A 110,060-nucleotide genomic window follows, 5' to 3' on the forward strand; every position below is an offset into this window, starting at 1 on the left:
TCCGGAAATGGACCTCGGTTGGGAGCAGAAGACGATCAATCTGGTGCTGAAACTTTCCTTCGACGGTGCAACCGCCAAGGACGGATGGGGAACCTTCGATCCCGCCTCGATCGAGGAGCAGCTGGCACTGCTGGACAAGGTCGGCCAATACCCGAACGGCCGGCCCGCGGCAGCCGATGTCTACACCACCAAGATACTCGAATTGTCGGCCCCCGACCGACCCAAGCTCGACGCGCCCGCCGCTTGATGGCGAACGCGATCGAGGCCCGCAGGCTGGATGTCGGCTATGGCGGCCGGCAGCCGATGGTGAAAGTGCTCTCCGGTCTCGACCTGTCGGTCGAGGCCGGCTCCTTCCTGTCGATCCTTGGACCTTCGGGATGCGGCAAGTCGACCTTGCTCCGGGTAGTCGCGGACCTGCTCGATCCGCTCGGCGGCTCGATCAGCGTGCTTGGCGAGACACCGCATGCTGTCCGTTCGCGGCGCGATGTCGGTTTCGTCTTCCAGGACTCGACCCTGCTGCCCTGGCGCACCGTGCGCGACAACGTCCGCCTGCCGCTCGATGTCGGACAGGGACGCCTGACCCGGACAATAGACGATCGAACCGACGAGCTGCTTGATCTGATGGGGCTTGCCGGGTTCGGTGAGCGTCTGCCGCACCAATTGTCCGGCGGCCAGCGCCAGCGCGTGGCGATCGCCCGGGCGCTGCTCGGGCAACCTAGGCTGCTTTTGATGGACGAGCCTTTCGGCGCGCTGGACGAGATCACCCGCGACCGCCTCAACGACGAGCTTTTGTCGTTGTGGCGGCGCACCGGCACGACCATTCTTTTCGTTACTCATTCGATCGCCGAAGCGGCCTATCTCGGAGAACGGGTCATCGTTCTCGCCGCCAACCCGGGCCGCCTGGCCAGGGACCTCGACATGCGGCCGTTCAAGCAGGCGGGCAACCGCTGTTCGCGCGAGGATCCGGCGATCGTTGCCGCGATGGCCGAACTGCGCGGCGCGCTGGAACAGGCCTCATGAGGCAGGCGCCCTTGCCATCGGCGCTGGCCGTCGCCCTGCCCGTTCTTGGCGCGGCTTCGATCCTGCTCGCCTGGCAGTTCCTGCTGCCATGGCTCGGCGTGCCGGCCTATATCGTGCCGACGCCGACGGCCATATCAGGCGTGTTCCGGAAGAGTCTCGCTTTACTGCTCAGCAATCTCTGGCCGACGCTGATCGAGGCACTGGCGGGATTTGTCATCGGCAATCTCGCCGGTGTGCTGCTGGCGGTGGTTTTCGTGCACAGCCGCATCCTGCAGGCCGCCTATTTTCCGGTCGTGCTGTTCTTCAACACCATTCCCATCCTGGCGCTGTCCCCGATTATCATCCTAATCTTCGGGCTCGGCATGACGCCGAAGATCGTGATCGCTGCGGTGATCTGCTTCTTCCCGACGCTGGTCAACATGATCCGCGGGCTGGACTCGGCCAGCGACAACGAGCACGAACTGTTCCGGGTGCTATCGGCTACGCGCTGGGAGATCTTCTGGAGCCTGCGCCTGCCAAGAGCATTGCCGATGCTGTTCTCCTCGCTGAGAATTGCTTCGGCCACGGCCGTGATCGGCGCCATTGTCGGCGAGTGGATCGGGTCGGATAAGGGCCTCGGCGCGCTCATCATCCAGGCGACCTTCAACTATCAGTCGGACCGGCTCTATGCGGCGATCGTGCTGTCGTCTTCGCTGTCGATCGCGCTGTTTGCGATCGTGGTTCTGCTGGAGCGACGTACCATCCGCTACTGACCGTGCAGTTGAGCGGCCATCCGCCGGCTTCGCTCAGCGCGGCTGTCGATTTATTTTTGAATTCCATTTGACTGAATAAATCTTCGGTGCCAGTCTGGCCTCTCTCGAGGGCGCAAAGGCATGGCACTGCGGGGGACCAATCAGGAGTTCGGGCGGCCGTATAACCGGCGCATCGTGCTCGAATCGATCCGCCTTCATGGCCCGATCGCCCGTGGCGACATTGCCAGGCGGGTCGGGCTCACGGTGCAGACGGTGTCGACCATCGTTCGCGAGTTGGAAGAACACGGTTACGTGCTGTCGCTGCGCGAAGAGCCCAAGGGGCGCGGACTGCCGCCGGCAACGCTGCGCATCAATCCGGAAGGCGGCTATGCCGTCGGCATCCACGTCACCCCACTGGGCATCAATGCCGCGCTGATCAACCTCAGCGGCGATGTCATCGAGAGCACCTACCGCGAAGCCCCAAATGCAACGCCCGACCACGCTTTCGAGCTGATCGGTGCCATGGTGCTCGAATTGACCGTCTTGCGGCCCGGTGGCCGCGTTCTCGGCATCGGCATGGCGCTGCCCGGCCCGTTCGGCGTGGAGTCCATGAGCTTTGTCGGACCGACCACTATGACCGGCTGGAAAGATGTGGCACTGCGCGAGCGGCTGGCCGCCTCGACCGGGCTGCCGGCCTTTTTCGAAACCGACATGGCGGCGGCTGCGATCGGCGAGCGCCTTTATGGCCTCGGCACGGCATATTCCGAGTACTACTATCTCTATTTCGGCGTCGGTCTCGGCGGCGTCATGGTGCATGACGGGGCCGCATTGCGCGGCGCCTGGGGAAATGCCGGCGAGATCGGCCACATTCCCGCAGTGCCGGGCGGCGAGCCCTGCCCGTGCGGCAATCGCGGCTGCCTCGAACGGTATCTCTCGCTCGAGGCGCTGCGGCGCCGCAACATCGCCGACGCCGACTGGGTGAGCGAGATCGCGCCGATCTTCCGCAACGCCGTCACCATCATCGAAAATCTGTTCGACCCCGAAACCATCATCCTCGGCGGGCTGGCGTCCACAGATCTGCTCGAGAGGCTTGCCGGCGCGGCCGCGCACCTGCCCAATTCGGTCTCGGCGCGAAGCGACCGCACGACGCCCCGCGTCAGCGTCGCGCGGGGCGGCCAGCATGCGGTGTTGCGCGGCGCCGCCGCGCTTGCCGTCTCAGGAGTGCTTTCGCCACGCTTCGGCCAGATCTTCACCGCCGAGCGCGAACGCGGGCGAGATCTCCTGCACAACAAGGGGATCGCGGCATGAGCGAACCGCTGCTGGTGCTCGATAACGTTGCCAAGAATTACGGTGCCATCGAAGCGCTGAAAGGCATCAGCTTTTCGATCGGCAAGGGCGAAGTGGTGGCGCTTCTGGGTGACAACGGCGCCGGCAAATCGACGCTGGTCAAGATCATTGCCGGCGGCCTCGAGCCGACCTCCGGCCGCATGCTGTTCGAAGGCAAGGAATTCCTCGCCAAATCCCCCGCCGAGGCCAAGGCTGCGGGGATCGAGACCGTCTACCAGGACCTGTCGCTTTGCACCAATGTCGACGTGGTCGCCAATTTCTTCATGGGCCGCGAGATCACCAGAAAGGTTCTCGGCATTCCGGTGCTCGACGAGCGCGCCATGGAGCAGGTGGTACAAAAGGCGCTGGCCAGCGCCGGCACCCGCATTCCCTCGCTTCGCACCAATGTCGAGCACCTTTCCGGCGGCCAGCGGCAGGCCATCGAGCTCAACCGGTTCGTGCATTTCGGCGGCAAGCTGGTGCTTCTCGACGAGCCGTTCGCGGCGCTCGGCGTCGAGCAGACGCGGCGCGGCCTCGACATGATCCGTCAGGTGGCGAGCCAGGGCATCGGTGTCGTCATCATCACCCATATCATGCAGCAGGCCTTCCAGGTCGCCGACCGGATCGTGGTGATCCGGCAGGGCGTCGTGGCTGGCGATGTCGCACGCAACAAAACAAGTCCCGACGCGGTGATCAACATGATCACCGGAGAGACGCTCGCCGGTGCCGGACCGGCGAGCTGAGGGACAAATGAGGGGTCCGGCGCAAGAGGAGCGAACGACATGAAGAAAATATTTCTTTCCGTCTTCGGTATCCTGGCACTGGCCTTTGCCACGCTCACGCCGGCATTCGCTCAGTCGAAGGGCACCGTCTACTACATGGTGCCGACATTGCTCGATGAGTTCCAGACCGGTTCGGTGAGCGCGCTGGAACTGTTCCTGAAGCAGGTCGGCTACGAGATGAAGACGCTGAACGCCGACAACAAGACCGACGCGCAGCAATCACAGATGAACGACGTCATCGCGCTGAAGCCGGCGGCGATCATTCTTGCCGCCGTCGATTTCAATGCGCTGAAACCGTCGGTCGAGGCGGCCCGTGCCGCCGGCATCCCGGTCGTCGAGTTCGACCGCCAGATCACCTCGACCCCGTCCGACTTCACCTCGGTGGCCGGAACCGTCGAAATCGGCTACGTCGCCGCCGATCAGGCGCAAAAGCTCCTGACCGCGAAGAACGGCTCGGTGAAGGGCAAGATCCTGCAGGTGCTCGGCGATCCGGGCGACCCCTACACGCTCGACATCCAGAAGGGTTTCGAGGAGAAGATGAAGGCCTTCCCGGATGTCAAGATCATCTCGCTCCCGGCCATGCAATGGGAGGCCAGTAACGCCGGCACCATCGTTGCCGACCAGATGCTCGCCAACCCCGACATCGACCTGATCTTCAGCCATGCCGCGCATCTTTCGGTCGCTGCCGTCGCCTCGCTCGAGGCCGCCGGCAAGAAACCGGGCGACGTCATGCTGATGAGCTCGAACGGCGCTCCGGTCGGCCTCGACCTGATCCGCAAGGGCTGGCTCAATGTCGAAGTCGAGCAGCCGCTCTACGCCCAGGCCGCGGCGGTCGCGATGTTCATGGACAAGGTGGTCAACAAGCAGGAGATCAAGCCAGGCGAATATGATGTGCTTGGCCTGAAATCGACCCTGACCAAGGAAGCGTGGGGCCCGAACATCAAGATCCCCGGCGCTGCGATCACCAAGGAAAATGTCGATAACCCGGCCTTCTGGGGCAACATGAAGCCGCCGACCGAAACCATAAAGCCGGTCGAATAGCGAACTCGCCAGAAGCTCCGGGCCACACAGGCCCGGAGCCAGCCCTGCAGCCCTGGTGCGTTCGAACGGACGCGCACGGGAACGTTGCAGCAATTTTCAACCGCGCCTGATCTTTCCGAAAACCGAGTGGTTTTTCGCGGTCGGCGCCAACCGGATCCTGAGATGAACCCCCGCACGCGCCAAACCCTCGAGTTCATCCTCGACAATCTCGTCTGGTTCATGCTGGTCTTCGTGCTGGTGGTCTTTTCCATCCTCATCCCGAACTATTTTCAGCTCGGCATCTTCGCCAACATCATCGAGGCGTCGAGCGTGCTCGGCGTGATGTCGATCGGCCTGGCGCTGGTCATCATCGCCGGTCACATGGACCTGTCGGTCGAATCGGTGGCGGCGCTCAGCGCCATGGCGGTCGGCATCCTGTTCTGCTCGTCGGGCATCGGCCTTGGCATCCAGTTGCAGCCGCAATGGCTCATGGTTCCGGTTTCGCTGCTCATCGCGCTTGCCGTCGGCGGCATCATCGGCGTCATCAACGGCTATCTGGTCGTCAAGGTGAGGATGAGTGCTTTCATCATCACGCTGGCGTCCTACATCTGGGTGCGCGGCCTCGTGCTGGTTATTTCGGGAGGCCGCTCCGCACAGGATCTTGCGCCGGCAATCCGCTGGTTCGGCATCCAGCGCCTGGGTGGCCTGCCGCTGACGGCCTGGATCGCCATTGCGTGTTTCGTGGTATTTTCGCTGATCATGGCCAAGACGCCCTTCGGCCGGCACCTGGTCATGATAGGCGGCAACGAGACGGCGACCTTTCGCGCCGGCATCCGCGTCAACCGCAATCTGGTCATAGCCTTCGTTCTCGCCGGCACCATCGCCGGCCTTGCCGGTTGGCTGCTGGCGATCCGCACCTCCGGCGCAACCGCCAATCTCGGCGTCGGCCTGTTGTTCAATGCTTTCGCCGCAGTCGTCATCGGCGGCGTCAGCCTGAAAGGCGGCGTCGGCACCTTGCCCGGCGTCTATGCCGGCGTGCTGCTGCTCTCGGCCATCAACACGGCGATCAATTTGATGGGCCTGCCGGCCAACTTCACCCAAGTGATCCACGGCCTGCTTGTGCTCGCCGCCGTGCTGCTTGACGCATTCAAGCAAACCATCCGCCAGAGGCTCGCATGAGCAGCCTACCGCAAACCGGGAGACTTTTTGGCAAGGTGGCGCTGGTCATCGGTGCTGCCCGCGGCATTGGCAAGGCGATCGCGCAGCGCTTTGCCGAGGAAGGCGCGAAGCTGGTGCTGGCCGATACCGAGACCGAAGCCGGACACGCAACGGCAGATGAGGTCGGCGCCCACTTCATTCGCACCGACATCTCGCAGATGGCCGATGCGGAAGCCGCCGTCGCACTGGCGCTCGACCGTCACGGCCGGCTCGACATCATGGTGCAGAATGCCGGCATCTATCCCTGGCAATTGCTGGAAAACACCAGTCCCGACGACTGGGACCGGGTCATGGCGGTAAATTTGCGCGGCAGCTTCATCGCTGCTCGCGCCGCGCTGGTGCCGATGAAGGCACAGCATTTTGGCCGCATGCTATTCACCTCCTCGATCACCGGCCCGCATGTCACCAGCCCCGGCCACGGCCATTATTCTGCGACCAAGGCCGGCATCAATGGGCTGATCCGTTCGGCTGCGCTCGAATTCTCGGGCTACGGCATTACAGTCAACGGCGTCGAGCCCGGCAACATCCTCACCGAAGGCATAGAGCAGCACCGCGGTGCGGCCTTCATCAAGAACATGGAAGACGCCATCCCACTCGGCCGTCTCGGCAGCCCTCGCGACGTGGCCAATGCCTTCCTGTTCCTGGCCTCTGACGATGCCAGTTACATCACCGGCACGACCATCATCGTCGATGGCGGGCAGCTTCTGCCCGAGGGCAAGGACTTCCGGCTGCTGCCGCCATGATCCTCGATTTCGGCGGCGGTTTCTTCCTGCGCCGGGCGACCGCCGCCGATCATCCAGCACTTGCAATGATCTGTCTTAAGACCGGCGATGCCGGCAAGGACGCCAGCAGCCGCGAGGACGACCCGGAACTGCTCGGCCTGCTCTACACCATTCCCTACCAGGTGCTCGAACCCGAGCTGGCCTTCATTATCGATAGTCCCGCAGGTGCGGCCGGCTATCTGCTTGGCGCCGCCGACACAGCCGCTTTCAATGCCAGCCTGGCGTCAGACTGGTATCCGGACCTGCAGCGGCGCGTCGCCGACCCGGGTCCCGACAGCTCACGCTGGCGCGGCAGCGATTGGGCGCGGCACCGGGTCCATCATCCCGATTTCGCTGTTCCGCCTGCGCTGGCGGCCTATCCGTCGCATGGTCATATCGACCTGTTGCCGCAGGCGCGCGGGAAAGGCATCGGCAGGCGCGCGATGGCCTTCCTCGAGCAGCGCCTTGCCGCGAGCGGCTCGACCGGCGTCCACCTCGAAGTCATGCCGGAGAATAATGATGCGTTGAAGTTCTACAAGGCAATCGGCTTCGAGGTGCTGCAGGATCCGGAACCAGCGAAGCAATGCGTCTACGTCGGAAAACGGCTTGCGAATACGGCGGAAGCTGCAGGCTGAGCCGCGGCGGGCAATCGCACAAGCCGCACACGACATCCACGGACATCAAAGGATCGCAACATCAACACGGTGCGGGCCAATCGGAGTCTTGGCGGAGCGTCTAACAGTTCAGTGTGGGGGCAGAGGAACATCCGCGACCGTTTCCCCGGCCACGATGGAGAACACATAAAGCAGATAAATGGTTAGCACCAATAACGCTAGGAATGACCCCCTGGCAAAGATTCCCGCAACCGTGGCGCGGCGATACGGTTCAACTTTTTCCTTCTTAAAGGTGTCTTCTTCGCTCCGGGTTGTCAAAACCCGTTCGCCTGGAAGCTGTATTTTTTCAGCCTCCTTCGATATCTTATCCGCGAGATCTCCTGCGATCACAGGATCATTCGGAAGATGACTCGTAAGCCATCCAGGAATATTTTCGCTCCCGCCCATGCCCATACGCAAGTAAGGTTTAGTTTTTGTTTGTGATCTCTAGAATTACTGCAAGTTTTAGCTTTCGGCAATCGTTTGCCACCTAAGGAGGCAGCAGATCAGACTTAGGTCCCAACGGGAAAGACCGATTGATCAGACCAAAGTCCTAGTACCTATGCGCCCTACCCCGGACCGTGAAGCGTTTGGGAGCGAAGTTACCGCAACAAAGACGAAACCATTGGTTGCATTGATCGCTGGCCTGTTTGCCGGGCGGCTCAGTATCCAGGGTCCGTGTGCTCTACGAGGGACGTTAGCATCGACAAACCACGTGCTTGTTAGCCAATCTCGATACCATCACTCTCGAGACGCCTGCCTTGGCTCTGCGACCTCTTCAGGAGTGAATGTGACGCCTCGATCAGCCGGCGCGATATGGCGATCGTGTAGCGAAGTTCCTCAATCAGCGCGGTTCCGTGTTCAGTGGCCTGACGAGCACGTGCTACTTGGTTATCGTCGGGCTTCCGAGGGAATTCTTTCACGCTCCGACCTCCAAACCATGCCGAAATTATCGCGAAGAGCAATGCCTGGGCAACGAAGAAGCCCGCCGCGTCTTTTCGACGGTGGGCGATCAGGAAAAATGATAAGGGATGCCAGATAGTTGCGTCTACCAACCGCCAGTTGGACGAATCTCCGACAGTGCAGGCTGTGTGAACCGGACATCGCAAAAAGACAATGCCTGGATAAACACATCGAGGAAAATGGTGGGCGATGACGGGCTCGAACCGCCGACATCTTCGGTGTAAACGAAGCGCTCTACCAACTGAGCTAATCGCCCGCTCCGGGCCGGACCTTTAAGCAGTTAGGACCGGCTTCGCAAGGCCAAATGAGCGGCCAGTGGCTTGGCCGGGGGCGGGTTTCGGCAACAAAGTTCGGCTTGTCAAAAAACCTTCTGCTGTTTGCTGTTATGCTGTCCGGGTCCGCTTGACACCCGCTGGCTTACCCCTTATCCACCGCCCCAACGACGAACACGGCTGACACGTGCTCGTCCATGCGCGGGTGTAGCTCAGTTGGTTAGAGTGCCGGCCTGTCACGCCGGAGGTCGCGGGTTCGAGCCCCGTCACTCGCGCCATTTCTCCTTCGGGCCACGGCCCTTGGTGTCGGAGAAATGTCGACGTTGATTTGTCAAAACCATCGTCGTTCGTGAAGTAATCCACAAGACCTCACACCTTGGCGAGCAACGCCTCGACTTCCTGCAGCGTCGGCATAGACGGCGCGGTGCCCGGGCGCGTCACCGAGATGCCGGCGACGGCGCAGGCGAAGCGCACAGCCTGCAGGGGTTCGATCCCCCTCGACAGCGCCGCAGCCAGGCCGCCATTGAAGGCGTCGCCCGCGCCGGTGGTCTCGACAACCGGGCCGGCGGCGACCGCTGCGACATGTTCGGAACGATGGGCCGTGTGCAGCAGCGCACCTTTTTCGCCAAGCGTCACAATGACCGCGCCAACGCCTTTCTCCAGCAAACTGTCGGCAGCACGGCGGGCATCGTCGATGGAGGACACCTTGATGCCGGTCAACTCCTCGGCCTCGGTCTCGTTCGGCGTGACATAGTCGCAAAGCGTGTAGATCCGGTCCGGAAGCTTGGCCGCCGGCGCCGGGTTCAGGATGGTGGACACTCCCGCCCCGCGCGCGACCTCCAGCGCCCGCAGCGCCGCCTCGATCGGCTGTTCGAGTTGGGTGACGAAGACGCCGGCCGCGCGGATCAGGCCGGCATTTGCCTCGATATCGGCGGGCGAGATCAGCATGGCCGCGCCGGGGCTGACGATGATGGCGTTGTTGCCGCTGGTCTCCTCGATGAAGATATAGGCGGCACCGGTGTAGCTTTCCGGCGTGTCGATGACGGCGCTCTTCACGCCGGCATGCGACCAGGTCTGCCTCGCCATCTCAGCGAAAGGATCGACGCCGAGGCGGGTCAGGAAGGTGATGTCGGCGCCGAGCCGGCCGGCCGCCACCGCCTGGTTCGAGCCCTTGCCGCCAGGGCCGAGCGTAAAAGACGTGCCCAGGATCGTCTCGCCCATCCGCGGCTGGCGGGCGGCGCGGTAGGCGGTGTCGGCGACGAAGACGCCCAATATGACAATAGGCTTCATGACGATCGGTCTTCCCGGCATGCCGCTACTCCGCATCCGGTGGCACGACGCCCTTGCGGAAGGCAAAACAGCCATAGAAGCGGCGCTCGCCGGTCTGGATGACGCAATAGGCCTTCTTGGCGCGTTCGTAGAAGGCGTAGCGCTCGACCGAGATCATCGGCCAGGCCTTGCCCTCGGCGGCACCGATCTCTTTTTGCACTTCCTGCTGCACGGCAGGGATTTCGTCCGGCTTGCCGACGATCTCCATGCGCGCGGCCGCGTCGTCGACGAAGGTGTCCAGCGGATAGAGCGAAAGCACCGCCTTGACCACGTCGGCCGCCGACGCATCGATGCGCAGCAGCCGGCCAAGCACAGTCTGGCGCGCCACCGAATCGGACGGGAAATTGGTGTCGGCGATAATCAGATCGTCACCGTGGCCCATCGCCCGCAGCGCCTGCAGCACATCGGCATTGAGCAGCGGATTGATTCCTTTGAGCATGGCATTCCTCGCGAAGTTTGCTGGGGCGAATCAGAGACGTTTGCCGGTCTCTGCGTCGAAGAGATGAACCTGGTCGAGCCGCGGTTTCAGGTGCAGTGTGTCGCCCGGCTTGAAGTCGTGGCGCTCACGGAACAGCGCCACCATCTCGCCCTCGCCGAAGCGCAGGAACACCAAAGTCTCGGAACCGGTCGGCTCGACCACCGAAATCTTCGCCGGAACACCATCGGGATGGATTTCGAGATGCTCGGGCCGCACGCCGTAGACGACATTACGGCCATCCTCGACGGCAGTCGCCGCAATCGGGAACGGCGTCCCGGCGATCTCGACGACGGGCTTGTCGCCCTTGCGCACGACGCCCTTGAGCAGGTTCATCGAGGGCGAGCCGATGAAGCCAGCGACAAACAGGTTGGTCGGCCGGTCGAACAATTCCAGCGGCGCGCCGACCTGTTCGATGCGACCGTCGCGCATCACCACGATCTTGTCGGCCATAGTCATGGCCTCGATCTGGTCGTGGGTGACGTAGATGGTGGTGGTCTTCAGTCGTTGGTGCAGTTCCTTGATCTCGGTGCGCATCTGGACACGCAGCTTGGCGTCGAGATTGGAGAGCGGCTCGTCGAAGAGGAACACCTGCGGGTTGCGCACGATGGCGCGGCCCATGGCGACACGCTGACGCTGGCCGCCGGAAAGCTGGCGCGGATAGCGCTTGAGGTAGGGGTTGAGGTCGAGGATGTCGGCGGCGCGCTTGACCCGCTCAGTGACCACCGCCGGGTCGGTTTTGCGCAGCTTGAGAGCAAAGGCCATGTTCTGCTCGACCGTCTTGTGCGGATAGAGCGCGTAGTTCTGGAACACCATGGCGATGTCGCGCTTGGCCGGCGGCAGATGGTTGACGACGCGCTCGCCGATGGCGATGGTGCCGCCGGAAACGGTTTCCAGCCCGGCCACCATCCTCAGCAGCGTGGACTTGCCGCAGCCGGAAGGCCCGACCAGCACCACGAACTGCCCGTCGGCGATGTCGACGCTGACATCGTGCAGAACCTTGACGGTTCCGAACGCCTTGGCCACATTGCGGATCGCGACTTGAGCCATCATTCCCCCTTCATTTGCCGTGAAGCTAAACAACGCAAACGGCGAGGGCAAGTCAGTCTCTTATAGATGAAAAACCCATTCACGTTGACACCGCACTTCGTTGTGCGAATAGTGACAACTGCCCGGCTTATGACCCTGTTCCGGGCGCACCGGTACGCTTGTCCGGCACTGAATGCCAAGCGTCGCGGGAGGGAGAATTCGGGCCGCTATTTACGGGAGTCGCTGTCGTTGGGGAACATAATCGGCGCTCCACCATCTGAACCTATTCACAATTGACCTTCTGGGAGGAACGAGATGAAAATCAGCCTTTATAACCAACTTGTCCGCGCCGGGGCCACCCGCCGCGACGTGCTGAAGGGGGCGGCCAGCATGGCCGCGATCGCCGCGGCATCCGGCGCCGGCCTCGGCGCACTGACGCGGCCGGCTTCGGCTGCCAGCGAGCTGCGCACCAAGATCCTGCAGATCCCTGGCGTCGGCAAAGGTCAGCCGACCGATGCCGACTTCCAGAAGGTCGGCGAGCTTTGCCTCGAAGCCACCAAGGCCAACGTTAAGGAAGACGAATTCGCCGGCGTCGAGCTCTCCTTCATGGGCCTCAACAACCAGAACCTGCACAATGTGCTTTTCCGCGGCTTCCTGAAGCCGTGGGAGGCCTATACCGGCGCCAAGATCAACTGGATCGACCTTGCACAGGCGGACTACAATCCGCGCCTGCAGCAGGCTATCGCCACGAACACAATCGACTTTGATATCGTCGAGATGGGCGCTCCTTTCGAAGGCGATGTCTGCGGCAAGGGCCTCACTTCCGAGATGCCCGACTGGGTAAGGAAGCAGATCGATATGGACGATCTGGTGGCCTATCTGAAGCCGCCGGTCGGCACCTGGAACGGCAAGCAGTATCGCGTGACCGTCGACGGAGACGCGCACAACTTCAACTACCGCACCGACGTGTTCTCCGACTCTGATCTGGCAGCAGCCTGGAAAGCCGATAGCGGCGACAAGGTAGGCCTGACGGAATGGGGCGTGCCGAAGACCTGGCAGCAGGTGCAGGCCGTGACCAAGTTCCTCAAGGGCAAGCAGATGAAGGGCCAGGACGTCTACGGCTACCTCGACGCGCCCAAGGCATGGGGTGGATTCGGCTTCTACTTCCTCGGCAGCCGTGCCAGTGCTTATGCTAAGCACCCTGATGACAAGGCATGGCTGTTCGACGCCGATACGATGAAGCCGCGCGTCAACAACCCGGCTTGGGTGCGGGCGATCCAGGACGTGATCGACGCGCTGCCCTTCGAACCGCAGGATCAAATCAATGCCGACCCGAACCAGACCTGTTTCTCCCAATTCCTGGGCGGCACTGGTTCGATGCTGGCTTGGTGGGGAGACGCTGGCTCGAATGCGAAGACTAACGACTCCTCGGTCGTCGGCGACGTCACAGGCTTCTCGATCCTGCCGGGCTCGGACGATGTCTATAATTCCAAGACCGGCAAGTGGGACAAGCTCGCCAGCGGCCCGAACTATGCGCCAAACTGCGCCTATCTCGGCTGGGGCGTCTATGTCATGGCCCGCGTCGACAGCGACGAGAAGAAGAAGAAGGCAGCCTGGTCCGCCGCCGCCCATCTCGGCGGCAAGGACCTGTCACTGTGGTGCGCGGCGTATCCGTCGGGCTTCCAGCCTTACCGCAACAGCCATTTCGATATTCCGGAGTGGGTGGCGGCCGGCTACGACGAGGCGTTCATCACCTCGTACCTCAAGTCGGAATCCGACAGCTACAACCATCCGAACGCGGCGATCGAGCCACGCATCCCCGGCATCTTCCAATACTACAGCGCCGCCGAGGATATTTTGGCCAACACCTTCGCCGGCAAGATGAAGGCACAGGAAGGCGCCGATGCCATTGCGGCGGCCTGGGAGAAGCTGACCGACCAGATCGGCCGCGACAACCAGATCAAGCTCTACAAGGCCTCGCTCGGCATGTAGGCTATGTGAAACCGTGGTCCGGCGGCAACGCCGGACCACACCAGACAGCTCCGGCTCCTCGATGAGCCTTCAAACGGGCGAAATTTGTGGCTGACCAGACTTCGACCGTAAACCCGTGGCCGGCGGATGCCGTCCCTTCCGATCTGATTTCCCCTCGCCGCAAACGGCTCGGCTGGGGGCTGATGGCCGTTGCGACGCTTGGCTTGCTGGCGGTAATCGCGCTGGAGATCCTGTACAAGACCGAAGCCGACACCATCGGCTTCGAGACCTGGCGGCCCGTCGTCTATGCCTATGTTCTGTGGGGCCTGGCGATTGGCGCCGGCCAGGTGCTGACGCGCGGCGAGGACGGCCAGCGTGCCCTGTTCCTGCTGCCGGCGCTGCTGTTCACCATCGCCATGGTGATCTTCCCGACCCTGTTCGGTGTCTACATCGCGCTCACCGACTGGAACCTCAGTTCCTTCAGCGGCCGCACGTTCAACGGGCTCGCCAATTTCTGGCAGATGCTGGGCGATCCCTACTACCGCAACGCGCTGTTCAACATGGCGCTCTATGTGCTGGCGGTGTCGGTCGAATATATCATTGCCTTTGGCTTGGCGTTGTTGCTCAACGCGCAGATCCGGGCGCGAAAATTCTTCCGCGTTGTCTTCCTCTTGCCCTTGATGCTGTCACCCGTCGCGGTGTCGTGGATGATCGGCAAATCGCTGATGGAGTACCGCTTCGGACCGGCCGCGACGCTGGCGCGGCATCTCGGCTGGGAAAACCCGGCCTTCTTCTCCAACCCGATCACTGCCCGCATCTCGATCATGGTGCTCGACGCGTGGACCTTCATCCCGTTCATGATGATCATGCTGCTGGCCGGGCTGCAGGCGATGTCGCGCGAGGTGCTCGAAGCCGCGCGGGTCGACGGCGCCAACGCCTGGCAGACCTTCTGGCAGGTCACTTTCCCGCTGATGCTGCCGGTGTCGGTGACGGCGGTGATCCTGCGCATCATCTTCAAGCTGAAGCTTGCCGACATCATCATCACGGTGACGTCCGGCGGTCCGGGCGGTGCGACAGATTCCGTGTCGAGCTTCATCTATCGCGAGTATCGCGACCGCTCGAATGTCGGCTACGGCACTATGCTGGCGATGGCCTATCTGGTCATCATCGTTGTGTTCGTCACGTGGCTGTTGAAATTTGCCAACCGCTTCGTGCGCAATGTCAATTGAAGCAAGATCGGGTGAATTGAAACAAGATGAGCGTCCAGACCACCGAATATGTCGCCTCGGAGATCCGCTCGCCGGCGAGCTTCGTCGCCAGTCGCGTCTTCATCTACGGCGCGCTCGCCTTCTGGGCATTCATCTGCCTGTTCCCGATCTATTGGACGATAACCACCTCGTTCAAGACCGCGGTCGATGTCACTCAAGGTCATTTGATCCCGTTCGTCGATTTCCAGCCGGATTGGAAAGGCTGGCGCTCGCTCGGCCTTTCACCGGACTCGATCTTCCAGACCTCGACGGTGCGCGAGGAATTCCTCAAGCGCTTCATGAATTCGGTGATCACCTCGGTCGGCGCATCGAGCCTCGCCATCGTCATCGGCAGCCTCGCCGCCTACGGACTTACCCGCTATCGCTACCATTTCGCCTGGTTCAAGAACGAGGACATCTCGTTCTTCTTCCTGTCGCAGCTGATCCTGCCGCCGGTCGTGTTGGCGCTGCCCTTTCTCGTGCTTTACCGGGAAGTCGGCATGCTCGACACGCGCGTCGGGCTGATCCTGCTCTATACGCTGATGGTGCTGCCGATCGTCATCTGGATCATGCGCGACCAGTTCAATTCCATTCCCGTCGAGCTTGAGGAAGCAGCCCTCGTCGACGGCCTGTCGATCTGGGGCGCGTTCTTCCGCATCGTCATGCCGATCGCGCTGCCGGGCATGGTCGCCGCCTTCATCCTGGCGATGGTGCTGTGCTGGAACGAGTATTTCTTCGCCGCGCTTCTGACCTCGACCGACGCCAAGACCATTCCTGTCATGGTGGCGAGCCAGACCGGCTCACAAGGCATCAACTGGTGGTCGATGGCAGCGCTTGCCACCGCCGCCATCACACCGCTCGCCGTCATCGGCATCGCGCTCGAGCGTTACCTGATCATGGGCATGACTGCGGGCGCGGTGAAGTAATTGCGCCAGCCTTCCCTTCTCCCACAACAAGGCACAACAAGGGGAGAAGGGAAAACCGCGCTAACCCGAAAGTGTTGCCCGCAAATGCTCGAGGATCATGGCAACCCCTTTTTGCCCCAATTCCGCCGAGGCTTCGGGCGCACTTGCCGTGTACCAGCCGGTGTTGTCGGCGAAGCGGCCGGCATCCACCGCTTCCGGGCACAACGCCAGCATCAGCGACGTCTCGCCGGTGCCGGCATGGTCGAACGGGTACTGGCTGTGCATTGAAGCCGGCATCAGCGGATGCACCTGCACCCAGTTGAAGAAATTGCTGCCCTCGGCGTGCTCGGCATAATAGTCGGCCATCGCCGCAGAGCCCCACCAGCCTTCGCCGCGTTCTTTCTCCAGGAAGCGGAAGATCGCCTGCCGGCCGGCGGCCTTGAAGGCGAGATCGGTTGGCATGCCGGCGGCAAAATTTTCGGTCTGGTGGTGAATGATGGCATGGATGTTGCGGAAGCCGATGCGCAGCAGGCTATAGAACAATTCTTCCGCAAATGGCGCCAGCACATTGCCGCCGACCTGCACCGAACCACTACCTTCCGGCGCCGCCACCGCATAGCTCGCCGCGCCGTAATAGAAGGGCGGCAGAATGACGATCTCGGCTTCTTTTTCGAACAGTTCCAGGCTCTTGACCACCGCCAGCGTGTCCATTCCGACGGCCATGTGCTCGCCATGATATTCGAGCACACCGAGCGGCAACACGACCGGCCGGTTCTCGGCGATCGCCTTGCGGATCTGGTGCGGCAGCATCAATTCGTAGCGCATGACACCTACTCCATATTGGTGTGGCGGGCGCGCATCGCTTCCGGCGAGACGCCGGTCAGATCCCTGAGCTTCAGCACCATCACTTCGAAGAGGACGAACAGCGCGCCTTCGAAAACCGAGCCCATCGGCAGGACGGATGTCTTTTCGGGACCCTGGTCGTCGGCCATGGTCTGAGCAGGAATAAGCAGTGTGAAGTCGGCCAGCTTCGCGGCAGTGCTGTCGGCTTGCGCGGTGAGCAGCAGGACGGCTGCACCGGCATCGCGTGCGACCTGCATCAAGGTCAGCACGGTCGAGGTCTCGCCCGGGCCGGAACTGCAGAGGAAGACATCGCCCGCGCCCAGCGGCGGCGTGGTCATGTCGCCGACGACGAACACCGGCAGACCGAGATGGTAGAGCCGCATGGCAAAACCCTGGACCTGCAGCGCCTCGCGGCCGCAGCCATAGGTGACGATCTTTTTCGCACCGGCCAGGATGGCGCAAGCCGCGTCGATGCGGCTTGCGTCGATACGCTCCAGCACGGTGCCAAGCTCGTTCAGCGCAATCCCAAACAGGTTTTCGCCGACGTCCGTCATGACATTTGCACCAGCTTGCAGGTGCTGTAGAACCACTTGAATATCTCAGTCACATCTGCCCCGAACGGCTTGTTTTCATTCATGCTATCACCGCGAAAATCGGTGTCCAACGATACGCAGTGCTTTTGATGCGCCACAGCCGTGATAGTGTCACGGCAAATCGCAAATGAGGAAACGACAGCATATGAAGACACGGCATTTCGACCGCATTGGCAATGGCGGCATCACCTTCACCGAGCTCGGCTTCGGCACCGCGCCGCTCGGCAATCTCTACCGCGCCGTTTCCGATGCGGATGCCAATGCCACCCTGGAGGCGGCATGGCGGGTCGGCTGCCGCTACTTCGACACCGCGCCGCTCTATGGGCTGGGCCTTGCCGAAACGCGGCTCAATCCGTTCCTGCGTTCGAAGAAGCGCGACGACTACCTGCTGTCCAGCAAAGTCGGGCGCATCATGCGCGCCTGCCCGCCGGAACAGCGCACCGGCATCGGCAAGTTCTTCGACACCCCATCGCGCCGCGAGGTCTACGACTATAGCTATGACGGCGTCATGCGCTCCTTCGAAGCCTCGCTGGAACGGCTCGGCGTCGACCGCATCGACATCCTCTTCGTGCACGATGTCGACATCTTCACCCATGGCAGCAAGGAAGCCTCGGACCAGCGCATCCAGGAATTCATGAGCTCCGGCTACTACGGATTGCTGGCATTGCGCGATCAGGGCGTGATCAAGGCATTCGGCGGCGGCATCAACGAGTGGCAGGTTGCCCAGACGCTGGCCGAGCGTGGCGATTTCGATCTGTTCCTGCTTGCCGGGCGTTACACGCTGCTGGAGCAGGAAGCGCTGCAGTCTTTCCTGCCGCTATGCCAGCAACGCGGCATCGGCATCGTTCTCGGCGGGCCTTACAATTCCGGCATCCTGGCAACCGGGCCGAAGCCCGGCGCCTACTACAACTATTCGGAGGCGCCGCAGGACATCATCGACCGCGTCACCCGCATCGAGGCCGTCTGCAAGCGCCACGGCGTGCGCCTGATCGAGGCGGCGCTGCAGTTCCCGCTGCTGCATCCTTCCGTTGTCTCGGTAATCCCCGGCGGCCAGCGGCCGGGCGAAGTCGAAAGCAATCGCTCGCTGCTCGACGCGAAGCTGCCATCGGCGCTGTGGGCCGATCTCAAGAAGGAAGGCTTGATGCGCACTGACGCGCCAACGGTATAGGCCGCCTTTTCCAACAGAAAAGAAAAACCGGATATGCCGGCTTTTCTTTTCTCTGAAAGACTTAAGGAGGCGCTTAGTTGACCGCGTCCTTGAGGCCCTTGCCGGCCGAGAACTTCGGCACGGTGCGCGCCGGGATCTTCACTTCCGCACCGGTCTGCGGATTGCGGCCGGTCGACGCGGCGCGTTTTGACACGGTGAAATTTCCGAAGCCGACAAGCCGGACATCGCCGCCCTTTTTCAGTTCGCCGGTGATGACGGAAAACACCGCATCAACCGCCGACTGCGCGTCACCCTTCGAAATACTCGCGGCATCGGCGACAGCGGATACCAGTTCGTTCTTGTTCATAAAAATTCCCTTCCATGAGAAAACCGGAATACTCGACTCATCCGGCAGGAAACGGACTTTAGAAAGAAGCGCTCCGGCAACCAAGTCGAAAAGCGCCAAGAAAGTCGAAAAAAGCCCGGAAATCCGCGGTTCTTCACATGAAAAAGCCGGGCTCAAGGCCCGGCTCTCTCTTTGTGCATTGCAACTTTAGCACGCGCTAATGCGCCAGCGATTTACCAGCCTCGTCTCCGACATCGACCACGGCCGGCGCATTAACGGGCTCGACCCACTGGATCGGTTCCGGCATGCGCACCAGCGCATGGCGCAACACTTCGCCAACGCGTGAGACCGGAATGATTTCCATGCCGCTCTTCACGTTTTCCGGAATCTCCGCCAGATCCTTGGCGTTCTCTTCCGGGATCAGCACCTTCTTGATGCCGCCGCGCAGTGCGGCAAGCAGCTTTTCCTTAAGGCCGCCGATCGGCAGCACCCTGCCGCGCAGCGTGATCTCGCCGGTCATCGCCACATCGGCCCTGACCGGGATACCGGTCAGCACCGAGACGATCGCCGTCGCCATCGCCACGCCAGCCGACGGTCCGTCCTTCGGGGTTGCGCCCTCTGGCACGTGGACGTGGATGTCGCGCTTGTCGAACAGCGGCGGCTCGACGCCGAAATCGATGGCCCGTGAGCGGACGTAAGAGGCCGCCGCCGAGATCGATTCCTTCATCACGTCGCGCAGATTGCCGGTCACCGTCATGCGGCCTTTGCCGGGCATCATGACGCCTTCGACCGTCAGCAGCTCGCCGCCGACTTCCGTCCAGGCAAGTCCGGTGACGACACCGACCTGATCGTCGGCCTCGACCTGGCCGAAGCGGAAGCGCGGAACACCAAGGTAATCGGCGAGATTGTCCGCCGTGATGTTGATCGTCTTCTTCTTCGTCTTCAGGATCTCGGTCACCGCCTTGCGGCCGAGCTTCATCAGCTCGCGTTCCAGGCTCCGCACGCCCGCTTCACGGGTGTAGGTCTGGATGATGCCGCGGATCGCGTCCTCGCCGACGGAAAACTCCTTCGGCTGCAGCGCGTGATCGCGGATCACCTTGGGCATCAGGTGGCGCTTGGCGATCTCGATCTTTTCGTCTTCCGTGTAGCCGGCGATACGGATGATCTCCATGCGGTCCATCAAGGGCGCAGGGATGTTCAGCGTGTTCGCCGTCGTCACGAACATCACGCTCGACAGGTCGTATTCGACCTCGAGGTAATGGTCCATGAACGTCGAGTTCTGCTCGGGATCGAGCACCTCGAGCAAAGCCGATGACGGATCGCCGCGGAAATCCTGGCCCATCTTGTCGATCTCGTCGAGCAGGAAGAGCGGGTTGGATTTCTTCGCCTTCTTCATCGACTGGATGACCTTGCCGGGCATCGAGCCGATATAGGTGCGGCGGTGACCGCGGATCTCGGCCTCGTCACGCACGCCGCCCAGCGCCATGCGGATGAACTCGCGGCCGGTCGCCTTGGCGATCGACTTGCCGAGCGAGGTCTTGCCGACGCCGGGAGGTCCGACGAGGCACAGGATCGGCCCCTTCAGCTTCTTCTGGCGGCTCTGCACGGCGAGGTATTCGACGATGCGGTCCTTGACCTTGTCGAGGCCGAAATGATCCGTATCGAGCACATTCTGGGCAAAGGCCAGATCCTGCTTGACCTTGGAGTTCCTGCCCCACGGGATCGACAGCAGCCAGTCGAGATAGTTGCGCACGACGGTCGATTCAGCCGACATCGGCGACATCGTCCGCAGCTTCTTCAGTTCGGCTTCCGCTTTTTCGCGGGCCTCCTTGGAGAGCTTGGTCTTCTTGATGCGCGCCTCGATCTCGGCGGCCTCGTCGCGGCCGTCCTCGCCCTCGCCGAGCTCCTTCTGGATCGCCTTCATCTGCTCGTTGAGGTAGTATTCGCGCTGCGTCTTCTCCATCTGGCGCTTGACGCGCGAGCGGATGCGCTTCTCGACCTGCAGCACCGAGATTTCGGCTTCCATGAAGCCCATCGCCTTTTCCAGCCGTTCCTTGACGGACAGCGTGGCGAGCATCTCCTGCTTCTCGGGGATCTTGATGGCAAGATGCGAAGCGACCGTGTCGGCGAGCTTGGAATAGTCGTCGATCTGGCTGGCGGCACCCACCACTTCGGGCGAGATCTTCTTGTTCAGCTTGACGTAGTTCTCGAAGTCGGTGACCACGGAACGTGCCAGCGCCTCGACCTCGACCTCTTCCTCATCCGGTTCGACCAGCGCCGCAGCACGGGCCTCATGGAAGTCGGGACGGTCGGTGAACGCGACGATTTTCGCGCGCGAGGCACCTTCGACCAGCACCTTCACGGTGCCGTCCGGCAGCTTCAGCAATTGCAGCACGTTGGCGAGCGTGCCGATGTCAAAGATGGCATCGGGCTCCGGATCGTCGTCGGCGGCATTCATCTGGGTCGCGAGCAGGATCTGCTTTTCCTGACCCATCACTTCTTCCAGCGCCTTGATCGACTTTTCACGCCCGACAAAGAGCGGAACGATCATGTGCGGGAACACCACGATGTCGCGCAGTGGGAGGACTGCGAAGACGCCGTCGCTGGGAGCCTTGGATAATTTGGCCATTGTCCAACCTTTCATGTCGCGGCCGCCAATCGGCCAACCGCGAATCTCATATTAACGACCGGGGATCGTTCCGCCTACCACCGTTTGTGACGGGAGTTTTACAGCACAGAATTCGGCACCACGGCCTTCTGCCATTAGTTGGAGGCACAGGGCGTAAAGATCAAGGGTCAACACGGTCCGTCCCTCCAATCCGCGGCCAATTACGCGGCGCCGTACGCTGGGTGCGACAGCAAAACGGCGCCCTGCGGCGCCGTTTCAGAAAAATCCATTGCCGGCTCACGTCAGGCGCTGACGTTGCCCTTCTTTTCCTTCTGCTCGGAATAGATGTAGAGCGGCCTGGCGTTGCCTGACACCACCTCTTCCGAAATAACCACTTCGCGCACGCCTTCCAGTGCCGGCAGCTCGAACATGGTGTCGAGCAGGATCGCTTCCATGATCGACCGCAGGCCGCGCGCGCCGGTCTTGCGCTCGATGGCGCGCTTGGCGATCGCCGAGAGCGCGTTCTCGTGGAAGGTCAGGTCGACATTCTCCATCTCGAACAGCCGCTGATACTGCTTGACCAGCGCGTTCTTCGGCTCGGTCAGGATCTGGATCAGTGCCGGCTCGTCGAGATCCTCCAGCGTCGCCAGGACAGGCAGACGGCCGACGAACTCGGGAATGAGGCCGAACTTCAAGAGATCCTCAGGCTCGACCAGGCGGAAAACATCGCCGGTGCGGCGATCCTCGGGCGAAGCGACGATGGCGCCGAAACCGATCGAGGTCTTCCTGCCGCGATCCGAAATGATCTTGTCCAGGCCGGCGAAAGCGCCGCCGCAGATGAACAGGATGTTCGCAGTGTCGACCTGCAGGAATTCCTGCTGCGGATGCTTCCTGCCGCCCTGCGGCGGCACGGAGGCGACAGTGCCTTCCATGATCTTCAAAAGTGCCTGCTGCACGCCCTCGCCCGACACGTCGCGGGTGATCGAGGGGTTGTCCGACTTGCGCGAGATCTTATCGATCTCGTCGATATAGACGATGCCGCGCTGGGCGCGCTCGACGTTGTAGTCGGCCGACTGCAACAGCTTCAGGATGATGTTCTCGACATCCTCGCCGACATAGCCGGCCTCGGTTAGCGTCGTCGCGTCGGCCATGGTGAAGGGGACGTCGATGATGCGGGCCAGCGTCTGCGCCAGCAGCGTCTTGCCGCAACCGGTCGGGCCGATCAGCAGGATGTTCGACTTCGCCAGCTCGACGTCGTTGTTCTTGCCGGCATGGGCGAGGCGCTTGTAGTGGTTGTGGACGGCCACCGACAGCACGCGCTTGGCGTAGGGCTGGCCGATGACGTAGTCGTCGAGAACCTTGAGGATTTCCTGCGGGGTCGGCACGCCCTCGCGCGACTTCACCATCGAGGTCTTGTTCTCCTCGCGGATGATGTCCATGCACAGTTCGACGCATTCGTCGCAGATGAACACCGTCGGCCCGGCGATCAGCTTGCGCACTTCGTGCTGGCTTTTGCCGCAAAACGAGCAATAAAGCGTGTTCTTGGAATCACCGCTGTTGTTGCCGACCTTGCTCATTTTCCTGTCCTTTCATGGCCGCCCGCCGATGGTCTGGTTGAAAGGGCGCATATTCAATCTATCGCGGGAATCCGCTGCCGCCAGTGCCCCGGCTCCCCGCAACGCATTCCGTACGAAACACAAATCGGAAAACGGGGCAATGATTCGAACAACCCCACGCAAAGCTAAGCCGTCGAAAATCAACATAGCCTTAACGTAGGCAATTGCACCCGTCGAGGGAACAGCCAATTGTGGCCGAAATGCCGCAAGCTGCGCCAAAAGCGCGTGATCCGGCCACTCATTGCCACCGCGGGGGCGCCTCGGGCCTATAAGGCAATACCTTCGACCGGCTCACGTGACGAAATGACCTTGTCGATGAGACCGAAATCCCTGGCCTCGTCGGCAGTCATGAAATGGTCACGGTCGAGCGTTTTTTCAATCTCATCGTAGCTCTTGCCGGTGTGCTTGACGTAAACCTCGTTGAGGCGGCGCTTCAGCTTGATGATGTCCTGGGCATGGCGCTCGATGTCCGAGGCCTGGCCCTGGAAGCCCCCGGAAGGCTGGTGGACCATGATACGGGCATTCGGCGTGGCAAAGCGCATGCCCTTCTCGCCTGCGGTGAGAAGCAGCGAGCCCATCGATGCGGCCTGGCCGATGCACAGCGTCGACACGGCAGGCTTGATGAACTGCATGGTATCGTAGATCGCCATGCCCGAGGTGACGACGCCGCCGGGCGAGTTGATATAAAGGTTGATTTCCTTCTTCGGATTCTCCGCCTCGAGGAACAGCAGCTGCGCGCAGACCAGCGTCGCCATGCCGTCCTCGACCGGACCGGTGATGAAAATGATGCGCTCCTTGAGGAGCCGCGAGAAAATGTCGTAGGCCCGCTCGCCGCGATTGGTCTGTTCGACCACCATCGGAACGAGGTTCATGTAGGTTTCGACGGGGTTCTTCATGGACTATCCCTTTTTGAGGATGGGATTCCGGCGCCGGAGATTTGCAATCGGGCAGAATCGGTTCTGGATCGTTATTGTGTAAATAGGATGCCGGCTCACCCTAGCGCAAGGCCGCCTCTCCTAGCCATCCGGTTAAGTCGAATCAAGGTTTCCAAACCAGTTTCGCCTGTCGCCGTCCCGGCAGCCCCTCTCCTGCGGTGGGAAGGGGCGCTCATGCCTGGCCGTTGTTTAGCAGTTTCTTAACCGCATCGCTTAACGAAAAATAGTGAAACCGCTTTTTCCGGTCACGGCTTGCCCTACAATCCAACGTTGAACTCGCCTCACGCAGTTCAAACAGGGGGAGTGCGATGATCAGGAAAGCTGCTTCCTTGGCCCTTACCGGCATCACCGTTCTCGGCATGGCGTCCGCAACGGCCGCCGGCGGACGCGCGGTCGAATGCTACGAGCAGGTCAACCGGCCGGCCGTCTACGACACGGTCTATGAGGACGTGCTCGTCAGCCCAGCCGGCCAGCAGGTGGAATACGAGGCGCCAATCTACGGGACGCGCGAGCGCGTGGTGCAGATCGCACCGGCGCGCGTCAGCTACGAGATCGTGCCCGCCATCACCCGCACCATCTACCGCACCGTGAGGGTCGATGACGGCGGCTATTCCTGGGAATGGCGCATCATTCATGGCCGCAAGGTGCTGTGCAAGGTCAGGCACAGGGCGCGCTATGAACGCGTGGCCGAAATCGTCGTGGTTGAGCCGGAACGCCGGCGGCGCGTTGTCCTCCCCGCCGAATACGAAAGCGTCGCCGAAGAGGTGCTGGTGCGGCCGGAGCAGCGGCGCATAATCGACATTCCGGCGTCCTATCAGACAGTGGCTCGCCGTGTGGTGGTCAGGGAGCGCTCGTCGAACTGGCGGCGCGTGCATATTCCGAGGCATTGCCGATACTAGGCGCTCAGGCCGCCTCGGCCCTGAGCCATTTCTTCAGGCCGTCGACATCGCCATTGCCGACGCAGGCCGCAACCCTTCTGCCAACTGCCGCGCCGAACTTGTAGCCGTGGCCGGAGCAGGCCGAGACGACCAGGCATCTGCCTTTCCGGTGGGCCAGGAACTTCTCGTCGGCGGTGAAGGTGTAGGCGCAGGTGACCACTTCGGTGACCTTGTATTCCTCGATGCGGGCAATCGGCGGCGAAAACAGGTTGCGGATCGCCTCACCCTCGCCCGGCACCGGCTGGCGGTTCCAGTCGGCATCGCTGGTCGGCACCCTGTGCAGGCCCGAGCCGAATTTCATGCCGGCTCCACCTGTCGGCGGGATTGCATAGCCGTCGACGCTGCCGCCGATGTCGAGGACAACGGGTGCAGCCTGCCAAGCTGCTTTCAGATCCGCAGGCGGTTCGACATAGGCGAGCGCGGTGCGCCAGGTTTTCAGTTGGCCATCCAGCTCCGGGAACAGCTTTAGCACCCAGGCGCCGGCAGCGACGATGATCCGGTCGGCCTGCATCGTTTCGCCGCTCGCAAGCACGACATGTCCGGCGGCCGCGTCGATCTCGACCACCTTGCTGTTTTCGTAGACATTAGCGCCATTCGCCCGCAGCCATCGGGCGAGGCCCGAGGCGATCTTGCGGCAGTGCAACGCGCCACCGTCCGGTGAAAAATAGGCATAGCGGAACGAACCGGGCTGCAGGAACGGCCAGCGTTCGACCGCGGCGTCCGGTTCGAACAATTCGATCGGATAATTTCCGGCTTCCATGCCTTCGCGGTATTCCTCCGCCTCATCTCCCGGCTCCCGCGAAATACAGATGAAGCCGCGCGGATCGAGATGGCTTTCGCCGAGATCGGCCCACATCTCGTCCCATGCTTCGTAGGCTTCGGTGATCAGCCGGCCGTAGCCCGTTCCGGCCCGGTAGGCGCGGCGGATAATGCGATGATGGTCGCCCGACGCGGCAAGCGGATTGGAAATCGGTCCCTGCTCGACGATCGAGACGAGGTGACCGGCCTTGACCAGCGACCACGCCGTCGAAAGCCCGGCAATGCCTGCACCGACCACGATCACATTCATGAAAACTGTCCTTCCGCAACCACTTCGGGCGGCTCACCTCACGGGAGGGCAACATACGGTCTGGCACCAGACTGGCAAGCCGCGCCAATGATCTGGCATGACCGAATTGAAGCCGCCCTACCTTGCCTTTGATCCAGCTACGCGTCGCCTGCGGCTCGATCCGCACGAGCCGGCTTTTTTCCAGAATCCATACGAGGCGTATGCCTTCCTGCACGGCGCATCGAACGCCTTTGTCTGGGAAGAATTTGGTTTCTGGTGCTTTGGCGGCTTCGACGACGTCAACCGTCTGTTGCGCGATCGCCGCTTCGGCCGCCAGAACCCGGCCGGCATTCCAGACAGCCGGGGCATCGGCCAGGACCGCACGCATCTCAGCGCCTTCGACGGTGTCGAGGCCAATTCGATGCTGGAGCTGGAGGCACCGGTCCACACACGGCTCAGAACGCTGGTCAACCGCGCCTTCGTCTCGCGCCAGGTCGAGCGGCTCAGGCCGCGCGTCGAGGCGCTGGCCAATGAACTGATCGACCGTTTCGAACCAGGAGGAGTCGACCTGCTGCCGGCGTTCGCCGCTCCCTTGCCGATCACCATCATTGCGGAAATGCTCGGCGTGCCGGTCGACATGGGGCCGCAGCTGCTCGACTGGTCGCATCGGATGGTCGCCATGTACATGCATGGCCGCACCCGCGAGACGGAGGACACGGCCAATCGCGCCGCGCGCGACTTTTCCGATTTTCTGCGCGGCTACGTCGCCGAGCGGCGAAAGAGGCCGGGCGAGGATCTTCTGTCGCTGCTGATTGCGGAACAGGAGGACGGCCAGAAACTGTCGGAGGACGAACTGGTGTCCTCAGCAATCCTTTTGCTCAATGCCGGCCATGAGGCAACTGTCCACCAAACCGGCAATGCGGTGCGCTCGATCCTTGCGCAAGGCGGCGACCCACGCCGCTTCTTCGCCTCGCCGGAAGCAACAGCCGCTACAGTCGAAGAGTGCCTGCGGTACGACGCGCCACTGCACATGTTCACGCGCCACGCCTATCAGGAGGTCGAGGCCGGGCCTGGGATCATCGTTCAGCCGGGCGAGACAATCGGTCTTCTGCTCGGCATGGCCAATCACGACCCGGTGGCCTTTGCCGAGCCCTTCGCCTTCAGGCCGGACCGTGCCGACCAGAAGAACATATCGTTCGGCGCCGGCATCCATTTCTGCATCGGCGCGCCGCTCGCCCGGCTCGAACTGCAGGTGTCGCTAAAAACCTTGTTCGAGCGCTTACCGCGGCTGCATCTTGCCGAACAGCCGCGCTTGCGCGACACCTATCATTTCCATGGGCTGGAGACGCTCGCCGTGCGCTTTTGAGCATTCGGTCCGGCAGGCTCAGCCGCAGGGGTGATCAAAGCTTGATCACATACTCCTTGCGAGTCGTTTCAAGCACTTCCCAGCTGCCCTTAAAGCCCGGCCTCAGCACGAAACTGTCGCCGGCCCTGACAGTGCGCGCATCGCCGCCGTCTTCGGCGATCACCGAAACCCCTGACAGGATGTGGCAGAACTCCCATTCATCATATTCGATGCGCCATTTGCCTGGCGTCGCTTCCCAAATGCCGGCATAGAGGCCGCCGTCCTGTTCCTCGACATTCCAGGTGCGGAATTTCGGATCGCCCGAAATCAGGCGATCCGGCGCCGGTGCGCCAAGTTCCGGTTCGACGGTGTCGACGCCGACGGAAAGAAATCTCGGCGTGGTCATGGCGATCAAACCTTGGCGAGAGCCTGTTCCAGATCGGCGACGATGTCATTGACGTCCTCGATACCGACCGAAAGCCTGACCGTGTCCGGCCCTGCCCCCGCGTTGATCTTCTGCTCGTCGGAAAGCTGGCGATGCGTGGTCGATGCCGGGTGGATGACCAGCGACTTAGTGTCGCCGACATTGGCCAGGTGCGAGAACAGTTCGAGCGCCTCGACGAACTTGATGCCCGCCGCGTAGCCGCCCTTCAACCCGAAGGTGAACACCGCGCCGGCGCCGAGCGGCGAGTACTTCTTCTGCAACGCATTGTTCTTGTCGTCGGGCAGGCCGGGATAGGACACCCAGGCAACCTTGGGGTGGTTGGAGAGCCATCCGGCGACCGCCGCCGCATTGTCGCAGTGGCGCTGCATCCTGAGGGGCAAGGTTTCCAGGCCGGTCAGGATCAGGAAAGCGTTGAACGGCGAAATCGCCGCGCCGATATCGCGCAGGCCGAGCACGCGGGCAGCGATGGCGAAAGCGAAATTGCCGAAGGTTTCGTGCAGCACGAGGCCGCCATATTCGGGGCGCGGCTCCGACAGCATCGGATATTTGCCCGACTTCGACCAATCGAAGGTGCCGCCGTCGACGATGGCGCCGCCGATGGAATTGCCGTGACCGCCGATGAACTTGGTCAGCGAATGCACGACGATGTCGGCGCCATGTTCGATCGGCCGCAGCAGATAGGGCGAGGCCAGTGTGTTGTCGACGATCAGCGGCAGGCCGTGCTTGCGGGCAATGTCGCCGATCTTCTCGATGTCGACGAAGACGCCGCCCGGATTGGCCAGGCTTTCGATAAAGATCGCCTTGGTCCTGTCGTCGATCTGGCTCTCGAAGGTCGAGATGTCGTTGGTGTCGGCCCAGCGCACCTGCCAACCGAAATTCTTGAAGGCGTGGCCGAATTGGTTGATCGAGCCGCCGTAAAGCTTTGTCGCTGAAACGAAATTGTCGCCGGGCTGCATCAGATTGTGGAAGACCAGCACCTGCGCGGCATGGCCGGAGGCGACCGCAAGGCCTGCCGTGCCGCCTTCGAGTGCCGCGATGCGCTCTTCCAGCACCGCCTGGGTCGGGTTCATGATGCGGGTGTAGATGTTGCCGAACGCTTTTAGCCCGAACAGCGAGGCGGCATGGTCGGCATCGTCGAAGACGAAGGAGGTCGTCTGGTAGATCGGCGTCGCTCGCGCGCCGGTCGCCGGATCCGGTTTGGCGCCAGCATGGACGGCGAGCGTGTTGAAACCGGGCGTGCGGGCCATCGAAAACCTCCCTGAATGGTGAATGGTGAATGGTGAATGGTGAATGGCAAAGTCGGCCAGCCTCACCCTGATTGCAAGCGGCTCATATGCCGCCTTGCCGGCCTTCCAGAAAAATCCTTCTATTCACCATTCACTATTCGCTACCTACTTCTGGCGAACGCCGAAACTCTGGAACCCCGGGCGCATCAGCGGCTTCTTCGACGACAGCACGCCTGAATTGACGCCGGTCCAGCCGATCTCGCCCGACAGCTTGCCATATTCGATCTTGGGGCAACGGTTCATCACCACCTTGATACCGGCGGCTTCGGCGCGCGCGGCCGCCTCGTCATGGCGTATGCCAAGCTGCATCCAGATGACCTTCGGCAGCGGATCGAGCCGCAACACCTCGTCGACAATGCCCGGCACGGCAGAGGAAGCGCGAAAGACGTCGATCATGTCTACGGGCACCGGAACGTCGGCGAGCCTGGCGTAGGTCATCTGGCCGAGGATCTCCTTGCCGGCCTGGCCGGGATTGATCGGGAACACCGAAAACCCCTTGCCGAGCAGATATTTCAGCACGAAATAGCTCGGCCGCACGTCATTGGCCGACGCGCCGACCATGGCGATGGTCTTCACCGAATTGAGGATGCCGGCGATATAGGCGTTGTCGTAGGCGTCGTGATTCATGCCTCGTCCTCATACAGCGCTTCGGCGAGAAAACCATCTGGATCATTGCAAAAATTGCGCATCATGCGGAAATGGTCGGTATCGCTAAAATCGGCGGGGTCGAGCCCGGACCGGCTGATGCGGAACAGCCGCGCGCCGGGACAGGCCATCAGCAGCGGCGAATGCGTCGCCATGATCACCTGTGCCGTGCCGGACTGGTCCATCCGCCGCAGCATCTTGAGAAGTTCGATCTGCCGCGTCGGCGACAAGGCGCTTTCGGGCTCGTCCAGAATGTAAATGCCTTGCCGGCGGCAGCGCTCCTCGAAGAATCTGATGAAGCCCTCGCCATGCGACCAGGACAGGAAGTCGGGCGGCGCCTCATGTGCGTCGATGGCAGCCTGATCGAGATAGCGGGCGACCGAATAGAAGGATTCGGCGCGAAAGAACCAGCCAGCAGTGACCTTCGGCAGCCAGTGGCCGCGCAACGTTGCCGCCAGCGCCGCGCCGCTCTTGTCGATGGCGCGGGAGTGGTCGACCGGCATGTAGCCCTTGCCGCCGCCGGCTTCATCGTAGCCGGCCAGCGCGCCGATCGCTTCGAGCAATGTCGATTTGCCGGTGCCGTTCTCGCCGACGATGATGGTGATCGGCGTGGTGAATTCGAGCTCGAATTCATGACCGTGAAAGATCGGCAGGTTCCAGGGATATTTTTCCCAATCGACGACCCGGCTGGGCTCGATCAGGATGCGTTTGAGATAGGGCGCCTTCAGCCGCGTCAGTTGCTTGCGATGAGCCAGAGGGGAACCTCGTCAGGCCGGCAGCGAAATCGATCCGTCTTCCGCGATCGGAAAAGCCGGATTGTGCGCCACTTCCCAGACATGCCCGTCCGCATCGGCGAAATAGCCGTACCAGCCACCCCAGAAGGCGCGCCCGGCCGGCTTGACGATCTTGCCGCCGGCCTTCTCTGCCATCGCCAGCACTTCGTCGACTTCGGCGTCGGAGCGGGTGTTGTAGGCAAGGTAGACCGCCGACGGCGCCCTGGAGAAGGTAACGCCCGAATCCTCTTCGGCGCTTGGGCGTGGAAACAAGCCAAGAATGGCACCCCCCATCTGGAAGAAGGCAACGCCGTCGGTGATCCCGGCATGGCGGGTCAGGCCCATCGCCTCATAGAAGCGCGTCGCGCGCTCGAGATCGTCGGTGGCGATGGTGATGATGGAGATGCGCGGTTCCATATCCGCCTCCTATTCCTCCGGCCATTCCGGCTTGCGCTTGCCGATGAAGGCGCCAATGCCCTCTTCCGCATCGCGCGCCAGCATGTTCTCGACCATGACGCGCCCGGTGTAATCATAGGCCTCGGCCAGCCCCATTTCCGCCTGCTCATAGAAGGCTTCCTTGCCGATCTTGACGACCAGGGACGATTTGGACGCAACGGTTTGCGCGTATTTGGTGACAATCTGATTCAGATATTCGCGCGGCACGACGCGGTTGACCAAGCCGAATTCCTTGGCGGTTGCCGCATCGATGGTCTCGCCGGTCAAAAGCATCTCCATGGCGTGCTTGCGCGAGACGTTGCGCGACAGCGCCACCATCGGCGTTGAGCAGAACAGTCCGATATTGACGCCAGGCGTGCAGAAGGTCGCCTCGTGCGAGGCGATGGCGAGGTCGCAGCTGGCGACCAGCTGCAATCCGGCCGCCGTCGCCAGGCCGTCGACTTCGGCGATCACCGGCTTGGGATGGCGAACGATCGCCTGCATCAGTGAAGCGCAGGCGGAAAACGTCTTTTCGAAGAAGGCCCTGCCGCGATCGGCATCGGCGCGATGCGTGCTCAACTCCTTGAGGTCATGCCCGGCGCAGAACACTTTGCCGGCCGCCCCAAGGATGATGACGCGGACGGACTTGTCGGCCTTGGCGCGGTCGAGTTCCGTCGTCAGTGCCGCCATCACTGCGAGCGAAAGAGCATTGGCCGGCGGATTGGCGAGCGTCAGGCGCAGGACGCCCTTATCCAGCCGGGCGGCGACCGGCCCTTCGGCAACGGCAGGCTTGATGGCGACGATTTCGGCCATGGGTCATTCCTCCGCGATTCCGGATCGGTGATCGACTAATCTAGTATGCGGGTCTCGCTTCGTCCAACACTCCGCTTCTGCCATAATGAATGGCTGTTGCCAGAAACCGCACGCTGCGCTCAAACAGGCAGGCGCAAACGAGAGACCGCCATGCCTGCCCAAAGCAATCTCAAGCCGGTGCTGACGGCTGCTGATGTCAACGCGCTGATGGCGACCGTTTTCCCGCAACTCAACGACCAGTTCAACTTCTATGAGGCGTTGGAGGTGTTTCCAGGCGGCTGTGTCGTGCGGCTGAATGCCGACGAGCGCCATTTGCGTCCCGGCGGCACCGTCTCGGGTTCGGCGCTGTTCACGCTGGCCGACATAGGCGGCTATGTCTGCGTGCTTTCGCATGCCGGACCGGATGCGCTTTCGGTCACCACCAGTCTCAACATCAATTTCGTCCGCAAGGCCGAGACCGGGCCGATCGACGGCCATTGCCGCATCCTGAAGCTGGGCAAGAGCCTGATGGTGTTCGATATCGACATCGTCGCCGGCCCGGAAGGACACACGGTAGCGCACGCAACGGGCACCTATTCGATCCCGCCAAGGCGGATTCCGGCCTAATGCTTTCTATTGAATTTTTTTGTTGATGTGTATATATGTGCGCATAGGTGATGTTTGCTTGAGCGTGACAGCCGCAAAGTCGTGAAGCGTCTCAAGGATGATGGTTTCGAGCTGGTTTCCGTACGCGACTCGCATCACAAGTTCCGAAAGGGCGAGATCGTGGTGATCGTTCCGCATCCGGAGAAGGATCTACCAACCGGTACAGCTCGCGCCATCGCCAAACAAGCGGGCTGGATATAGGTGACCTGAAGCGTCTTGGAGGCTGAGATGAAGAACTATTTCGCGTTGGTCGATAAAGATCCCGACAGCGCGTTCGGCATTCGCTTTCCAGACATTCCCGGCTGCTTTTCAGCCGCGGACGAGGCGGAAGACATCGTACCGAATGCAGTCGAAGCGTTGCAGTTGTGGGCGGAGGACATGCCTGTTCCCGAACCGTCCAGCCATGAGGCGATCGTCGCGCTTGCGGATATACGCAAAGCACTTGCTGAAGGAGGCTATCTGGTGTCGGTACCACTCATCGACAACGACAGCGCCGTCGTGAGGGCGAATGTAACTTTCGAGCGCGGCGTCTTGCGGGCGATCGACGCTGCGGCGCGCGACCGAGGTATAACGCGATCCGCATTCCTCTCCAGCGCAGCTCGCAAGGAAATCGAGGCAAAGCACTGAGATTTGTCTGACACAGAGCCAAGTCGTGATGTGGTAAAATGATACCTTCAACTCAAGTACTTGTTTTTATTTAGCTTTATCTTCTGGCAAGCATTTCACGCGCCTTGACGCGATAACCACCCTCCCCTATAAGCCCTCACGGAACAGCGGCCCGCAAAGGCCGCCGTTTTGTTATTGGCGACGGCAAGTGCCTTTCGCCAATCCAAGCAACAAGAAACGCCTTCTTTTGAAGGTCCGAACCGAAAGCAACAATCCATGGCAACCTTTTCGCAGAAGCCTGCGGATGTGGTGAAGAAGTGGGTGCTGATCGACGCCGAGGGTCTCGTCGTCGGCCGTCTCGCCACTGTCATCGCCAATCATCTTCGCGGCAAGCACAAGCCCACCTTCACCCCGCATGTCGACGACGGCGACAACGTCATCGTCATCAATGCCGACAAGGTGGTGTTCACCGGCAAGAAGTTCACCGACAAGGTCTATTACTGGCACACCGGCCACCCCGGCGGCGTCAAGGAGCGCACCGCGCGCCAGCTGCTCGAGGGTCGTTTCCCCGAGCGTGTCGTCGAGAAGGCCGTCGAACGCATGATCCCGCGTGGCCCACTCGGCCGTCGCCAGATGAAGAATCTCCGCGTCTATGCAGGCACGGAACATCCGCATGTCGCCCAGCAGCCCGTCGTCCTCGACGTGGCCAAGCTGAACGCCAAGAACAAGAAGGTTTCGTAAGATGGCTGAGCTTTCCTCGCTCGCAGAACTCGGAACTGCCACCGGCAATACCAACACCCAGCCGGCAGCACCCGTCCATGTCCAGAAGCTCGACAAATCGGGCCGCGCCTATGCCACCGGCAAGCGCAAGAACGCCATCGCTCGTGTCTGGGTGAAGCCCGGCTCCGGCAAGATCGTCGTCAACGACAAGGTGTTCGCCGAATATTTCGCGCGCCCGGTCCTGCAGATGATCCTCAACCAGCCGATCATCGCCGCCAATCGCGCCGGCCAGTACGATATCGTCGCCACCGTCATCGGCGGCGGCCTTTCCGGCCAGGCCGGTGCCGTGCGCCACGGCATCTCCAAGGCGCTGACCTATTACGAGCCGGCGCTGCGCGCCGTACTCAAGAAGGGCGGCTTCCTGACCCGCGACAGCCGCGTCGTCGAGCGCAAGAAGTACGGCAAGGCGAAGGCCCGCCGGAGCTTCCAGTTCTCGAAGCGCTAAATACCCTATTTTCTATCGATTTTTTCAAAGGGGCTGCGTACTCGCAGCCCCTTTTGTTTGTCGACATAGCAATCCCGCATCTTCAGGTGACCCAACGTAATATTAGTAGTATCTTAATTACAGGCGCGTTCCAGACCCCAGGGCAGCAGCCAACTTCAAAGAGCGGGAGCTGTGCACGTTGCGACGCGCCGGCAACCTGACGCTCGCGAAGGAGGAGGCAATGCGCATCCATTCCAGCAGTGTATTTCTAGCAGCTGTCGCCGTGACTTGGGCATTCGCCGCGCCTGCGGCCGATAAAAGCGACGAGCAGCTGATCGAGAATGCGACTACAGCGGCACCGGAGGCTGTCGGCAAAAACGCCGCCGTCGTGAATTGGGAGATGAAGACGTTGAGGAAGGGCACCAACGGCTTCACTTGCATCCCGGACGACCCTGGCACTCCCGCAGACGACCCAATGTGCACGGATGAGAATGGAATGGCGTGGATGCACGCGATCATGTCCAAGAAGGAGCCGCCAGCAGGAAAGGTTGCCTTCGCCTATATGCTGAAGGGAGGCGATGCGGCCAGCAATACCGATCCCTTTGCAACCAAGCCGCCGGAAGGGGCCGAATGGCTGCATGACGGTCCGCACGTGATGGTCATGAATGCACCGGACTTGATGGCGTTGTATCCCCACGAGCCGAATCCGACGCAGCCATATGTCATGTTCCCCGGTACGCCGTACGCGCACCTGATGATCCCGGTCAAATAGTCCAAGCAAGACCTGCCGCGAAGCATAGCGGGAGGTCACCTGAGGGAAGGGAGCCGCGCTTATTTTCGGGCGCGGCTCTCCCAGATATCAGGGCTGGCCGGCCGATACCTTGATGAAATCGATAAACGCCCGCAGCGGCGCCGGTACGAGGCGCCGGCCAGGATAATAAAGGAACGGCCCGGAGAAGCTCTGCCACCACGGCTCAAGCACCGGTTCGAGCGCCCCGCTCTCGAAGTGAGGGCGCAGCCAATCCTCAAACAGGCTGACGATGCCTGTGCCGGCGATGGCTGCATCGACCTTGAGGTCGGTCGCCCCGCCCAGGGTCACGAGAAGCGGCCCACTTGGGTCGACCCGCACCACCTCGCCGTCGCGCTCGAATTCCCACGGCGGCATTGCACGGTTGGCAAAGCGGCCACGCAGGCAGGCGTGGCCGAGCAGGTCGCTCGGGTGTTGCGGCCGGCCATGACGATCCAGGTAGGCCGGGCTGGCGGCGGTGGCGAAGCGCTGCACGCGCGGTCCGATCGGCACGGCGATCATGTCCTGCTCCAGCCGCTCCTCATAGCGAATGCCGGCGTCACACCCCGCCGCCAGCACATCGACGAAGCTCTCCTCTGAGATCACCTCCAACCGGATGCCTGGATAGGCGGCGAGAAAAGGCGGAACGATGCCGGGCAGCACCAGCCGCGCCGCGCTGACCGGCACATTGAGGCGCAACGTACCTGCCGGCCTGTCGCGAAAGCCGTTCACCACGTCGAGGGCCGACTCCACCTCGGTCAAGGCAGGACCGAGCCGCGCCAACAGGCCTTCGCCGGCTTCCGTCAGGACAACGCTGCGGGTCGTCCGGTTGAGCAGCCTGACACCGAGCTGCGTCTCCAGGCGCCGCACCGCCTCGCTCAAGCCGGACGCACTGCCGCCGCTCATGCGCGCCGCATCGCGAAAACCGCTGGCGCGCGCTACGGTCACGAAGGCGTTCAGATCTCCAAGGTCGATTTTCATTGTTCGCTATTCCGTACAGCCCGTGCAGATTGTACCCAATTATCATGAGATCGGACAGCGTGTATCTGTGCATCATCCCAGAAGGAGCAAAGATCATGTCCAGCATCGACAAGTCAGGCACATTCACTCTCGGCGACCGCACCGTGAAGCGGCTCGGCTACGGCGCCATGCAACTCGCAGGGCCGGGCGTTTTCGGTCCGCCCAAGGACCGTCACGTGGCATTGGCCGTGCTGCGCGAAGCCGTCGCGCAAGGTGTCGATCACATCGATACCAGCGATTTCTATGGTCCGCATGTCACCAACCGGCTGATCCGAGAGGCGCTCGCGCCCTATTCCGACGACCTCACAATCGTCACCAAGATTGGTGCCCGGCGCGGCGCGGACGGCTCGTGGATCCCGGCCTTCTCGCCCGAAGAATTGACCCAGGCGGTGCACGACAATTTGCGCAATCTCGGGCTCGACGTGCTGGATGTGGTCAACCTCAGAATCACATTCGACGTGCATGGCCCCGCCGAAGGATCGATCGAGGCGCAGCTCGCCGTTCTGGCCGAGCTTCAGCGGCAGGGCCTGGTGCGTCACATCGGGCTGAGCAACGTCACCGCTGCGCAGATCGCGGAAGCGCGGCGGATGGTCGAAATCGTCTGCGTGCAGAACCAGTACAATCTGGCGCACCGGGGCGACGATGCCCTGATCGACAAACTTGGCCGTGACGGCATCGCCTATGTGCCGTTCTTCCCGCTTGGCGGTTTCAACCCGTTGCAGTCGTCGACCTTGTCGAATGTCGCGGCGCGCCTCGGCGCCACGCCAATGCAGGTCGCACTCGCCTGGCTGCTGCAGCGTGCGCCCAACATCCTGCTGATCCCGGGCACGTCTTCCGTCGCGCATCTCAGGGAGAACCTCGCCGCGGGCGATCTCGCGCTGCCGGAAGATGCGCTCGAGGAATTGGACGGTATCGGCGGCAATGTCCCCGCTCACGCGTAGCGTGGCAATCACTCTGGTTCGTGCCAGGCGTTAGTTAATGCTGGCCGTGTTGGCCGGCTCGGACGGGCGCTTCTCACCGGCGTAGGGTACGCGAAAACCGTTCGCCGCCAGCCAACCGATGGCGGCCCTCGGTTCGTCGGTCTGGATGATGGTCGCTCCGCGCTCGACCCAGAAGCCGTAGGTCTCGCGCGGCAGGCTGGCCGCCACCGCCAGCTCGTCGCCGCGGCCGCCGGCGAGGAAGCCACCCGGCTTGTTGACGATGGCGTAGGTGTCGGCCCAGATGTGCCAGTCGCCCCTCACCGCCAGCGCGCGCATGCGCGGGCTGAACAGCGGACCGCCGGTCTCCGTCAGTGTCTCCGATCCCATGCGCCAGTTGATCATCTCGACTGCGCGCACCGGGAAGGCCTGGCTGACTTTCTCGGCAAACATGGCGTCGCGAACCGCGTCATCGGCGATGATCGGCATGAACTGGAAGCCGCTGCCGATCGCGTCCATGGCAGCCTTGACCGTGGTGATCCTCTCCGCACTCCACAGGTTCTCCTTGACGATGACCTGTTCGGCCATGCCGAGATCGCGCGCAACCGCAATCATGCCCGCCAGGCTATCGACATCGAGCTTGTTGTCGAGATTGATGAGGATCCTGTCCCTGGTCGCCATCAACATTTCGCCCAAGGTCGAGACCGTCTCGCCGGTAACGGCGCCGGTGCCTTCGATCACTAAACGGCACGTCTTGAGTTCGGCCAGCATTCGGTTGACCACCTCGCCCTTGCAGGTCGTGGTGCGGTCAAGCCAGCTGTCATGCATGACGACGAATTCGCCGTCCTTCGAGCGCCTGATGTCGACCTCGACGATTTCGGCGCCCATTGCGATCGACGCCTCGACGGCGGCGATCGAATTTTCGGGATAGAGCGTCTTGCCGGCCTGCATGCCACCGGCGCGGTGCGCGGCCACCATCACATGGTCGCGCCATTGGTTGGCGTGCTCGAACCGGTCGAGAATCTGCCTGGCGCGCGTTTCGCCTGCCGATGCATGACCAAGGGAGACCACCAGCGCCGCGGAAAGCACAAGGCTCAGCCAAATCGTTCGCATGAGAATCGCTCCGTACCGGGATCGCACCCCGGTTAAGCGATGCCCGTGACAGGCAGGTGAACGAAGCCGGCTTGCAAAATGCCGGAAAATCAGTTCAGCGACGGCCGAAGCAGTCGGCGGCGGCTACTTTTGCTTGCCAGGCAATCTCCTGGCGAGCCATGCGGGGTTCGCCTGGCGAGCAAGGATTTGTGACCGGATCGAATGGCCATGATCCTCCCCAGGGGTCGCAATTCTGAGAATTATGTCCAATAAGGTTGCGCGTCGACGCACAGGAGATATCTTCATGCCGCCAAGGACCATCGATCACGCCTTCACCACCCGCTCCAGGACGGGTGCGTCGTTCGAGCCGACCTATGCCGGCGCGCTGTCGTTCATGCGGCGCAAATATTCGAAGGACGTGAAGGACGCCGATGCAGTGGTATGGGGCATTCCCTTCGACGCTGCGGTCACCAATCGGCCGGGCGCCCGTTTCGGACCGCAGGCGATTCGCCGCGCCTCGGCCATCCTCGACAACGATCCGCAATATCCGTTTTCGCGCGACCTGTTCGAACAGCTTGCCGTTGTCGATTATGGCGACTGCCTGCTCGACAGCGGCAATCACCAGAAGACGCCTGCCACGATCGAACGCGAAGCGGCGAAGATCCTGAAATCCGGCGCCTTTCTGCTGTCACTCGGCGGCGATCACTTCGTCACCTGGCCGCTGCTCAAGGCGCATGCCGCCATCCACGGCCCGCTGGCTCTGGTGCAGTTCGACGCACACCAGGACACCTGGCCCGACGACGGCAAGCGCATCGATCACGGCTCCTTCGTCGGCCGTGCGGTCAAGGAGGGCATCATCGACCCCGACCGGTCGATCCAGATCGGCATCCGCACCCATGCGCCCGACACGTTCGGCATCAAGATCCTGTATGGTCATGAAGTGGAGGAAATGCGTGCGTCCGACATCGCCTATGCCATCGTCGACCGCACCGGCGGCAAGAAGGCCTACGTCACTTTCGACATCGATTGCCTGGATCCGGCTTTTGCGCCCGGCACCGGAACGCCGGTCGCGGGAGGCCCGTCTTCGGCAAAGATCCTGTCGGTGCTGCGCCAGATCAACCAGATCGATATCGTCGGCGCCGACGTCGTCGAGGTTGCGCCAGCCTATGATCACGCCGATATAACGGCAATTGCCGGGTCAATGGTGGCCATGCACTATCTCGGGCTGCTGGCGGAACGAAAGGCGCGGCTCGAGGAAATGAACCAGGGCAATCACAGCGTTGCCGGATTGAATCAGGCAAGCGGCATATAGCTTTGAGATAACAGGAATTTTGGCAAGCAATGAAACCGAAAATCTTCATCGACGGCGAGCACGGCACCACCGGTCTGCAGATAAGGGCGCTGCTTGCCGAGCGCGGCGACCTGGAAATCATCTCCATCCCGACCGAGCGCCGCAAGGAAACGGCAGCGCGCGCCGAGTTCCTCAATGCTGCCGATGTCGCGATCCTCTGTCTGCCGGACGCGGCCGCCAAGGAAAGCGTTTCGCTGATCGCCAATGACACCACCAAGGTGATCGACGCCTCGACGGCGCATCGTGTCGCCGATGGGTGGGAATATGGTTTCGCCGAAATGGACAAGGACCAGGCGAAGAAGATCGCTTCGGCGAAGCGCGTCGCCAATCCGGGCTGCTGGCCCCAAGGACCGATCGCGACGCTGCGGCCGCTGATTGCGGCGGGCCTGCTGCCGGCCGATTTTCCGGTCACCGTCAACGGCATTTCCGGCTATTCCGGCGGCGGCCGGCCGATGATCGAGGATTATGTCGCCAAGGGCGAGGATGCGCCGGAATTCCTGCCCTACGGGCTGACGCTGCAGCACAAGCACGTGCCTGAGCTCAGGACCTATGCCAGGCTTTCGTACGATCCGATCATGCAGCCGGCGGTCGGCAATTTCGCGCAAGGCATGATCACCGTGGTGCCGCTGCAACTCGGCGGCCTCGACCATGTGCCGACCGGCGCCGAGCTTCACGCTGCGATCGCCGATCATTTCGCTTCCATCGTTGGCGGCGTGGTCGAGGTGGCGCCGTATCTGCATCAGGAACGCGTGCCTGAGATCGATCCGGAGATCTATAACGGCACCAACCGGATGAAGCTCTACGTCTTCGCCAATGACGATCGAGCGCAGGCGCTGCTGCTTGCGGTCTACGACAATCTCGGCAAGGGCGCCTCGGGCGCCGCCGTGCAGAACATGGATCTGATGCTCGGCCTCTGAATGGATGCGCCGGCATTTCCGAAGCGCTGGAAGGTCGGCGCGCCCGAACTGATCGTCGAAACGTTCAGCAGCCGCATCTGGAAGGTCGCGCGCGAGGACGGCTCGCCGGCAATCGTCAAGGATCTAAAGCCTTTCGACGATGTCGAGGACGAGTTGCGTGGCGAGCATTTCCTCGCCTGGCGACGCGGCGAAGGCGCGGTGCGGCTGCTCGGCGGCGACGGCCACCGCATGCTGCTCGAATACGCCGGCGAAATCTCGCTGTCACAGATCATTGCGGATCAGGACGACAATGGCGCCACCGCCATCGCGGCGGAGGTGATGGCCAGACTGCTCTCGCCGTCGACGCATCCTGCCCCGCCGGACCTTCAGCCGCTGCGGACACGGTTTTTCAGCCTGTTCAGAAAGGCGAAGGCCGATCGCGCCGCCGGCGAAAGGAGCCTGTATGTCGAAGCTGCCGAAATCGCGGAACGGCTGTTGTCCAATCCGCATGACGCGCGGCCGCTGCATGGCGACCTGCATCACGACAACATCATGCACGGTCCACGTGGCTGGCTGGCGATCGATCCGAAGGGCGTTCTCGGCGACCCTGGCTTCGATGCCGCCAACATGTTCTACAACCCGCTCGACCGAGACGATCTTTGCCTCGATCCGCGGCGGATCGCCCATATGGCGCAAGTCTTTGCAGCAACGCTCGGCCAGACGGCGCCCGCCATACTGGACCACGCCATTGCTTATGGCTGCCTGTCGGCTGCATGGCACCATGAAGATCGCAATGCGGTCGACGAAAACCGCGAGCTGGCGATTGCCGCGGCAATCCGGCGGGTGCGGCTCAGCCTCTGAGAGCAATCTCGTGGGGCAGCGGGTATGCGCCCTTGGTACCGCGCCAATGCGCGGCGGCGAAGCCCAGCAGAACCAGCGCGAATGCCTGATGCGTCAGGGCCATGTGCAGCGGCACCTGCATCAATAGCGTGCCGATGCCGATCGATGCCTGCACCACAACAATCAGGAACAGCAGCGTCGCGCGTCGAGCATGCGTCGTGCCCGGCAGACGCCCGCGTGTCGCAATCATGTGCCAGAGCGCGACCGCGAAGATCGTGTAGGCGCCGACCCGGTGGACGAACTGCACCGTCTTCGGATTTTCGAAGAAATTGCGCCATGCCGGCTCGAGCAGCAGCAGGTCGCCGGGGACCAGCTTGCCGTCCATCAGCGGCCAGGTGTTGTAGCTCAAGCCGGCATCTAGCCCTGCGACCAGCCCGCCGAGATAGATCTGGACCAGCGCCAGCAGCACCAGGAAGCCGGCCAGACGTTGCGTCGTGCGGTCGGCGGCAGGTTCCGAGTGCGGCGCCAGCCCACGCGCGACCACCATGGTCGCCGTAAAGATAAGCGCCGCCAACGTCAGATGCGTCGCCAGCCGGTATTGGCTGACCGAAACCCGGTCAACCAACCCGGACGCCACCATCCACCAGCCTATCGCGCCCTGCAGTCCGCCGAGCAGGAGGATGCCCGACAATTTCGTGCCGAGGCCCGGCTCGATGCGGCGCGTCGCCCAGAAGAACAGCAGCGGCAGGGCGAAGACCACGCCGACACTGCGCGCCAGGATGCGGTGCACCCATTCCCACCAGAAGATCGATTTGAACGCCTCGATGCTCATGCCCTTGTTGAGTTCGGCATATTGTGGGATCTGCTGGTAGCGCACGAACTCCTCCTGCCACTCGGCATCATTGAGCGGCGGGATGACCCCGTGTATCGGCTGCCATTCGGTGATCGACAGGCCGGAATTGGTGAGCCTTGTAGCGCCGCCGACCAGTACCAGCGCAAACACCACCAGAAGCACGACATAGAGCCAACCGCGTACCAGCGCGCGGTTGCGAAGGTCGCGATCGCGGGCGGCGAAAGGCGCGGCATCGGATATGGCAGCAGCCATGGATTTGTCCCGGCAGTTGAACTCGCGGATTGGTGAACCATCGCAACCCGGCTTGCAAGACCGGACAGCGCGGCACGCCGTCGCGCCGTTTCCGGCGGGTTGCGCGTATTGGCTGTTCGGCCTAAGCGATAACGATCAACGAGATCGCGCCATGCCCATTCGCCTGAAAAAGCTGATCGGAAGCTTCCTGCTGGTAGTGCTGGTCATAGTCTATGCACTGGTCGCCTCGATCGTGGCGGTCGCCCAATTGTCGCAGTCCGGGCCGCTGGCGCACTTCATCTTCTTCCTGCTCAGTGGGCTTTTGTGGGTGCTGCCGGCGATGGGCATCATCAAATGGCTGATCCTGGAGCCGCGGCCGAAGAGCCGAGGCAACAGTTAGATCGTCACCACCGTCTTGCCGGCATTGGCCAGCGGCGTCGTCACGCCCGACAGCATGGTTCGGATGTGGGCGACGCTCTGATAGCGGCCGTTGACCGAAATGCGCGGCAGGGCATGCAGGAACTCGGCATGCTCGGCGCGGAGTATGCCGTGGCGGGTCGTCACCGCCGAGGCATAGCCGGCATCGCGAACTAGGCCCACTTCGCGGCGGCCGACGGCGCTGGCATAACCATAGGGATAGGCGAAATGGCGCGGCTCCTCGCCGAGTTTGGCCTGCAATATGCGCTTGACGTCGCCGATCTCATGTCGCGCATCGCTCTCGGAAAGCCGCTTCAGATTGCAGTGATTGACGCTATGTGCGCCGATCGTCACCAGCGGGTGCGCGGCCATGGTGCGGATCTCGTCCCAGTTCATCAGCGTGCTCGGGCGCGGACCGCCCAACTCGATGCCGTTCGAGCGCGCCAGATCCCGCAACACCGCACGCTGGTCCTGCTCGCGCACCTTCAGCGTCAGATGAGCGTGCAGGCGCGCATTGGCCTGGACCTTTTTTCCCGGACTCGAGCAGTCGATCGTCACCGGGCCATCCGGCGTCGTCAGCGTCAGGCGATCGCGCGCATTGACGATGTCCTCGACCACGTCCCACCACAAATCGGCAGCGCCGTCGATCAGTCCAGGCGCGACGTAGATGGTGATCGGCGCGCCGTGTTTCTCCAGCACCGGCAGCGCCTCGGTCATGTTGTCTCGATAGGCGTCGTCGGCGGTGATCGTCGCAAACTGGCCGCCGTCCTTGTCGCCAGCCTTGATGCGCTCGATCGCCTCGTCAAGCGTGACGAAACTGTAGCCGTTCGCCTTCATGTCGGCGATCACGGTGTCGAGAAACCCAGGCGCGATATTCAAGTGGCGGTTGACGCCGTTCGGCTTTTCCGGTGTTGCGGTGACCCGATGCAGCATCAGGATGGCGCCGAGGCCGCCGATAAACGGCTTGGCCAGCGGCGCGAGACCGGAATAACGGGCGAGATTGAGCGCCAGTTTGCGGATTGCCTCGCCCGCGTCGATCATTCATTCACCTTTTGCGCCTAAGCTCATCAAGCATGGAATGCGCCTGCGCGGACCCCCAATCGCGACGAATACGCCCTAAGGATTGAGGTATGGTTGACGCCACCGCATCATTTGACGGCAATCGGCTGGCAAGCAGCGAGGCGTCGCCGTGTGTCTTGCCGGCCGGCAAGGCCGGCCTGTCAACCTCGGTCGCCGATGGTGCGGCGCTGGCGGCGTACGCAGAATTCTGCCATTCGGCGCTTTTTGCCCCGGCGCAGAGCGCAGGCTGGATCCGGAACTGGGCCGCACATACCGGCGCCGACGTTGTCGTTGCGACGCTGCGCGCCGACGACAGGCCGGTCTTCTCGTTGGCGCTGGAGGTCACTCGCAGTGGAGCGTTCCGCGTCGCCCGGTTCATGGGCGGCCGCCATGCGAACGGCAATTTTGCCGCCGCCGAACCGCAATGGCTGGAGAATGCCGATAGCGCGGCGATCCGCTTGATGCTGGCTGCAATTGCCAAGGCGCGACGCGACATCGATCTTGTCGCGCTAGAGCGGCTGCTGCCCGATCTCGACGGCGTTGCCAACCCGCTCTCCGCCTTGCCGCATTTTTCGAGCCCCAATCTGTCGCTGGCCGCCAGTCTTGTAGGAGGATTTGATGCGCTGCTCACCCGCGTGAGCGGCAAGCGCAGGCGCAAGAAACATCGCTCGCAGGCGCGCAAGTTCGAGGCCGTCGGCAGCTATCGTCGCATCGAGGCGAAGACTGCGGACGAGGTGCACATGCTGCTCGATGCCTTTTTCGAGATGAAGGAATTCCGCTTTCGCAAGATGGGTATCGCCAATGTTTTCGGTGAAGCGGAGGTGCGCGCTTTTTTCCGCTCGCTGTTTGCCGACGCGCTTCAAGAGGAAGATCCGTCCTTCGTCCTGCATGGGCTGGAAGTCGCCGGCAAGCTCCGTGCTGTCACCGGATCGAGCCGCTCGGGCAAGCGGCTGATCTGCGAATTCGGGGCGATTGCCGAGGACGACCTCGCACACACCAGCCCGGGCGACTTCCTGTTCTTTGAGAACATCCAGGAAGCCTGCGAGGCGGGTTTCAAAATCTATGATTTCTCGGTTGGCGACGAACCCTACAAGCGATTGTGGTGCGATGTCGAAACGCAGCATTTCGAGGTGCTGGTTCCGCTGACGCTGAAGGGTCGTGCGCTGGCGCTTGCGCTGAGGCACGGCGCAAGCCTGAAGGCATTCATCAAGCACAGCCCAATGGTCTGGAAGCTGACCAAGCTGCTGCGCCGCAAAGCCGTGGGGCGGACAGCACCGGCCGCAGGCGAAGACGACAGCTGATTTCGATTTGAGAAAACTGCCTCAGGCGGCCGAGCGCCGTCCCGGCATTGGCCCCGGCGCCACATGGCCGATTGGCGTGACCAGCGTCAGGTCAGGATAGCCGCTCTCGATGAGCGCGATCGCGGCCTGCGTCACCTCGTCGTCCGGCTCCAGCATGGAGAGCAAGACCTCGGTCCCCGCGCCCACCAGGCGGCTGATGCCTTGCGCGTCGGCCGGTCCGCATTCGACCACGACCAGATCGTAGGCGGTGGTCAGCGACTGCATGATGATCGGCAGCCGGTCGGCGGCGCGCATGGCGCGGACCGGATCGGCTGTGCCGACGGGAATAACGTGGCAGTCCGAATAGAGATCGGGATGGATCACATCGCTGAACTGCGCTTGCGAGGCGAGCAGATCGGTGATGCCCGGAAACAGCCCGCTGTCCAGCATCGGCCGCGAGGCGGCACCCGAAGCGGTGAGATCAAGCAGCAGCACGCGTAGCCCGGCGTCAGAGACCGCACGCGCCACCAGCACCGCCGAGGCGGCCGCCTCGTCGCCTTCCGGCGACACGAATATGGCGCGGGCGGCACCGGTGGCGATCAGTTTTTCCGCGGCCTTGTCGATGTCGACCTCGCCGAGGACAGAACGTGCCGGTTCAATGTCTGCAGCAGCCATTTCAGAGTACTCCGGTTCGATTTTCTCGGCAGCCGCTTCCGCCACCGCGACGGGTTCCGGCTCCACTTTGGTCTCGATAATCTTGTCGTCGTCGGTCTCATCGATCTCGGCGGCTGCCGGTTCGGGCCGGGCAATCGGTGGGTCGGGCTCGGCCATTACGCGTTCGGCCTGGACAGCCGGCATCGCAACCTGCTCGATGCGCTCGAAATGGGCACCGGCGGCCGGACGCATGGCGCGGCCGGAAAACAGTTCCTGCAGCAGCGTGACAATCGCCATGATGAGCAACGAGCCGACAAAGGCCGCACTGACAATCGGACCAATCTTGGGGAAATAGGGTTCGGCCGGCACCTGGGCCTCCGAAAATACGCGAGCATCGACAGGCAGGTAGTTGCGATCCTTGCGTGCAGCCGCCTGGAGATAGCTGGACGAATAGAGATCGAGCTGCTGACGCTTGGTCGCTGCATCACGCTGCAGCGCATCGAGTTCCACCTGCTCTTCGCCGGCGCGGGCGGACGCCGCCTTCAGCGTGTTGACGTCTGCCACGAGTTGAGCCTCTCGCGCCTTCGCCGTCTCGGCCTGCGCCATCAGACCCTTCATGATCTTTTCCGCTTCGTTGCGGATTTGGCGGTCGAGATCGGCGAGCTGCGACTTCAGCGCGCGGATGCGCGGATGGTTGTCGAGCAAGGTGGTGGAAAGGTCGGCGATGTTATTCTTGAGTTCGACTTGCCGCTCGCGCAGGCGCTGGATCAGTTCGGAAGACAACACCTCCGGAACGGCATCCAGCGAGCCGCCATTGCGCAGCGCCCTGCGCACGCCGTCAGCGGTCGCTTCCGCCGAAGCGCGATTGGCGCGCACGCGTGACAGTTCGCTCGACAATTCGGACAGCTGCTGGGTGGCAAGCACCGAATTGTTGCCGCCCATCAAAAGATCGGACTGCGCACGGAATGCGGCAACCTTGGCTTCCGCCTCCTTCACCCGGTTCTGCAGATCCGCGATTTCCGGGGCCAGAAAGTCGGTGGCGGCGGAATTCGATTCGAGCTTGGCATTGCCCTTGGAGGCGATATAGGCATTTGCAATGGCGTTCGGGATCGCGGCGGCAAGCTTTGGATCCTCTGACGAGAACTCGATTGCGATCGCGCGGGTTTTTTCAACGCCATAGACGTTGAGCTTCTCATGCATTGCGTCCAGCACGCGCTCTTCCAGCGGAATCTCGAACGGATCGCTTTTCAAGCCAACAAGGACAAGGGCGCGGCTCAGCGCCGACATCTTCAGCGCCTCGTCGAATTCGGGCAATTTCGCCAGGTTGAGCTTCGCCGCCACCTGCTTGAGGATGTCGGGGGACGAGATGATCTGGACCTCGGTGGCCACAGCCTCTTCGTCGGGAATCGACCGCTCGTTGCCGTTGGCCCCGGCTGGCCGCGTGAACTCCGATTCTCGAGGCCCGATCTCCAGCTTGGCTGCCGCCTTGTATTCGGGCGTTGCAAGCCAGGCGAGCGCAAAGGCCAGGCCGGTTACAACCAGCGCGACGACAAGGATACGCAGCCAGTTTCGCGCCAGGCTGGCGAAAAGCTGCCTGAGATCGACGTCGACATCTGCGGCCGCGGATTGAACGGACATGCATCCCTGCTCCGGTACTGAGTCAGCATGCACCGTAAACAACTATGGTAACTCAGCCGTTAATATCGCGGTAAGAACCTGTTAGGCTCTACTAACAATCAGCAAACAAGAGGCTGAAAACCATCTGCATTTGTCGATCCGGCCCGCATCGGCCGCGCGCCTTTACCGGCCATTAACCCTAACAGGATGATAACCGAGCTCGATCGTTAAGGTTTGCCGCAGAGTCGCCGGCTATTCAAAGGTACGTGTCCGCTCATGAAAAGCACTGCTCCCCTTTTCCGCGCGCTGCTTGCCGTATCGATGCTTTCGGGCTGCTCCAGCTACCGGCCGACGCCGGCCGCATTCCATGAAGTTCTCGACCAGCCCTATCGCCTCGGCGCCGGCGACCGCGTCCGCGTAACCGTGTTCGAGCAGGAAGGACTGACCAATACCTACAGCGTCGACCAGTCCGGCTATCTCTCGCTGCCGCTCGTCGGCAACGTGCCGGCGCGCGGCCACACCGCCCAGCAGCTCGAGGGCGAGATCGCCGAGAAACTGCGCCAGGGTTATTTGCGGGATCCCGATGTTTCGGTCGAAATCGATCGCTACCGGCCGATCTTCGTCATGGGTGAAGTGGGTGCGGCGGGGCAGTATTCCTACGTTCCAGGCCTGACCGTACAGAAAGCCGTCGCCATCGCCGGCGGGTTCACGCCGCGCGCCAACCAGGAAAGCGTCGACATCACCCGCGACATCAACGGCAAAGTGATAACCGGACGCGTGGTGACCTCCGATCCGCTACTACCCGGCGATACAGTCTATGTTCGCGAACGCCTGTTTTGATGTGCTGACCAAGTGGCGGACACACTCAGGATCGTCCACTGCTTTCGCTCACCGGTCGGAGGCATCTTCCGGCATGTGCGCGACCTGACCGAGGCTCAGGTCGCCGCCGGCCATGCCGTCGGCATCGTCTGCGATTCGACCACTGGCGGCGATTTCGAGGAACGGCTGTTCGAACAGATGAAAGGCAGCCTGGCGCTCGGCATTCATCGCACCCCGATGCAGCGGCATGTCGGGCCAGGCGATCTCGCTTCGGCCCGGCGCACCTATAGGATCATAAAAGAATTGCGGCCGGACGTGCTGCACGGGCATGGCGCCAAAGGTGGCGCCTATGCCCGTCTGTTCGGCTCATTGTTGCGGGTATCCAGGTCTCGCGTAGCCCGCCTTTATTCGCCGCATGGCGGCTCGCTTCACTATGACGAGACTACCGCCATGGGGAAGCTGTTCTTCGCGCTCGAGCGCTTCATGGCTCGCTTCACCGATTGCCTGCTGTTTGTTTCCGATTATGAGCGGCGGACTTATCGCAGGAAGGTCGGCGAGCCGCCCATTCCGAACGCTCTCGTCCACAACGGCCTGCGCGGCGCCGAGTTCGAGCCGGTGTGGACCGAGCACGATGCGGTTGACCTCCTCTATATCGGCATGATGCGAGACCTCAAAGGCCCCGACATCTTCATCGATGCGCTGGGGCTAGCCGCGACACGCCTCGGCCGCCCATTGAAGGCGCTGATGGTCGGCGACGGCGACGACCTGCCGCGCTATCGCGCCCAGGTGAATCAGCTCGGCCTCGAGGTCAGCTTCCTGGCGCCGATGCCGGCCAGGCTCGCCTTCACGCTGGCCGAACTGGTCGTCGTTCCCTCGCGCGCGGAAGCCATGCCCTATATCGTTCTGGAAGCGCTCGCCGCCGGCAAGCCGATCATCGCGACGGCGGTCGGCGGCATACCGGAAATCTTCGACACCGGCTCGCCTGCCCTGATCCGGCCCGACCCGCGCGAACTCGGCGACAAGATAAGCGCCGCATTGGCCGATCTCGACACCTACAAGGGCCTGATGCCCGGCCTCGCCGACCTCAAGGCACGCTTCGGCGCCGATGTAATGGCCGCTGAAATCGAAAAGGCTTATTTCGCCGCGCTCAAACAATAGAGCAACGGCTGCAAAAGGCCCCCCGGTGAAAGCGTCTCCAAAGCCATCTGTTGTTTCAAGGGTTTCTTAGCTCTCTTTTGCTATTCACCTGAGGGAAACCTGCGGACGCCCCATGAACGAAATCGACCCAGCGCGCCGTTTTTCGCTAGACGCGGTGCGCAAATTCGACGCCCCTGCCGAGAACAATACGGCCGGCGGCATGAACGATGTTGCCCGCCAGGTCGCCTCGCAATACCGGCGCGATACGATGTCGCCGATCATGGTGAGCGGCGTCCTGCGTATGGTGGAATTCGCGCTGCTGTTGGTGTCAGGTCTTGCCGTCTATTTCTATTATGTCGGCTTTTTCAACTATCTTGCCTGGCAATACTCACTGACAATCGCCGCCACCTCGTTCCTCGCGGTCGTTCTGTTCGACGTCACCGACTGCTACCAGATCGTCGCGTTGATGCGGCCGATCGCCAATTTCGGCCGTCTCCTGCTGGTCTGGGCCGGAACATTCGCCTTGATGGCGCTCACCGCCTTCACCATGAAAATGTCGGAAGACTATTCGCGCCTGCTCTTCGGCACGTGGTTCGTCGTCGGCTTCGTGCTGATCCTGGGTCTCCGCCTGGTGATGTCGAAGCTGATCAGGCGCTGGGCACGCGACGGGCGGATGGAGCGCCGCGCCGTCATCGTCGGCGGCGGCAAGGCGGCGGAGGTACTGATCCGCTCGGTCGAAAGGCAGCCCTACAACGACATCCGCATCTGCGGCATCTTCGACGACCGGGGCGACAAGCGGTCGCCGCCGGTTGTCGCCGGTTATCCCAAGCTCGGCACGATTTCCGAACTCATCGAATTTGCCCGCATCGCGCGCATCGACATGCTGATCGTATCGCTGCCGCTGACCGCCGAATCGCGCGTGCTGCAGTTATTGAAGAAGCTGTGGGTGCTGCCGGTCGACATCCGGCTATCGGCGCATTCGAACGCGCTGCAGTTCAGGCCGCGCGCCTATTCCTACATTGGCTCGGTGCCGATGCTAGATATCTTCGACAAGCCGATCAACGACTGGGATTCGGTCGCCAAGCGCGCCTTCGACATCGTCTTTTCGATCATCGGCATCATCGCGTTCTCGCCGGTGATGCTGGCGACCGCAATCGCGATCAAACTCGACAGCAAGGGGCCGGTGCTGTTCCACCAGAAGCGGCACGGCTTCAACAACGAGATCATCGAGGTCTACAAGTTCCGTTCGATGTACACCGACAAGGCGGACCCGACGGCGAAGCAGACCGTGACCAAGAACGATCCACGCGTCACCCGTGTCGGCCGCTTCATCCGCAAGACCTCGATCGACGAACTGCCGCAGTTCTTCAATTCGCTGTTCGGCTCGCTGTCGCTGGTCGGGCCGCGCCCGCACGCCATTGCCGCGCAGTCGCACAACCTCCTCTACAATGAGGTGGTCGACGGCTATTTCGCCCGTCACAAGGTCAAGCCCGGTGTGACCGGCTGGGCGCAGATCAATGGCTGGCGCGGCGAGATGGATACCAACGAGAAGATTCGCATGCGGACGGAATACGACCTCTATTACATCGAGAACTGGTCGCTCCTGTTCGACCTCAAAATCCTGTTCCTGACGCCGATCCGCCTGCTCAACACGGAAAACGCATATTGAGCGCGACGGCCTATGAATTGTCGGCTGCGGCGGTCAACGCCAAGCTGATTGCACTGATTGCGTCGGGGGCGGTTTTCCTCGGCGTCTTCCTGTCCGGCTTCGTCATTGCCGAGCCCGCGCCGTACGACCTCTATATGATCGGGCTGATCGTGGTGTGGCCCTTGTTCGGCCTGCGCATACAGCGCGTGGCGGTGCCGCTGCTGGTGCTGCTGGTTATCATGAACATCGGCGGCATGATCTCGATGACGCAGATGTCGGACCTCGCCGGCACGCCGCTCTATCTCGCCGTCTCGCTGTTCCTGGCCCTCACCGCGGTTTTCTTCGCTTCCGTTACGGCCGTCCGGCCCAGTCTCTATCGGGTGATCTTCGTCGCCTATGTGGTGTCGGCGGTGCTGACTTCGCTGGTCGGCATAGCCGGCTATTTCCATGCCTTTCCAGGAGCCGAGATCTTCACCAAATACGACCGCGCCGCCGGCGCCTTCCAGGACCCGAACGTGTTCGGGCCTTTCCTGGTGCTGCCTGGCATCTACCTGCTCTACCTGCTGCTTACCGGTTCGGTCGCGCGCATGCCGCTATTGGCGGTGCCGCTGCTGATCATCACCGCCGGCATCTTCTTTTCCTTTTCGCGCGGCGCCTGGGGCATGTTCGCCGTTTCGGCGATCCTGCTGACCGGTGCCTTGTTCCTGCAGAGCGCCAGCGGCAAGTTCAGGCTGCGCGTCGTCGTCATGACCATCGCCGCCGTCGGACTGCTGGTCATCGCGATGATCGTCATCCTGCAACTGCCGGGCGTCGCGGAGATGTTCTCGAACCGCGCGCAACTCGAACAAAGCTACGACACCGCCCGCCTCGGCCGCTTCGCCCGCTATACGATCGGCTTTCAGATGGCACTGGAGCATCCGTTCGGCATCGGCCCGCTCGTGTTCGGCAAGATGTTCGGCGAGGACACCCACGACATCTGGCTGAAGATGCTGATGGATTACGGCTGGCTCGGCTTCGTGTCGTTCCTGACGCTGACGTGCTGGACGATCGCCGCCGGCTTCCGCATTCTGCTGCGCGACCGGCCGTGGCAGCCTTATCTTCTATGCGCCTACGTCGCCTTCATCGGCAATATCGGGCTCGGCACCTTCATCGACATCGACCACTGGCGCCATGTCTACCTGCTGCTTGGCCTGATCTGGGGTGCCATCGCGCTCGAATACCGCCACCAGTGGCAGTTGCGGGCGGCGCAGCGACCGGCAATCCCCGTTGCTGTTACTTCAGGCAGGATAGCAACCGAATTCGGTTGACCGGAGCCGGTCTATCACGATACATCGCGACCGGTCCGGAGTGTAGCGCAGCCCGGTAGCGCACTTGACTGGGGGTCAAGGGGTCGTCGGTTCGAATCCGGCCACTCCGACCATTAAAATCCAAAGGCTTAGCCAGTTTTCCCCCAAACTGGCTATACAGACAATAGCCGCATTGCAGCCAGCGCAGCGTACGAAGGCGCGTGATCTCATCGAGGAATCGATCACGCATCACTTAGGCGCGAGGCACGGAGGCTGACGTCTAGCCAGAAGCCCACCGAGAAACCGCGCGGTAATGGCTAGGTAAGGTTTGCTGCGTACGCCAACCTTCACCGTGAGCCCGTGTTCCAGCTTCAATGAAAAAAGGTCCCGCCGCACATGCCAGAACGGCGGGACTCGATCAGGCGCCTTGCATCAGGCAGGGGTGACTCGGGGGTTGGGCATGCCCGGTGCGCGCGGATCGTAGTGAACCCTAGGCGCATCAGCTGCAATGCGTCCACCAACCGTCGGTTGGAAAGAACTAGTTCAATGCCGATGGCTGGCCTGACCTGAACAAGCGCCTGCTCAAGGCTTAGTTTCTTCCCGGGGAGGAGCTTTTTGGTCAGGACAATCAGGATAGGGCAATTCTTTACACGGAGAGGGCCGGTCGCGAACGCCGCCATAATGTTCCGCGAGTTTTGCGAAACCGTAGGCGAAGGCGAAAAGAAGCGCGAGGACAACCGCTATTCGGACGGCCATCCCGTATTGTAGCAGTATCCTCCCATTGGAGCGCGCGGCGTTTTGGTACGATTGAATGTTGAGTTCGAAAAAGGTTGGTTTTAGTTGAATCGCCGTCGTCCGCAGTTGTAAGGGCGAGCGGACGCTTCGAAGATGCCACGCGCTTTCGCCCTTTCAGGAGAGATGCAATGTCGCTTCAAGGAGTTGCCTGTCCTGCCGAGCTGACCATGTTGACCAGGGCACTTGATGCCCGATGCCGTGAACTAGGCCTCGCTGACGGCGATCCAGGCAGAGACGTGCTCGGCCGCAGGGTGATGGATTTATTTGAAAGCGGTCAGCTCAGCGCCGAAGATTTGAGACTGGCTCTGAGCGGCGAGATCTTTAACGCCAAAAATCCTATGGCCGCAGCCGGTGGGCTTTGATACGGCAAGCGGCTATCCGCGCAACCAATTGAATTGCTGGGCCAGCGTAGGCTTCCGTGTGCGCAAGAGCGCGTGTGAACAAATGTGATTTTGCGGTCGGCGCCAGACGGGCTAACTTTACCCATCGAACGAAAGAGGAGAGTGACCATGAAGACATTCCTCGCAATGGCTGCGGCACTGACCATGTCCATATCAGCTGCCTCTGCGGACTGCCCCGCGCATTCCAAGGTCCAGGCATCGGTCGACACGCAGACGAAGACAGCGAGCGTCGAGAAGGCCGATATGTCGACTGTCACGGACGCTCAGACGATCAAGAAAGAAGAGTCGCAGAAGACCGAATAGCGGTAGCGCTCAGCGGGTCCCAGGACCCGGATAAATGGCTACTGGCAAACATCCACCCATTCTGCGCCAACGAGTTCCGCCATGCGTTGCGGGCTGAGCCGCACGGCGGCGTTGGTTGCGCCTGCGGCGGGGACAACTTCGTCAAAGGCGCGCAGCGAGATGTCGCAATAGACCGGCAGCGGTGATGGCAGGCCGAACGGACATACGCCGCCGACGGGATGACCGGTCGCGGCGAACACCTGCTCGGCGTCCAGCATTCGCGCCTTGCCGCCGAACCGGTCCTTGAACTTGCGGTTGTCCAGCCTGGAGACCCCGCCGGCCACGATCAGCATCGTCTGGTCGCCGGCGCGCAAGCAGATCGTCTTGGCGATCTGCGCCGGCGCTACGCCGTGCGCTTCGGCTGCAAGAGGCACCGTCGCCGAGCTTGCCTCCGTGACGATGACGTCAATGTCGGGCGCGTGTGCGGCGAAGAAGGCGCGAACGGATTCGAGGCTCATCTCCAGCAATTTCCGTCTGGCGTCGCCGTGGCGGCCGGCAAGTCTACTACGTGGCCGAAAAAAACGAAGCCCGCCAGGGCGACCCATGGCGAGCTCGTGGAACAAAAGCATGGCACGCCGCTACGACACGGATCGCCTTTTGGCGGGCAACACGGCTTCATCAAACAGAGCGCTTTCCGGAAACTGAAGCGCGGAGGCAATACGCCGACGTTTCGAGGGATCGGCATCCTTGCCGCTTTCAATGTCGGCAATCTCATAGGCTGCCAGCCCGCACGCCAGGGACAGCTCTTCGATGCTGTATCCACGGGCTTCCCGGGCGGTTCGGACAGCACTGCGTTCAGGCGTAACCGCGCTCGCCGCCAGTTCGGAGTAAGGTTCGCGTTTTGCTATTTGGGGCATTGGCAACTCCGTGGGATGAAAGAGTTAGATCAAATCATGTTGTTGCCTGAGACGATCGGGAGAATGCCCGCTCGCCGGTGATTTGCCAAGCATCAAAGATAGCGTCACGGCATCGTGAACCGACGCCGGAATGAAGGCGGATGCCGGCGAGCCGACATCTGGCCGGATCGTCGGCAGACACAGTCCGGAAACAAAATTCTACAGGCCGGAAAAACTACCGAAAAACTCCAAGGCGATAGTCCCAACTGCAGCGCTCGAGTCACCAACCTGAATCAGTGACGCTCGAATTCCGCCTGCGCAAAAAGGAAACGATGTCATGAAGAAGCCTCTTCTCTCCGCCCTTGGACTTGCAATCGCACTTGCCCTTTCAATGCCGATCATCGGCGCAAGCAGCGCGAACGCAACGACGATGCAGACCACCGTCAAGAAGCATCACCGCCATCACTACCATCACCGCGTCCACCACTACCGCCACCACCACAAGAAGGTTGTGGCGAAGAAGTACTGAAAACACCCTCGGGCGAACGACCGGCAAGCAGGCGTTCTGGTCCTTGACCAAGGGCGGCGCGCTTGCCGGGTTTGCCGTGTCGGCGAAAAATGGCGGCGGTCCGCCGACCACCGCCATTTGCTTATCTCAACGTGCCGACCTTGAACGCGCTCGCGGCACGTTTTGCTGCCGGCCAGTGAGGAACAGACTGGCGACGAGCCCGACCAGAACCAGCCCGACAGCGGCCGCTGTCGCCGGGTGATCTCGGGCGGTCTGCTCGATCGCCCGGCCTTGCCTTCTGATTGCCGGCAAGGCGTGGCCGAGCCGCTCAGTGATATCCGAATAATAATCCGACGCGCTATCGCGCCCGTCTTCGTAAAAGGCGCCGCCCTGCTTCAACACGGCTTTCTTCAAGGTGGCCAGTTCCCTGGTCAAGGCCGCGACCTGCTTGTTCAGATCGGTGTCGGAGATGCTCGAAAGCGATGCCATGACGTGCTTCCTTCATCTGCAGAAGGAAGCCTAACGCATGACCCTGAAGACCGTTCCGGTCAACCCGGCGGGCTCTAGCGAACCTGATCGAGCAGGCGCTTGCATTCCAGGAGGTCGAATAGCGCCTCCTGCAGCAAAGCGCGATTGTCACGGGAAAGTTTTGACGTGTCCGGCGGAACCGGGCCTTCCTCGTCGGTCTTGCCTATGCCGAAAAAACGACGGCTGGGTTTCACCCTCGGCTGGCCGACCAGCATTTCGTCGTCCGGGCCGCGCGGCTGCGCCGCTTGCGTCAGCGGTACCGCGTCAGCCTGTCGGCGCTGCGAGATCGCCTCGACCGCCGCCATGTCGCCACTGCCGACGGCGATCAGAAACTGGTTGCCGTTCTCGCGCAACAGCTTCTGCACGCCCTTGATCGTATAGCCCTGATCGTAGAGCATATGGCGAATACCCTTGATCAGCTCGACGTCCTGCGGACGGTAGTAGCGGCGGCCGCCGCCGCGCTTCATCGGCTTGATCTGGTTGAAACGCGTCTCCCAGAAGCGCAGCACGTGCTGCGGCAAATCCAGATCCTCCGCGACCTCGCTGATGGTGCGGAAAGCATCGGGGCTCTTGTCCATGGACGAATCCTCACGCTAGAACATGATCGCGAAAGGTGGGAACCGGTTCGGGCGACATTACGCTTAACAAGGAGAGCAGCTTCCCGTCCCGTCGGAACGGATCACACCCAAATACCGATCCGGCCTGCCGAATCGCATCTTATTTCAGCGGTTTATGAAACAATATTCAAGCCCGGCGCAAAAGCAGGGTTCGTTTTTCAACCGAAGCCTGGAGCATGATTCTCGGCAAAGCGGGAGTGGACGTCTACTTGCTGCCCTTGGCTTTGCTGCTTTGATGGGAGCGCAGGATACGGTTCTTCAGCACGTTCGATGATTTGAAGGTCATCACCCGGCGCGGCAGGATTGGCACTTCCTCACCGGTCTTGGGATTGCGCCCGATGCGCTCGTTCTTGGAGCGGACATGGAAGGTCGCGAAGGACGACAGCTTCACCGTCTCGCCGCGAACGATCGCTTCGCAGATCTCATTCAGCACCGCCTCGACAAGCTCGGCGGATTCAGTACGTGACAGCCCAACCTTGCGATAAACGGCTTCGGCGAGGTCGGCGCGCGTAAGTGTCTTTCCCCCCATACGAACCGTCCCATCAGCTCAAAAACATAAATCGATACAAGCAACGGCAGAACCTAAGTAATTGATCCGTCAAGGTCAAGGACCCGAACCCGATAGTTCGGCACTTACCAGCGGAGCAGGACCGCGCCCCAGGTGAAGCCCCCGCCCATCGCCTCGAGCAGCACCAGGTCACCCTTTTTGATGCGACCATCGGCGACGGCCGCGGACAGTGCCAGCGGCACGGAAGCAGCCGAGGTATTACCGTGCAAATCGACGGTCACCACCACCTTCCGCTCCTCTATCCCGAGCTTTTTGGCCGAAGCGTCAATAATTCGTTTATTGGCTTGATGCGGCACGAACCAGTCGAGGTCGCCGGCGCTGATGCCGGCCTGTGCGAACGTCGCCTCGATGACGTCGGTGATCATGCCGACCGCGTGCTTGAACACTTCGCGGCCTTCCATCCTGAGGTGCCCGACCGTTCCTGTGGTCGACGGCCCACCGTCGACGAAAAGCTTGTCCTTGTGGATGCCGTCGGAGCGCAGGCTGGCTGCCAGAACGCCTCGGTCGCCGATGCCGCCTGCCCCCGTGCCTGCTTCCAGCACCATCGCGCCGGCGCCGTCGCCGAACAAGACGCAGGTCGAGCGGTCGTTCCAGTCGAGAATACGCGAAAACGTTTCCGAGCCGATCACCAGCACCCGTCTGGCCAAGCCGCCGCGGATATAGAGGTCGGCGGTCGTCACTGCATAGACGAAGCCGGAGCAGACCGCCTGCAGGTCGAAGGCAAAACCGTGGTGCATGCCGAGCCGGTTCTGGATCTCGACCGCCGTCGCGGGAAAGGTGTTGTTGGGCGTCGAGGTCGCCAGCACGATCAGGTCGACGTCGTCAGCCGTCAGGCCGGCGCTGTCGAGGGCTGCGCGCGCTGCCGCCTCGCCCAGCGAGGCCGTCGTCTCGTCGTCGGCCGCAATGTGGCGCTGGCGAATGCCGGTGCGCTGGACGATCCACTCGTCCGACGTCTCGACCATGCCTTCGAAATCGGCATTCTTCATAATGCGGCGAGGCAGCGCGGCGCCCGTGCCGCGCACGACTGATCTGATCAATACTCTTTCCTATTCCTTTGCGTCGATGACGACGTCGGATTTCCGGATTGTCTGGGCATTCGGATTGCGGGCATGGAACAGGTCGAGATCGGCCTCGATGCGGTCGAGCAGATTGTTGCGCACCATGTCGTAGCCAAGCTCGATCGCCGCCGCGAAGCCATCCGAATCAGCCCCGCCGTGGCTTTTCACCACGATGCCGTTCAACCCGAGGAAGACACCGCCATTGGAGCGGCCGACATCCATCTTCTCGCGCAGGCGATCGAAGGCGGTCTTGGCGAAGATATAGCCGATCCTGGCCATCAGCGTCCGGTTCATCGCCGCGCGCAGATAGCCGGCGATCTGCCTGACGGTGCCTTCCGCCGTCTTCAGCGCGATGTTGCCGGCAAATCCTTCGGTAACGACGACGTCGACACTGCCCTTGCCGATGTCGTCACCCTCGACAAAGCCATGGTAGTTCATCGAGGCCATGTTGGCCTCGCGCAGCATACGGCCCGCCTCCTTGACCTCCTCCTGACCCTTGATCTCCTCGACGCCGACATTGAGCAGGCCGACGCTCGGCCGTTCGATGCCGAAAACCGAGCGCGCCATGCCGGTGCCCAGAATGGCAAAATCAACCAGTTGATGCGCATCCGCGCCGATGGTGGCGCCGACGTCCAGCACCACGCTTTCGCCGCGCAATGTCGGCCAGAGCGCCGCGATTGCCGGGCGATCGATGGTCGCCATAGTGCGAAGGCAGAATCTGGACATCGCCATCAGCGCGCCGGTATTGCCGGCTGAGATGCAGGCGTCGGCAGTGCCTGCCTTAACCGCCTCGACGGCCTTCCACATCGATGATTTCCAGCGACCGTGGCGCAGCGCCTGGCTCGGCTTGTCGTCCATCCGCACTGCAATCTCGCAGTGGATGAACTCGCTCACTTCCGCCAGCTTGGGGAATTTTGCGAGTTCGGGCCGTACCACTTCCTCGCGCCCGTAAATGACGAAGCGTATATCCGGACGGCGGGTGGCGACAGTCATGAGCGCCGGGATGACCACGCTTGGCCCGTGATCGCCGCCCATGGCATCGATGGAAATCCTGATCACGCGGTGTTCATCTCACGGTTGCTTGGCCAGCGGGCTTGCCAAGATACGGGGCTCGCGAAGGTTCGGCGAAAATAACGGTTTTGGGCTGCCGCACAACCAACTTTTCTCAAATTGGGTCAGCCATCAGGATTTTCCCAACAGTGATCTGAGCTTTTGCTGGAATTCATTCTCCACAGGCTCGGCATCGCCGGCGGCCTCCAGCGACACACCCGGCTTGCGCGGATAGGGATCGATCGCCAAGCCAAAGAACTGCTCGGCAAGCGCCCCGACGTCGATCGTATCGCCCGAAAAGGTTTCCGGGCTGTCCGGGCCTTCGGCGTCGAGCAGGATCTCACCGCCGCCGTCGAAACCTTGCCGCCCGAGCTTGGATTGCTCTGGCAGGAACAGCGCTTCGAGCGGCTCGTCGATATGCGCCTCGACCGGGTCGAGGGTGACGATGCAGGCCTGCGTTATATCGGCCTCGACATGGCCGCTGACTTTTACCCCGTTGCGCTTCCAGGGCTCGACCAGGAGTTCGGCGCGATAGTTCTCGACCGAAAGCAGCTCGTGCTCGACGGCCAGCAGGGCGCGCTGCCCAGCGTCGGCATCGATCACCACCGGTAGCCCCTTTTGCGGCAGCCGGGCGACATTTGCCAGGAACGACACTGGGCTGTGGGTATCAGGATGTTTCATCTTCGCCTCCACTTCGCCACCTTCATTCGGCCTGCCGTCGCTCAAGCGTTGGCCACGGGAAATGCCACCGTGCCGGAAACGATCGATTCGGTCGGCTGTTCCGCGAGTTGCCTGGATGCATCGGCGGCATAGAGTGCCAGTTGCGACGCTTGCGGCCAGGCGCCGGCATCCGGCCGGACATTGCGGGCAAGGGCGGCGGCAAGCGCATCATGGTCATTTCGTTGCAGCGCATCATCATAGGCGGCAGTACGGCCATAAAACATCTTCGCCAGTTTCCGCATGCGCTTCGGCACGCCGACGTCGCCAATGCCCAGTTCCCGCAACGAATGTTCGACATCCATGAAGAACTCGTCGATCAGCACCTGCGCTACCTCTGCCGCGGCACCGCCCTCGCCGCGCAACCGGTGCTGGAACAGGAACATGTGCAAAGACAGCATCTCGAAGCGGCCGAGCGGCGTGTCCGGCACGTTCCAGGCGGAATAAAACACCGTTTGCCGCGCCGCCGCCACGATTTGTGCGTAAAGCGCCTCGGTGATGGCGCGGTTGGCATGACGTTCGCGGCCAAAGAGGCGCTGGAACATTAGAGGGTGGTCTCCCGGGACCGTTTGTTGAAGTGGCCTTGTTGCATCGGCAAGCAAGCTGGTTTACCGGTTTTGCGGCCCAGCGCAAGTTGCGGCCAGCTTATGGAGTTGTAGTTGCACGCGCTGAAATTCAAGTCGACTTTCCTGCCCAGGCCCGCCGGTGCGGTTTCGCTGCTGGTGATCGCCGCGGCGCTTTCCGCCTGCAATTCGTCCAAGATGATCGGCGATCTCAATCCGAGCGAGACGCTGACGCAGGGCTACGTCATCGACCAGCAGGCGATCGACTTGGTGCCGGTCGGCTCAAGTCGCGAACAGGTGCTGCTGGCGCTCGGCACTCCCTCGACGAAGGCGACCTTCGACAACGAGGCCTTTTATTACATTTCGCAGACGCGCAAGCGCTATGTCGCCTTCGACAAGCCGCGGCTCGTCGACCAGCATGTGCTGGCGGTCTATTTTGGCGATGACGGGCGCGTCACCCAGATCGCCAATTACGGCCTGAAGGACGGCAAAGTGTTCGACTTCATCTCGCGCACCACGCCGACCGGCGGCAAGGACCAGAACTTCCTCAGCCAGATCATCAGTGGCGCCAGCAAGCTGGCGCCTGGTGTTCCGGGCGCCAGCGGCGGCAGCACACTCGGCGGCACCTGATCCACCCCGGCGGTATCGGCTTTCGTTCCTTTCGCTTCCCTGTAAGCGGCACATCTCAGGCAATGAAAAACCCGCGGGAGCGATCCCGCGGGTTTTGTCTTGAGTCGTAGCGGCTGAGCTTAGCCGTGCGCGAGCACGGCCAGCAACAGCAGCGCGACGATGTTGGTGATCTTGATCGCCGGGTTGACCGCCGGCCCAGCAGTATCCTTGTAGGGATCACCCACCGTGTCGCCGGTCACCGAGGCCTTGTGCGCTTCGGAGCCCTTGAGGTGCTTGAGGCCGTCCTTGTCGACGAAACCGTCTTCGAACGACTTCTTGGCGTTGTCCCAGGCACCGCCGCCGGAGGTCATCGAGATGGCAACGAACAGGCCGTTGACGATGACGCCGAGCAGCGAGGCGCCGAGGGCGGCAAAGGCGGATGCCTTCGAACCCGAGATCAGGAGGACGCCGAAATAGACCACCAACGGCGCCAGCACCGGCAACAATGATGGAACGATCATCTCCCGGATCGCTGCCTTGGTCAGAAGGTCGACGGCGCGCGCATAGTTCGGCTTGGAGGTGCCGGCCATGATGCCCGGATCCTCGCGGAACTGCTTGCGCACCTCCTGGACGATAGCACCCGCGGCTCGGCCGACGGCGGTCATGGCGATGCCGCCGAACAGATACGGGATCAGGCCGCCGAAGATCAGGCCGGCGACGACATAAGGATTGGAGAGGTCGAAGGAGACCTCGCCCATGCCCTGGAAGTAGGGGTATTTGTCGCCATTGGCGGCAAAGAACTTGAGGTCGTTGGAGTAGGCCGCGAACAGCACCAGCGCGCCGAGACCGGCCGAACCGATGGCGTAGCCCTTGGTTACCGCCTTGGTGGTGTTGCCGACCGCGTCGAGCGCGTCGGTGGACTGGCGCACTTCCTTTGGCAGGCCGGCCATTTCGGCAATGCCGCCGGCATTGTCGGTGACCGGGCCGAAGGCGTCGAGCGCGACGATCATGCCGGCGAGGCCAAGCATCGTCGTCACCGCGATCGCCGTGCCGTAGAGGCCGGCAAGCTGGTATGTCGAGATGATGCCGCCGACGATGACGATCGCCGGCAACGCCGTCGATTCCAGCGACACCGCGAGGCCCTGGATGACGTTGGTGCCGTGACCGGTGACCGAGGCCTGGGCGATCGAGTTCACCGGGCGCTTGTTGGTGCCGGTATAATATTCGGTGATCACCACGATCAGGCCGGTTACCAAAAGCCCGACCAGGCCGCAGATGAACAGGTTCGTGCCGGTGATGGCCATGCCGGCGACGGTGCCGATCTCGCCCCAGCCGATACATGCCGAAGTGGCTACGGCAAGGCCGACAATCGACAGCAGGCCGGTGACGATCAGGCCCTTGTAGAGCGCGCCCATGATCGAGCCGCTGGAACCGAGCTTGACGAAGAAGGTGCCGACGATCGAGGTGAGGATGCAGGCGCCGCAGATGGCCAGCGGATAGAGCATGGCCGCGCCGAGAACGGCGGTGCCACCGAAGAAGATGGAGGCGAGGACCATGGTGGCGACCACGGTCACCGCATAGGTCTCGAACAGGTCGGCGGCCATGCCGGCGCAATCGCCGACATTGTCGCCGACATTGTCGGCAATGGTCGCCGGATTGCGTGGATCGTCTTCGGGAATGCCGGCTTCAACCTTGCCGACGAGATCCCCGCCGACGTCGGCGCCTTTTGTGAAGATGCCGCCGCCGAGACGAGCGAAGATCGAGATCAGCGAGGCGCCGAAGCCGAGCGAAACAAGCGAGTCGATGACGACGCGATCGTTTGGCTGCAGACCCATGAACTGGGTCAGGATCAGGTAGTAGATCGAGACGCCGAGCAGGGCCAGGCCAGCAACCAGCATGCCGGTGATGGCGCCCGACTTGAAGGCGATCTCGAGGCCGGCAGCGAGGCTGTTGGAAGCTGCCTGCGCGGTCCGCACATTGGCGCGCACCGAGACGTGCATGCCGATGAAGCCAGCGGCACCCGAGAGAACGGCGCCGATCAGGAAACCGATGGCGGCGGTGATCGAAAGCAGCCACCAGGCAAGCAGCAGGACCACGACGCCGACGATGGCGATGGTGGTGTACTGGCGCGCCAAATAAGCTTGGGCGCCTTCGCGGATGGCCGCGGAAATTTCCTGCATGCGTGCATTGCCCTGATCGGCCGCGAGGACCGAACGTGTCGCCCAGATGGCGTAAAGGACTGAAAGCAGACCGCAGGCGATGACAGCTGAAATTATGGTCATTGCCGAATTTTCCTCGATTGGTGGCCCAAAAGAACCCCTCCCCGGGCCGTTGAGACAGGGACGAATTTTCCGCAACCGGAATCCGTCCCTTCGCAGCGGCTTATGCGAAACAGGGCTCGGAACGTCAAGATATTGTTCGGTTCTTGTCCGGCTTTCGCCCAAAAGATCCCGGGTTTCGTCCAAAAGGCTGGACGGCAGTGCGCCTGTCGACACTGCCGCCCGGTTAGATCGATCGAAATCGGCGAACGGTCGTCAGGCTTTGCGCGGGTCGCCGTCTGGCTGCATGACGAAGACCAGCACCACCAGCATGGTCATGTAGAATTTGAACGCCGCTTCCTGACCATTCCATGTCGAAGACTGCCACATGGCGAACCACTCGCCGCCAACGACCATGAAGCCGAAATACCAAACGAGGAAACCCATGGTGGCGGCAATGATGGCGAACTTCTTGGCGTCGTTGAAAGCCTGTCCGCTGGCGTTGCGCGCCTGCCAGAGTTGCCAGGCGGCGATCAAGTAGAGCAGGCAGGTCAGCGCCTCGCCAATGATGATCAGCCAGTAGCCCGCCGTCCACAAGGCCGGGTTGGTGATCGAGCGGTACATCAGTGCGTTGCCGGGAAAGGTCGTGTCCATGCTCAGCACATGCTGGACAAAGGCGAAGTTTGACCCGTAATCGGTGATGTTGCCGAAGGCGACGAGGAAGGCGAAAGCCGCCAGACACAAACACATGACGATCTTGGAGAAACGCGCGGTCATGGCAAGAACTCCTGCTGAAAGATCGGGGCATCACATTCATCAATCGCCGAGTCCCGAAGATCGCGCAACGGGTGGGCCAGTGATCATCGTGCTCACAGCTGTCGCGAGACATTATGCCGGCAAGCAAGACATTGCCGAGACTGTCGAAGCCCTCGATCTCGACAGTGATTGCGCGGTGGGTGACTTGGTCTCTGTGGTTAGAGCCGACACACGGCATGATTTCGCCATCATCCGCCGCCGCTGGGTCGCTAGCGAAACGGGCACCACGCTCGAACTGACGCTCGATCATCCAGCGCGTTCAACGGGCCGCTGAAAGAAACGAACTTCGCCCCGAGAGGTTACTCGGCCTCGCGTCCCATGCGCCGAGCCGTGTAGCGCTCGATCGCCGACAGCCCGTCATAGATCAGCACGGCAAGGGCGGCGACGATCAGGCCGCCCTGCAGGATGAAGGCGAGGTTGTTCGACAGCAGGCCGGCGATGATCACCTCGCCCAGTGTCCTCGCTGCCACCGTCGAGCCGATGGTCGCGGTGGCGAGGCTGATCACCACCGACAGCCGGATACCGCCAAGAATGATCGGCGCGCTGAGCGGCAGCTCGACCTTGACCAGCCTTTGCCAGCCGGTCATGCCGGCGCCACGCGCCGCCTCGACGACGTTGGCCGGCAGCGTCGTCAGGCCGGTCAGCGCGTTCTCGAAGATCGGCAGCAGCCCATAGAGAAACAGCGCAATCAGCGTCGGCTTTTCGCCGAAGCCGACTGCCGGCACGGCAAGCGCCAGTACCGCCACCGGTGGAAAGGTCTGGCCTATATTGACCAGGCTGCGCGACAGCGGCAGGAATTCGGCGCCGGCCGGCCTGGTGACCAGGATGGCGAGCGCGACTGCAACGATCGTCGCGGCAACCGTTGCGATCAGCACGGTCCGCAGATGCAGCAGCGTCAGCGTCAACAGGCTGCCCTGATTGTAGATTACCGGCGCATTGTTCTCTGTCAGCGGCTTCAGCAGCGGTTCGAACCAGCCGGGATTGGTGACGAAGGCAATAAGCACCACCACCAGGGCAAGCCTGAGCAGCGAGGGAAGCCAGGCCTTCATGCCGGCCTCGCCGCGCGCTTAACCAGCCCGTCCACCGTGACGCGGCCAAGCGGCTTGCCTTCGGCATCCTTCACCGGCAGCGCCGGGCGGCCCGACCACAGGAGTTCGGCGAGCGCGTCGCGCTGGCTGGCATCACCGGGGATCGCCTCGCCTTCGGCGGTGCCCTTTTCCACCGCGTCGCGGACCCGGCCAAGCGACAACAGCCGGAACGGTTTTTCGCTGGCACCTACCAGGGTTTCGACAAACGCACTGGCCGGTTTTGCCAGTATCTCGGCCGGCCCGGCATATTGCACCACTTTGCCGCCATCCATCACCGCGATCTTGTCGCCCATGTGAACAGCCTCCTCCATGTCATGGGTGACAAGGATGATGGTGGTGCCGAAGCGCTTCTGGATCGCCAGCAGGTCCTCCTGCGCCTTGTTGCGAATGATCGGATCGAGCGCGCCGAACGGCTCATCCATCAACAGCACGTTGGGTTCCGCAGCAAGCGCGCGGGCGACGCCGACGCGCTGCTGCTGGCCGCCGGAAAGCTCATGCGGATAGCGTGGCCCGTAGGCTTCGGGGTCGAGTTGGTAGAGCCTCATCAGCTCGTCGACGCGGGCCTTGATGCGGTTGGCATCCCAGCCAAGCAATACCGGCACGGTGGCGATGTTCTGCGCCACCGTGCGATGCGGAAACAGGCCGTGGCCCTGGATGGCATAGCCGATGCTGCGACGCAGCTCGTAATCCGGCACCGAGCGGTTGTCGACGCCGTCGAGCTTGATCACGCCCGACGTCGGCTCGACCAGCCGGTTTATCATGCGAAGCAGCGTCGTCTTGCCGGAGCCGGAGGTGCCGACGATGACGGCGATGCTGCGCGGCTCGATTACTATCGACACGTCGTCGACAACTGTCGTCTCGCCGTAGCGCTTGGTGATGCCTTCGATCTCGATCATGTCGTTTCAACCCTGCGCTTGCTGGCGCTCATTTCGATCACTGCATCGAGGATGATGGCGGCGGCGAAGGCCAGCGCGACCGTCGGCACGGCACCGAGCAGCACCAGATCCATCGCCGTCTGGCCGACGCCCTGGAACACGAACACACCAAAGCCGCCGCCGCCGATCAGCGCGGCAATCGTGGCGAGGCCGATATTCTGCACCAGCACGATACGGATGCCGGTGAGGATCACCGGGAAGGCCAGCGGAAACTCAACGCCGAACAGCCGCTGGCGGTCGGTCATGCCCATGCCGCGCGCTGCGTCGTTGGCGGCACGCGGTACACCGGCAAGGCCGACCACGGTGTTAGCCACCACCGGCAGCAGCGAATAGAGGAACAGGGCGACGAAAGCCGGCGCTGTGCCGATGCCGCGAATCCCGAGCGCGGCAGCACCCGGCACATGCGAAGCAACCCAGCCGAGCGGTGCGATCAAGAGGCCGAACAGCGCGATCGAAGGAATGGTCTGGATGATGTTCAGTACGTTGAGCACACCGGCCCGCAATTTCTCGACGCGGTGGCAAAGGATGCCGAGCGGCAAGCCGATGATTACTGCTGCCGCCAGTGAACCCAGCGCCAACCTCACGTGTTTGGAGCCTTCCGCCCAAAAACTATCGGCGCGATTGAAATATTCCTTGAGGATCGACAGGCTGTTCCAGCTCCCCGAGACCAGCAGCAGGCCGATCGCCGCTGCGGCGACAACGAGCACGCCGACCCGTGCCTGCGGCGACAGGTTCAGCCTTGTAAGCACGTCGGCGAGCAGAAGCGTGAAGGCGAAGATAAGCAGCCAGAAGCCCGAAGCCGGCGAGATACGGGCGAAGGTGTTGCCGGCGGGCGTCAGGAAGCTGCCGGCAACGCCGATCAGCAGCGCCAGCGCCGCAAGTGCAACCGCACTGGCGGCGAGGCGCAGAGCAAGCGGCGTTTTCAGCAGCGCAATGAGCGCCGCTGCGACAACAATCGCCATCAATAGCGGACCGACTGCCGCAGGCAAAGATTCGAGGATCGAGCGCGCCTCGCCGGGTACGATGCGATTGGCGCGGAAGGTGGCGAATGGCGCCGCAAAAGCCGCATAGGCCGATATCGCCGCGATGACCACGCCGAGCTTGTCGAACCGGATGCGCACGCCCTCCCCCATCGGCCGATCCGGCGCACCTCGACAGCGGCGCGCCGGAATCGCCTTACTTCAGGAAGCCGTTCTTCTTCAAAAAGTCCTCAGCGACGCCCTTGACCGGCTCGCCGCCAACCTGCACGCGGCCATTCAACTCCTGCAGCGTGACGAGATCGAGCTTGGCGAAGACCGGCTTCAGCAGCGTCTCGATTTCGGGATGCTCCTTCAGCACCGCCTCGCGGATGATCGGCGCCGGCTGGTAGACCGGCTGCACACCCTTGTTGTCTTCAAGCACGACGAGGCCGGAGGGCGCGATGCCGCCGTCGGTGCCGTAGACCATGGCGGCGTTGGCGCCGTTGGTCTGGTTGGCCGCAGCGGCAATGGTCGCCGCCGTATCGCCGCCCGACAGCGTGATCAACTGGTCCGGTTTCAGCGTGAAGCCATAGGTCTTCTGGAAAGCGGGCAGCGCGGCCGCCGAATTGACGAACTCGGCGGAGGCCGCCAGCACCACCTTGCCGCCGCCCGAGGCGTATTTGCCGAAGTCGGAGAGGGTGACGAGCTTGTTGGTATCGGCGACTTCCTTACGCAGGGCGATCGCCCAGGTATTGTTGGCCGGTGACGGGGATAGCCAGACGATCTTGTTGGCGTCGTAGTCGAGCTTCTTGGCAGTCTCGTAGGCCTTGGCGGCATCTTTCCACACCGGATCGTCGGCCTTCTCGAAGAAGAAGGCGGCGTTGCCGGTGTACTCGGGATAGATGTCGATCTCGCCGGCTGTAATCGCCTTGCGTACCACGGGCGTGCCCCCGAGCTGGATGCGGTCGGTGGTCTGGATATTGTTGGCGTTCAGCACCAGCTGGATGATGTTGCCGAGCACGCCGCCTTCGGTGTCGATCTTCGACGACACCACCACCTGGGCGCTTGCCGAGGCTGCCGTGATGCCGAGCGCCAGTACAGCGCCGGCCAGAACCTTGATTGAAAACATCTCACAAATCCCTTGCTGTGAACCGGAATACGGCTGCCGCATATGAGCATGGCTTCGATGTCACGTCGGGGTACACGGTTTCATAAGAAGGGGGATGGACGCAATAATTTTGTTCGGATGCGAGTGACTCCGCTGTTGCCTCGTCCCGACAGCGTGACGTCAGCTGGCCGCGCGCAAGCCTGTCATCTTCAACACGCCCAGTGCCACGAAGCACAGCGCGACGACCGGGAAAATCATCCAGTTCAGCATCTCCCAGCCCCAGGCATTGTAGACCGCGCCCGACATCAGCGAGGCGAAGGCGACGGAGCCGAACAGGACGAAATCGTGGAACCCCTGGACCTTGCCTTTTTCGGATGGCTGGTAGCTGTCGGCCACCATGGCGGTGGCACCGATGAAGCTGAAGTTCCAGCCAAGGCCGAGCAGGATCAGCGTCGTCCAGAACTGCCACAGTGCCAACCCCGACAGCGCGACTATACCGCAGCCAATGAGCAGCACCAGCCCGATGGCCACGATCCGTTCCGCGCCAAAACGATGGATCAGCGACCCCGTGAAGAAGCTCGGCGCGAACATCGCCATGACGTGCCAGGAAATGCCGAGCGTGGCGTCGTCGGTCGAAAGGCCGCAGCCGACCATGGCCAGCGGCGCGCCGGTCATCACGAAGCTCATCAGTGCGTAGCTGCCGATGGCGCAAAACAACGCCGCGATGAAGCGTGGCCTGGTGACGATTTCTGAGAGCGGCCGGGCGTCGCTGTCGGCGATTTCCACCTTCTCGGTTGCCTTGGCTGGGATGCGCAACAAAGAGAGAATGGCGGCGCCAACCGCCGCCAGCACCAGGATGGACGAAAACGCGCCGGCAAACTTCACCGGCGAGAACAGATCGCCGGTGAAGATGACGATCTGCGGCCCGAGTATGGCGGTGACGATGCCGCCGGCCAGCACGAAGGAGATGGCACGCGCCTTGAATTCCGGCGGCGCATTGTCGGCGGCGGCAAAGCGGAATTGCTGGACAAAGGCACCGCCGATGCCGATTACGGCAAGGCCGAAAGCGAACAGCCAGAAGCTGGCATGGAACAGCGCCAACGTGGCGATCAGGCCGCCAAGCGCTGTCACCGCCGTGCCGGTCATGAAGCCATCGCGCTGGCCGAGCCGGCGGATGATCGCCGCGGCCGGTAAGGAACCGAGCGCCACGCCGACATTGAAACCGGTGATCGGCGCGGTTGCCAGCGACTTGTCAGCATCGAGCAGGTACTGCCCGGCCAATCCACCCATGGAAATGGCGATGGGTGCCGCCGAACCGATGACCGCCTGCGAGGCTGCAAGGATGAAGGCGGTGCGACGCGCTTCCCTGCCCGCCTCAACGGCGACGACGGCAGTCATGGGGCGTCCTTGCCGCGGCCCTCGCCGCGCACCCGGCGCGACACGCGATCAAGCACCGCATTGACCAGTTTCGGCTCGTCTTCCTCGTAAAATGCCTTGGCGATGTCGACATATTCGGAAACGATGACCGCCACCGGCACGTCCTCGCGCTGCATCAGCTCGTAGACGCCGGCGCGCAATATGGCGCGCAATGTGGAATCGAGCCTCGACAGAGGCCAGTCCTCGGTCAGCGCCTGTCGGATGACTGGATCGATGGTCTTCTGGTGCTCGACAACGCCGGCAAGAATGGCGCGGAACCATTGCGCATCGGCTTCGCGATAGAGCGCGCCGTCGACTTCCTTGCCGAGCCTGAACGCCTCGTATTCGGCGGTGATCTCAAACACACCGCTGCCGGCGACGTCCATCTGGTAGAGCGCCTGCACAGCGGCCAGACGGGCAGCACCGCGCTTGTTGGCATGGCGAACCGCAGGCTGGCCGGGCGAAGCGGGTTCGCTCACGTTCGCTCTCCCAGCTGTTCCTTTAGAGCGATCATGGTCAGCGCCGCACGCGCCGCAAAGCCGCCCTTGTCGCCTTCCGAACGCCTGGCCCGTGTCCAGGCCTGTTCGTCGTTTTCCGTGGTCAGGATGCCGTTGCCGATGCAGACCGCATCCTGCACGGACAGGTCCATCAGGGCACGGCTGGATTCATTGGCGACGATATCGAAATGATAAGTGTCGCCGCGGACCACCGTGCCGAGGGCGACGAAGCCGTCATAGTTCGTCCCGCCTTCGGAGGCACCGTCGAGCGCGAAGGAAATCACCGCCGGGATTTCGAGCGAGCCCGGAACAGTGACGACATCGTATGTCGCGCCCGCTTCCTCGAGGGCCTTTGTCGCGCCTTCGAGCAACGCGTCGGCAAGGTCGTCGTGAAAGCGCGCCTCGATGACAAGAAGGTGGGCCTTCTTCTTCGGACGGATGAACGCTTTGCCGTGTTGGGATGTGCCAGCCATAGATGTCTCCGGGGATCGCCGGTGACTTAGGCCGAAGCCGGTTTGATCGCAAGCGGAAGATTGCCGAAGGAACTTTCAAGGCCAACTCGGCGGCGGTCGCATCAGAGAATGGGCTTTATGGACGAGCGCCTCAAAGCCCCTCTTTAGCCGCCTCCACCAGTCGCGCCGCGTAGCGGGCCATGGTGTCGATCTCGAGATTGACCCAGTCGCCGACCTGGCGTCCGCCCCAGGTGGTGACCGTCAGCGAGTGGTGGATCAACAGCACGTCAAAGCGGCTGCCTTCGACCTTGTTGACGGTGAGCGAAGTGCCGTCGAGTGCGACGGAACCCTTGGGGGCGATGAATTTGGCAAGCTCGCGCGGTGCTTCCAGGGTAAAGCGCACGGCATCACCCTCTTCCTTGCGGGCTACGACCTCGGCCATGCCGTCGACATGGCCTGACACAATATGGCCGCCAAGCTCGTCGCCGATCTTCAGCGCTCGCTCCAGGTTGATCCGCGTGCCGGATTTCCAACCCATCGCGGTCGTCAGCCTGAGCGCCTCTTCCCAGGCCTCGACCTCGAACCAGCGTGCGTTGGCGCCACCTTCCGGCAATCCGGTTACCGTCAGGCAGACGCCGCCGCAGGAAATCGAGGCGCCGATGGCAATGGTCTGCGGATCGTAGGCGGTGTCGATACGCAAACCGACGCCTTCCCTGAGCGGCTTCACGGCAGCGACGGTGCCGACATCGGTGACGATTCCAGTGAACATTAGTTTGGCCCCGTGAACATCAGTTCGGTCCTAGATGTCTCTTATCCATTCCGCATATGTATCTTCGCCGAAACGCATGTTGCGCAATTTGCGAAATCCCGGCGGGATATTGCTGGCATCGATCGGCGATGCAATGCCGCCCTCGCCGATCGCGTCCGGCCCCTGAAACAGCACGATACGATCGATCAGTTGTTCGTCGAGGAACGCCTTGGCCACCTTGGCGCCGCCCTCGACCAGGACACTGGCCATGCCGAGCGCCGCCAGATCCTCGAGCAGTTCCGGCAGCGCAATATCGCCTTCATACGTCTCAGTGCCGATGAAGCGAACGCCGGCGCGTTCGAGCGCGGCGCGCCGGTGCGGATCGGCCTCGGCGCAGGCAGCGATATAGAGCGGCACGCGGTCGACGCCGGCGACCAATTTCGAAGTCTCGGGTACCCTGATCTGACGGTCGAGCACGATGCGCGCCGGCGAACGGCTCTCCAGTCCCGGAAGCCTAACCGTCAGCGCCGGATCGTCTTCCAATGCCGTGCCGATGCCGATCAATATGCCATCGGCTTCGGCGCGCATCAGATAGACTTCGCGCCGGGCGATATCGCCGGTGATGGAGACCTGCCCCTCGCCTCTCACGCCGATCTTGTTGTCGCTCGAAAGCGCAAGTTTCAGGATCACTTCCGGGCGTTTGTTCAAAGATCGAATCAAATAGCCGGCCATCTGCTCCGCGGCCTCGGCCGCCAGCACTTTTTCCACCACCTCGACGCCAGCGGCATGCAAGATTGCATAGCCCTTGCCGGAAACACGCGGGTCCGGATCGCTGGCAGCGCCAACCACACGCGTCACGCCGGCACTGACGAGCGCATTGGCGCAAGGCGGCGTGCGGCCGTGATGGGCGCAAGGCTCCAGCGTTACATAGGCGGTGGCGCCGCGCGCCAGTTCGCCGGCCTCCGCCAAAGCCTCGGTCTCGGCATGCGGCCGGCCGCCGACGGCGGTGACGCCGCTGCCGATGATCATCGGCCCGTCGCCGTCATCGCGTACGATCAGCGTGCCGACGGAAGGATTGGTCGAGGTCCGGCCGGCATTCTTGCGCGACAGCCTGAGGGCCGCCGCCATATAGCGGCGATCGAGGACCTCTTGCTCCGCCGTGCTGCGCTCGGACCCAGCCATGCTCAGCCGGCGTCCTCTTCGCTCTTCAGCTCTTCGCCCCTAGGCTCGTCGGTTTTGAGCTCGTCGCCCTTGAGCTCGCCCAACACGTCGTGGAAATCCTTGGCCTCGCGGAAATTGCGGTAGACGGAGGCAAAGCGCACGTAGGCGACATCATCGAGTGACTTCAGTGCCTCCATGACCAGCCGGCCGACTTCGCCGGATGCGACTTCGGTCTCGCCCGAGCTCTCAAGCTGGCGCACGATGCCGGTCACCGCGCGGTCGATGCGCTCGGGATCGACATTGCGCTTGCGTACCGCGATTTCGACCGAGCGCAGCAGCTTGTCGCGGTCGAACGGCACCTTGCGTCCAGACTTCTTCACCACGACGAGGTCGCGCAATTGCACGCGCTCGAAAGTGGTGAAGCGGCCGCCGCAATCTGGGCAGACGCGCCGCCTGCGGATCGCCGCGCCGTCTTCGGCGGGGCGCGAATCCTTCACCTGCGTATCTTCGGACTGGCAGTAGGGACAGCGCATGGAGAGCCTTCGGTTCGCGATTCTCGTGGAGCGAAAGGCTTAGAGGTTTTTGCCACGATGGCAAAGTATGGCCGATGACCGATCGCGCCTCAGAGATAGCGAGGCACGAGCAAAATTGCGAGAGCGGCAATCAGTTGGACGGCAATACGCCAATCAGGGAGCGACGTCGCCGGTCGGGAAGCCGCAGGACGTGCCGAGATAGCGATAGGCCTTGGTGAAGCCGTCCATCGATATGGTCGCGACCGGCTTGTCGGCGAAGCTGACATCGAGGGCGCTGGTGCGGCGCATGGCACGCAGTATGGCAAGCGTGGTCTCGCGTTTGTTGTTCACTATCCACTGGCCGTCGGCGATAAGATGAAAACCAGCCTTGATCTTGTCGTTGACGTCGCGGAACACCGCCGGGATGTTGTCGCCTTTGGGCAACTCACTGTTTTTCACGGCGATGATGAGGCTCGGATAGCCCTCGGGTGGCAGTACGTCGCCATTCGAGATGGCCAGCGTGAGGGTGCCACTGGTCCCGTTAGCGTCGAAAAAGACCGTCGAGGCGGCGCAGGTCTTGCGCACATCCTCGCCGGTGTTGACCTCGTCCACCGTGGTGGACCAACTGCCGAAGGTCTCTGTCTTGGGTGCTGCCGGGGTCGGCTCGGTCTGCGCAAAGGCCGCGCCGAGTAGCTGCGAGGTGGCTAAGGTGAGCAAGGCAGCGCCAACACTGGCGAAACGGAAAATTCGCATCATCATCAAGCGTCTCCGAGATGAAGCCGTGCCCAGTTGATCGGCGCCGTCACAGTTGGGGGAACGACGCCCAGCGTCAACCAAGATACGGGTAAAGCGGAAAACGATCCGTCAATGCCGCCACCTTGGCCTTCACGGTTGCCTCGACGGCCGCGTTGCCCTCGTCGGAATTGGCGACCTTCAGTCCATCGAGCACTTCGGCGATCAGCTTGCCGATCTCGCGGAACTCGGCCTGGCCGAAGCCGCGCGTGGTGCCGGCCGGCGTGCCGAGCCGAACGCCCGAGGTCACGAAAGGCTTTTCCGGGTCGAAGGGGATGCCGTTCTTGTTGCAAGTGATATTGGCGCGGCCAAGGGCAGCCTCGGCGCGCTTGCCGGTGGCGTTCTTGGGGCGCAGGTCGACCAGCATCAGATGGTTGTCGGTGCCGCCGGAGACGATGTCGAGACCGGTTTCCTGCAGACTGGAGGCCAGCGCCTTGGCATTGGCGACGACGCTCTCGGCATAGATCTTGAAGCTCGGCTTCAGCGCCTCACCCAGGGCCACCGCCTTGGCGGCGATGACATGCATCAGCGGGCCGCCCTGCAGGCCAGGGAAGACGGCCGAATTCATCTTCTTGGCAATATCCTCGTCATTGCAAAGGATCATGCCGCCGCGCGGCCCGCGCAGCGATTTGTGCGTCGTGGTGGTGACCACATGGGCATGCGGCAGCGGCGACGGATGCATGCCGCCGGCGACCAGGCCGGCGATGTGGGCCATGTCGACCATCAGATAGGCGCCGATCGAATCGGCGATCTCGCGAAAACGCTTCCAGTCCCAGACACGTGAATAGGCTGTGCCGCCGGCCAGGATCAATTTCGGCCTGGTCTCATGGGCGGTCTTCTCGATTGCGTCCATGTCAAGCAGATGATCGTCCCGGCGCACGCCATAGGAGACGACCTTGAACCATTTGCCGCTCATATTGACCGGCGAGCCATGCGTCAGGTGTCCGCCGGAATTGAGGTCGAGGCCCATGAAGGTATCGCCGGGCTGCAGCAGCGCCAGGAACACCGCCTGGTTCATCTGGCTGCCGGAATTCGGCTGGACGTTGGCGAAGTTGCAGCCGAACAGCTTTTTCGCGCGTTCAATGGCCAGTTCCTCGGCGACGTCGACGAATTGGCAGCCGCCATAGTAGCGCTTGCCCGGATAGCCCTCGGCATATTTGTTGGTCATGATCGACCCCTGTGCCTCGAGCACGGCACGCGAGACGATGTTTTCCGAGGCAATCAGCTCGACCTCGTGGCGCTGGCGGCCGAGTTCGTCGCGGATGGCGCCGAAAATCTCGGGGTCGGCATCGGCAAGCGTGGTTTCGAAAAAGGATTCGAATTTGTTCGACACTGCCGCTGCTGTTGCCATGGGCTGAAATCCTCAAGGTTCGGGGTCTGTCGCGCCATTAACACAGTTGCTTTCGGCCCGCCACGTTTGCAGCGCGAAATTTGCTGGCCGGATTGCGCCAGCACCCTGAAAGCACGTTAATTTCCTCGCCTGCCGGTCGGCAGCAGGGCTTTGGGTGATCTCCTGAACTGCGCCGCATGGTTTGCATATGATCCGTGGCGAACCGATTTTCGGAATCATGCGCAAAGCTCAGAGCCAGTCGGCGACAATAAAAAAAGGCCGCCCTTCCGACGGCCTTTTGCAAATGAACTCAGCTGCTTAGAGCGCGGATGTGATCTGCAACTCGTTGGCTCCGTCGAGGCCGTAAATGTCGTCGCGGAACTGCACCACGCCCGGCCCCGTCGACCAGGCCGAAACGTAGAGAAAATAGACCGGCACCGGATTGGTGACCTGCACCGGCGTGTTCTCCCCGGTCTTGATCGCCGCCTCGAAATGCTGGCGGTCCCAGCCCGGTGTGTCGCGCAGAATCCAGGTGACGAGGTCGCGCACGTTCTGGACCCGCACGCAGCCAGAGGAATCGAAGCGCATCAGCTTGCCGAACAGGCTCTGCTGCGGCGTGTCGTGCATGTAGACGCCGTCCGGGCTGGGGAAATTGATCTTGACCGAGGCCATCGCGTTGCCGGAACCCGGATCCTGGCGGAAGCGGTATTTGGCGGCATCGTCGGTCGACCAGTCGACCGTCATCGGGTCGACCTCGCTGCCGTCCGGCGCAAACAGGCGGATATGGCTGTCCTTGAGATAGTTGGGGTCCTTCCGCATCAGCGGAATGATGTCCTTACGCACGATCGAGACCGGCGCGTTCCAGTACGGATTGACGATGATTTCGTTGATCTTGGAATTGACGATCGGCGTCTGGCGATCGATCTTGCCGACGATTGCGGTGTGGCGCAGCACGACGCGGTCGTTCTCGACAGCCTCAATCTGCGCCGCCGGGATGTCGACCAGCACATAGCGGTTGCCAAGCGTGCCGGCCCGCTCACGCAGCCGCTGCAGATTGGTCTGCAGCTGACCAAGCCGAACCGGCGCCGACACATTCATTGCCGCGAAAGTATATTTGCCCGTGGTTCCGTCGGCCGGCAAGCCGTGACGCAACTGGAAGCGCTTGAGCGCCGAGTCGACGTAAGAATCGAATGCTTCCGAAAGCCCGGCGCTCTGCGCCAGGTCGCCCGATATCATCAAGCGCCTGCGCAGCGGCACCACATCGGGATCCTCGACGCCAAGCTGCAGCTTCTTGGTATCCGGAACCTGCTCCCAGCCGCCTTGCGCGACGATATTCTGATACTGCATGATCGCCTGCTCGGTGAAGGACACCGTCTGCAGGCTGAAGATCGGCAGCGTCGAGGCAACCTTGCCGCCTTCGCTGGCACGCGCATCGAACTGGTCGTCCCAGTTGCCGCGCGCCGAGGATTTCAGGATATCTCCGATCACATCCTGCGCACTGGCGCGGCCGGCGACCATTGCGGCTGCGAGCACGGAGGCTCCTGAAAGGAAGAAACGGCGGCTGGTTCTCATGGACGTTCCAGACATTCTTGCTACAATTCAACCCACCGGGCGGTCTCGCCCGCACTCTAGAGTTGGCTTCTTAACAATTAGCCAACCATGGCCCGCATCACTTCGGTGTAAAACCACATGGGAAGTGACTTGAGCACAGGACAAATGCACGGCTTTGGCCCCAGCATCACCCGCATCTTCGGTTCCATTGGAATATGGCGGCAACGTGGCTGTTGCTCGAATTTGGAGCGGCCGGCCTGACGAAACGGAAAGACCGGTGCTTTTCGGCACCGGCCTTTGGTCTACTCCGCGGCAGCGCTTCCGTGGCGCGGCTTCAGATCTTGCTGCGGCGGATGCGACTACATCCGATAGGCGATGGTATCGTTCCAGAACCGATCCAGCCGCTGCAGGGCGCGGTTCAGCTGCTTGAACTCTTCGGTGTTGATGCCGCCGACCTGCTCGATCGAGCCGACATGGCGCTCGTAGAGGCCGGCGACGACTTCCGCCACCTCATTGCCCTTCGGCGTCAGCGAGACCCGCACCGAACGACGGTCGATGCGCGAGCGCTGGTGGTTGATGAAGCCGAGATCGACCAGCTTCTTCAGATTGTAGGAGACATTCGAGCCGAGATAATAGCCGCGCGAGCGCAGTTCGCCGGCGGTCAGCTCCGAATTGCCGATGTTGAACAGGAGCAGCGCCTGGATGGCGTTGATGTCGGAGCGGCCGTTGCGGTCGAATTCGTCCTTGATCACATCAAGCAGACGGCGATGCAGCCGCTCGACCAGCTGCAGCGATTCCATGTACAGCGAACGGATCGCCTCGCGGCGGTCATCGGATACGTTGGCGGTCTTCGCCGCCGGACGCGAATTGATCATTGTCTTTGCCTCTCGTTTGTCGCCCGGTGATTTTTTGTTCTTCACCTTGATCGCGACACTATCGAATACTCATAAAATTCGACTTAAACGCCAAGGCTAACAAGAGCTTACCGGTAAGGGGTTTCGAAAGAGGCTTAACGGACGGTCACCCGAGCAAGGATAATTAACCTAAAGATTTAGCCAACGATCCTGGCCGGAATTGCTATCGCCGGGCTTGCCGCTTCTGGATCCAGATCACCACGCGGAACACTATGTAGAGCAGCGCCACCGCAAGGTGCGAGGCGACGATCAGCGGCCGGTGGCCGAACAGCTCGGGGAAGCCGGCATACATGACGCTCTCGGTCACCGCGCAGATGAACCAGATCACCGGCCCCCAGGACGCCAGCATCCAGAGGCCGGCGGCGGCGAATGGAAAAAACACCGCCAGCACCACCGCCGCCACCTGCCAGTGCACCGGCATCAGGTCGAAGCGCCACAACGGCCCTGGGTAAAAGCCGATCAGCCGGATCCAGTACAAGATGCCAAACAGCAGACAGTAGCCGGCGATAACGCGCTGGAACCAGGCGAAGATGACCTCGATCGTCGAGGGCTGCAGCACCACGCGTCTCGAGGCTGCCTCGCTCACAGCTTCAGTTCCCGTTCGCCGAGCGGTGCGAAATAGGCGTCGACCTCGGCGGCGCTGACGTCATCGATGCTTTCCGGCCGCCATTGCGGCGTTGAGCCCTTATCGATGATAGCGGCGCGGATTCCTTCATAGAAGTCGTGCCCGGCAAGCATGCGGTTGAGGATACGGAACTCCATTTTCATGCACTCGTCCATTGACAACGTCTGCCCGGCGCTGATCTGGCGCCATGCAACATGCAGGCTGGTCGGTGAACGGGTGCGGATGGTGGCCAGCGTCTTTGCCGCGAACTCGTCGGCAGCGGCTGCCCGCTCCAGGCTGGCGACGATATCGGCCAGCGACGGCTGCGCGAAATGCCGGGCGATGGCTTCCAGCGTCGGCCTATCGGTCTCGCGCCTGGCCGGGACGAAGCAGCCGCGCAGCACCGATTCCGGGTCGCCGCTTGCCACCAGCCGGTCGAGAAAGCCGGCCTGGTCCTCCGCCTTGATCGTATGGGTGGCGAGGCCCGACCACAAAGCATCACCGTAGCGGATGCGGTTGCCGGTCAGCGCCAGATACATGCCGAAGCTGCCGCCGAGATCCGGCAACAGATGGCTGGCGCCGACATCCGGGAAAAAACCGATACCGACCTCGGGCATGGCAAACTGCGCGTTCTCGGTCAGCACCCGCTGCGAGCCGTGGAAGGAGATGCCGACGCCGCCGCCCATGACGATGCCGTCGATCAGCGCAAGATAGGGTTTCTTGAAGCGGGCGATGCGGGCGTTCAGCCGGTATTCATCGGCGAAGAAATCGACCGGAGGCTTTCCTGCGCGGCCGGCTTCGTAGATGTGGAGGATGTCGCCGCCCGCCGAAAATGCCCTGCCCTCGGCCTTGACGACGACAACGTCGACGCCGTCGTCGCGCTCCCAACTGCGCAGCGCCTTGTCCAGCGCCTTGACCATGCGGTGGGTTACGGCATTGAGCGCCTGCGGCCGCGTCAGCGTGACGATGCCGGCCCTGCCCAATCTTTCGAAGCGAATCTCGTCGCCTCCGCCAAAATCCATCGCCAGAGAATCCCTCCCGCGCCCCGCCGGGAGTGAAGTGCTAAAGCGTGGCGCATGGCCCCGTCAATGGCGGCGCCCAATCCACTGCTTGGTCGTCGGCATCACCCAGTGCTAATGCTGGCGCTTTGAACCGGAAGGTTGAACCATGCCTTGGTTGCCGCGCCTTGCTGTTGTGGTGATCGGCCTGATCGCTGCGAACACTCCTCCCGTATCGGCCGAAACCGTCGACGAGCTCTATCAATCGCAGACCATCGTTACCGGCCAGGGCGAGGTCAACAGGCAGACCGGTTTCAAGGCCTGCCTCGATGCGGTGCTGGTTCGTGTGTCCGGCGATCAGCGGCTGCCGAAGAGAGCTGAGATGGCGGCGCTGCGCGAGAAGGCCGGCAGCTTCGTTGCCGAATTCCGCTATCGCGACCGCATGGAAGGCATTCCAGTCCATGACGAACAAGGCACCCATGACCGGCCCCATGATCTCACTTGTCTGTACAGGCCTGACGTTATCGATCCGCTGCTTGCCGCGCTTGGCAGCAAACCATGGCTTGGCGAGCGGCCACGCCTGGCAATTTTCCTGGCGGCGGAGCAAGGCACAAGGCAGTTCGCGCCGACCGCCGACGATGAGCGCGGCGCGCCCATGCGGGAATCGTTTGCAAACGCTGCCGATCCGCTGGCCATGCACATTCTCTTTCCCCAAGCATCGCTGTTGTCCGGGCACGACGATCAGACGCTGCGTAGTGCCGATATGGTGACGCTGGACCAGCTTGCCCGAAAGGCCGGTGCCGATCAGGCGCTCGCCGGCAGCCTGATCTGGAGCGACAAGGAGTTGGGCTGGATCGCCGATTGGCGGCTTGCCATGAACGGCAAGGCTTATAAATGGCAAGTGCGCGGTGTCAGCTTCGACGAGGCATTCCGCGTCGCCATGCGGGGTGCTGCGCAGATCCTGTCGGGCAATGGTCAACCAGAATAGCCAACAGTACCGCTGGCACAATCGTGTCGCATTGGTCAGCAGCGGAAGCTCGTGGTAAAAGCCGCCCGATCCGGAGTTTTTGCGATGAACAAATTCACCCCTGCAAAGCCTGCCGGCGCGCGCAGCGTCGACGAGATCACCGGCAGCCGGCGGCTGCGGCGCATGCGCAAGGCCGATTGGTCGCGCCGCCTTGTCCAGGAGAACCGGCTGTCGGTCGACGATCTGATCTGGCCGATCTTCGTCGTCGACGGCAGACAAGTGCGCGAGCCGATCGCCGCCATGCCCGGCGTCTTCCGCCTGTCGCTCGACCTCGCCGTCAAGGAGGCTGAGCGCGCGGCTAAGCTTGGCATTCCGGCGATCGCCACTTTCCCCAATGTCGAGCTCGGCCTGCGCGATCAGACCGGTTCGCACATCCTCGATCCGGAAAACATCATCAACCGTGCCACCCGCGCCATCAAGCACGCAGTGCCGGAGATCGGCATCATCACCGACGCGGCGCTCGATCCGTTCACCTCGCATGGCCACGACGGCATCTTGCGCGAGGGCATTATCGTCAATGATGAGACGGTGGAGCAGGTGACAGCGGCGGCCGTCATCCAGGCGGCGGCGGGGGCCGACATCATTGCCCCCTCGGACATGATGGACGGTCGGATCGGTGCCATCCGCGATGCGCTCGATGCCAATGGGTTTCAAGATGTAGCGATCATGTCCTACGCGACCAAGTTCGCATCCGCATTTTACGGCCCCTACCGCGAGGCAGTCGGCACCGCCGGCCTGCTCAAGGGCGACAAGAAGACCTATTATATCGATCACGCCAATTCCGACGAAGCGGTGCGCGAGGCCGAGCAGGATCTCGCCGAGGGCGCCGACATGCTGATGGTCAAGCCTGGCCTGCCCTATCTCGACATCATCCGCCGGCTGAAGGACGAGTTGCAGATGCCGACCTTCGCCTATCAGGTCTCGGGCGAATATTCGATGATCAAGGCCGCCGCCGCCAATGGCTGGATCGACGGCGAACAGGCGATGCTGGAATCGCTGCTCGCCTTCAAGCGCGCCGGCTGCGACGGGATTCTCACCTACTTTGCGCCCGAAGTGGCGGCGATGCTGAGGGGCTAGCAAACGTTGTTGTGGGGGCTGGGCAAGCATTTCAAAACGGTGTTTGGTCCCAAGCCACGCGGCGACACAGATACGCTTGGGTATCACGCCTATGTCACGCTTTATGACTGGATTGTGCCGAGTTCCAAGCTGTCCAGCGCTATTGGTCGAATCTCGGACAAGCAAAAATCCGCGCTTGACGCCGCATGGATCGAGCTTGAAAGCGGCCTCGCCGGGTGGAAGACGAAGAACCATATCCTGGCGGCGGATATAGCGGCCGAGATCCGAAACAGCCTCTCGGAATCAGACCTCGACGACACCGTCGTTTCTATCCTCCTCGATCAATCCGGCTCGATGCGCGGCCAAAAAATTCTGTACGCGGCTGCATCCGCCGACATTGTTCAGGAATTCCTGAGCACACTGGGCCTCAAGGTCGAACTCTTGGGCTTCACAACGCGCAATTGGCGCGGCGGAGAATCAAGACGCACTTGGAACGAAGATGGCCGGCCCGCCAATCCGGGAAGATTGAACGACCTGCTTCATATCGTCTACAGGGAGGCCGGCGACAAGCGCCAGAGCAGTATGGGCCATGCCCTCAAGCCGATGCTGCGACCCGACCTGCCCAAAGAGAATGTCGATGGTGAAGCCATCGAGTGGGCGGCCGGGCGGCTGCTGCAACGTCCTGAATCCCGTAAAATACTATTTGTCGTATCCGACGGCGCGCCGGTCGACGATGCCACACTTTTAGCAAACAGCCCGCGCTATCTCGACGATCATCTTATTCATGTGGTTCGGCAGCTCGAGAAAGCCGGCCGGGTTGAGTTGCTGGCGGTTGGATTAGGCTTTGACGCAAGCCGCTACTATCGCGTCTCAGCGAATTGCGAGGCTCCCGATCAACTTGCCGGAACCATGCTGACGTTGTTGAAACGTGAGCTTGTCGCCGAGCCCAGAGCGCATAGCAACGACCGTGGCTGACGAGAGGCTAGTTCAATCAGAACCAAGTCAGCCCCATCGTCCCGACCGGCCCTCCATCGGCATTTCCGATGCCATCGTCGTCATTTTACAGATGTGGCAGCAGATACCGCTTGCAAAATGCAATCAGTTAAACTACCCGATAACTGCTTGCATCTCACAATTGGTTATCGAGGAGGCTCTCATGTCCAAACTTCGCGTCAGCGCTTTCACCCTGTCGATCGACGGCTTCGGCGCCGGTCCCGACCAAGACCTGAAGAACCCGCTGGGTGTTGGCGGGGAAGCCCTGCACGAATGGATGTTCGGCACCCGCACCTTCCGCAAGATGGTCCTCGGCAAGGATGGCGGGACCACGGACACTGACGAGGCGTTCGCGGCGCGCAGCTTCGAAAATGTCGGCGCATGGATCCTGGGCCGCAACATGTTCGGCCCGATCCGCGGCGAATGGCCGGATGACAGCTGGAAAGGCTGGTGGGGTGACAACCCACCCTACCACGTGCCGGTCTTCGTGCTCACGCACCATCCGCGTGATCCCATTGTCATGGAGGGCGGCACGACCTTCTATTTCGTGACCGACGGCATCCACTCAGCGCTGCAAAAGGCGAAAGCAGTGGCTGACGGCAAGGATGTACGGCTGGGCGGTGGCGTTTCTACGATCCGGCAATATCTGAAGGAAAAGCTCATCGACGAGATGCATCTGGCGATCTCACCGGTCCTGCTAGGCGCCGGCGAGAGCCTTTTTGCCGGCATCGACATGCCCAAGCTCGGCTATCGCTGCAGCGAGCAGGTCGCGACGCCGAAGGCCACGCATGTCATCATCGAGCGCGATTAGGACGTAGCGTCGGATTTTTGTCTGCGCTGTTGGCGAAACCCTTGGTGCAGGCCCCTTTCTCCCCGTCACTATACCAGGGCTATCGCATATGAGTGATGGCATTGATGAGATAGTCGTCGTTCCAGGCGCATTTCTTGATGCGATGGCTGATGGGAACTTTGGCAGCATCGGCGGCCTGAAGGATGTTTCTGGCGAGGCGATTGAGAAGGGCTGTGTTGGCGGGAGCATTGTCCTTGCGGGCACGGCTGAGATCCTCATCGAGATGGACATCGAGCATCCAATGCAGGCCGTTCTCGATCTGCCAATGAGCTCTGGTGAGGTCGAGCGCCCGCTGCGCCGATATGAGCGTGGAGGCCATGAACAGGCGCATCAAAGGTCTGGCCTGATCGCGCCGGCTGGTGATGCGGATGAAGGCCTGGTGGCCGGGCATCAGCGGCTCGGCCGTCGCCACGATCTCGGCCTGCCGCCACTCGTTGCGGCCGTGGCTGGTCTCGGTCCGCTCGGCAATGGAAGGGGTGGCGTCGGCCAGTTGCAGGTTGGCACGGCGCAGCCAATGACGACGATTGCCCTTCAGCGCAAGCAGGTAATCGCCACCTCTTTGGGTAATGGCCGCAGCCATGCGGGTGTGGCAGTGGAGCGCGTCGGCGGTGACCAATCTGCCCGTAAGATCAATGAGTTCGACGCTCTCAAGGCAGGAAATGGCAGTCGCTCCTTCGCTCAACTGCCTCTCCAAAGAATCCTTTCTCAGCCTAAACTCAACCCCAAAATCGCCATATGCGATTCCCCTGGTCACTATACGGGGAGAAATGCCCGGCAGGACAATGCGGGGCGGCGCAAGCGACCAAAGATTACGCTGCCGGACAATACCACCGATGGCAATATGGTATCAGAATAAGTTCTGTCCATGAACGTTACTAGGACGGGTTCAATTGTCGAGGTTGGCGCTGCCCCTCATCCGCCTGCCGGCACCTTCTCCCCGTATAGTGACGGGGAGAAGGGTACCCCTGCCTCAGTACTTCTCGGGCACATACAGTTCGCGCGGCAGTACCTGGCGCTCGTATTCGGGATTGAAGACGCGCTCCGGCAGTGTGATCTCCTCGTGCGGCACCTCCTCCAGCCAGTCCCTGGCCGGGGAATTCTGTTTTATCTCGGTCATTTGCGCTGCTCCGCTTACAGGCCTTGCCGGCCGCTGTCAGGCGCTCTGCCGCCCGGCCCGGCGGCCGGAAATCGAAGCGCTGGACCGACGTTAGTATAGGCCGGCAATGACGGTTTTATTGCAGCCACTACTGCGCTGGCTGTGCGTTCAATCCGGAAGATGTGATCGAGCTTGCCCTGCGGAACGGGCGACAAGCAGAACGAATTATCCTACAAATACCCGGTTCATTGAGGGCTGTCGTTTGCAACGCCCTTTCCCGATAAATCGTGAGGATAAGACATGGAATACCGCACTCTCGGCCGTTCCGGGCTGAAGGTTTCGACGCTGACCATGGGCACCATGACGTTCGGTGGCGGCGGCGCGTTCTCGGCGGTCGGCAAGACCGACCTCGACGAGGCGCGCCGGATGATCGACCTTTGCATCGATGCCGGCATCAACGTCATCGACACCGCCAACGTTTATTCGAACGGGGTGTCGGAGGAGATCATCGGCGAGGCGCTCGGCGGCAAGCGCAAGGGCGACGTGCTGATCGCCTCCAAGGCGCGCATGCGGATCGGCAAAGGCCCCAACGATGAAGGGTTGTCGCGCTACCATCTGATCCGCGAATGCGAGAGGAGCCTGAAGCGCCTCAGGACCGATGTCATCGACATCTATTTCCTGCACGAGTGGGATGGCCTGACACCGCTAGAGGAAACCACCGCCGCGCTCGACACGTTGGTCGCGCAGGGCAAGGTCCGTTATGTCGGCTGCTCCAATTATTCCGGCTGGCAAGTCATGAAGGGGCTTGGGATCAGCGACCGTCATCACCAGCCTCGCTTCGTCACCCAGCAGATCCATTACACGCTGGAAGCGCGCGAGGCCGAGTATGAATTGTTGCCGATCTCGGTCGACCAGGGGCTCGGCGTGCTGGTCTGGAGCCTGCTTGCCGGCGGGTTGCTGTCCGGCAAATACCACCGTGACCAGCCGACCGCCCGCCAGCTCAGCGGCTGGTCGGAACCGCCGATCCGCGACGAGGACCGGCTGTGGCGGATCGTCGACGTGCTGATCGATATCGGCAACAACCACGGCGTGTCGGCGGCGCAGGTGGCGCTTGCCTGGCTGCTCGGCCGGCCCGCTGTCAGTTCGCTGGTGATCGGCGGACGAACCGAAGCGCATTTCAAAGACAATATCGCCGCTGCAAGCCTGGTGCTTGCTGATGAGGAGCGCACACGGCTCGACGTGGTCAGCAGGCCGCCCGTGCTCTATCCCTACTGGCACCAGCAATTCACGGCAAAGGACCGGTTCGGGCCGGCGGATCTCGTCCTCGACCGGGACGGCGCCTGAAAAGCCGGGCTCTCCGGACAGCGCCGGGATATGGAGCCGATCGTGCCTTGCGGTGTTGTGTTTGCGGTCCAATGCTCCTAGGCAAAGGCCAAGCACAACGAAAGGAAACGATATGGCACGAGCACCGAACTACGGTCAGGAACGCAAGGAACGCGACCGGCAGAAGGCTGCCAAGAAGGCGGAAAAGCAGGCTGCCAAGGTCGCAGCCAAGGAGCGATCGAAGCCCGAGGGCGAGAGCGAGTCCCAAACCAAAACCGAAACGGCAGAGTGACGATATCCGGCCTGTCAGGCGGGCCGGGCCTAGGTCAAGTCCCGCTATGCCTCAGGCGGGCGCCTTGTCGCTGACGAAGACGTTCACTTCACGAGCGGCGGCAATGAAGGCCCGTCTTGCGTTCATGGCCGGCTTGTCGCCGGCCAGCGCATCATGACAGGCTTGCAACGCTTCGCGGTGCTTGGGGCTGCGCTTGCCGGGCCAATTGTTGAGGAGGTAGTCGGAAGCCTCGCGGGCCGTACGCAAGAGCTGATTGCTTCCCGCCGCGCCCTTGACGGTCACGGGTGTGTCAAATCGGTTGTTTTCCATCGCCGCTCTTACGCCATCGGCATTTGCGAAGCGAGACCGAAAGTAGCATTCTTCGCTCATCTGCCCTTTTCGTGATCAATGGCAGCCGATCCTCACTCAAGCGACGACGGCAAACCCCCTGGCGCGGAGGCCACGCCGGTCGTTGCGCAGCGAGGTCACCAGCCGGTCGCGGCTGCCGATGATATGGGCTGAAAGCAGGCGGGCGGCGCTATTGGCATCGCCGACCCGCACCGCCGACAGAATGGCATGGTGTTGGGCCCAGGCACGGTCGAGCGCTGCCTCGTCGCGAACCTCGAGCCAACGGGCGCGCGACAGGCGTGTCATCGCGTCGCGAACCGCTCTGAACAGGAACTCGTTGCCGGATAGACGCGCCAGCTCGATATGAAAATCCATGCCGACGCGATGCCATTCCTCGCGCGGCGTCTTGTCGTCGCAAGAATCGAGCATCGCCTCGATGATTTCGACGGCACTTCTGTCCTGCAAGGCGCAAGTTAGTCTGAGTGCCGCGACCTCGACCGCCTCGCGATAGACAGCGATCTGCTCGAGCTCAGCAAGATTGATGGGCGAGACCGTCCAGCTGCGGCTGTCGCGGCAGATCAAGCCTTCGGTCTCGAGCCGCAGCAATGCAGCCCTGACCGGCGTGCGCGAGGCGCCGAAGCGGCTTTCGACCCAGCGCTCCGTCAGCCGCTCGCCCGGACCGATCTCGAGCCCGAGGATCATCTCGCGAAGCTGCTTTTCGACGTTCTGCATCTGCGACATTGGCGTTCCGTTCAGGTCATTTGTTCCGGCAATCGGGTCACTGGCCAGCGTTGGCCGATCACGCCGGCCCTTGTCGATCATGTTTGAGAGGCCCGCATTGACAGCGACGGGGCTTGCGTTCATGACAGATACCAGCTTGGTATCCCAAATCGGTATCCACAGCAAGTTTTCATGCTAGCTGGCCGGACAGGACATAACATGCCGCAAGACGCCACCCTCGCCATGCAAGGCACGCACAACGTCCACTGGCGTCGCAATCTCGCCGTGTGTTTTGCCGGCTCGTTCAGCACGCTTGTAGCGATGACGCTGCTGTTGCCCTTCCTGCCGCTTTACGTCGAGCAGTTGGGCGCAGAGGGCCACGCGGCGATCGTGCAGTGGTCGGGCATCGCCTACGGCGCCACCTTCCTTGCTGCCGCGCTGGTCGCGCCCCTATGGGGGCGGCTAGGCGACCGCTACGGCCGCAAACTAATGCTGGTGCGCGCCAGTTTCGGCATGGCGCTGTGCATGTCGCTGACCGGCATGGTGCAGACCGTCTGGCAATTGGTGCTCTTGCGCCTGCTGATCGGCTTTGCCGGCGGCTATTCTTCGGGCTCGACCATCCTGGTTGCCATGCAGACGCCGAAGGATCGCTCCGGCTGGGCGCTGGGCGTGCTGTCGGCCGGCATAACCGCCGGTGCCCTGGTCGGTCCGCTGCTCGGCGGCGCGCTGCCGCCGCTGATCGGCATCCGCGCCACATTCCTGCTTGCCGGCGGCGTCATTTTCCTGGCGTTTCTGGCAACCACCTTGCTGATCAAGGAGGCCCCTCGCCCGGTTGCCGCCAAGGCCGCGTCACAAGAAAAAGTGAAAGGCGGCTGGTCGCAGATTCCCGACAAGCGCCCCGTCGTCGCCATGCTGGCGACCGGCATGCTGTTGAGTTTCGCCACCATGTCGATCGAGCCGATCATCACCGTCTATGTCCAGCAGCTCATCGAAGATCAGAGCCAGGTCACGCTGGTCTCCGGCATCGTCATGTCCGCGGCAGCGCTCGGCGCCATCCTATCGGCGTCGCAGCTCGGCAGGCTCGCCGACCGTATCGGCCACTGGAACGTCATCGTTGCCGCACTCGCCGTCTCGGCGTTGCTGCTGGTCCCGCAGGCCTTCGTTACGCAGGGCTGGCAACTCGTCGGCCTGCGTTTCCTGATGGGCCTGGCGCTTGGCGGTCTTTTGCCCTGCATCACCAGCGTCATCCGCCACAATGTGCCCGACGGCGTCGGCGGCAATGTGCTGGGCTTGTCGATCTCGGCGCAATATGTCGGGCAGGTCGCCGGACCATTGCTGGGCGGCTTTGTCGGCGGCCATTTCGGTATGCGCTCGGTGTTTCTCGGCACATCCGTTCTGATGGCGGGCGGAGCGGCCTATAACTGGCTGGTACAGTCGCGCCGCGAACGCGACATGCTAGCGGAAGCCGGTAAATCCTGACACGGTTAGCGGCACTATCTCAGGCGGTCGCCAGGAATCACGGAGACGTGGAAATGAGCACGGATGAACACGCGGCAGGCGGCCGCATTCTGGTTCTTGCGGGCGGCCTGTGCGGCGCAACCGGCGTGGCGTTTTCGGCGGCGGCGGCGCATCTCGGCGGCGCTTTCGTCGGTACGGCCGCGTCCTTCCTGCTCATGCATGCGCCGGTCTTCCTTGCCGTCGGGCTGCTCGGTGGCAATAGCATGCTGCGAACCGGAAGCCTCATCCTCCTCGTCGGGCTTCTGCTGTTCTCGGGTGATCTTCTGGCCCGCGACTTCCTTGGCTCGCGGCTGTTCCCGATGTCGGCGCCGATCGGCGGCACGTTGCTCATCGGCGGCTGGCTGGTGATGGCCGCCTCGGCGCTGGTACGCCCGCGCCCTTGACGCGGCAGCCAGGTTCCCCGGCTCTGTCAGTCTTGGCGACGTTCGGGCCGGACTTGGCCGTCGCGCTTGGTCGTCTTGACTACACGCCGTCGCTCCGGCCGTTCGGTGGCCGGAGAGATGCCCCAATAATTGCGATAGATGTCTTCGAACAGATGCTTGATCGGGTGCATGGCTTATCTCCTCTAGTTTTTTGAATCGATCCAATCAGCGGGCACAAAAAATAGGCCGCCGATCAGCTCCACTTGCGTCCTACGAGGAAACGCAGGTCGCGAATCCACGGACCGGTCCTGTCGCGCCCCTTACGGGCCTCCGCGCTCGAGCGGATGCTCCAGTCGTTCCGGTAAATGTCCTCGAACAGATAATTGACGGGGTGCATGGCACTCTCCTTTTTGTATCGATCCAATCTACGGGTGAACAACGCTCTTGGATCGATTCAAATGATACGCGTCGCACCATAAATGTCAAGCAAAAATTTGAATCGATCCAACGAAAGTGCTACGCAATCGGTGTACTGTCGGACAGGAGTCCTGGAGACAAACAAATGGCATCACTCACCGAAGGCGGCAGGAGACCCATCCGGCTAGCGGACATCGCCAAGGCCGCGGGCGTATCGCACGGCACTGCCTCCAATGTCTTCAGCCGTCCCGAAATCGTGCGCGAGGAAGTTCGCGAGCGGGTCAAGGCGGCGGCCGAGGCGCTGGGCTACGCCGGCCCGGATCCCAAGGGCCGGCTGCTGCGCGCTGGCAAGGTCAATGCAATCGGCGTCGCCACAACCGAGCCGCTGTCCTATTTCTTCGACGACCCCTTTGCCCGCGTGATGATGGCCGGCATTTCGGAAGCCTGCGACGCAACCGGCGCGGGGATAGCCCTCGTGTCGGCTGGCAATGAGGAAAAACTTGCCTGGAATATCCAGAGCGCCCTGGTGGACGGCTTCATCCTGTTCTGCATCGAGGGCGGTCCGCGCCTCGTCGAGCTGACGCGCGAACGAAAGCTCCCGTTCGTCGCGCTCGAGCTCGGCTCGCAGGACGACACGGTCTCGGCGATCAGTATCGACAATGTTGCCGGCGGCCGGCTCGCGGCGCGCCATCTGGCGGAACTTGGACATCGCCGCTTCGCCGTGTTGTCGCTGGCATTCGCCGACGACAGCACCGGTCTTGTCTCGCCCGAGCAGGTCCGGACGGCGTCCTATACCGGGACCCGTGACCGCCTCCTCGGCTATTTCGAAGAGCTTTCCCGGTTTGGTGTCGACACCGCCAAGGTGCCGGTCTACGAGACCGAAAACGACAAGGCGAGCACAAAGGCTGGTCTCGAAACCATCTTCGCCTCGGCGGAGCCGCCGACCGCCATCCTGGCGATGTCGGACCGGATCGCGATGGTGGCATTGGAATGGCTCAGCGCACGGGGCATCGCGGTTCCCCGCGATGTTTCCGTCGTCGGCTTCGACGGCGTGCCTGAAGCCGCAATTTGCGAGCCTCCGCTCACCACCATCGCCCAGCCGATCGCCGAGATCGGCCGCCGGGCAGCGCGAAGAATCCTCGACTTCGACGGCACGGTGCGGCGAGAAACGCTCGATGTCGAACTTGTCGTCAGGGCATCGTCCGGACCGCCGCCAAGTACAGGCTGACTGGGGCAGATCGGCTCCAAATCTCATCTATTGGCCGCCATGGGACCGATGCCAAAGGATGGACGGACAGGCGGCGCCTCGTTGCGGACCGGCTTGCCCTTGCCGGACCAGCCGATGGCGGACAGCCACTCCAGATAGAAGGCGAGCGCGAACTGCATGGCGATGCCGGCGGCGAGCAGGAGACTGTCATAGGCAATGCCGCCCGGGTTGATCAGCTTCATCACCTGCGCCGCCATGGCAATCACCGTGCCGGCAATGAAAACCGGCAGCGAGCGTTTGCCCAATATGGCGAGCGGATTGTCACGACCGGTGCGGAACAGGTTCGAGACGAAAGGCAAGGCGACGACCAGATAGCTCATCGCCAGGATGTGCAGCAGCCGCGGCAACGACAGGAACGTCTTGTCGAAACCGGTCAGCACCACCGGCAGGTCGAGCCATGACACATGCCCCCACAACGGGCTGTGCACCCAGACGAGCGCCGTCAGCACGTAGGCGGCCGCCGCGCCGACCAGCCAGCGATTGACCGGGATGGTGCCGCCGCGCCGCACATGCAACACGCTGGCCATGCCGATATTGAACAGCAATTGCCATGACAACGGATTGAGGAACCAGAACCCAGGCTCCGGATAGTTCGGCGGCGCGATCTGGTAGATTCCGGCAACCAGCCAAAGGGCTGCGGACACGGCAAGCGCAGCCAGTGGCCGATAACTGATGAACAGCAGGAAGGCCGGCGCCATCAACAGCAGCACCGCATAGACCGGCAGTATGTTGTTGTAACCGAGCTGATGGCCGAGCGTGACGATACCGACCAGGACTTGCGGCGGGTTCCTGACGAGCGGCTCAATGTTGATCAGCGTCAGAAGGTCCGGCCGTTTCGCAAACACCGCCGCTGCGCAGAAGATGGCCATGACCACCATCGTCGTGACGATGTGAGTGACATAGAGCACGCCGGCGCGGCGCCACATCTTCAGCGTTGCGACCAGCCGGTTTCCCGGCTGGAATTTGGTACCGTAGGCAAGAGCGACGGACATGCCGGAGATCAGCACGAAGGCCTCGGCCGCATCCGAAAACCCGAAATTCTTATAGGTCAGGGTTTCAAAAACGGTGCCCGGCACGTGGTCGATGAAGATGGTCAGGAGGGCGAGAGCCCGGAACACGTCAATACGCGTATCGCGTTCCGGCGAAACTGGCATGGTCATCGATAAAAGGCCTTAAAGCTGGTTGTTTATGCCTGGCATGCGACCCCTCGGGCGACCACCCGGCGCACACTGCTTCGATCCCTCCCGCGGGGATTATATCGGCAAAGAAACGGACTGAAATGCGCCCGGTTCAATCAACTTTCGCGGAGCTTGAAAATATTTCGTTTTGAAGCCGGCAAATTAACGAAAGTAACGCGAAATCAAAAGGATGTGACGATGGCCGAGGAGAGCCTCGAAGACGGTATTTTGCAGGAAAATTCAGGCTTTTTCTACCGGCTACATCGACCCGCCAATCTACCCGGTGACTGGCTGTTCCTGCTGCATGGATCGGGTGTAGACGAGACGACCTTGCTGCCGCTTGGTCGGCAAATCGCGCCGCATGCGGCGCTGGTTGCGGTCCGTGGCCGCATCCCTCAGGAGGACGGGTTCCGCTGGTTCACGCGAATCACCCCGACGCGTTTCGAACAGGCCAGCATCCATGCTGAGGCGGACGCATTCGCGGGCTTCGTCGACGGCATCGCGAAGCGCCGCCGCTTCGATCTCAGCCGCGCGACCTTTGTCGGTTATTCGAACGGCGCCAACCTGATCTCGAGCGTCATGCTGCTGCGTCCGGGCCTGATCGAGCGCGCCGCATTGCTGCGTCCGATGCCGGTGCTCGACGAGGTGCCGCCGGCAGACCTGTCGAAGGCGCGAGCGTTGATCATCGCCGGCGCCGCAGACCTGACCTACGCGGCATTCGCGCCGGCGCTGGCTGCTCTACTGAGCTCGCATGGCGCCGAGGTCGAGACCCACACCACTGCCTCCGGCCATGAAATCGGCGATCCGGACGCCGAGATCGTCAGGCAATGGCTGGCGGATCCTGCAGTCGCCGTTGCAGCGTCAGATCGATGAGCCTCGAGGCTACGCTCGCCCCATGCGGTTCCAGGCGTCCAGCCCGGCGATCTTGTAGGCCTCGGCCAGCGTCGGATAGTTGAAGGTGTTGTTGACGAAGAAGTCGACAGTGCCGCCGAGATTGATCACCGCCTGGCCAATGTGTATGAGTTCGGTCGCGCCCTCGCCGACAATGTGGGCACCGAGCAGACGGCGTGTTTCGATCGAGAACAGAAGCTTCAGGAAGCCGGTGTTGACGCCCATGATGTGGCCGCGCGATGTCTCGCGAAACCGCGCCACGCCGACCTCGTAGGCAGCACCGCTCTCGCGCACCTGCTCCTCCGACTGGCCGACAGTGGAGATTTCCGGCACGGCGTAGATGCCGTAGGGAAAGGTTTCGGGCGGCGGCGGCAAGGGCACGCCGAACGCATGGCAGGCGGCCACCCTGCCCTGCTCCATCGAGGTCGAGGCCAGGCTCGGAAAGCCGATGACATCGCCGGCGGCATAGATGTTGGGCGCGCTGGTCTGGAACGTTTGCGGATCGACCTTGATGCGGCCCCTGGGATCGGCCTCGATGCCGACCGCTTCCAACCCCAGGCTGCCGACATTGCCGGTACGCCCTGCAGCGTAAAGCACGATCTCGGACCGTATGGTGCGGCCGTCGGCCAGCGTCACCTCGGCGTGGTCGGGTTTCGAGGCGATCTCCTTGACGGCGCTGCCTAATCTGATCGTCATGCCGCGGTCGCGCATCTGATGGATAAAGTCGTCGACGATCTCGCGGTCGACGAAATCCAACATTGTGTTACGCGGCTCGACCAGCGTCACCGGCACGTCGAGCGCCGAAAAGATCGTCGCATATTCGACCCCGATAACGCCGGCGCCGATCACCGTCAGCGTGCGCGGCAGGCGGTCGAGTTCCAGCATCTCGTCGCTGTCGAAGATCCGTGTCTTGTCGAACGGCACGTCGCGCGGCCGGTGCGGCCGGGTGCCGACCGCGATCAGCGCATGGGCGAAGCCAACCTCGCTGTAGTCGCCGGTGTCGGTGGTCAGGCTGACCTTGTTGGGGCCGAGGAATTTTACCGCGGCGCGCGCACTCTTGACCGTGTTCCGCATGAACTGGTGCTGCAGCACCTCGACCTCATGGTCGAGCGTCTTGTGCAGGCGCTCGACCAGATCGCCGACCGAAATGTCCTGCTTGACGCGGTAGCCGCGTCCATAAAAGCCGCGCTCACGCCAGCCGGAGAGGTTGAGCACCGTCTCGCGCAACGTCTTCGACGGTATGGTGCCGGTATGCACCGACACGCCGCCGAGACGCCGGCCCCTGTCGACCACCAGCACCGACTTGCCGAGCTTGGCCGACTGCACCGCGGCGCGGCGCCCGGATGGGCCGCTGCCGATGACCAGCATATCGTAGTCCATGTCGCCCCGTCCCCTCGGCTCGGCGCCCTTTGTTGCGCCGCAGCAAGCTAACGCTATCCGCGCCATGAATTCAACAAGTCAGACGGCACCAGACGCTCCGTCGCCATCTACACGGCGGCGAAAGGCTCGATCTTGATTCCGCCGGGAACCTTCACCATTTCACCAAGAAGCGGCCCGTGCCTTAACCCGGGTTCGATTACGAGGAAATGACATGAACGCTCGCGTTCTCGATGGCGAAATCATCACCAGCAGGCTCGAAGATGTCCGCGCCTATGAGGGCGTGCGCACGCGGCGCATTCTCGCCTTCGTCATCGACTATTTCATCGTCGCGCTGCTCACCATTCCATTCGCGATCCTGGTATTCTTGTTCGGGCTGTTGACGCTCGGCCTCGGCTGGATGCTGTTTTCCATTCTCGTGCCGGCCGTCGCCATCCTCTACATCTGGAACACGCTCGGCAGTAAAGACCAGGCCACCACCGGCATGAAGATGATGGGCATCCGGCTCGACCGACTTGACGGCAGCCCCATCGACGGGCTGACCGCCGTCGTGCATTCGGTGCTGTTTTGGGCCGGCAATGTCATCCTTTCACCGCTGGTCCTGCTGGTGAGCCTGTTTTCCGACCGCAAGCGCACGCTGCACGACCTGCTGCTCGGCACCGTCGTCAGCCGCAGCGGCCTCTGAGCAGACTTTTGAAGCGCGGCCGCAGCCTTTGCGCACAAATGTGAAGACGTCCAATCAACCAGGCTTTCACAATCCTGTTGAATTTTTCGGCGTCCGCGCCAAAGGTAGAGCGATTCGCAGGAGTGTTTCCAAGGCTCGATGACGCAGCACCCGACCCAGTCGCCGCAGTTTTTTCTGACCGCGCCCTCGCCATGTCCCTATCTCGAGGGCCAGTTCGAGCGCAAGGTGTTCACACACTTGGTCGGCGACAAGGCCCCCGAGATGAACGATCTGCTGACGCAGGGCGGTTTCAGGCGGTCGCAGAACATCGCCTACAGGCCGGCCTGCGAGACCTGCCGCGCCTGTGTGTCGGTGCGCATCCTGGCGCAGGAATTCACCGCCAGCCGCAACATGAAACGGGTCATACAGCATAATTCGGATCTGGTCGGCGCCATGCACGACGCCGAACCCTCCACCGAACAGTATTCGCTGTTCCGCAGCTATCTCGACGCCCGCCATCGCCGTGGCGGCATGTCCGATATGACCGTGCTCGACTACGCCATGATGGTCGAGGATACCCATGTCGACACCAAGGTCATCGAATACCGTCGCCGCGGACCCGACAGCTTCATCACCGGCAAGGGCCAGGGCGAACTGATCGCCGTGGCCCTCACCGACAAGATGGCCGATGGCCTGTCGATGGTCTATTCCTACTTCAACCCGGACTTCGAGGACCGTTCGCTCGGTACCTTCATGATCCTCGACCACATCGCCCGCGCCAGGGCGATGGGCCTGCCCCATGTCTACCTGGGCTACTGGGTCAACGGCTCGCGCAAGATGAATTATAAGATGCGCTTCCAGCCGCAGGAGCATCTCGGCCCGAAAGGCTGGGAACGCTACAATCACGAAGCGGTTTCGCGCTGATTCCTGCCTTCGGTATTCACCCTTAAATTGTTTCGAGGAGGATGCCCGCTGGGCTTCCGGCCGATCGGCTGGAACACCGGGCGGGTCAATTTTGCGCCTCCAAGCCTACGCGAGAATTGCCGCATGTCTTCCCACAATGACCACCAGAGAGGCCTTCTGATCACCGCCATCGGCGGGCTTACGCTGACCGTCGACATTCCGCTGATCCGGCTCGCCGACGGCGAGGCATGGACGATCCTGCTGTTGCGCACCGGCACAACCTTCGTCGCCACACTCATCATCTGGGCCGTCTGGCGCTCGCTGAGCGCAAAGGCACCGCAGCTTATCCCGGGCTGGTCAGGGCTCATCGTTGCCGGCCTCTACGGGCTCGGCTCGATCGCCTTCATCACCGGCGTCTACAGCACCTCGACAGCTAACCTCGTTTTCATCCTGGCCTTCACAACCATGTTCGCGGCCCTTTTGTCATGGCTGTTCCTGAAGGAGAGGCCACGGCCGCTGACGCTTGCAGCGCTGGCGTTAATGATCGTCGGCGTGACGATCATTGTCGGCGATTCCGTCGGAACCGGACATCTCTTCGGCGACCTGATGGCGCTATGCTCGGCTTTCATGATCGCAGCGGCCATCACCATCTCGCGTGCCAGCGGCAAGGATATGGGTTTCACGGCGCTGATCGGAGTGGTCCTGCCGCTGGCCGTCGCCAGCCTGATGGTTTCCAAGGTGGGTTTTCATGTCAACGCGCCGTGGTGGATCGTCTTCAACGGTGCCGTCATCATGCCGATCTCGTTCTTCTGCCTCGCCAACGGCCCGAAATACATCTCCGGGCCGGAGGTGGCGATGTTCTACCTGCTTGAAACCGTGCTGGCACCGGTCTGGGTGTGGATGATCTTCGCCGAAACGCCGTCGCGCAACAGCCTGATCGGCGGCGCGATCCTAATCATGACCTTAATCGGCCATTCGCTCTGGCAGTTGCACGAGGGGCGCAAACGCCGCGCCACGTTCGCCGTCAGTCACCCGGCCTGATTCTTTTTCGCGGTGGCGCGTTCGGCGACAATTTCGATCTGCGGCGGCGCGTCATCGAGCGCCGCCGGTTCGGCGGCAACGAGCTCATCGGTCAGTTCCACCTCGCGCAGCCATTCGCGCCAGATTGCGACGAGCAGGGCCATCAGCACCGGGCCGATGAACAGGCCGAGAAAGCCCATTGTCTTGACGCCGCCGATCAGGCCGAAAAAAGTCGGCAGGAAGGGCAGCTTTATCGGCCCGCCGACCAGCTTCGGGCGCAATGTCTTGTCGACGATGAAGAGTTCGACCGCACCCCAGACGAACAGCGCCAGCCCCGCCATCGGCGAGCCGCTGGCGGCGAGATAGATCGAGACCAGCGTGAAGGACAGCGGTGCGCCGCCGGGGATCAGCGCCATGATGCCGGTCAGCGCGCCGAGCGTCACCGGCGACGGCACGCCGGCCAACCAGTAAGCGATACCCAGTACCAGCCCTTCGCCGATGGCGATAACGGTCATGCCGGTCACCGTCGAGGAGATCGTCGCCGGCACCACGCGTGAGATCCGCTCCCATCTGGCCGGCAGGATGCGTTCGCCGAGGCGATCGACCTGTCCGGCGAAATGCTCGCCGTCGCGATAGGCGAAGAACAGCGCGATCATCATGAACAGCAGCGTCAGCAAAAGGCCGAAGGCGCTGCCGCCGGCGGCAAGCACGCCGCGATAGATGCTGCCGATATTGGCGCCACTGATCAGCTGGATCAGTTCGCCGATGCCGCCGGGGTGGCCAACGTTGACCGTCCATTGTTCATTGAGCCATTCGCCCACCACGGGCATGGTGGCGATCCAGTGCGGCGTCGGCGCACCGTAGCGGTTGGTCTCGATCGCCCAGTTGACCCATTCGCGCACCTCATTGATGGCGTAGGTGCCGGCAAGCGCGATCGGCACCACCAGGAAGGTCAGGATGAACAAGATCGCAAGCGTCGCCGCAATCGTGCGGTTGCCGCCGACGCCGGCGAGCAGCCGCCGATAGAGCGGCCAGCTGGCGAAAGCGATCACCAGGGCGGCAAGGACCGGAAACAGGAAGCCGTGGAAGAAATAAACGCCGGCGGCAACGATCAGCACCAGGAGCCAGCGCGCCGCCGAGAGCGGTGGAATGACAGCGGCCCTGAGCGGCGTCGACAGGCCAAACAGGCGCTGCTGCCGCTCCGGCTTCTGTATCCTGACTTCCTTCAAGCGCCCAACTCTCCCTGGCCCATCGCATGGCTTATGCACTGATATAGTGCAGCAATCGTGACGACATTCCAAATGTTTGGGTGCAGCTGCTAATCTCCCCCCTTGAGGGGGAGATGGCCGGCAGGCCAGAGGGGGTCGCCGCGCGTGAGACGCCAGCCTCCTCTGTCTGCGATAAGGGTCGCGTCTGGATGTTCCGATCCCCTCTGTCGCCTTCGGCGACATCTCCCCCTCAAGGGGGGAGATTACCGCTTCACCCGAACTTGCCAGTCCTCGGGAATCCCTTCGGCACCATGCGGCCGGCCGAGGCGCGGGCGCCGATCCATTCGGCAAGCTCGTCACGCGATTTGATGAAGGTGCGGTCTGCCGAATCCTGCCAGGACAGGCCGCTTGCGAGCGTGAAGGTCTTGAGGTCGAGAACACCGCCATCCTTGTACTTCTGCAGGCGCACGCCCTTGCCGCGCCCCATCTCCGGGATCTCGGCCAGCGGGAACACCAGCATCTTGCGGTTCTCGCCGACAATGGCGAGATGGTCGCCCGCGACGCTCACGCAGCGCTGGGCCTCGTCGGGCGCCTTGACGTTCATCACCTGCTTGCCCTTGCGGGTGTTGGCGACAACTTCCTCTTCCGGCACGATGAAACCGTTGCCGTCATGCGACACCAGCAGCAGCTTGCGCTTGGGATCATGGACGAAGGCGGTGACGATATCCTGGTCGTTGTCCATGTCGACGATGATGCGGATCGGCTCGCCATGGCCACGCCCGCCCGGCAGACGGTCGGCGCCGATTGTGTAGAACTTGCCGCCGGTGGTGAAGACCAGCACCTTGTCGGTCGTCTGGGCGTGGAAGGCGAGCTTGAGGCTGTCGCCTTCCTTGAAGGTCAGGGCCGAATGGTCGGTCAGATGACCTTTCATGGCCCTCAGCCAGCCCTTTTCTGACACGACGACGGTGACCGGCTCGCGCTCGATCATGGCATGGGCGATATCGGTCAGGTCATGTTCGGGTGCATCTGCGAACTCTGTGCGTCGCTTGCCGATCTCGGTGTCAGGCCCGTATTTCTGGCGAACGTTGGCGACTTCCCACTTGATCGTCGCCCACTGCTTGGCGTCGGACGCAAGCAGTGCCTCGATCTGCTTCTTCTCGCCGGTCAGGCCATTGAATTCCTCGCGGATTTCGAATTCCTCGAGCTTGCGCAGCGCCCTCAGCCGCATGTTGAGGATGGCTTCAGCCTGGGTGTCGGTGAGTGACCAGCGGGCCATCATCACCTGCTTGGGCTCGTCCTCCTCGCGGATGATCCTGATCACCTCGTCGATGTTGAGGTAGGCGATCAAATAGCCGGCGAGGATCTCAAGCCGCCTTTCGATCTCGCCGAGGCGGTGCTTGGAGCGGCGGATCAGGACGTCGCGGCGGTGCTCCAGCCATTCCTTGAGCACACCTTTCAGCGACAGCACGTTCGGCACCTTGCCGCGCGACAACACGTTCATGTTGAGCGGAAAGCGGCTTTCGAGCTCGGTCAGCTTGAACAGCGATTCCATCATGATGCCGGGATCGACCGAGCGGCTCTTCGGCACCAGCACGACGCGGATGTCCTCGGCGCTCTCGTCGCGGATATCCTCGAGCAGCGGCAGCTTGCGCGCCATCAAGAGCTCGGCGATCTTTTCGATCAGCCTGGCCTTCTGGACGCCGTAAGGGATTTCGGTGACGACAATGTTCCAGGTGCCCCTGCCTTGGTCCTCCTGGTTCCATTTCGCCCTGACGCGAAAGCCGCCGCGGCCGGTTTCATAAGCTTCGAGGATCGAGGCACGACTATCGACGATAATGCCGCCGGTTGGGAAATCCGGACCTTGTACGAAATCCATCAGCTTGGTGACGGGCGCATCCGGATGATCGATCAGGTGAAGCGCGGCGTCGCAGAGTTCGGCCGCATTGTGCGGCGGAATCGAGGTCGCCATGCCGACGGCGATGCCGGACGAGCCGTTGGCGAGCAGGTTCGGGAAGGCGCCGGGCAGCACCGCCGGCTCCTCGTCTTCCTCGTTGTAGGTCGGGCGGAAATCGACCGCGTCCTCGGTGATGCCTTCCAAAAGCAGCGTCGACACTTCGGTCATGCGCGCTTCGGTGTAGCGCATGGCGGCGGCATTATCGCCGTCGATATTGCCGAAATTGCCCTGCCCGTCGACCAGCGGGTAGCGCATCGAAAAATCCTGCGCCAGCCGCACCAACGCGTCGTAGATCGACTGGTCGCCATGTGGATGGAACTTGCCCATCACCTCGCCGACGATGCGGGCGCATTTGGCAAAACCCTGGTCGGGGTTAAGCCGCAACAGGCGCATGGCATGCATGATGCGACGATGCACCGGCTTCAACCCGTCGCGCACATCCGGCAGCGCCCGGTGCATGATGGTCGACAGCGCGTAGGCGAGATAGCGCTCTTCCAGCGCCTTCTTCAGATCGACCGGCTCGATATTGTCGCCGCCGCCAGTTTCAGGCGGCAAAAGCCTTTTTCCCATGGGCTGGCACTAGCCGAGCGGGTGATTCGCGGCAAGAGGCACCGGTATGCGTGCTCCTAAAGCGCATAGCGTTCTACCGGCCCCATGCGACGCTTTAGGTCCTGTTTTGATGCATGTCGTTATCGCAAAACCGCTGCACATTTTTGCGCGACATCCATTATGCAACAGGAATTGGAAGCGTCGCGACGCCGGCCAACATCAATCCGTTACATCCTGCTTCTATCGCAAGCCTGATGGATCGGGTTTGCCTTTGGCCGCGATTTTCGACCATTGTGCCGAGGCCCGCCTTTTTCCGGTCCAGTTCGTCACCGAATGGTGACGACGCGACGATTTGAAAAGAATTTCAGGACACTCTCAGGGGAGCTCTCGATGACGATCAGACACTCGACACTTATTAAAAGACTGGCTTTTTCGACCTTTTTGCTGACGCTGCCGCTGAATGCGGCGTTCGCGCAGGATACCGCGGTCGCCGACCGGCTGAAGGCTGCCCTCGCCGCCCAGGGCGTCGACCTCTCCTGGACCGGAGTAACCGGCGACACTTCCAGCATGGTTCTGCAAGGCGTAGCGGTCAAACCGGCGGCCGAAAAGGAGGCGCTCAAGATCGGCGACGTCAAGCTCGAAGGGGTGACCGAAGCCAATGGCGGCTATCAAATCGCGACCGTATCGACGTCGCCGTTCGAACACAGCGAAGACGGCGTCACGCTCAATCTCAGCCCCTTCGTCATCCACGACATGACGGTTCCGGCCGAAGGCGCAACCGGTCCGCTGGGCTCGCTGATGATGTACAAATCGGCGGAGCTAGAAAACATGACCGTCAAGGTCGCCGACAAGACAGCGTTCTCGATGGACGGGCTTGCCATCGCAATCACGCCGCCGGCCGACGGCAAGGCCATGGAGTTTTCCGGCACTACGGAAAAATTCACTGCCGACCTGACCCTGGTCGAAGATCCGAAGTCCAAGGAAGTCATCAACGCGCTCGGCTACCAGAACATATCAGGCAATCTTGAGATGGAAGGCACCTGGCAGCCTACCGACGGCAGGATGGACTTGTCGAAATACGAAATATCGGTCGACAATGCCGGCACTCTCGGCATGACCTTCGATCTCGGCGGCTACACGCTGGACGTCATCAAATCAATGCAGGAGATGCAGAAGAAGATGGCAGCGCAGCCCGAAGGCGCCGACAATTCCGCGCAAGGCATGGCCATGCTCGGGCTGCTGCAGCAGCTTTCGTTCAACAGCGCCTCGATCCGCTTCGACGACGATTCGCTGACCAAAAAGGTGCTCGATTATGCCGGCAAGCAGCAAGGCATGTCCGGCAAGGACATCGCCAACCAGGCCAAGGCGATCGTACCCTTCGGCATGGCGCAGCTCAACAATCCGGAACTGACGGCGCAGGTTTCGGCCGCGGTCAACAAGTTCCTCGACGATCCGCAAAGCATCGAGGTCTCGGCCGAGCCGCCGGCAGCGGTGCCGTTCGCGCTGATCATGGCGGGCGCCATGTCCAACCCGCTCGACCTGCCGAAAACGCTCGACGTGACGGTTACGGCGAACGAAGACTGACCGAGATCCCAAAGCAAAAGCCCGGCAGCGATGCCGGGCTTTGACTCAACAGAACCGGTTCGGAGCGTTTCCTAAAGCTCTTTCTTCGTCGCCACGACGCGCAGCGACAATTCGCGAAGCTGCTGCGGGCTGGCTTCCGACGGCGCGTTCATCAACAGATCGTAGGCCTGCTGGTTCATCGGAAACATTGTCACTTCGCGCAGGTTCCTTGCGCCGACCAGAAGCATGACGACGCGGTCGATGCCGGCCGCCATGCCGCCATGCGGCGGCGCGCCATACTGGAAGGCACGGTAAAGGCCGCCGAAGCGTTCCTCGACCGTTGCGCGGTCCAGCCCGACGGTTTCGAAGGCCTTGACCATGGTTTCCGGCAGATGGTTGCGGATGCCGCCCGAGGCGATCTCGAAACCGTTGCAGACCATGTCGTACTGGAACGCCTTGATGCCGAGCAGATCCTCGCCGTTAAGCGCATCGATGCCACCTTGCGGCATCGAGAACGGATTGTGCGCGAAGTCGATCTTCTTCTCCTCCTCGTTCCATTCGAAGAACGGGAAGTCGACGATCCAGCACAATTCGAAGCGATCACGGTCGACAAGATTGAGCTCCTCGCCGGCGCGGGTGCGCGCCGCTCCAGCGAAGGAGACGAATTTCTTCGGATCGCCGGCGACGAAGAAGGCGGCATCGCCATCGGCAAGGCCGAGTTGTTGGCGGATCGCCTCGGTGCGCTCCTCGCCGATGTTCTTGGCCAGCGGCCCGGCGCCTTCAAGCTTCTCGCCCTCCTTGCGCCAGAAGATATAGCCCAGCCCTGGCTGGCCCTCGCCTTGCGCCCATGAGTTCATGCGGTCGCAGAAGGCGCGCGAACCGCCGGTCTTGGCCGGAATAGCCCAGACCTCGGCCTTCGGATCGTTGGCAAGGATGTTGGCGAATACCTTGAAGCCGGAATCGCGAAAATGATCGGAGACGGCCTGCATCTCGATCGGGTTGCGCAGGTCCGGCTTGTCAGTGCCGTATTTGCGCATGGCGACATCATAGGCGATGCGCGGAAACTTCTGCGTCACCGGCTTGCCGGCGGCAAAGGTCTCGAACACCCCCCGCATCACCGGCTCCATGGTGGTGAACACATCCTCCTGCTCGACGAAGCTCATCTCCACGTCGAGCTGGTAGAATTCACCCGGCAGACGGTCGGCGCGCGGGTCCTCGTCGCGGAAGCACGGCGCAATCTGGAAGTAGCGGTCGAATCCGGACACCATGATCAGCTGCTTATACTGCTGCGGTGCCTGCGGCAGCGCGTAGAAAGTGCCGGGGTGGATGCGCGACGGCACCAGAAAGTCGCGCGCCCCTTCCGGCGACGAGGCGGTCAGGATCGGCGTCGAGAATTCGGTGAACCCGACCTCGCCCATCAGCTTTCGCATCTCGGCGATGATTTTCGTGCGCGCGACGATATTCTTGTGCAGCGTGTCGCGGCGCAGATCGAGGAAGCGGTATTTGAGGCGGATGTCCTCCGGGTAATCCGGCTCGCCGAAGACAGGCAGCGGCAATTCCTTGGCCGCCGACAGCACCTCGATCTCGCGCGCGAAAATCTCGATCTCGCCGGTCGGCAAATTGGGGTTCACGGTGTCGGCGAGGCGCGCCTTGACCTCGCCGTCGACGCGGACGACCCATTCGCCGCGCAGCGTCTCGGCAATCTTGAAGGCGGGCGAATCCGGATCGGCGACGATCTGCGTCAGGCCGTAATGGTCGCGCAAATCGATGAACAGCAGGCCGCCATGGTCGCGCACGCGATGCACCCAACCCGACAGGCGCACGGTCGAGCCGACGTCCGCCTTCCTCAATTGGGCACAGGTATGGCTGCGGTAACGATGCATTGTCATTCTTAAAGTCCGGATGTTGGGTTGCGGCCAAGGCATGATGGCCCAGCCTGAAAATTTGCGCGAAAAGCACATGAGAGGGTGCATTTGTCAAGGCAAGCGGCGGCCGGGTCGAGTTAGCGTTCTTCCCGTCCCTGTCCCACCGGCATCAATTTATGCCAGAGGCGTTAACCTGAGTTCGCTGCTCCGTGCCGGCAGTTCAACTATGCACTCACCCCTTCACCCCGCCCGCCGTGAGACCGGAGATGATCTTGCGCTGGAAGATCAGGACAAGGACGACAAGCGGCACGGTGACGATCACCGATGCGGCCATGATGTTGCCCCACGGGATCTCGAACTGCGAGTTGCCGGAGAGCAGCGCGATCGCCACAGGCACGGTTCGCTGCTCGTTGCTGGAGGTAAACGTCAGGGCAAACAGGAACTCGTTCCACGCACCGATGAAGGCGAGAAGCCCGGTGGTCGCCAGCGCCGGCCACATCAGCGGCAGGAAGACGCGGCTGATGATGATCCAGGGCGTGGCGCCATCGAGGATTGCCGCTTCCTCCAGCTCGATCGGCAGGTCGCGAACGAAGGCGGTGAGCACCCAGACGGTGAACGGCAAGGTGAAGATCATGTAGGACAAGATCAGCGCGAACGGCGAATTGTAGAGGCCGAAGGTGCGGATCAACTCGAAAAGACCGGCAAGCACCGCCAATTGCGGGAACATCGAGACGGACAGGATAATGAGGAGCAGAGCCGAGCGGCCGCGGAAGCGGATGCGCGCCAGCGCATAGGCGGCGGTGACGCCCAGGAACAGCGAAATGACGACAACAGCGCTCGAGATGAACAGCGAGTTCACGAGGTTGCGCAGGAAGGTCCCCTCGGTGAACACGGTCCTGTAGTTGCTGAAGGTAATCGTCGTCGGCCAATAGTCGATCTGGAAGAGCGCCGTCCCCGATTTCAGGCTGGTGATGATGGCATAGTAGAACGGGAACACCGCGACCACGACGATGACGGCGACGAGGAGGTAGAAGGCCGTGCGCTTGACGATCCACATGGTCAGCAGCTCCACATGATCAATAGTCCTTGTCCAGTCTTATCCGGCCGAGCCACAGAACGAGCATGGTCAGCAAAGCGAGGATGAGGAAGAGCAGCGTCGAGGCAGCGGAACCGTAGGCAAACTTGTCGAACTCAAACAGGCTCTCGCGGGCAAACACCGACATCGACTTCGTGTGTAAGTTGTTTGGCGTAAGCACGTAGATCAGATCGAAGATGCGCAGGGCATCGAGACCGCGAAAGATCATGGCCACCATCAACGCCGGCCGGATGAGCGGCAAGGTGATCTTCCAGAAAATTCTCCACGCTCCGACGCCGTCGAGCTTGGCGACTTCGTAGATTTCTTGTGGAAGCATCTGGAGGCCGGCGAGAATGAGAAGCGCCATGAACGGGGTCGCTTTCCAGATGTCGACAACGAGGACGGCGACCATCGCCGTGTCGGCGCTGGCCGTCCAGGCGATTTTTGTGCTGATCAGGCCGAGCTTGAGCAGGACGTCGTTGATGATGCCGAACTGGTCGTTGAGCATCCACTGCCACATTTTCGCCGAGACGATCGTCGGGATCGCCCAAGGGATGAGGATCGCGGCGCGCACGATGCCGCGGCCGCGAAACTTAGCGTTGAGCACCAGCGCGACGATCATGCCGAGCACCGTCTCGCAGGTCACCGAAATCACCGCGAAGCGCACCGTGTTCCAGACAGCGCGCCACCAGACCGGATCGGCGAGCAGCCCGTCATAGACGACGCGGCCGCTCGGCATTTGCAGAACGGAGAAATAGTTGGCGAAGCCAACCCAGCGGCGGGCTTCCAGATCGGCGAGCGAGGCATCGGTGAAGCCGAAATAGATCGTGCGCATCAACGGCCAGCCGGCAACGGCGGCGAGCACGATGAGCATCGGGGCAAGCAGCAGCCATGCCGAGCGCGTACGCTGACGCGCTAGCAGCGAGCCTGAGCGCGGCGAGGTCACCAGGCGGTGCCCTTGAGCCTGGTCAAGGAGAACTCCAGATCGGCAAGGTTGTCGGCGGCTGCGCCCTCGCCGGAAATGGTGTTGTGGACGGCGGTCCAGAACTCGCTCGATGCCTCATTGTACCGGCTCTTGGCCTGGGCCGAGGGACGCGGCACCGCGTTGATGACGACTTCCTTCCAGCGCGGAATCACCGGCTGCGCGCTGGCGATGTCGGCATCGTCATAGAGTGCCTCGATGGTCGGCAGATATGCCCCCTTCAAGGCGCGGTACTTCTGCATCTGAGGCGAGGCGATCCATTTGACCAGCTCGATCGCTGCATCCGGGTTCTTCGAATATTTGGAAACCGCGAGATTCCAGCCGCCAAGCGTTGCTGCCGGGCGCGCGCCCTCACCCGACCCCGGCGGCAGCGTGGTCACCTCGAACTTGCCTTTGATGGGGGAGCTTTCGCTGTTGCCAAGCGCGTAGGCGTAGGGCCAGTTGCGCATGAAGACGGCGTTGCCGGTCTGCCAGACACCGCGCGACTCTTCTTCCTGGTAGGCCAGAACGCCGGGCGGCGAGATGGTTCCCACCCAGTTCCTCGCCATTTCCAGCGCCGCAACTGCTTGCGGATTGTTGATGGAGATCCTGCCGTCCGGTTCGATAATCTGGCCGCCGCCGTTCGACTTCACCCATTCGAGTGCATCGCAAGTCAGCCCCTCATAGGCGTTGCCTTGGAAAACGAAGCCCCACATGTCCTTGTTGCCGGCCTCGCGCTCCTTGTCCATGACAAGCTTGGCGGTGTCGGCAAGCTCGGCCCAGCTGGCCGGGACCCTGGCGCCGTATTTGTCGAGGAGATCCTTGCGATAGTAGAGCGCCGGAGCGTCGGTGAATATCGGCAAGGCCACGAGCTTGCCGTCCACGGTCTGCGATTTGATGATCGATGGGAAATGGGCGCCAACGACATCCTTGGTCGCTTCGGTCAGGTCGATGAACTGCCTTGCAAGCTGGGGGGCCCAGATGATGTCCGTTTGATAGACATCGACGTCGCTGCTTCCGGCGGCGAGCCAGAGCCGGTATTGGCCAAACTGGTCCGTCGCCGAGGGCGGCAGCGGAACGACGCTAACCTTGTTGCCGGTCTTCTTCTCGTATTGATCGAGGATCTCGCGAAGGATTCTCTGGCCGTTGCCGGTGTCGCCGGACACCATGGCGAGGTCGACAGCCCGCGCCGGCCCAGCCGTCAGAACTGCGGCCACCGCAAATGCAGCAAATGCGGGATGAAATTTCATGATGGCGGACCTCCCTTTGGAGCTTCAGGCCGGGCAGCAGAAACGGACGCGTCAATGCCCGACACCGTCTCCGCACACCGGCAGCTCACAAGACGCGTATTCGCCCACCAGCACTGAACTACAAAGATACGCCTTGGTTCCCAACGCGGAGCGTCCGGAGCCACGCGGTTGCCCTCGGCTGGCCCAACGCCACCGGGAATTGCCGCTGGCATTGGCGAAGGCGATGGTTCAAGAAGGGATCAACGACAGGCTTTCCTTCATGTCTTCCATCCGCCCGCTGATCCCCCTCCTGATCGCCGCCGGCATCCTGCTCGGCGGCAACGGCCTGCAGAGCACGTTGATTGCGCTGCGTGGTGCGCAGGAAGGTTTTCCCGCTTCCTCGATCGGCCTGATGGGCACGTTCTATTTCGCCGGCTTCCTGCTCGGCTGCCTTGCCGTGACCCGCATCATGAAGTCCGTTGGCCATGTGCGCGCCTTTTCGGCACTGGCGGCGATCGCCTCGGCGGGAACGCTGCTGCTGGTGCTGGTCATCGATCCGGTGATGTGGTGCGCCGTGCGCTTTGCCGGCGGGTTCTGCTTTGCCGGCCTGTTCACCATCATGGAAGCCTGGCTGAATTCCGGTGTCACCAACACCGACCGGGCGCGGGTGCTTGCCATCTATCGGATGGTCGACATCGGCTCGGTGACGGGCGCCCAGTTCCTGATCCCGATCTTTGGCGCCGGCGGCTTTGCCATCTTCGCCATCATGTCGATGATGATCACCGTTTCGCTGGTGCCGGTTTCGCTCGGCGACCGCTCCAATCCTACGCCGCCGGAAGACGTCAAGCTCGATTTGGCGCGCGTCTGGCGGATCTCGCCGCTCGGCTGCTTCGGCTGTATCGCCGTCGGCGTCACCAACAGCGCCTTCCGCACCCTGTCGCCGGTCTATGCCGAGCAGATCGGCATGTCGGTCGCCGACGTCGTCACCTTCGTCAGCGTCGGCATTTTCGGCGGCGCCATCATCCAGTACCCGCTTGGCTATCTCTCCGACCGCTGGGACCGGCGCTCGGTGCTGCTGATGACGACGTGCTGTGCGATGGTGGCGGCACTGGCGCTGGCGTTCGTGGCCGGCGGCAGTCCGTTCCTCAACTTCCTGCTCGTCTTCATCTTCGGCTGCTTCGCCATGCCGCTCTATTCGCTTTCGGCGGCGCATTCCAACGACCGCGCCGACAAGGGCGAGTTCGTGCTGATCAATGCAGCCTTGATGCTGTTTTATTCCTTCGGCGCCATCGGCGGCCCGTTCGCCGCCTCGACGGTGATGCAATTTTTCGGGCCGAGCGCGCTGTTCGTGTTCAGCGCCACCGTCTATGCGATCTTCGTGGCCGTCATCCTTTACCGGATGCAGGCGCGCTCCGCCGTGCCGGCCACCCATCGCAGCCGTTTTACGGCGCTGTTGCGCACGTCGACGGTTTTTGCCCGGTTGGCGAAGCGGAATGCCGATCCCGATGAACCTGCAAAGCCTGGATAGAGGTGCTTGCGCTTGACGAAAGCGCGCGCGGCTGAAATTGAAAGAGACCCTATCCCTTGCCAAAAGCGATTTGATGCACGTCATCACCACCCAGAAAGAACTCGAGACCGCTATTACCGCTTTCGAAAGGGCGGAATTCGTCACCGTCGATACCGAATTCATTCGCGAAACGACCTTCTGGCCGATCCTGTGCCTGATCCAGATGGCAGCGCCCGGGGTGACGGCGCTGATTGATCCGCTGTCGGCCGACATCGACCTGAAACCGTTCTTCAGGCTGATGGCCAACGAGGCGATCGTCAAAGTCTTCCATGCGGCGCGTCAGGACATCGAAATCATTGTGCATCTCGGCGATCTGGTGCCGCATCCGGTGTTCGACACCCAGGTCGCGGCGATGGTCTGCGGCTTCGGCGACAGCGTTTCCTACGACCAGCTGGTGCAGCGCATCACCGGCGCGCGGCTCGACAAGTCCTCGCGCTTCACCGACTGGCGCCACCGTCCGCTGTCCGAAAAGCAGCTCGACTACGCGCTCGCCGACGTCACCCACCTGATCGAGGTCTACAAGCATCTCAGCGCCGAGCTGGTGCGGGAAAACCGCGCCCACTGGCTGAACGAGGAGATGGACGTGCTGACCTCGCGCGAGACCTACGATCCGCATCCCGAGGATGCCTGGAAGCGGCTCAAGATGCGGCTGCGCAAGCCGCAGGAACTGGCGATCGTGCAGGCGGTGGCCGCCTGGCGCGAACGCGAAGCGCGCGAGCGCGACGTGCCGCGCGGCCGGGTGCTCAAGGACGATGCGATCTACGAAGTGGCGCAGCAGGCGCCGCGCGACGCTGCGGCGCTGAGCAAGCTGCGTACCACGCCGAAGGGCTGGGAGCGCTCGTCGACGGCGACGGCACTGCTTGGCGCGGTAAACGCTGCCCTTGCCCTGCCCAGGGAAGAGATGCCGAAGCTGCCGAAGAGCTTCCAGCCGCCGGAGGGGTCAAGCGCCGCGGCGGAGTTGCTGAAGGTGCTGCTGCGGATCGTTGCAGAAAAGGAGGGCGTCGCATCGAAGGTACTCGCCTCCAGTGACGACATCGACCGCATCGCTGCCGAGGGCGAGGAAGCCGACGTGCCGGCATTGCAGGGCTGGCGGCGTGCCGTCTTCGGCGAGGCCGCGCTCAAGCTGGTGCGCGGCGAACTCGCCATCAGGTTCGACAAGCGCAAAATCGCTGTGTTCGATTTGTAGCCTTGAGCTTGCTCAGACCAAGCCGAGCAGATGCAGCGCCAGCCATATCCAGCCAAGTGCAAGAACTACCGCGCCCAGGTAGAATGCCCTGCTACGAAAGATTAGCCGATTGCTGGTCAAGTGGATCGATGAGTGAAGATAGCGGGAGACTACAAAGATCCACATCAGTGCCAAGGTCAGATAATTGACGCTATTGGTCACGTGCAGCGTCAAGCATAAGACGTAGAAAAGCACCGGCAGTTCGAACTGGTTGCTCAGATTGTTGGCGACGGTGATACTGGACCCAGGCTCCGTCGAGCGCGTCTTGAACTGGCCGGTCTTGGCTTCGCCCGATCTGACCGCGCCATGGCGGCGCCGGCCCATTACGACATAGACGATATAGACCAGCAGCACCTGCGCCAGCATCGGCCAGAAGATCGCGGTCTGGTTCAAGACGCCCCCTGTCGTTGTCACCCACCCTTCAAGGCCGTTTCTGAGCCATCAGAGTGAAAGCCGCAATGACGGTCACCGGTATCGCCAGCAGGGCGAATTTGGTGACGATCAGCGCCGAGGCGAAGGATAGCGAATCCGGATTGGCCGACAGAAAATCGGACAAAAGACGAGCCACGGCAATGTTCTGGGCATAGTCGGTAAGCAGGTAGGGCAGCACCAGCACAACCGCGAATATCGACTGGGTTTGCGCAGGCAGTGCACGGAAATTCTTCAGCCGCCGGCCCGTGGCCAGGATCAGGCTTACCATCGTCAGCGACAGCAGCGCCGGAAACAGCAGGTCGAAGGTCAGGTAATGCCAGACGAGAATAATCTCGCTGCCGCGCCGGCCGAGGGCCGTTAGCCAGGCCATGCCCTCATCCGGAGTGAAACCGGCATAGCGCATGTCGAGCGACGGCAGACCGCCGCTCAATTGGCGAAAATAGAGGAACTCCATCGCCGTCATGATGATGAAAACCGCCACGGCGGCGACACAGAGTGCGGCCGCGTGGCGCGACAGCCGCAGGATCATTGCCGCCAGATTGC

116 protein-coding genes, 3 tRNA genes and 1 pseudogene (1 of these 120 running past the window's edge) are annotated in these 110,060 nt (G+C 62.2%); 54 read left to right on the forward strand and 66 right to left on the reverse strand.

Annotated elements, in window-relative coordinates; translation table 11 throughout:
- The 9 genes from NKG60_RS13810 to NKG60_RS13850 form a co-directional block, all read left to right on the forward strand.
- Nucleotides 1–247 carry the 3' end of an ABC transporter substrate-binding protein gene (locus tag NKG60_RS13810; RefSeq protein ID WP_352865911.1) on the forward strand. Its footprint begins 782 nt before the window's first position, so the window shows 247 of its 1,029 coding nt (coding positions 783–1,029); its start codon lies off the left edge, out of view; it ends in the stop codon at nt 245–247.
- Nucleotides 247–1,020 (forward strand): ABC transporter ATP-binding protein, encoded by a 774-nt coding sequence (locus NKG60_RS13815; RefSeq protein WP_352662630.1) that lies wholly within the window; start codon nt 247–249, stop codon nt 1,018–1,020. The genes NKG60_RS13810 and NKG60_RS13815 overlap by 1 nt, the downstream gene beginning before the upstream one ends.
- Complete coding sequence (locus NKG60_RS13820; RefSeq protein ID WP_352865733.1) at nt 1,017–1,772, forward strand: ABC transporter permease; 756 nt, start codon at nt 1,017–1,019, stop codon at nt 1,770–1,772. Before NKG60_RS13815 ends, NKG60_RS13820 begins: the two co-directional genes overlap by 4 nt.
- A 120-nt stretch (nt 1,773–1,892) precedes the next feature.
- Nucleotides 1,893–3,059 carry an ROK family transcriptional regulator gene (locus NKG60_RS13825; protein ID WP_352662636.1) on the forward strand — a complete coding sequence of 389 codons (1,167 nt, stop codon included), beginning with the start codon at nt 1,893–1,895 and terminating at the stop codon, nt 3,057–3,059.
- The gene (locus tag NKG60_RS13830; protein WP_023717343.1) at nt 3,056–3,820 is read left to right on the forward strand and encodes an ATP-binding cassette domain-containing protein; all 765 of its coding nucleotides are present in this window, start codon (nt 3,056–3,058) and stop codon (nt 3,818–3,820) included. The genes NKG60_RS13825 and NKG60_RS13830 overlap by 4 nt, the downstream gene beginning before the upstream one ends.
- 39 nt (nt 3,821–3,859) lie before the next feature.
- Nucleotides 3,860–4,900 (forward strand): sugar ABC transporter substrate-binding protein, encoded by a 1,041-nt coding sequence (locus NKG60_RS13835; protein ID WP_352865729.1) that lies wholly within the window; start codon nt 3,860–3,862, stop codon nt 4,898–4,900.
- Between the two features lie 162 nt (nt 4,901–5,062).
- Nucleotides 5,063–6,058, forward strand: a complete 996-nt coding sequence (locus NKG60_RS13840) for an ABC transporter permease (protein WP_352865726.1) — start codon at nt 5,063–5,065, stop codon at nt 6,056–6,058.
- A complete protein-coding gene (locus NKG60_RS13845) occupies nt 6,055–6,840 on the forward strand; it encodes an SDR family oxidoreductase (RefSeq protein ID WP_352865724.1) in 786 nt (261 codons plus the stop codon). Before NKG60_RS13840 ends, NKG60_RS13845 begins: the two co-directional genes overlap by 4 nt.
- Nucleotides 6,837–7,493 (forward strand): GNAT family N-acetyltransferase, encoded by a 657-nt coding sequence (locus NKG60_RS13850; protein WP_352975001.1) that lies wholly within the window; start codon nt 6,837–6,839, stop codon nt 7,491–7,493. Before NKG60_RS13845 ends, NKG60_RS13850 begins: the two co-directional genes overlap by 4 nt.
- 108 nt (nt 7,494–7,601) lie before the next feature.
- On the opposite strand, the gene NKG60_RS13855 is transcribed toward NKG60_RS13850, so the two are convergent.
- Both NKG60_RS13855 and NKG60_RS13860 read right to left on the reverse strand, forming a co-directional pair.
- Nucleotides 7,602–7,919, reverse strand: coding sequence for a hypothetical protein (locus tag NKG60_RS13855; protein ID WP_352662653.1), 318 nt, complete (start codon nt 7,917–7,919; stop codon nt 7,602–7,604).
- 735 nt (nt 7,920–8,654) lie between these two features.
- Nucleotides 8,655–8,730: transfer RNA gene (locus NKG60_RS13860), tRNA-Val, on the reverse strand.
- A gap of 217 nt (nt 8,731–8,947) precedes the next feature.
- On the opposite strand from NKG60_RS13860, the gene NKG60_RS13865 reads away from it, so the two are divergent.
- Nucleotides 8,948–9,024: transfer RNA gene (locus NKG60_RS13865), tRNA-Asp, on the forward strand.
- A gap of 91 nt (nt 9,025–9,115) precedes the next feature.
- On the opposite strand, the gene rbsK is transcribed toward NKG60_RS13865, so the two are convergent.
- Genes rbsK through NKG60_RS13880 form a run of 3 tightly spaced genes read right to left on the reverse strand, consistent with a single transcriptional unit; the run spans nt 9,116 to nt 11,600 of the window.
- Nucleotides 9,116–10,057 carry a ribokinase gene (rbsK, locus tag NKG60_RS13870; RefSeq protein ID WP_352865720.1) on the reverse strand — a complete coding sequence of 314 codons (942 nt, stop codon included), beginning with the start codon at nt 10,055–10,057 and terminating at the stop codon, nt 9,116–9,118.
- 4 nt (nt 10,058–10,061) lie between these two features.
- Nucleotides 10,062–10,514, reverse strand: coding sequence for an RbsD/FucU family protein (locus NKG60_RS13875; protein WP_352865717.1), 453 nt, complete (start codon nt 10,512–10,514; stop codon nt 10,062–10,064).
- Between the two features lie 30 nt (nt 10,515–10,544).
- On the reverse strand, nt 10,545–11,600 hold the full coding sequence (locus NKG60_RS13880) for an ABC transporter ATP-binding protein (RefSeq protein WP_352865909.1): 1,056 nt from the start codon (nt 11,598–11,600) through the stop codon (nt 10,545–10,547).
- 294 nt (nt 11,601–11,894) lie between these two features.
- Between NKG60_RS13880 and NKG60_RS13885 the strand changes: the two genes are divergently transcribed.
- The 3 genes from NKG60_RS13885 to NKG60_RS13895 all read left to right on the forward strand — a co-directional run bounded on the left by NKG60_RS13885 (nt 11,895) and on the right by NKG60_RS13895 (nt 15,723).
- Nucleotides 11,895–13,571 carry an ABC transporter substrate-binding protein gene (locus NKG60_RS13885; protein WP_352865714.1) on the forward strand — a complete coding sequence of 559 codons (1,677 nt, stop codon included), beginning with the start codon at nt 11,895–11,897 and terminating at the stop codon, nt 13,569–13,571.
- 86 nt (nt 13,572–13,657) lie between these two features.
- Nucleotides 13,658–14,779 (forward strand): carbohydrate ABC transporter permease, encoded by a 1,122-nt coding sequence (locus tag NKG60_RS13890; RefSeq protein WP_352865711.1) that lies wholly within the window; start codon nt 13,658–13,660, stop codon nt 14,777–14,779.
- A 26-nt stretch (nt 14,780–14,805) separates the two neighbouring features.
- A complete protein-coding gene (locus NKG60_RS13895; RefSeq protein WP_352865708.1) occupies nt 14,806–15,723 on the forward strand; it encodes a carbohydrate ABC transporter permease in 918 nt (305 codons plus the stop codon).
- A gap of 60 nt (nt 15,724–15,783) precedes the next feature.
- On the opposite strand, the gene NKG60_RS13900 is transcribed toward NKG60_RS13895, so the two are convergent.
- Both NKG60_RS13900 and hxlB read right to left on the reverse strand, forming a co-directional pair.
- Nucleotides 15,784–16,527 (reverse strand): creatininase family protein, encoded by a 744-nt coding sequence (locus tag NKG60_RS13900; RefSeq protein WP_352662668.1) that lies wholly within the window; start codon nt 16,525–16,527, stop codon nt 15,784–15,786.
- A gap of 5 nt (nt 16,528–16,532) precedes the next feature.
- Nucleotides 16,533–17,099: a 6-phospho-3-hexuloisomerase gene (gene hxlB / locus NKG60_RS13905; RefSeq protein ID WP_352865704.1), complete on the reverse strand. Its 567-nt coding sequence runs from the start codon at nt 17,097–17,099 to the stop codon at nt 16,533–16,535.
- 184 nt (nt 17,100–17,283) lie between these two features.
- Between hxlB and NKG60_RS13910 the strand changes: the two genes are divergently transcribed.
- Nucleotides 17,284–18,306, forward strand: coding sequence for an aldo/keto reductase (locus NKG60_RS13910; RefSeq protein WP_352865701.1), 1,023 nt, complete (start codon nt 17,284–17,286; stop codon nt 18,304–18,306).
- A 73-nt stretch (nt 18,307–18,379) separates the two neighbouring features.
- On the opposite strand, the gene NKG60_RS13915 is transcribed toward NKG60_RS13910, so the two are convergent.
- The 4 genes from NKG60_RS13915 to clpP form a co-directional block, all read right to left on the reverse strand.
- Complete coding sequence (locus NKG60_RS13915) at nt 18,380–18,652, reverse strand: HU family DNA-binding protein (RefSeq protein WP_006201846.1); 273 nt, start codon at nt 18,650–18,652, stop codon at nt 18,380–18,382.
- 196 nt (nt 18,653–18,848) lie between these two features.
- On the reverse strand, nt 18,849–21,260 hold the full coding sequence (gene lon, locus NKG60_RS13920; protein ID WP_352865699.1) for an endopeptidase La: 2,412 nt from the start codon (nt 21,258–21,260) through the stop codon (nt 18,849–18,851).
- A gap of 281 nt (nt 21,261–21,541) precedes the next feature.
- A complete protein-coding gene (clpX, locus tag NKG60_RS13925) occupies nt 21,542–22,816 on the reverse strand; it encodes an ATP-dependent Clp protease ATP-binding subunit ClpX (protein WP_006332719.1) in 1,275 nt (424 codons plus the stop codon).
- A gap of 305 nt (nt 22,817–23,121) precedes the next feature.
- Nucleotides 23,122–23,751, reverse strand: a complete 630-nt coding sequence (gene clpP, locus NKG60_RS13930; RefSeq protein ID WP_352516802.1) for an ATP-dependent Clp endopeptidase proteolytic subunit ClpP — start codon at nt 23,749–23,751, stop codon at nt 23,122–23,124.
- A 347-nt stretch (nt 23,752–24,098) separates the two neighbouring features.
- Between clpP and NKG60_RS13935 the strand changes: the two genes are divergently transcribed.
- Nucleotides 24,099–24,689: a hypothetical protein gene (locus NKG60_RS13935; protein WP_352865697.1), complete on the forward strand. Its 591-nt coding sequence runs from the start codon at nt 24,099–24,101 to the stop codon at nt 24,687–24,689.
- 4 nt (nt 24,690–24,693) lie between these two features.
- On the opposite strand, the gene NKG60_RS13940 is transcribed toward NKG60_RS13935, so the two are convergent.
- The gene (locus tag NKG60_RS13940) at nt 24,694–25,797 is read right to left on the reverse strand and encodes an NAD(P)/FAD-dependent oxidoreductase (RefSeq protein ID WP_352865694.1); all 1,104 of its coding nucleotides are present in this window, start codon (nt 25,795–25,797) and stop codon (nt 24,694–24,696) included.
- Nucleotides 25,798–25,894: 97 nt separating this feature from the next.
- Between NKG60_RS13940 and NKG60_RS13945 the strand changes: the two genes are divergently transcribed.
- Nucleotides 25,895–27,142: a cytochrome P450 gene (locus NKG60_RS13945; protein ID WP_352865692.1), complete on the forward strand. Its 1,248-nt coding sequence runs from the start codon at nt 25,895–25,897 to the stop codon at nt 27,140–27,142.
- Between the two features lie 34 nt (nt 27,143–27,176).
- Here NKG60_RS13945 and NKG60_RS13950 read toward each other — a convergent pair whose 3' ends face one another.
- The 6 genes from NKG60_RS13950 to NKG60_RS13975 all read right to left on the reverse strand — a co-directional run bounded on the left by NKG60_RS13950 (nt 27,177) and on the right by NKG60_RS13975 (nt 31,518).
- Nucleotides 27,177–27,527 (reverse strand): cupin domain-containing protein, encoded by a 351-nt coding sequence (locus NKG60_RS13950; protein WP_352865689.1) that lies wholly within the window; start codon nt 27,525–27,527, stop codon nt 27,177–27,179.
- A gap of 5 nt (nt 27,528–27,532) precedes the next feature.
- The gene (locus tag NKG60_RS13955; protein ID WP_352662687.1) at nt 27,533–28,813 is read right to left on the reverse strand and encodes an O-acetylhomoserine aminocarboxypropyltransferase; all 1,281 of its coding nucleotides are present in this window, start codon (nt 28,811–28,813) and stop codon (nt 27,533–27,535) included.
- A 144-nt stretch (nt 28,814–28,957) separates the two neighbouring features.
- A complete protein-coding gene (locus tag NKG60_RS13960) occupies nt 28,958–29,479 on the reverse strand; it encodes a CoA-binding protein (protein ID WP_352865686.1) in 522 nt (173 codons plus the stop codon).
- Nucleotides 29,476–30,252: an AAA family ATPase gene (locus tag NKG60_RS13965; RefSeq protein WP_352663353.1), complete on the reverse strand. Its 777-nt coding sequence runs from the start codon at nt 30,250–30,252 to the stop codon at nt 29,476–29,478. Before NKG60_RS13965 ends, NKG60_RS13960 begins: the two co-directional genes overlap by 4 nt.
- 12 nt (nt 30,253–30,264) lie before the next feature.
- A complete protein-coding gene (locus NKG60_RS13970; RefSeq protein WP_352865684.1) occupies nt 30,265–30,687 on the reverse strand; it encodes a VOC family protein in 423 nt (140 codons plus the stop codon).
- 9 nt (nt 30,688–30,696) lie between these two features.
- Complete coding sequence (locus NKG60_RS13975) at nt 30,697–31,518, reverse strand: enoyl-CoA hydratase (RefSeq protein ID WP_352662695.1); 822 nt, start codon at nt 31,516–31,518, stop codon at nt 30,697–30,699.
- Nucleotides 31,519–31,668: 150 nt separating this feature from the next.
- Between NKG60_RS13975 and NKG60_RS13980 the strand changes: the two genes are divergently transcribed.
- The 6 genes from NKG60_RS13980 (at nt 31,669) to NKG60_RS14005 (ending at nt 34,745) form a co-directional block, all read left to right on the forward strand.
- Nucleotides 31,669–32,124: a PaaI family thioesterase gene (locus tag NKG60_RS13980; RefSeq protein WP_352865682.1), complete on the forward strand. Its 456-nt coding sequence runs from the start codon at nt 31,669–31,671 to the stop codon at nt 32,122–32,124.
- Between the two features lie 54 nt (nt 32,125–32,178).
- Nucleotides 32,179–32,364, forward strand: coding sequence for a type II toxin-antitoxin system HicA family toxin (locus NKG60_RS13985; protein WP_352865680.1), 186 nt, complete (start codon nt 32,179–32,181; stop codon nt 32,362–32,364).
- A 27-nt stretch (nt 32,365–32,391) separates the two neighbouring features.
- Nucleotides 32,392–32,790 carry a type II toxin-antitoxin system HicB family antitoxin gene (locus NKG60_RS13990; RefSeq protein ID WP_292654201.1) on the forward strand — a complete coding sequence of 133 codons (399 nt, stop codon included), beginning with the start codon at nt 32,392–32,394 and terminating at the stop codon, nt 32,788–32,790.
- A 255-nt stretch (nt 32,791–33,045) separates the two neighbouring features.
- A complete protein-coding gene (gene rplM, locus NKG60_RS13995; protein WP_023674645.1) occupies nt 33,046–33,510 on the forward strand; it encodes a 50S ribosomal protein L13 in 465 nt (154 codons plus the stop codon).
- Nucleotide 33,511: 1 nt separating this feature from the next.
- A complete protein-coding gene (gene rpsI / locus NKG60_RS14000; protein WP_023717316.1) occupies nt 33,512–33,994 on the forward strand; it encodes a 30S ribosomal protein S9 in 483 nt (160 codons plus the stop codon).
- 220 nt (nt 33,995–34,214) lie between these two features.
- The gene (locus NKG60_RS14005; RefSeq protein ID WP_352865677.1) at nt 34,215–34,745 is read left to right on the forward strand and encodes a hypothetical protein; all 531 of its coding nucleotides are present in this window, start codon (nt 34,215–34,217) and stop codon (nt 34,743–34,745) included.
- Nucleotides 34,746–34,832: 87 nt separating this feature from the next.
- On the opposite strand, the gene NKG60_RS14010 is transcribed toward NKG60_RS14005, so the two are convergent.
- On the reverse strand, nt 34,833–35,741 hold the full coding sequence (locus NKG60_RS14010) for a LysR family transcriptional regulator (RefSeq protein WP_352865675.1): 909 nt from the start codon (nt 35,739–35,741) through the stop codon (nt 34,833–34,835).
- 95 nt (nt 35,742–35,836) lie between these two features.
- Between NKG60_RS14010 and NKG60_RS14015 the strand changes: the two genes are divergently transcribed.
- A complete protein-coding gene (locus NKG60_RS14015; RefSeq protein ID WP_352865673.1) occupies nt 35,837–36,721 on the forward strand; it encodes an aldo/keto reductase family oxidoreductase in 885 nt (294 codons plus the stop codon).
- A gap of 30 nt (nt 36,722–36,751) precedes the next feature.
- Here NKG60_RS14015 and NKG60_RS14020 read toward each other — a convergent pair whose 3' ends face one another.
- The gene (locus NKG60_RS14020) at nt 36,752–37,810 is read right to left on the reverse strand and encodes a glycerophosphodiester phosphodiesterase family protein (protein ID WP_352865670.1); all 1,059 of its coding nucleotides are present in this window, start codon (nt 37,808–37,810) and stop codon (nt 36,752–36,754) included.
- Nucleotides 37,811–38,093: 283 nt separating this feature from the next.
- Between NKG60_RS14020 and speB the strand changes: the two genes are divergently transcribed.
- The 3 genes from speB to NKG60_RS14035 are packed head-to-tail and all read left to right on the forward strand — an operon-like array spanning nt 38,094 to nt 40,897.
- Nucleotides 38,094–39,101, forward strand: coding sequence for an agmatinase (gene speB / locus NKG60_RS14025; protein WP_352865668.1), 1,008 nt, complete (start codon nt 38,094–38,096; stop codon nt 39,099–39,101).
- Between the two features lie 29 nt (nt 39,102–39,130).
- Nucleotides 39,131–40,057, forward strand: a complete 927-nt coding sequence (gene argC / locus NKG60_RS14030; RefSeq protein ID WP_352865666.1) for an N-acetyl-gamma-glutamyl-phosphate reductase — start codon at nt 39,131–39,133, stop codon at nt 40,055–40,057.
- Nucleotides 40,058–40,897 carry an aminoglycoside phosphotransferase family protein gene (locus NKG60_RS14035; RefSeq protein ID WP_352865663.1) on the forward strand — a complete coding sequence of 280 codons (840 nt, stop codon included), beginning with the start codon at nt 40,058–40,060 and terminating at the stop codon, nt 40,895–40,897.
- On the opposite strand, the gene NKG60_RS14040 is transcribed toward NKG60_RS14035, so the two are convergent.
- Nucleotides 40,887–41,981, reverse strand: a complete 1,095-nt coding sequence (locus tag NKG60_RS14040) for a COX15/CtaA family protein (RefSeq protein WP_352975002.1) — start codon at nt 41,979–41,981, stop codon at nt 40,887–40,889. The two genes, NKG60_RS14035 and NKG60_RS14040, sit on opposite strands and share 11 nt — an antisense overlap.
- Nucleotides 41,982–42,132: 151 nt before the next feature.
- Here NKG60_RS14040 and NKG60_RS14045 point away from each other — a divergent pair, with 151 nt between their 5' ends.
- On the forward strand, nt 42,133–42,360 hold the full coding sequence (locus NKG60_RS14045; RefSeq protein ID WP_352865657.1) for a DUF2842 domain-containing protein: 228 nt from the start codon (nt 42,133–42,135) through the stop codon (nt 42,358–42,360).
- Here the strand turns inward: NKG60_RS14045 and NKG60_RS14050 are convergent.
- The gene (locus tag NKG60_RS14050) at nt 42,357–43,418 is read right to left on the reverse strand and encodes a polysaccharide deacetylase family protein (RefSeq protein ID WP_352975003.1); all 1,062 of its coding nucleotides are present in this window, start codon (nt 43,416–43,418) and stop codon (nt 42,357–42,359) included. The genes NKG60_RS14045 and NKG60_RS14050 overlap by 4 nt on opposite strands.
- 89 nt (nt 43,419–43,507) lie before the next feature.
- Between NKG60_RS14050 and NKG60_RS14055 the strand changes: the two genes are divergently transcribed.
- Nucleotides 43,508–44,737, forward strand: coding sequence for a GNAT family N-acetyltransferase (locus tag NKG60_RS14055; protein ID WP_352865652.1), 1,230 nt, complete (start codon nt 43,508–43,510; stop codon nt 44,735–44,737).
- Nucleotides 44,738–44,758: 21 nt separating this feature from the next.
- Here the strand turns inward: NKG60_RS14055 and NKG60_RS14060 are convergent, their stop codons facing one another.
- Entirely contained in the window at nt 44,759–47,008 is a 2,250-nt protein-coding gene (locus NKG60_RS14060) for a GumC family protein (RefSeq protein ID WP_352865649.1), read from the reverse strand.
- A gap of 255 nt (nt 47,009–47,263) precedes the next feature.
- Between NKG60_RS14060 and NKG60_RS14065 the strand changes: the two genes are divergently transcribed.
- From NKG60_RS14065 to NKG60_RS14095, 7 genes are all read left to right on the forward strand, one after another.
- Entirely contained in the window at nt 47,264–47,827 is a 564-nt protein-coding gene (locus tag NKG60_RS14065; RefSeq protein WP_254817578.1) for a polysaccharide biosynthesis/export family protein, read from the forward strand.
- Between the two features lie 12 nt (nt 47,828–47,839).
- Nucleotides 47,840–48,964 (forward strand): glycosyltransferase family 4 protein, encoded by a 1,125-nt coding sequence (locus NKG60_RS14070; protein ID WP_352865646.1) that lies wholly within the window; start codon nt 47,840–47,842, stop codon nt 48,962–48,964.
- Between the two features lie 112 nt (nt 48,965–49,076).
- Entirely contained in the window at nt 49,077–50,612 is a 1,536-nt protein-coding gene (locus NKG60_RS14075) for an undecaprenyl-phosphate glucose phosphotransferase (protein WP_352865643.1), read from the forward strand.
- On the forward strand, nt 50,609–51,898 hold the full coding sequence (locus NKG60_RS14080; RefSeq protein ID WP_352662739.1) for an O-antigen ligase family protein: 1,290 nt from the start codon (nt 50,609–50,611) through the stop codon (nt 51,896–51,898). The genes NKG60_RS14075 and NKG60_RS14080 overlap by 4 nt, the downstream gene beginning before the upstream one ends.
- Before the next feature lie 36 nt (nt 51,899–51,934).
- A tRNA-Pro gene (locus tag NKG60_RS14085) sits at nt 51,935–52,011 on the forward strand.
- 789 nt (nt 52,012–52,800) lie between these two features.
- Nucleotides 52,801–53,034, forward strand: coding sequence for a hypothetical protein (locus tag NKG60_RS14090; protein WP_352662742.1), 234 nt, complete (start codon nt 52,801–52,803; stop codon nt 53,032–53,034).
- A gap of 147 nt (nt 53,035–53,181) precedes the next feature.
- Complete coding sequence (locus NKG60_RS14095; protein ID WP_352865639.1) at nt 53,182–53,376, forward strand: hypothetical protein; 195 nt, start codon at nt 53,182–53,184, stop codon at nt 53,374–53,376.
- A 38-nt stretch (nt 53,377–53,414) separates the two neighbouring features.
- On the opposite strand, the gene NKG60_RS14100 is transcribed toward NKG60_RS14095, so the two are convergent.
- Together NKG60_RS14100 and NKG60_RS14105 are read right to left on the reverse strand one after the other, a co-directional pair.
- On the reverse strand, nt 53,415–53,873 hold the full coding sequence (locus NKG60_RS14100; RefSeq protein ID WP_352662748.1) for a YbaK/EbsC family protein: 459 nt from the start codon (nt 53,871–53,873) through the stop codon (nt 53,415–53,417).
- Between the two features lie 120 nt (nt 53,874–53,993).
- Nucleotides 53,994–54,272 carry a helix-turn-helix domain-containing protein gene (locus tag NKG60_RS14105; protein ID WP_352566102.1) on the reverse strand — a complete coding sequence of 93 codons (279 nt, stop codon included), beginning with the start codon at nt 54,270–54,272 and terminating at the stop codon, nt 53,994–53,996.
- Nucleotides 54,273–54,588: 316 nt separating this feature from the next.
- On the opposite strand from NKG60_RS14105, the gene NKG60_RS14110 reads away from it, so the two are divergent.
- Entirely contained in the window at nt 54,589–54,780 is a 192-nt protein-coding gene (locus NKG60_RS14110; protein ID WP_352662754.1) for a hypothetical protein, read from the forward strand.
- A gap of 126 nt (nt 54,781–54,906) precedes the next feature.
- Here NKG60_RS14110 and NKG60_RS14115 read toward each other — a convergent pair whose 3' ends face one another.
- The 7 genes from NKG60_RS14115 to NKG60_RS14145 form a co-directional block, all read right to left on the reverse strand.
- The gene (locus NKG60_RS14115) at nt 54,907–55,248 is read right to left on the reverse strand and encodes a hypothetical protein (RefSeq protein ID WP_352975004.1); all 342 of its coding nucleotides are present in this window, start codon (nt 55,246–55,248) and stop codon (nt 54,907–54,909) included.
- Nucleotides 55,249–55,322: 74 nt separating this feature from the next.
- On the reverse strand, nt 55,323–55,865 hold the full coding sequence (locus tag NKG60_RS14120; RefSeq protein ID WP_352662760.1) for a MerR family transcriptional regulator: 543 nt from the start codon (nt 55,863–55,865) through the stop codon (nt 55,323–55,325).
- A gap of 244 nt (nt 55,866–56,109) precedes the next feature.
- Nucleotides 56,110–56,433, reverse strand: coding sequence for an integration host factor subunit alpha (locus NKG60_RS14125; RefSeq protein WP_352662763.1), 324 nt, complete (start codon nt 56,431–56,433; stop codon nt 56,110–56,112).
- A gap of 104 nt (nt 56,434–56,537) precedes the next feature.
- Nucleotides 56,538–57,509, reverse strand: coding sequence for a beta-ketoacyl-ACP synthase III (locus NKG60_RS14130; protein ID WP_352662766.1), 972 nt, complete (start codon nt 57,507–57,509; stop codon nt 56,538–56,540).
- Nucleotides 57,510–57,518: 9 nt separating this feature from the next.
- Nucleotides 57,519–58,589: a phosphate acyltransferase PlsX gene (gene plsX / locus NKG60_RS14135; RefSeq protein ID WP_352449317.1), complete on the reverse strand. Its 1,071-nt coding sequence runs from the start codon at nt 58,587–58,589 to the stop codon at nt 57,519–57,521.
- Nucleotides 58,590–58,712: 123 nt separating this feature from the next.
- Nucleotides 58,713–59,261: a YceD family protein gene (locus tag NKG60_RS14140; protein ID WP_352662769.1), complete on the reverse strand. Its 549-nt coding sequence runs from the start codon at nt 59,259–59,261 to the stop codon at nt 58,713–58,715.
- Between the two features lie 41 nt (nt 59,262–59,302).
- On the reverse strand, nt 59,303–59,842 hold the full coding sequence (locus tag NKG60_RS14145; RefSeq protein ID WP_023674506.1) for a ubiquinol-cytochrome C chaperone family protein: 540 nt from the start codon (nt 59,840–59,842) through the stop codon (nt 59,303–59,305).
- 114 nt (nt 59,843–59,956) lie between these two features.
- Between NKG60_RS14145 and NKG60_RS14150 the strand changes: the two genes are divergently transcribed.
- Complete coding sequence (locus tag NKG60_RS14150) at nt 59,957–60,490, forward strand: outer membrane protein assembly factor BamE (protein WP_352662772.1); 534 nt, start codon at nt 59,957–59,959, stop codon at nt 60,488–60,490.
- A 119-nt stretch (nt 60,491–60,609) separates the two neighbouring features.
- Here NKG60_RS14150 and NKG60_RS14155 read toward each other — a convergent pair whose 3' ends face one another.
- Both NKG60_RS14155 and NKG60_RS14160 read right to left on the reverse strand, forming a co-directional pair.
- Nucleotides 60,610–62,751: a sodium-translocating pyrophosphatase gene (locus tag NKG60_RS14155; protein WP_352662774.1), complete on the reverse strand. Its 2,142-nt coding sequence runs from the start codon at nt 62,749–62,751 to the stop codon at nt 60,610–60,612.
- Nucleotides 62,752–63,003: 252 nt separating this feature from the next.
- Complete coding sequence (locus NKG60_RS14160; protein ID WP_352662777.1) at nt 63,004–63,504, reverse strand: DUF2165 family protein; 501 nt, start codon at nt 63,502–63,504, stop codon at nt 63,004–63,006.
- A gap of 79 nt (nt 63,505–63,583) precedes the next feature.
- Here NKG60_RS14160 and NKG60_RS14165 point away from each other — a divergent pair, with 79 nt between their 5' ends.
- Complete coding sequence (locus NKG60_RS14165) at nt 63,584–63,817, forward strand: hypothetical protein (protein WP_352662780.1); 234 nt, start codon at nt 63,584–63,586, stop codon at nt 63,815–63,817.
- A gap of 25 nt (nt 63,818–63,842) precedes the next feature.
- On the opposite strand, the gene NKG60_RS14170 is transcribed toward NKG60_RS14165, so the two are convergent.
- The 16 genes from NKG60_RS14170 to NKG60_RS14245 form a co-directional block, all read right to left on the reverse strand.
- Nucleotides 63,843–64,592, reverse strand: coding sequence for an ABC transporter permease (locus NKG60_RS14170; RefSeq protein WP_352662783.1), 750 nt, complete (start codon nt 64,590–64,592; stop codon nt 63,843–63,845).
- Nucleotides 64,589–65,527, reverse strand: a complete 939-nt coding sequence (locus NKG60_RS14175) for an ABC transporter ATP-binding protein (protein WP_352662786.1) — start codon at nt 65,525–65,527, stop codon at nt 64,589–64,591. The genes NKG60_RS14170 and NKG60_RS14175 overlap by 4 nt, the downstream gene beginning before the upstream one ends.
- Nucleotides 65,524–66,699 carry an ABC transporter permease gene (locus NKG60_RS14180; RefSeq protein WP_352865628.1) on the reverse strand — a complete coding sequence of 392 codons (1,176 nt, stop codon included), beginning with the start codon at nt 66,697–66,699 and terminating at the stop codon, nt 65,524–65,526. Before NKG60_RS14180 ends, NKG60_RS14175 begins: the two co-directional genes overlap by 4 nt.
- Nucleotides 66,700–66,742: 43 nt before the next feature.
- Nucleotides 66,743–67,654 carry a glycine betaine ABC transporter substrate-binding protein OsmF gene (gene osmF / locus NKG60_RS14185; protein ID WP_352662792.1) on the reverse strand — a complete coding sequence of 304 codons (912 nt, stop codon included), beginning with the start codon at nt 67,652–67,654 and terminating at the stop codon, nt 66,743–66,745.
- A gap of 159 nt (nt 67,655–67,813) precedes the next feature.
- On the reverse strand, nt 67,814–69,031 hold the full coding sequence (locus NKG60_RS14190; RefSeq protein WP_352865623.1) for an MFS transporter: 1,218 nt from the start codon (nt 69,029–69,031) through the stop codon (nt 67,814–67,816).
- Complete coding sequence (gene nusB, locus NKG60_RS14195; RefSeq protein WP_352662798.1) at nt 69,028–69,528, reverse strand: transcription antitermination factor NusB; 501 nt, start codon at nt 69,526–69,528, stop codon at nt 69,028–69,030. Before nusB ends, NKG60_RS14190 begins: the two co-directional genes overlap by 4 nt.
- On the reverse strand, nt 69,525–70,019 hold the full coding sequence (gene ribH / locus NKG60_RS14200) for a 6,7-dimethyl-8-ribityllumazine synthase (protein ID WP_352449305.1): 495 nt from the start codon (nt 70,017–70,019) through the stop codon (nt 69,525–69,527). The genes nusB and ribH overlap by 4 nt, the downstream gene beginning before the upstream one ends.
- 130 nt (nt 70,020–70,149) lie before the next feature.
- The gene (locus NKG60_RS14205; protein WP_352662801.1) at nt 70,150–70,767 is read right to left on the reverse strand and encodes a riboflavin synthase; all 618 of its coding nucleotides are present in this window, start codon (nt 70,765–70,767) and stop codon (nt 70,150–70,152) included.
- Between the two features lie 30 nt (nt 70,768–70,797).
- Entirely contained in the window at nt 70,798–71,928 is a 1,131-nt protein-coding gene (gene ribD / locus NKG60_RS14210; protein ID WP_352662804.1) for a bifunctional diaminohydroxyphosphoribosylaminopyrimidine deaminase/5-amino-6-(5-phosphoribosylamino)uracil reductase RibD, read from the reverse strand.
- A gap of 2 nt (nt 71,929–71,930) precedes the next feature.
- Nucleotides 71,931–72,440 (reverse strand): transcriptional regulator NrdR, encoded by a 510-nt coding sequence (nrdR, locus tag NKG60_RS14215; protein ID WP_292658679.1) that lies wholly within the window; start codon nt 72,438–72,440, stop codon nt 71,931–71,933.
- A gap of 153 nt (nt 72,441–72,593) precedes the next feature.
- Complete coding sequence (locus tag NKG60_RS14220; RefSeq protein WP_352662808.1) at nt 72,594–73,178, reverse strand: invasion associated locus B family protein; 585 nt, start codon at nt 73,176–73,178, stop codon at nt 72,594–72,596.
- 70 nt (nt 73,179–73,248) lie between these two features.
- On the reverse strand, nt 73,249–74,562 hold the full coding sequence (glyA, locus tag NKG60_RS14225; protein ID WP_352662811.1) for a serine hydroxymethyltransferase: 1,314 nt from the start codon (nt 74,560–74,562) through the stop codon (nt 73,249–73,251).
- A gap of 297 nt (nt 74,563–74,859) precedes the next feature.
- Nucleotides 74,860–76,113, reverse strand: a complete 1,254-nt coding sequence (locus NKG60_RS14230; protein WP_352662814.1) for a L,D-transpeptidase family protein — start codon at nt 76,111–76,113, stop codon at nt 74,860–74,862.
- 338 nt (nt 76,114–76,451) lie between these two features.
- Nucleotides 76,452–76,967: a transcriptional regulator LdtR gene (ldtR, locus tag NKG60_RS14235; RefSeq protein ID WP_352975005.1), complete on the reverse strand. Its 516-nt coding sequence runs from the start codon at nt 76,965–76,967 to the stop codon at nt 76,452–76,454.
- Nucleotides 76,968–77,169: 202 nt separating this feature from the next.
- The gene (locus NKG60_RS14240; RefSeq protein WP_352662817.1) at nt 77,170–77,592 is read right to left on the reverse strand and encodes a DUF6163 family protein; all 423 of its coding nucleotides are present in this window, start codon (nt 77,590–77,592) and stop codon (nt 77,170–77,172) included.
- A complete protein-coding gene (locus NKG60_RS14245) occupies nt 77,589–78,632 on the reverse strand; it encodes an enoyl-CoA hydratase/isomerase family protein (protein ID WP_352662820.1) in 1,044 nt (347 codons plus the stop codon). Before NKG60_RS14245 ends, NKG60_RS14240 begins: the two co-directional genes overlap by 4 nt.
- Nucleotides 78,633–78,777: 145 nt before the next feature.
- On the opposite strand from NKG60_RS14245, the gene NKG60_RS14250 reads away from it, so the two are divergent.
- The 4 genes from NKG60_RS14250 (at nt 78,778) to NKG60_RS14265 (ending at nt 82,495) form a co-directional block, all read left to right on the forward strand.
- Nucleotides 78,778–79,596 (forward strand): DUF2066 domain-containing protein, encoded by an 819-nt coding sequence (locus NKG60_RS14250; RefSeq protein ID WP_352662823.1) that lies wholly within the window; start codon nt 78,778–78,780, stop codon nt 79,594–79,596.
- Between the two features lie 84 nt (nt 79,597–79,680).
- On the forward strand, nt 79,681–80,712 hold the full coding sequence (hemB, locus tag NKG60_RS14255; protein WP_352865614.1) for a porphobilinogen synthase: 1,032 nt from the start codon (nt 79,681–79,683) through the stop codon (nt 80,710–80,712).
- Between the two features lie 9 nt (nt 80,713–80,721).
- On the forward strand, nt 80,722–81,666 hold the full coding sequence (locus tag NKG60_RS14260; protein ID WP_352662829.1) for a cobaltochelatase CobT-related protein: 945 nt from the start codon (nt 80,722–80,724) through the stop codon (nt 81,664–81,666).
- 181 nt (nt 81,667–81,847) lie between these two features.
- The gene (locus NKG60_RS14265) at nt 81,848–82,495 is read left to right on the forward strand and encodes a dihydrofolate reductase family protein (RefSeq protein ID WP_352662832.1); all 648 of its coding nucleotides are present in this window, start codon (nt 81,848–81,850) and stop codon (nt 82,493–82,495) included.
- A 79-nt stretch (nt 82,496–82,574) separates the two neighbouring features.
- On the opposite strand, the gene NKG60_RS14270 is transcribed toward NKG60_RS14265, so the two are convergent.
- Entirely contained in the window at nt 82,575–83,216 is a 642-nt protein-coding gene (locus NKG60_RS14270; RefSeq protein WP_352975006.1) for an ISAs1 family transposase, read from the reverse strand.
- 288 nt (nt 83,217–83,504) lie between these two features.
- Nucleotides 83,505–83,609 (reverse strand): annotated as a pseudogene (locus NKG60_RS14275) (polyphosphate kinase 2); the annotation flags it as partial.
- Nucleotides 83,610–83,930: 321 nt separating this feature from the next.
- Here NKG60_RS14275 and NKG60_RS14280 point away from each other — a divergent pair.
- Together NKG60_RS14280 and NKG60_RS14285 are read left to right on the forward strand one after the other, a co-directional pair.
- A complete protein-coding gene (locus NKG60_RS14280; RefSeq protein ID WP_352975007.1) occupies nt 83,931–84,974 on the forward strand; it encodes an aldo/keto reductase in 1,044 nt (347 codons plus the stop codon).
- 112 nt (nt 84,975–85,086) lie between these two features.
- Nucleotides 85,087–85,245 carry a hypothetical protein gene (locus NKG60_RS14285; RefSeq protein WP_254817539.1) on the forward strand — a complete coding sequence of 53 codons (159 nt, stop codon included), beginning with the start codon at nt 85,087–85,089 and terminating at the stop codon, nt 85,243–85,245.
- 51 nt (nt 85,246–85,296) lie between these two features.
- Here NKG60_RS14285 and NKG60_RS14290 read toward each other — a convergent pair whose 3' ends face one another.
- Nucleotides 85,297–85,554 (reverse strand): DUF982 domain-containing protein, encoded by a 258-nt coding sequence (locus tag NKG60_RS14290; protein WP_023674477.1) that lies wholly within the window; start codon nt 85,552–85,554, stop codon nt 85,297–85,299.
- A gap of 96 nt (nt 85,555–85,650) precedes the next feature.
- Complete coding sequence (locus NKG60_RS14295; protein ID WP_352663357.1) at nt 85,651–86,313, reverse strand: GntR family transcriptional regulator; 663 nt, start codon at nt 86,311–86,313, stop codon at nt 85,651–85,653.
- Nucleotides 86,314–86,511: 198 nt separating this feature from the next.
- On the opposite strand from NKG60_RS14295, the gene NKG60_RS14300 reads away from it, so the two are divergent.
- Nucleotides 86,512–87,771: a multidrug efflux MFS transporter gene (locus tag NKG60_RS14300; protein ID WP_352662841.1), complete on the forward strand. Its 1,260-nt coding sequence runs from the start codon at nt 86,512–86,514 to the stop codon at nt 87,769–87,771.
- A gap of 53 nt (nt 87,772–87,824) precedes the next feature.
- On the forward strand, nt 87,825–88,193 hold the full coding sequence (locus tag NKG60_RS14305) for a DUF423 domain-containing protein (protein WP_352662844.1): 369 nt from the start codon (nt 87,825–87,827) through the stop codon (nt 88,191–88,193).
- Nucleotides 88,194–88,219: 26 nt separating this feature from the next.
- Here the strand turns inward: NKG60_RS14305 and NKG60_RS14310 are convergent, their stop codons facing one another.
- Nucleotides 88,220–88,363: a hypothetical protein gene (locus NKG60_RS14310; RefSeq protein WP_352662847.1), complete on the reverse strand. Its 144-nt coding sequence runs from the start codon at nt 88,361–88,363 to the stop codon at nt 88,220–88,222.
- A gap of 62 nt (nt 88,364–88,425) precedes the next feature.
- On the reverse strand, nt 88,426–88,569 hold the full coding sequence (locus NKG60_RS14315; protein WP_352662850.1) for a hypothetical protein: 144 nt from the start codon (nt 88,567–88,569) through the stop codon (nt 88,426–88,428).
- Nucleotides 88,570–88,734: 165 nt separating this feature from the next.
- On the opposite strand from NKG60_RS14315, the gene NKG60_RS14320 reads away from it, so the two are divergent.
- Nucleotides 88,735–89,817 (forward strand): LacI family DNA-binding transcriptional regulator, encoded by a 1,083-nt coding sequence (locus NKG60_RS14320; RefSeq protein ID WP_352662853.1) that lies wholly within the window; start codon nt 88,735–88,737, stop codon nt 89,815–89,817.
- Between the two features lie 23 nt (nt 89,818–89,840).
- On the opposite strand, the gene NKG60_RS14325 is transcribed toward NKG60_RS14320, so the two are convergent.
- Nucleotides 89,841–91,016, reverse strand: coding sequence for an OpgC family protein (locus NKG60_RS14325; protein WP_352662856.1), 1,176 nt, complete (start codon nt 91,014–91,016; stop codon nt 89,841–89,843).
- A 216-nt stretch (nt 91,017–91,232) separates the two neighbouring features.
- Between NKG60_RS14325 and NKG60_RS14330 the strand changes: the two genes are divergently transcribed.
- Nucleotides 91,233–91,907 (forward strand): alpha/beta hydrolase, encoded by a 675-nt coding sequence (locus NKG60_RS14330; protein ID WP_352662858.1) that lies wholly within the window; start codon nt 91,233–91,235, stop codon nt 91,905–91,907.
- A 9-nt stretch (nt 91,908–91,916) separates the two neighbouring features.
- Here the strand turns inward: NKG60_RS14330 and sthA are convergent, their stop codons facing one another.
- Nucleotides 91,917–93,305, reverse strand: a complete 1,389-nt coding sequence (gene sthA / locus NKG60_RS14335; protein ID WP_352662861.1) for a Si-specific NAD(P)(+) transhydrogenase — start codon at nt 93,303–93,305, stop codon at nt 91,917–91,919.
- 211 nt (nt 93,306–93,516) lie between these two features.
- On the opposite strand from sthA, the gene NKG60_RS14340 reads away from it, so the two are divergent.
- From NKG60_RS14340 to NKG60_RS14350, 3 genes are all read left to right on the forward strand, one after another.
- Nucleotides 93,517–93,987, forward strand: coding sequence for an RDD family protein (locus tag NKG60_RS14340; RefSeq protein ID WP_352662864.1), 471 nt, complete (start codon nt 93,517–93,519; stop codon nt 93,985–93,987).
- A gap of 138 nt (nt 93,988–94,125) precedes the next feature.
- Nucleotides 94,126–94,890, forward strand: coding sequence for an arginyltransferase (locus NKG60_RS14345; RefSeq protein ID WP_023717252.1), 765 nt, complete (start codon nt 94,126–94,128; stop codon nt 94,888–94,890).
- Between the two features lie 123 nt (nt 94,891–95,013).
- On the forward strand, nt 95,014–95,910 hold the full coding sequence (locus NKG60_RS14350) for a DMT family transporter (protein WP_352975008.1): 897 nt from the start codon (nt 95,014–95,016) through the stop codon (nt 95,908–95,910).
- Here NKG60_RS14350 and NKG60_RS14355 read toward each other — a convergent pair.
- Both NKG60_RS14355 and parC read right to left on the reverse strand, forming a co-directional pair.
- Nucleotides 95,898–97,118 carry an AI-2E family transporter gene (locus tag NKG60_RS14355; RefSeq protein ID WP_352662870.1) on the reverse strand — a complete coding sequence of 407 codons (1,221 nt, stop codon included), beginning with the start codon at nt 97,116–97,118 and terminating at the stop codon, nt 95,898–95,900. The two genes, NKG60_RS14350 and NKG60_RS14355, sit on opposite strands and share 13 nt — an antisense overlap.
- Before the next feature lie 250 nt (nt 97,119–97,368).
- Complete coding sequence (gene parC, locus NKG60_RS14360) at nt 97,369–99,621, reverse strand: DNA topoisomerase IV subunit A (RefSeq protein WP_352662873.1); 2,253 nt, start codon at nt 99,619–99,621, stop codon at nt 97,369–97,371.
- A gap of 369 nt (nt 99,622–99,990) precedes the next feature.
- Here parC and NKG60_RS14365 point away from each other — a divergent pair, with 369 nt between their 5' ends.
- The gene (locus tag NKG60_RS14365) at nt 99,991–101,184 is read left to right on the forward strand and encodes an aq_1923 C-terminal domain (RefSeq protein WP_352975009.1); all 1,194 of its coding nucleotides are present in this window, start codon (nt 99,991–99,993) and stop codon (nt 101,182–101,184) included.
- 71 nt (nt 101,185–101,255) lie between these two features.
- Here NKG60_RS14365 and aspS read toward each other — a convergent pair whose 3' ends face one another.
- From aspS to NKG60_RS14385, 4 genes are all read right to left on the reverse strand, one after another.
- Entirely contained in the window at nt 101,256–103,046 is a 1,791-nt protein-coding gene (aspS, locus tag NKG60_RS14370) for an aspartate--tRNA ligase (RefSeq protein WP_352663359.1), read from the reverse strand.
- Between the two features lie 214 nt (nt 103,047–103,260).
- Entirely contained in the window at nt 103,261–104,085 is an 825-nt protein-coding gene (locus NKG60_RS14375) for a carbohydrate ABC transporter permease (RefSeq protein ID WP_352662879.1), read from the reverse strand.
- Between the two features lie 19 nt (nt 104,086–104,104).
- Nucleotides 104,105–104,977: a carbohydrate ABC transporter permease gene (locus tag NKG60_RS14380; RefSeq protein ID WP_352663361.1), complete on the reverse strand. Its 873-nt coding sequence runs from the start codon at nt 104,975–104,977 to the stop codon at nt 104,105–104,107.
- Nucleotides 104,978–105,045: 68 nt separating this feature from the next.
- Nucleotides 105,046–106,314 carry an ABC transporter substrate-binding protein gene (locus NKG60_RS14385; protein WP_352662882.1) on the reverse strand — a complete coding sequence of 423 codons (1,269 nt, stop codon included), beginning with the start codon at nt 106,312–106,314 and terminating at the stop codon, nt 105,046–105,048.
- A 259-nt stretch (nt 106,315–106,573) separates the two neighbouring features.
- Between NKG60_RS14385 and NKG60_RS14390 the strand changes: the two genes are divergently transcribed.
- Nucleotides 106,574–107,821 carry an MFS transporter gene (locus NKG60_RS14390; protein ID WP_023674455.1) on the forward strand — a complete coding sequence of 416 codons (1,248 nt, stop codon included), beginning with the start codon at nt 106,574–106,576 and terminating at the stop codon, nt 107,819–107,821.
- A gap of 73 nt (nt 107,822–107,894) precedes the next feature.
- On the forward strand, nt 107,895–109,046 hold the full coding sequence (gene rnd / locus NKG60_RS14395) for a ribonuclease D (protein ID WP_352662887.1): 1,152 nt from the start codon (nt 107,895–107,897) through the stop codon (nt 109,044–109,046).
- A gap of 12 nt (nt 109,047–109,058) precedes the next feature.
- Here the strand turns inward: rnd and NKG60_RS14400 are convergent, their stop codons facing one another.
- Nucleotides 109,059–109,478 carry an MAPEG family protein gene (locus NKG60_RS14400; RefSeq protein ID WP_352975010.1) on the reverse strand — a complete coding sequence of 140 codons (420 nt, stop codon included), beginning with the start codon at nt 109,476–109,478 and terminating at the stop codon, nt 109,059–109,061.
- A gap of 28 nt (nt 109,479–109,506) precedes the next feature.
- On the reverse strand, nt 109,507–110,046 hold the full coding sequence (locus tag NKG60_RS14405) for a hypothetical protein (RefSeq protein WP_352663363.1): 540 nt from the start codon (nt 110,044–110,046) through the stop codon (nt 109,507–109,509).
- Between the last annotated feature and the right edge of the window lie 14 nt (nt 110,047–110,060).

Origin of the sequence: Mesorhizobium sp. M1428 (assembly GCF_040317515.1) — a bacterium.
Taxonomy (GTDB): domain Bacteria; phylum Pseudomonadota; class Alphaproteobacteria; order Rhizobiales; family Rhizobiaceae; genus Mesorhizobium.

Bases quoted from the DNA above. Each gene is read 5' to 3' on its own strand.
- NKG60_RS13955 (WP_352662687.1), bottom strand. From the start codon at position 28,813: ATGGCCCGCACGCCCGGTTTCAACACGCTCGCCGTCCATGCTGGCGCC.
- NKG60_RS13845 (WP_352865724.1), top strand. From the start codon at position 6,055: ATGAGCAGCCTACCGCAAACCGGGAGACTTTTTGGCAAGGTGGCGCTG.
- NKG60_RS13940 (WP_352865694.1), bottom strand. From the start codon at position 25,797: ATGAATGTGATCGTGGTCGGTGCAGGCATTGCCGGGCTTTCGACGGCG.
- NKG60_RS14035 (WP_352865663.1), top strand. From the start codon at position 40,058: ATGGATGCGCCGGCATTTCCGAAGCGCTGGAAGGTCGGCGCGCCCGAA.
- NKG60_RS14190 (WP_352865623.1), bottom strand. From the start codon at position 69,031: ATGACTGCCGTCGTCGCCGTTGAGGCGGGCAGGGAAGCGCGTCGCACC.
- sthA (WP_352662861.1), bottom strand. From the start codon at position 93,305: ATGGACTACGATATGCTGGTCATCGGCAGCGGCCCATCCGGGCGCCGC.
- NKG60_RS14055 (WP_352865652.1), top strand. From the start codon at position 43,508: ATGGTTGACGCCACCGCATCATTTGACGGCAATCGGCTGGCAAGCAGC.
- NKG60_RS14375 (WP_352662879.1), bottom strand. From the start codon at position 104,085: ATGTGGATCGTCAAGCGCACGGCCTTCTACCTCCTCGTCGCCGTCATC.
- rplM (WP_023674645.1), top strand. From the start codon at position 33,046: ATGGCAACCTTTTCGCAGAAGCCTGCGGATGTGGTGAAGAAGTGGGTG.
- NKG60_RS14280 (WP_352975007.1), top strand. From the start codon at position 83,931: ATGGAATACCGCACTCTCGGCCGTTCCGGGCTGAAGGTTTCGACGCTG.
- NKG60_RS13825 (WP_352662636.1), top strand. From the start codon at position 1,893: ATGGCACTGCGGGGGACCAATCAGGAGTTCGGGCGGCCGTATAACCGG.
- NKG60_RS14290 (WP_023674477.1), bottom strand. From the start codon at position 85,554: ATGGAAAACAACCGATTTGACACACCCGTGACCGTCAAGGGCGCGGCG.
- lon (WP_352865699.1), bottom strand. From the start codon at position 21,260: ATGGCCAAATTATCCAAGGCTCCCAGCGACGGCGTCTTCGCAGTCCTC.
- NKG60_RS14340 (WP_352662864.1), top strand. From the start codon at position 93,517: ATGAACGCTCGCGTTCTCGATGGCGAAATCATCACCAGCAGGCTCGAA.
- NKG60_RS13835 (WP_352865729.1), top strand. From the start codon at position 3,860: ATGAAGAAAATATTTCTTTCCGTCTTCGGTATCCTGGCACTGGCCTTT.
- NKG60_RS13880 (WP_352865909.1), bottom strand. From the start codon at position 11,600: ATGGCTCAAGTCGCGATCCGCAATGTGGCCAAGGCGTTCGGAACCGTC.
- NKG60_RS14250 (WP_352662823.1), top strand. From the start codon at position 78,778: ATGCCTTGGTTGCCGCGCCTTGCTGTTGTGGTGATCGGCCTGATCGCT.
- NKG60_RS13815 (WP_352662630.1), top strand. From the start codon at position 247: ATGGCGAACGCGATCGAGGCCCGCAGGCTGGATGTCGGCTATGGCGGC.
- NKG60_RS14045 (WP_352865657.1), top strand. From the start codon at position 42,133: ATGCCCATTCGCCTGAAAAAGCTGATCGGAAGCTTCCTGCTGGTAGTG.
- NKG60_RS14180 (WP_352865628.1), bottom strand. From the start codon at position 66,699: ATGGGGGAGGGCGTGCGCATCCGGTTCGACAAGCTCGGCGTGGTCATC.
- NKG60_RS13875 (WP_352865717.1), bottom strand. From the start codon at position 10,514: ATGCTCAAAGGAATCAATCCGCTGCTCAATGCCGATGTGCTGCAGGCG.
- ribD (WP_352662804.1), bottom strand. From the start codon at position 71,928: ATGGCTGGGTCCGAGCGCAGCACGGCGGAGCAAGAGGTCCTCGATCGC.
- rpsI (WP_023717316.1), top strand. From the start codon at position 33,512: ATGGCTGAGCTTTCCTCGCTCGCAGAACTCGGAACTGCCACCGGCAAT.
- hxlB (WP_352865704.1), bottom strand. From the start codon at position 17,099: ATGACGGACGTCGGCGAAAACCTGTTTGGGATTGCGCTGAACGAGCTT.
- NKG60_RS13885 (WP_352865714.1), top strand. From the start codon at position 11,895: ATGAAAATCAGCCTTTATAACCAACTTGTCCGCGCCGGGGCCACCCGC.
- NKG60_RS13895 (WP_352865708.1), top strand. From the start codon at position 14,806: ATGAGCGTCCAGACCACCGAATATGTCGCCTCGGAGATCCGCTCGCCG.
- NKG60_RS14345 (WP_023717252.1), top strand. From the start codon at position 94,126: ATGACGCAGCACCCGACCCAGTCGCCGCAGTTTTTTCTGACCGCGCCC.
- NKG60_RS14170 (WP_352662783.1), bottom strand. From the start codon at position 64,592: ATGAAGGCCTGGCTTCCCTCGCTGCTCAGGCTTGCCCTGGTGGTGGTG.
- NKG60_RS14145 (WP_023674506.1), bottom strand. From the start codon at position 59,842: ATGTTCCAGCGCCTCTTTGGCCGCGAACGTCATGCCAACCGCGCCATC.
- nrdR (WP_292658679.1), bottom strand. From the start codon at position 72,440: ATGCGCTGTCCCTACTGCCAGTCCGAAGATACGCAGGTGAAGGATTCG.
- NKG60_RS14095 (WP_352865639.1), top strand. From the start codon at position 53,182: ATGAAGACATTCCTCGCAATGGCTGCGGCACTGACCATGTCCATATCA.
- NKG60_RS13960 (WP_352865686.1), bottom strand. From the start codon at position 29,479: ATGAATCACGACGCCTACGACAACGCCTATATCGCCGGCATCCTCAAT.
- NKG60_RS13820 (WP_352865733.1), top strand. From the start codon at position 1,017: ATGAGGCAGGCGCCCTTGCCATCGGCGCTGGCCGTCGCCCTGCCCGTT.
- NKG60_RS13970 (WP_352865684.1), bottom strand. From the start codon at position 30,687: ATGGAACCGCGCATCTCCATCATCACCATCGCCACCGACGATCTCGAG.
- NKG60_RS13935 (WP_352865697.1), top strand. From the start codon at position 24,099: ATGATCAGGAAAGCTGCTTCCTTGGCCCTTACCGGCATCACCGTTCTC.
- NKG60_RS14315 (WP_352662850.1), bottom strand. From the start codon at position 88,569: ATGCACCCCGTCAATTATCTGTTCGAGGACATTTACCGGAACGACTGG.
- NKG60_RS14160 (WP_352662777.1), bottom strand. From the start codon at position 63,504: ATGACCGCGCGTTTCTCCAAGATCGTCATGTGTTTGTGTCTGGCGGCT.
- NKG60_RS14320 (WP_352662853.1), top strand. From the start codon at position 88,735: ATGGCATCACTCACCGAAGGCGGCAGGAGACCCATCCGGCTAGCGGAC.
- NKG60_RS14155 (WP_352662774.1), bottom strand. From the start codon at position 62,751: ATGACCATAATTTCAGCTGTCATCGCCTGCGGTCTGCTTTCAGTCCTT.
- NKG60_RS14300 (WP_352662841.1), top strand. From the start codon at position 86,512: ATGCCGCAAGACGCCACCCTCGCCATGCAAGGCACGCACAACGTCCAC.
- NKG60_RS14295 (WP_352663357.1), bottom strand. From the start codon at position 86,313: ATGTCGCAGATGCAGAACGTCGAAAAGCAGCTTCGCGAGATGATCCTC.
- NKG60_RS13980 (WP_352865682.1), top strand. From the start codon at position 31,669: ATGCCTGCCCAAAGCAATCTCAAGCCGGTGCTGACGGCTGCTGATGTC.
- NKG60_RS14075 (WP_352865643.1), top strand. From the start codon at position 49,077: ATGAACGAAATCGACCCAGCGCGCCGTTTTTCGCTAGACGCGGTGCGC.
- NKG60_RS14090 (WP_352662742.1), top strand. From the start codon at position 52,801: ATGTCGCTTCAAGGAGTTGCCTGTCCTGCCGAGCTGACCATGTTGACC.
- NKG60_RS14285 (WP_254817539.1), top strand. From the start codon at position 85,087: ATGGCACGAGCACCGAACTACGGTCAGGAACGCAAGGAACGCGACCGG.
- clpP (WP_352516802.1), bottom strand. From the start codon at position 23,751: ATGAAGAACCCCGTCGAAACCTACATGAACCTCGTTCCGATGGTGGTC.
- NKG60_RS13945 (WP_352865692.1), top strand. From the start codon at position 25,895: ATGACCGAATTGAAGCCGCCCTACCTTGCCTTTGATCCAGCTACGCGT.
- NKG60_RS13850 (WP_352975001.1), top strand. From the start codon at position 6,837: ATGATCCTCGATTTCGGCGGCGGTTTCTTCCTGCGCCGGGCGACCGCC.
- NKG60_RS14050 (WP_352975003.1), bottom strand. From the start codon at position 43,418: ATGATCGACGCGGGCGAGGCAATCCGCAAACTGGCGCTCAATCTCGCC.
- NKG60_RS13915 (WP_006201846.1), bottom strand. From the start codon at position 18,652: ATGAACAAGAACGAACTGGTATCCGCTGTCGCCGATGCCGCGAGTATT.
- ribH (WP_352449305.1), bottom strand. From the start codon at position 70,019: ATGGCTGGCACATCCCAACACGGCAAAGCGTTCATCCGTCCGAAGAAG.
- parC (WP_352662873.1), bottom strand. From the start codon at position 99,621: ATGGGAAAAAGGCTTTTGCCGCCTGAAACTGGCGGCGGCGACAATATC.
- NKG60_RS14230 (WP_352662814.1), bottom strand. From the start codon at position 76,113: ATGAGAACCAGCCGCCGTTTCTTCCTTTCAGGAGCCTCCGTGCTCGCA.
- NKG60_RS14100 (WP_352662748.1), bottom strand. From the start codon at position 53,873: ATGAGCCTCGAATCCGTTCGCGCCTTCTTCGCCGCACACGCGCCCGAC.
- NKG60_RS14305 (WP_352662844.1), top strand. From the start codon at position 87,825: ATGAGCACGGATGAACACGCGGCAGGCGGCCGCATTCTGGTTCTTGCG.
- NKG60_RS13900 (WP_352662668.1), bottom strand. From the start codon at position 16,527: ATGCGCTACGAATTGATGCTGCCGCACCAGATCCGCAAGGCGATCGCC.
- NKG60_RS14175 (WP_352662786.1), bottom strand. From the start codon at position 65,527: ATGATCGAGATCGAAGGCATCACCAAGCGCTACGGCGAGACGACAGTT.
- NKG60_RS14330 (WP_352662858.1), top strand. From the start codon at position 91,233: ATGGCCGAGGAGAGCCTCGAAGACGGTATTTTGCAGGAAAATTCAGGC.
- aspS (WP_352663359.1), bottom strand. From the start codon at position 103,046: ATGCATCGTTACCGCAGCCATACCTGTGCCCAATTGAGGAAGGCGGAC.
- NKG60_RS14310 (WP_352662847.1), bottom strand. From the start codon at position 88,363: ATGCACCCGATCAAGCATCTGTTCGAAGACATCTATCGCAATTATTGG.
- ldtR (WP_352975005.1), bottom strand. From the start codon at position 76,967: ATGATCAATTCGCGTCCGGCGGCGAAGACCGCCAACGTATCCGATGAC.
- NKG60_RS14020 (WP_352865670.1), bottom strand. From the start codon at position 37,810: ATGCGAACGATTTGGCTGAGCCTTGTGCTTTCCGCGGCGCTGGTGGTC.
- NKG60_RS14205 (WP_352662801.1), bottom strand. From the start codon at position 70,767: ATGTTCACTGGAATCGTCACCGATGTCGGCACCGTCGCTGCCGTGAAG.
- NKG60_RS13830 (WP_023717343.1), top strand. From the start codon at position 3,056: ATGAGCGAACCGCTGCTGGTGCTCGATAACGTTGCCAAGAATTACGGT.
- NKG60_RS14115 (WP_352975004.1), bottom strand. From the start codon at position 55,248: ATGGCATCGCTTTCGAGCATCTCCGACACCGATCTGAACAAGCAGGTC.
- speB (WP_352865668.1), top strand. From the start codon at position 38,094: ATGCCGCCAAGGACCATCGATCACGCCTTCACCACCCGCTCCAGGACG.
- NKG60_RS14380 (WP_352663361.1), bottom strand. From the start codon at position 104,977: ATGCTCATCGTGCTCGCCGCCGTTGCCGGCTGGCCGTTGATGCGCACG.
- NKG60_RS13910 (WP_352865701.1), top strand. From the start codon at position 17,284: ATGAAGACACGGCATTTCGACCGCATTGGCAATGGCGGCATCACCTTC.
- hemB (WP_352865614.1), top strand. From the start codon at position 79,681: ATGAACAAATTCACCCCTGCAAAGCCTGCCGGCGCGCGCAGCGTCGAC.
- glyA (WP_352662811.1), bottom strand. From the start codon at position 74,562: ATGGCAACAGCAGCGGCAGTGTCGAACAAATTCGAATCCTTTTTCGAA.
- NKG60_RS14015 (WP_352865673.1), top strand. From the start codon at position 35,837: ATGTCCAGCATCGACAAGTCAGGCACATTCACTCTCGGCGACCGCACC.
- NKG60_RS14125 (WP_352662763.1), bottom strand. From the start codon at position 56,433: ATGGGGGGAAAGACACTTACGCGCGCCGACCTCGCCGAAGCCGTTTAT.
- NKG60_RS14105 (WP_352566102.1), bottom strand. From the start codon at position 54,272: ATGCCCCAAATAGCAAAACGCGAACCTTACTCCGAACTGGCGGCGAGC.
- NKG60_RS14140 (WP_352662769.1), bottom strand. From the start codon at position 59,261: ATGAAACATCCTGATACCCACAGCCCAGTGTCGTTCCTGGCAAATGTC.
- NKG60_RS14065 (WP_254817578.1), top strand. From the start codon at position 47,264: ATGAAAAGCACTGCTCCCCTTTTCCGCGCGCTGCTTGCCGTATCGATG.
- NKG60_RS13990 (WP_292654201.1), top strand. From the start codon at position 32,392: ATGAAGAACTATTTCGCGTTGGTCGATAAAGATCCCGACAGCGCGTTC.
- NKG60_RS13855 (WP_352662653.1), bottom strand. From the start codon at position 7,919: ATGGGCGGGAGCGAAAATATTCCTGGATGGCTTACGAGTCATCTTCCG.
- NKG60_RS14060 (WP_352865649.1), bottom strand. From the start codon at position 47,008: ATGTCCGTTCAATCCGCGGCCGCAGATGTCGACGTCGATCTCAGGCAG.
- NKG60_RS13840 (WP_352865726.1), top strand. From the start codon at position 5,063: ATGAACCCCCGCACGCGCCAAACCCTCGAGTTCATCCTCGACAATCTC.
- rnd (WP_352662887.1), top strand. From the start codon at position 107,895: ATGCACGTCATCACCACCCAGAAAGAACTCGAGACCGCTATTACCGCT.
- NKG60_RS14245 (WP_352662820.1), bottom strand. From the start codon at position 78,632: ATGGATTTTGGCGGAGGCGACGAGATTCGCTTCGAAAGATTGGGCAGG.
- NKG60_RS14390 (WP_023674455.1), top strand. From the start codon at position 106,574: ATGTCTTCCATCCGCCCGCTGATCCCCCTCCTGATCGCCGCCGGCATC.
- osmF (WP_352662792.1), bottom strand. From the start codon at position 67,654: ATGTTTTCAATCAAGGTTCTGGCCGGCGCTGTACTGGCGCTCGGCATC.
- rbsK (WP_352865720.1), bottom strand. From the start codon at position 10,057: ATGCCGGGAAGACCGATCGTCATGAAGCCTATTGTCATATTGGGCGTC.
- NKG60_RS13975 (WP_352662695.1), bottom strand. From the start codon at position 31,518: ATGGCCGAAATCGTCGCCATCAAGCCTGCCGTTGCCGAAGGGCCGGTC.
- NKG60_RS14120 (WP_352662760.1), bottom strand. From the start codon at position 55,865: ATGGACAAGAGCCCCGATGCTTTCCGCACCATCAGCGAGGTCGCGGAG.
- NKG60_RS14040 (WP_352975002.1), bottom strand. From the start codon at position 41,981: ATGGCTGCTGCCATATCCGATGCCGCGCCTTTCGCCGCCCGCGATCGC.
- NKG60_RS13950 (WP_352865689.1), bottom strand. From the start codon at position 27,527: ATGACCACGCCGAGATTTCTTTCCGTCGGCGTCGACACCGTCGAACCG.
- NKG60_RS14220 (WP_352662808.1), bottom strand. From the start codon at position 73,178: ATGATGATGCGAATTTTCCGTTTCGCCAGTGTTGGCGCTGCCTTGCTC.
- NKG60_RS14405 (WP_352663363.1), bottom strand. From the start codon at position 110,046: ATGATCCTGCGGCTGTCGCGCCACGCGGCCGCACTCTGTGTCGCCGCC.
- NKG60_RS14385 (WP_352662882.1), bottom strand. From the start codon at position 106,314: ATGAAATTTCATCCCGCATTTGCTGCATTTGCGGTGGCCGCAGTTCTG.
- argC (WP_352865666.1), top strand. From the start codon at position 39,131: ATGAAACCGAAAATCTTCATCGACGGCGAGCACGGCACCACCGGTCTG.
- NKG60_RS14325 (WP_352662856.1), bottom strand. From the start codon at position 91,016: ATGACCATGCCAGTTTCGCCGGAACGCGATACGCGTATTGACGTGTTC.
- NKG60_RS14005 (WP_352865677.1), top strand. From the start codon at position 34,215: ATGCGCATCCATTCCAGCAGTGTATTTCTAGCAGCTGTCGCCGTGACT.
- NKG60_RS14350 (WP_352975008.1), top strand. From the start codon at position 95,014: ATGTCTTCCCACAATGACCACCAGAGAGGCCTTCTGATCACCGCCATC.
- clpX (WP_006332719.1), bottom strand. From the start codon at position 22,816: ATGAGCAAGGTCGGCAACAACAGCGGTGATTCCAAGAACACGCTTTAT.
- NKG60_RS14365 (WP_352975009.1), top strand. From the start codon at position 99,991: ATGACGATCAGACACTCGACACTTATTAAAAGACTGGCTTTTTCGACC.
- NKG60_RS14010 (WP_352865675.1), bottom strand. From the start codon at position 35,741: ATGAAAATCGACCTTGGAGATCTGAACGCCTTCGTGACCGTAGCGCGC.
- NKG60_RS14110 (WP_352662754.1), top strand. From the start codon at position 54,589: ATGAAGAAGCCTCTTCTCTCCGCCCTTGGACTTGCAATCGCACTTGCC.
- NKG60_RS14265 (WP_352662832.1), top strand. From the start codon at position 81,848: ATGTCCAAACTTCGCGTCAGCGCTTTCACCCTGTCGATCGACGGCTTC.